Origin of the sequence: Metallumcola ferriviriculae (assembly GCF_035573695.1) — a bacterium.
GTDB classification, from domain to species: domain Bacteria; phylum Bacillota; class JADQBR01; order JADQBR01; family JADQBR01; genus Metallumcola; species Metallumcola ferriviriculae.
In genome coordinates, this window is sequence record NZ_CP121694.1 from 1 (window position 1) to 115343 (window position 115343).

Genomic DNA, 115343 nt, shown 5'->3' on the forward strand with positions numbered 1-115343 from the left:
AACGACCCCGCAGTGTCTTTAACGCAAAACCCGTAAAGAGTAATATATCATCTGAACTACTTGAGATAGGAAAGCGGTTATCCGGCCCGCTTGGGGGTCGCTCTACAATTCTATACAATCAAACCCAATATTTACTTTATGTAATACTTTTTCAACAGACTGCTTGTCTTCTTGTGATAGAAAATAAGTACCATTTTGTAATACAATCTTTGAAGCATATTTGTTACCATCAATAACATGTCCCATAAACCCCTATCTCCCTCTTTTTTGCAGAATGCTCAATTTACAATTTTAAAAACATAACTTACGAATATAATAAATTTCTGCCACATGGCATCATATGCATAGAAATTAATTTACATTCAACAGCACCACGTCGTATTGCCCAAAAGAAAGTAAATATGGTTTATAGCCTAAAAAACGGCGTAACCTATGGTATATGCCATCTTAATTTCAGATTCGTCAGATTTATCCAGCTTAGACTCTATATTTTTATTGACTAAGGATATACAGTTACCTTTTTAGAGATTTCATCCGTTCTTTTTTTGTATGCTTTTTCAATATACTCTTCTGGATCATTACAGAAATCGTCCCATTTTATAAGTACACAGTAGCGGTCTTCTTCCCTCCAAGCACATTTGTCGTTATCAGGTATATAATAGTTAATAGTAAATTCTTTTACTGTAGTACTATCATTAATACTAACTAAGTTGTGGTTGCCTCCACAAATCGAACAATCATAATTGCCTTTATAAATTACGTCATACATACTTGGTAGTAATACCCCCAGAATACCACTGCGGGTATTACCCTCACCGTTGTAAAGAGAAGCCTGCAGTTCTCTTTTAATGTATCTTTGTTCTTCATAACCAAGGTTTTCGGCGCTTCTTGTTCCAATTAAATGAATGGTAACTGTAGAATCTGACAAGTAATCATCTCTTATTTTCTGCAAAATATAATCTTCATCATCCGAGTCTATAGCCTCGTCCAGTGACTTGTCTATCATATCAATATCTAAATTATTTTGTATATTCTTTTTAAAGTCTTCATCTTCCGTTTTAAATGAAATAAAGCATTTTCTTCCCATAAGTGTCACCTCCCTCTAAGTTTTTTCGGCCACTCTTTAACTCCCTCTATTTTATATTTGTTCTAGTTGAATAGTCAGTACAATGCAACTATCATCCTCCACCGTTTTTTTCGGAAGGCTAAATATACTGTGACCATTTACTGTTTTCGGAAGAAATTAGAGTTTCGATTCTTTGAACAAATAACGGAAATGGTTCTTTAACACCATACGGTTCAGCCTACGTTAAAAATAGATATTTTTCATGCTCCAAAGACTCGCTATTTGTTCGATATTCGACCCAGTTTTCTTGAAATCTGAAAAGACCTGTAATTGGCGCTATAATTGCAACTGCTGCCCCGGCAACACTTACTATTTCTTTCCACCAAACAAAACCGGTTGAGATAAACCCCGTGATAACAGGAATTGTTGCGGCTAATAATATTTTAATAGTTCTCAACCAATAAAAACACTTCTTAATTAAACTTACTCTTCTGATCATACCACCTTATTTGACCCTCAACACGGTTGTCAATGTATTCTTCTTGTGTCATACAGTCCCCCCTCAATCTGAAACCCCAAATACTTTTTGGTGCGTTCTTATGATAGCAATCTCTTTTTCCAGTCATTCAAACAGAAATAGTAGATCCTAACTTAGAGTCTACTTTTATCAAATCAAAGGTTTTCACTTTCAAGAATGTTGATAATTTGTTTTAGGTGATCATTTTCTAAATTGTTAGCTACTGTAGTACCCTCTATAATCTCAAGGTTATTAATTGTTGTCTCATAATTCCAGCCTGGTGCGTCAATCGCAAGTAGTTTTTGAGAAGCCCTGACTGCTAATTCCCAATCTTCACCCAAAACAGCAGCCTCTAGTGCTGTAGCAACATCCCAATAGTCTTGAGAGTTAATTCCACCTCTACGTGCAACTGAAAATACTACTGCTGGAAGTATTGTTTCAAGCTTCTTTAAAGATTCCTCACCGTGTTTACGGAAAAGTAAGGTCGCTGCATTAATGCCAGGATAATAGTCACGAGGATCTAACTCAAACCCTTTGGAATACCATTCTATTGCTTGATCTAAATATCCTAATGCTTTGGCTTCCTTCCCATGCTTTATAGCTTCGTCATACAGATCCTTATAAATTCGCCCATAAATTCCGCAGTTTTCAGGAGAGGCACCAAATTTTTTAATTACGCTATCAAGAACCTTTGTTGCTCTCAGGCGATCCTTGTTTTGATTTCTTCTATTTAACGCCATTGCGTACTGTTCATTAATTGTAACGGAAAGATCTCTTAGTTCTTGAGGCACTTTTTCTATTAAGTTAATCATTTCATCCCAAGCTTTTATATCCCTATATGAAAGCATTAAATCCATCAATAGTTCCGAATGAGTTTCGTTAAAATCACCAAGAGACTCTTCAATCTTTATCATATCTTTTTTAGCCTGTTCTTTATCTTCTAATATACGAGCCTCCTCAAGCTCCTCTCTAATGCTCTCTATTCTTTTTGCTCTATCCCTAAAACTTTCTGTTACATCATGATCCAAATTTATTCCAGGAAATTTCGATATAACCTGGAACAAAGGGCTATCTGCTGTTTTTAGATCCTTCTTGGACTCTTCCAACTTTTCTTTCAACAATACTGATAATCTCTCTGCACCCTCATCTGAAAGAACACCGTTATCTAATTCATAAGGGAGTGCCCTTACCATACCAACATCAAAAGGTAATTTACTGTCTTTAGCAAAGATTAGAATTGTGGATCTTGGTCGCGAACAGTGACGGATACCTAATTCATAGTAAACATTCGGGTTTTGAATTGTTAAATCAGCTATTACAATTTCTGCCAGAAGCAGCCTTTCAAACATGGGAATGTGGATAATGCCACCACTTCTCTCTTCATCAGCTCTTATTACATCAACCTGAGCTTCTTCAGCGGCTGGTTTTATGGCTTTTTCGTAAATAGAATCAAACTCTATTTCAAATGTTGATGTTTGATCCTTTTTTTTACCAAAAGGCATCACAACAAAAAGTAACGGTTTCATCTGACCCCTCCTACACTGTGAATTCATTAAAGTGTCACCTAGTAGCTAGGTTCTGAAGCCTTGCTTCGCTCCATCCATAGAGTGTTATATTATTATCTATCAAAAACTTTGGTTTCACACCTTTGGTATCTTTTAATCTAATTGCATAAACTGGTTTTCCTGCAGCAAGGGTCATTTCCACTTCTTCTGGAACCCAATGACTTTTATAAGTCTTATTTCCAACAAACACAATTGTTCTTGAAGTACCTTTAATGTTCTTTGAGATAGCCTGCCTTATAACCGCTTCATCTTCTGTATCCCATCTTTTTAGCAAGTCTTTTACCTTAAAATCAAGGCCTTTGTATTTGGAGTTGACTGCTCGCCCTTTAATAGTAACAACAACCTTCCTATCAAATTCCGAGAAGCTAAAGAAAACTACATTTGCCATTTCAAATCCCCCTTTTAACGTATAAATTTAACTCAATCCCAAAAAATTTCTTTATGTTTGTAACTATACTTGGATATTGACTTACTATTTCAAAAGTACGGTCTTAGGGTTACATACTTTGGACACCTAGTACATTAGCAAATTTTGACCTTTATAGCCCTAATCTATTTTTAATGTCCGCAGTCCAACAGATTTTAGCGGCAAAACCATAATTGGTTTTAATCCATTCTTAGATTTGTTTATATGTAGCCATTTTAATACACCTTCTCAACTCATCTTGATTTCTAAAGTGATTTATTTTATGGTAATGCCTTGGCCTTTAAAGTTTCCGGCTGGTTCACATTATAGACAAAATCTTCTAAAAACCCTTCAACACGTTGTGAGATAATTCCTCTTTTTTCCTCTTCTTACTAGTATTGTATTATTGGATCACGTTAAAAGGCCTCAATAAATTGATTGAGGCTGGCTGAAAGTACTCTTAGTTGTGTCACTGTAATCAAATGGAACGAAATCGCTAGGCGGTGGTTTGGTTCCATCCTTTTGGTACGCCGTTATCTCATCTTTCCCCTTCGTACTATTACCCTGCAAAAGTTTGTCTCAAATCTGAAATTTTATTATTGTCCTTGTCCTTGGTTCGTGTTAATAGCCCTTTATTCTTCAACCTGGCAACAAAACCATAACTTCCTCGAAAGTTAATGGCTGACTAAATCAAAGAAGCACCTTCCCTTGATATCAAGGGAAGGTGCTCAGCTTCCATCTCTATTTCCGATTTTCCAACTTAATTCCATTACACAACAACAGTAACTTCCTTCTAAAAGTTCATTCTCAAACTTTATTCACTCCGACAAGCTTCACAATTATCACATAACCCTTTACTCCACCGTCACACTCTTAGCCAAATTCCTTGGCTTATCAACGTCCGACCCTCTTGCTACTGCAGCATAGTACGCAAGCAACTGTAGCGGTACTACCGTCAGTATCGGTGCCAGCAGCGGGATGGTGTTGGGGATGGTGATGACTTGGTCCACGGACTGACTGATGTTTGAGTCTTCAAAGACCACAGCGGTGACATGGGCACCGCGGGCTTTTACTTCCTTGATGTTGGATACGGTCTTATCATAGATACTGCTTTGAGTGGCTAGAGCCACTACCGGTATGCCTTCGGTAATTAGGGCCAAGGTGCCGTGCTTCAATTCGCCGGCGGCGTAGGCCTCGGCGTGGATATAGGAAATCTCTTTTAATTTCAGGGAACCTTCTAAAGAAACAGCATAGTCTAAGCCGCGGCCGATGAAGAAGGCGTCTTCTCTTTTAGCCCATTCACCTGCCAATTTTTCCACTGTTTCCGCATGCCCGAGTACCTGCTCCAGCTGCTCCGGCAGTTCCCTTAAGGCCTGAGTAACACTGGTTACCTGATCCGATGTCAGAACTTTTCTCTCCTGACCTATAAAGAGTCCTAAGAGATATGCTGCCGCCAACTGGGTCAGATAGGCCTTGGTGGAGGCCACTGCTACCTCCGGTCCGGCCCAGGTATAGATGACGGCATCTGCCTCCCGGGAAACTGAGCTTCCCACCACATTAGTGATGGCGACCACCGGTGCGCCCTTGGACTGGGCTTCCCGCATGGCTGCCAGGGTATCGGCCGTTTCGCCGGACTGACTGATTACCACTACTAGGGTATTTTCGTCAATTAGCGGGTCCCGATAGCGAAATTCCGAGGCAATGTCTGCCTCCGCCGGGATTCGCGCTAGGTTTTCCATCACATATTTGCCCACAAGCCCGGCATGATAGGCAGTACCACAGGCCACGAAGTAGACTTTATTAATATCATTTAAGTTCTTAATTTGTTTAAGTTCATCTAGCAGCACGCCGCCGTTATCCAGTCGTCCTTTTAGGGTAGCTCTCAATGCTCGGGGCTGCTCAAAGATTTCTTTCAGCATAAAGTGGGGGTAGCCGCCCTTTTCTGCGGCTTCTATATCCCAATCTACCTGATAGACTTCTTTATCTACTTTCCCTTTTTGGTTAAATACCTCTACCCTTTGATCGGTAACCACCGCTACCTCGCCATCTTCCATGATGAAGGTTTTCCGAGTATGCTTAAGAATCGCCGGGATATCTGAAGCGAGGAAGTTTTCGCCTTCGCCTAATCCCACTACCAAGGGGCTGTCTTTTCGGGCGCACACTAGTTTATCCGGTTCGTCTGTAGACAGTATCACCATGGCATAAGCACCATCTACCTGTTTAATTACTTGGTTTATTGTCTCCAACAAATCACCATTATAGAATTTCTCTACCAGATGGGCCAGTACTTCTGTGTCCGTCTCAGACCTGAAGGTATGGCCTTCCTTAATTAGTTCGTCTTTTAAATCTTGGTAGTTCTCAATAATACCATTATGCACTACGGCAAATCTACCGCTGCAGTCATAATGGGGATGGGCGTTTTCATCCGATGGCTTCCCGTGGGTCGCCCAACGGGTGTGCCCGATACCAATACTGCCGCCTAATTCCTCATCTGCCAGTGCCGCCTCCAGTACCTCAAGCTTACCTTTTTGCTTTATTACCTTTATCTGCTCACCGCAAATGGTGGCAATGCCTGCAGAATCATATCCTCTATACTCTAATTTAGCAAGACCCTCCAATAGTACCGGCGCAGCCGGTTTAGGGCCAATGTAGCCAACGATGCCGCACATGTAACTTCACTCCTTCATGTAACAATCAAAAAGCGTATACGTATCCCGCAGCGTAATAAACCTTATCAAGCGTAATTATACGACTTTTCGAAAGTTAGAATTGGTCAAAGCTCAAATACCCTTTGTGCCCGAAATTACTTCCGGGTTTTGTGGTACCTGTTAACGACCTGCTTTAAGGCCGAGGGGCATCCGCCGAAAGTTCGATAAAACCCCTTCCTCGTCAACCGCATAGTGCGGCTCAGGCGCTTTTCAACCGGAGCAGCAAATCAATTATACCCTCCTCATCTCTCACCTCCCCTTAAGAATATCCTTAACTAATTAATTATACATTCTCCCTCACTACCTGGGCAATACTTTCCACTATTTGCTTGATCTCCGCTTCATCGGTTCCTTCACCCATAATGCGCAGCAAAGGTTCGGTACCGGAAGGGCGCACCAGGATGCGGCCTTTACCGCCCAAGCTTTCTTCTGCGCCGGCAATGGCTGCCGTCACCGTAGGATGTGTCATGCTTTCCTGCTTATCCTTCACCCGTACATTTACCAGCACCTGAGGCAGGCGCTGCATTAATCCTGCAAGGACCGAAAGAGACTTACCGGTTTCCTTAACTACCTGCATAAGCTGTAACCCGGTAAGCACACCGTCACCGGTGGTATTATGGTCTAAGAATATAATATGACCTGACTGCTCGCCACCCAGTGTCGCGTCAATCTCCCGCATTTTTTCAAGTACATAGCGGTCTCCTACCTTGGTTTGAGGTGTTTTGATACCATTTTCCTTCAAGGCCAGATGCAGGCCCAGATTGCTCATTACTGTCACTACCAGGGTATCCTTCCTTAATTGTCCCTTTTCCATTAAATCTTTGGCCAGGATTACCATAATCTGGTCACCGTCCACTAGCCGGCCTTTCTCGTCTACCGCCAGCACCCTGTCTGCATCGCCGTCATGGGCGAGACCAATATCGGCACCATGAGCCAAAACTGCTTGCTGCAATGCTTCAATATGGGTAGAACCGCAATCTTTATTAATATTCACCCCATCGGGATCATTAAAGATAGGAATCACATCTGCACCCAATTCCCAGAGGGCTTTGGGAGAAGCGCCGGAGGCAGCACCATTAGCGCAGTCCACCACCACTTTAATACCCTTTAAATCTGTACGAATAGTTCCTTTCAAGAAGTTTATGTAACGTTTTTCGGCATCCATCACCCTGACTGCCCGACCTACATTTTCCCCCACCGGACGACCGCTGTCTTCCACCTTTGCAGCTTCTCTTTCAATATCATCTTCCACATCATCATCAAGCTTAAAACCTTGGCTACCAAAGAATTTAATACCGTTATCTGCCACAGGGTTATGGGATGCGGAAATTACCACCCCGGCATCAGCACCGAGTTCTCTAGTTAAATAACTGACCGCGGGTGTAGGTACAATCCCGACTAATAAAGCATCGCTGCCCACTGAGCATATCCCCGCTACCAAAGCTGCTTCCAGCATATCTCCGGAAATACGGGTATCCTTACCGATTACTATTTTGGGTTTTTCCTTCCCCTTACCCAGCACTCGAGCCCCGGCCTGACCCAGTTTAAAGGCCAGCTCAGGGGTTAATTCTTCATTGGCTACTCCCCTTACGCCATCGGTTCCGAATAATCTCATCTATTTTTACCTCCTTGGTTCACTCTTTAGGCGGGGCGTACTTCTGGATGATATTTTCCGCCACCCGCACGCCGTCCACCGCTGCGCTGATTATACCCCCGGCATAACCTGCTCCTTCGCCTGCAGGATATAGACCTTCTAAGCTCACCGACTGAGTATCGGCGTTTCTTAAGATGCGTACCGGAGCTGAAGTTCTGGTCTCTACTCCGGTTAATGGTATATCTCCTCCGGCAAAGCCGGGTATCTTCCGATTAAAATCCTGTATGGCCCGGGCCAGAGTTTCGGCTATCTCTTCAGGTAAACATTCATGAAAATTAGCCGGTTTGACTCCGGGTCGGTAACTGGTGCTAACCGACGCAGCCACCTCTCCTATACGGTTAGCCAGAAAATCTTCCACCCGTTGAGTGGGCGCATGATAGTTGTTACCGCCCAATTGAAAAGCTTTACCTTCTAACTGTCGCTGCAGCTCTACTCCGGCAAGGATGTGATTAGATGGGAAGTCCTTTCCATCCACCGTCACCACTACAGCACTATTTGCTATACCGGAGTCTCTGCCGGATTCGCTCATACCGTTGGTAACCACCGTGTCCGGCTCTGATGCTCCGGCCACCACATAACCGCCGGGGCACATACAAAAGGTATAGACACTGCGGCCGGTGAGCTTATCGCGATAGGTCAGATGATAGCCCGCCGGGCCTAATCGGGAATGACCGGCAAACTCACCGTACTGCACCTTGTCTATCAACTGTTGGGGGTGTTCGATGCGAAGCCCTACAGCAAAGGGCTTTTGTTCCATGTCCACTTTTTCACATAGCATGGCGTAAGTATCCCTGGCACTGTGCCCAATAGCCAGCACCGCTGCTTCGGTCTTAATCTCCTGCTTTTCGTTTATCACCACTGCTTCCACCTGGTTGTGGCTGGTGATAATGTCAGTTACTTGACTTTCAAAATAGACTTTGCCGCCCAATTGGATTATCTTTTCCCGCAGGGCTTTGACGATCTCTTTTAGCTTATCTGTCCCCAGGTGGGGCTTATGCTGATATGTAATTTCTTCGGGCGCTCCCCCGGCTACTAATTCCCTTAATACTTCCTCTACGCGCGGGTCCTTGATACGGGTGGTGAGCTTGCCGTCAGAAAATGTACCCGCGCCGCCCTCGCCAAACTGCACATTGGACTGGTGGTCAGGAATTCCCTCTTCCCAGAATTTTTTTACATCTTCGCTGCGTCGGGCCACATCCCGCCCCCGCTCCAGCAGTATTGGCTGATAACCCCAAACCGCCAAGGTTAACGCCGCAAACAACCCCGCAGGTCCCGCACCTACCACTACCGGCGGGTAAGAAATTTGCTTTGACCCTATCTCTAACGCGCGTTTCTTTTCCTCGGGAAGTTCTGTCACATTGGGGTTAGTCAGCAGTTCTTTCGCCAGCTGACCTTCCACGTTGGCCGACACGGTGTAGACTAGGCTTGTGGAGCGGCGCCGAGCATCTACCGATTCCCGCAGGATTTTGAACTCCTTTAATTCGGACTGCGGCACTTTTAGCTCTTTTGCCACCCGGGTAGGCAGCGCTTCTATCGGCTGATCCAAATCCTGACGTAAATTACTTAACTTAATACGCATAATTATCTCCCGTCCTGTTTTTCCTTATTTTTCTCTGGAGAAGTGCGTATTTATCCAAATATACTTTTAATATATTATCTTCTCCGCCGGAAAGTTACTGATTTTTATCTTCCTGGGGTTTCTCGCCTGCCCCTATTTCCACCATAACCCGTATTGGCGTGAATACACTTGGGGTCACACCGGTAGGAAGACGCAGCTGCACCTGCTGCTGCACACTTTCCTCTGCACCGCTGATGTCAATAGGCGCCGTATCCAAGTACTGGATATTTCGCAGTTTGTCCATGTCACCATATACTTTTAATAATTCCGGTTCTACGATAACACGTTTAATAATAAATCCGTCAGCAGGTTCTCCCTCCAGCACCGGATTGACCGCCACCTGCTTGCCCGGCTGTTCTTTTACAATAGGAATAAAGACTTCCACAGTCTGTGGCACTACCCGTACTATATCATTAATTGAATTACCCAGCTCATCCTCCACTTTCACCGGCAGATGCTCCAAGACATTTTGTGAAACACCTTCAAGGTTTACATCCACATAGGCCCGATATATTCTATTAAGCCCGTTACGGGGGCCCGCCACAATCACTTGGGACGGATTAATCACCGGTTCTAGAGTAGAATACCCCGTAGTAGGGCGACCGGTAAAATTAATGATGATTGGGAACTGACTATCAGATATTTCATCAATGGCCACGGCCACTTCCCGAGGATCTATCGCCACCAAATCCACATTTTGCGGGGTATCCACTTCCACTTCCAACATATTTCTGCCAAAATGTACGCCCCTTAGGTCAACTACAGCACGTAAATCACGTGAGTTAAGGGTTTGTATCACCTGTTTCTTACCCTCCACGCGCACATTTACCGATACCGGCTTTTCTTCTATCACCAAATCATTAGCCAGCGCCCGAGTCTCAAGCGGAACATTAATGACAGTTTCCGCAGTGGGATTGGTCTCGCCGGTGACGTAAAGCCACATAAAAATGGCTACCACCAGTGATATGATTTTTAAAAATAAATTGCGCTGCCAAAATTTCTCCACTTTTTAGGACCTCCACTGCCAGAAATGCTGATTGGTTGACTTAGGTATAAGCAAATCTTCCAATGTTTCACGCAGGGTATTCTCGTCAAGATAGCGGGTAAGTTTGCCCTCTTCAGCTACGGATATGGTACCGGTCTCTTCTGAGACAATTACCACAACGGCATCGGAAATTTCACTGATACCCAATGCCGCCCTATGCCTCGTGCCCAGCTGACTGCTCAGATATGGGCTATCGGTAAGCGGTAAAAAGCAGCCCGCGGCCGCCACCCGATCGCCCCGGATGATCGCAGCCCCATCATGCAATGGTGTGGTAGGTACGAAGACATTGGTTAAAAGCTCCACCGTCACCACACCATCCATTTTAATCCCTGTTTCTATATAATCGTTAAGGCCTGTTTCCCTTTCTATCACTATCAATGCCCCATCCTTATTTTTGGCAAGCACATTTACTGCTCGGATTACATCACCAATCAAGCGGGACATGTCGTCCGGTCCCAGGGTGGATAAAGGCCTGGCGAAAAATTTACCCCGGCCCAGCTGTTCCAAGGCACGCCGCAGCTCCGGCTGAAAAACGATAGGCAGCGCCACTAGAATAGCAATACGGGTCTGATCAAGCATCCAGTTAATGGCGGTAAGTCCCAGCCGTTTACTGGCAAAAGATGCTGCCACCAATACAGCTAAGCCCTTTAAAAGCTGTACTGCTCTAGTACCGCGGATAAGCATGGTACCTTTATAAATTACAAAGGCCACCAAGGAGATATCCACCACCATCAGCAGGTAGTCAAGCAGATCATAATATTTTAAAAACTTAAGCTGGGAAAACATCTCTTCACCTCAAATTTAACCCGAACAAAAATACTTAATTAAATTTTTTTCGACAAAACCTTCCCAAAACCCTTTTTCCTTTAAGGGCTTTCTCCTTCTTAATAGTTTCCTGGAAATATAGAAAGTATATCATACTTTATTTACAAAAGTACTGAAAATATCAGTGACAAAGCCGCTAATTATTTAACCCAAAAACAGGGTGTAAAACAAATCATGTTTTAGCACCCTATCTTTCTCCCTTAGAGGAAAAGTATCAGTATTTATTGCTGACGATTTTAAATAATCCTCAATAAAAATTTCTATTGGGGGACTTACCTACTATTAATTATATGCTGTGCCGTACGGGCCGCAATGGCCATCACCGTCTCTGTCGGATTTCCCCCGCCGCTAGTGACAAACGCGCTGGCATCGCAAATATATAAATTGGAGATGTCATGACTGCGGCAAAATTCATCAACTACCGATGCGGCAGGGTCCCTACCCATACGGCATCCCCCCATCAAGTGAGCACTATCCGGAATAACGAAAGCTGCCTTTCCATCTGCAGCTTCAAGAATTTCATTAGCTTTTGCCACCCCATGCGCAATCATTTTATTATCATTGTCACCATAACTAAACGAGGCCAACGCTCGAGGAATGCCATATTCATCTTTTTCCTCACTTAAGGTGACAAAGTTATTATAATCGGGCAGCACCTCACCAACTATAGTAATGCGCGCATAGAAATTATAGTCCCGCATTATCTCGTAGAGATCACTTCCCCAGATGCCGGCACTTACCGCAAGGTTTTTGGCCAATGAAACCGGCCTTCCCCCATGAGCGTTCATGGTGTACCCTCTAGCAAAACCACGGCTTCGGTCCGTTTCGTAGAAATCCTGAGATAAAGCCATCACCGGGGTTCCTTTGTAAAGTCTTACCTCATCATCAAACTTAGCGTAAATATCGTGCCCAGTATGGGTTAGCAGGTAACGCCCCACTAAACCACTGCTATTAGCCAAGCCTTGAGGGAACTTGGAACAGGTAGAATTCAGCAGCAGCCGGGGAGTCTCCACGGCAAAAGCTGATACTATCACCAGCTTTGCTTTTTGGAAGTGCTCTTTACCATCATGATTAAAAGTAACTCCCTTGGCCTTCCCCTGGTCATCCAGCTCTATCCTGGTTACCATACAATCGCTTAATACTTCTGCACCATAACCAATCGCTTTCGGAATATGATGGATTAAGGTACTAAACTTTGAGTTTGGCATACATCCTTGGTTACAAAAGCCCCGGCTGATGCATGGCGGCCGCCCATCAAATGGTGCCGATAATATGGCCAGCGGAGCGACTACGCTTTTAATACCTAACCTGTCACATCCTTTACGAAAGACTTGGGAATTTGCGCTAATCGGATTGCGCTCAGGGTAAGGATACGGCCCGTGAAAACTGCCCCAGGGGAATTCCTTAGGACCGGATACAGCAATGTCTCGTTCAATCTTATCGTAATATGGTGCAAGATCCTGGTATTCAATCGGCCAGTCTTCCCCTACCCCATCGATTGTCTTGGTCTTAAAGTCACTTTCATGAAAGCGGAGGAACACCCCGGTGAAGTGCACAGTTCCTCCGCCTACTCCACGCCCAGAGTTATTATGACCAAAGGTTAGTGCATCTTTACCGGTAGAAAGTCGTGTGTCCTGCCAAGCCAAAGATTGGGCAGCAAGTTCGTCACTGGCAAAATCAGTCTGCGGGTTCCAGAAAGGTCCAGCCTCTATCACCACAACACTAAAGCCTGCTTTACTAAGTTCATATGCTAATACTCCGCCCGCCGCACCAGCGCCAACAATACATATATCAGCACCATCTTTGTATTTCCTATTAGCCAAATCCCGCTGGCGATGATCCTTATAATGATCATGATTATGGGTGACATAGTCGTTATTATTCTTCATTTCGTTCAGCCTCCCATGGGTCGGTCAGACCAAATTCCAGTCTCACATATCCTCGTGGGTATGCTGGGCCAGCGTACCCAATCTCCGACCAGATAGTAGGGTGAGCATAATAGGCACTGACAATTAATGATGCTAATTTTTTAAATAATTCTTTCTGTGGTATTTGCTGCCAATCAGGTACTAAATAAGCCTTGGCTTTTTGTAACGCAGCCACCATCTCGAACTGTTGTCCAGCGTTGAGTTCAACAAATGAGCAATCGAATTGACCCCGGGCGGCGTTATCTAATGCCTTTAAGCCCCACCTTATTAAGTCTTTTAGCGGCGGTGCATCTGGTTTTCGTTCCCCTTCACCAACTGGGGAAGTTAAGCTTTCATCGGTATGGTTAATGACAAATTCCAATATTTCTTTTCTGTCATCATATATAAGATGGGAAGCAATAGCTTTTAGCATTTCCTTCTCTTCAGGCAGTAAAAATTTAGGTGCGGCAAAAGGCCCTAACCTTTTTAATACTATTTCTTCGGTATGCTGGTCCCACTCTTTCTTTTCATCCAGCACATTAAAACCTTTGTAACGTGTCCTCTGTTTTTCATACATAACCATTTACCTCCAATAAAGGGCTATCAGCCCTAAAACACTCATGGATAGCACCATCATAGGCAGTATCACCGGCGGCCCCACCAAAAAGTTCTCTAAGTTGTATCCACCTACTCTTTCCCCCACACCCGTTGTATGCAGCGTAAGACCTGTAAGGCCCGCTAAAGCACCGACAGCATAGAAAATCCCCGCCGAAAGAATTAACAGCGGCGTGACATAGAAAACCAGCAGCAAAGAAACCAACCCAAGCAGCGGTGCCCCTAACACCGGCAGCCACTGGGCCCAGTGACGAAAGTTTTGTCGATAGTGAAACATGGTCACCTGAACAAAAATAGCGATAAAAACCACAGCTAAAAATAATAATATTACCCTGGCAATCGGCCAGCCTTCCCACATAAGTTATCAACTCCTTATTTTTTTAAATTAGCGGTAATGGTACCGGGTCAAGGTGAACATCAACCACAGCCGGCTTCTGAGTCGCAAGGCACTCCCTTAACGCGCCCGGAAACTGCTCCGCTTGGGTAACTTTCCTACCCATCGCACCAAATGCTCTGGCGGCCTCTGAGAAATCAGGCACCTTAATATCGTAACCAAATGCTTTAAGACCTTCTTTTTCCATTTTGACCTTTTCTAAGTTATAGCTATGGTCATTAGCTACCACTACTGTTACAGGCAGCTGGTATTTCACTGCGGTGGCCAGCTCATTGACGGACATCAACATACCGCCGTCACCTACCAGCGCCACGATGTGTCTACCCGGGAAATGAATACATGCACTCAGTGCGCCGGGCAGCCCACCGCCCATGCTGCGCCAGTGGCTGGACCCCAGAACTTCCTGGCCCTTGTTTTCAAAATAAGTATCAAACCAGTGAATAAACCCGCCTACATCACAAACTACCACTGCATCGCTGGGAAGCACTTTTCCTAACACGGCCATTAAATGTGCCGGCTGTATCGGGGAAACCTGATTCTTTTCCTGCTCATTTATTAATGCCATCAGCTTGTTATGGCCTTGGTTTATTCTTGCCCCCCAATCGACATGCTTCATAAAGCTTAATTGATTGTTAAGCATAGCCAGTCCCCGGGCAATGTTTCCCACTAAAATCTTGACTGTCTGCTTATAATCCGCTGCGGCAGGGTCCTCTATTAGCTGGACTATCTTCACATTGGTGGGTAGAAACTTCTTTTCATAGGATGCGCTGCCCACCAACAGAATACAGTCTGTTTCGGCGACCGCCTCAGGTACAAATGCCTCTCCGATCCCACCTAATAGCCGAGGTTGTTCGGTGGGCACAGCCCCTTTGGCCTGCTGGGCCAAAACCAGTCCGGCGTCAAGTTTATCGGCAATACCGATCAACAAATCAGCATCTTGCTTCGTAACATCGCCTGCCACTATTAACGGTTTTTCTGCTGCCACAAGGACTTCTAGCGCACTTTTTATCTCATCATCCGGCACCCCTACGGTACTTTTTATATCAGGAAGCAGCGGCACACCTGTCCGCCCCACTGGATGAAAAAAGACATCCTTAGGAATTGCCAGATGAGTAACTGTCCTTTTATTCTCTGCCTGCACTAATGCTTTAGCAGCGATATCAAGGAAACTCTGACCAGAGGTAATAAGTTGAGATTTGCTGGTTACTGCCTGTAGTAGTTGTTGTTGATTAATATCTTGTTTCGAACCGGTGCCAACTTTAGAGCTCTCTACCTGTCCCGTGATCGCTAACACAGGCGCCTTATCAAAATAGGCATCTGCCAAACCATTGATCAAATTTGCCGTACCCGGCCCCGATGTAGCAACACAGACACCTACCTTACCGGTGAGCTTTGCTTGGTATGAGGCCATGAAGGCAGCATTAACCTCGTTGGTTACGGCGTAAAAATTGACATCTCGCTGACGGCCAAGGGCATCAAATAAGGGAAAGACAGCATCTCCCAAAACGCCATAGATGTTAGTAATACCATTTTTATAAAGTAATTGAAGCAGTGCTTCAGCGACTGTAATCTGATTATCCATTGGTTCATTCCTTTCCTATAAACTCACCTGTTATTTTCCCCCAAGCCGGGACTAGTATCCGCCGCATATCTTTTTCTTAGAAGCAAAGAATAATTAAGAGAATAATGGTTTTAGAAAGGGGAAATTAGATGAAAAAGCTGCGCATGGGCATTATCGGTATGGGCATGGCCTTTGAAAGACTGCACTATCCTGCGTATCAAAGGTTAAAAGACCAGTATGAAATAACGGCAATCTGCGATACGGATAAGGAAAAGGCAAATAATTGGCGTGCAACTCTGGGGCTAAGTGAAAATGATGTATATGAAGATTATCAGGAAATGATTAAGCGGAGTGACCTTGACGCGTTCGACGTAATGGTACCTATAGAATTGAATTATGAAGTAACGGAACATGTGGCCGCGGCAGGAAAACCGATTATTTGCGAAAAACCCCTTGCCCCTACGCCCGAACAAGCAAAGGCGGCCCGAGACCTGCCCAGTAAATATGACATTCCCATCATGATTGCAGAGAACTACCGCTACAATGATGAAATTCAAATCATTCGGGACATGGTGCGGAAGCAGGAAATCGGTGAAGTATACTACTTTATCCAAAACAGGGTGGTAGATTTCCCTAAAGATATGCTAAAAAATAAGTTTCCCGCCAAAGAATGGCGGCAGCACCCGGAATTTCCCGGCGGTGCCATCATGGATACAGGCGTACATGACATTGGCGCTTTAAGGCATATCTTTGGAGCCATTAAAAAACTACATGCTTTCGGTAAGCGGCAGGAAGAGGAGTTTGCCCCGTTTGCGGTAATTCAGGCGAATATGCTATTTAAAAGCGGCATTACCAGCAGTTTTACCTTCTTCTCCGCGGGTAAGGAAATGCAGCGTCCATTGATGGGGCTGCGTATCTTTGGCACTGAAGGAGAGATTTTTCTTGAGGAAAGGGACTGCGGCACCATCAATGTAGCCATGAATGACGGCAGCAGCAGGCAGATACCCTACCGCCCGCAGCAAGGATATTACCATGAACTGCAGAATTTCTATCAGGCGGCCATTGGCCGGGAACCATTGTCGGTAACCCCTGAGCTGGAATTCGGTGATGCCATCACTATCTTAGCTATGCTGCAATCAGCAAAAACCGGTGAAGTCATTTCTGTTGACCAAAGCCAGGACTTTGACTTCGAAGCATTCAGACAGCAAAATATCCACACGGAACAACCCAGGCTGCAGTAAATAGTGGTGACCAAGGAAGTTTTTGACGGGGAAATTATTAGCAGCTGTATAAGAAAATGATCCAGCCATATATGGCTGGGTCATTTTCTTATTAACGGTTCATCTGCAATAACTTGACAAAATGGTGTCAGGCACCATTTTGTCAAGTTATTGCAAAAGCGGCCGCAGCAATGCAGTTTTTAACGTTAACCTTAAGAAGTTCTTAAGAAGTTTATCAAGAATTTCTTAAGATTCAATTGATATCATTACCCTATAAAATATAAAGGGTGTGATATAATTTGTGCAAATTAATCTATCGAGGTGATACGTCTTGAATATTCTAGTCTGCGACGATGATAAGGAAATTTTGGATGCCATTAAAATTTATTTAGAAAACGAAGGGTATCAAGTATTTAAGGCTTTTAATGGATTAGAAGCTCTAGCAGTAATAGAAGAAAATGAAGTGCACCTGATTATTATGGATATCATGATGCCGCAAATGGATGGCTTGCGGGCTACCATGAAGATAAGGGAAGCGAATAATATCCCGGTTATCATGCTGTCAGCTAAATCTGAGGACACTGATAAAATTATCGGCTTAAATATGGGGGCTGATGATTATATCACTAAGCCCTTCAATCCCTTGGAATTAATAGCAAGGGTTAGGTCTCAGCTTAGGCGATATACAACATTAGGCAGCCTGGAGACAAAAAGCAATGTGTTTAAAACGGGTGGGCTTGTGGTAGATGATGAGAGTAAGGTCATAACTGTTGATGGAGATGAAGTGAAGCTTACTCCTGTACAATATAAGGTACTAAAGCTTTTAACTGCCAATGCGGGCAGGGTATTTTCTATAGAAGAAATATATGAAAAGGTGTGGAAGGAAACTGCCTTTAATCCCGAAAATACAGTGGCAGTTCATATCAGAAAGATTAGAGAAAAGATAGAAATAAATCCTAAAGAACCAAAATACTTAAAGGTGGTGTGGGGAATTGGATATAAAGTGGAAAAAATTTAGCCATTCATTACTTACAAAAATCGTCTTTTTTATAATTACCATACTGTGCTTTACAGCTGCAATAACATTATTTTTAGATATAGTAGGCTTGCATCATAATGATTTTGATATTGTTGTGGAAGACAGCTATTATCTTGGTAGAGAATACATGCAGGATAGCAGCCAAATCATCGATAATTTAACAACCCTGATCAATTTTAAGAGTGAGGAGAACATCCTAAACGGAGGAGCGCTTACAGAAGAAGAAATTAGTAGGGAAGAGGATAATCTATTCAGGGATTTTGAGCATTCAAAAAGGTTTAATCCGAAATTATCTTATAAAGAAAACTACCCGCTGTTCCAAGAAATCTATGCTGACAAAATCGCCCAAATAAAGGATGAGTTAATCCAAGCTGATTTAAGGAATTATAATTCTACCTTAAGAGAATTAGAAAATTATCGAGGGGTTTTTTATTATGTAAGTGATGGTGACAATACATTTACTAATGGCATTAATAATAAAGAGTACTTTAAAAAATATCCCTCTTATATGATATTTGATAAATCGGAACAAACAGTATACCCCGAAGAAATTAGCAAGAATAAATATTACTATTGGATTGTTCCAGATACCAGCAGCTTAGAACAAACAAATAATACCACTCTTTACATTGCCTTCACTGATGACTTTTTAGATCCCAGAATTGACGACTGGTATAGAAATAAAGAATTCATTACTTATAGTTTATATAAAATAATGGGTCTGTTATTGGGCTTAGCAATAGCTTTTCTCTATCTAATAGTAATTGTTGGTAGGAAACCAGAGGATGATGGTGTTCACCTCAACTTTATTGATAAACTGTATATTGATTTTAATATAGCATTATGCCTGTTGCTGATCGGGTCATGGTTTGGGGCGATAAACTTTCTTTTATTCGAAAACAGAATCTTTGAAGCAGTGTTCCCAATCACCTTAGTTATCGCTACTTTAGGCTTAATATTAGTTCTTTCTTTAGTTAAGCATATCAAAAATGGGACACTCATCAAACATTCATTAACATATACCATATTCCACAAATTATTTATCTTCATAAAGGATGTATATAATAGTGGCAGTGTTGGAGTTAAGATTGTGCTAATAGTAATAGCTTATCCTCTCCTCGTAGCCTTAACATTCTTTATGTTCCCAGTAACAATAGGAATAGGCGTATGGTTAGCCCTTAAGAAGGTACAGGAATTTAATGCAATAAAAGAAGGTGTAGAGAAGGTAAAAGATGGCGGCATTCATCATAAAATAAATCTAGCCAGCAGCGGAGAGTTTGCGAAACTTGCTGCTGATATTAATAGTATAACTGATGGCTTAAATAAAGCCGTTGATAATGAACTTAAAAGCGAGCGATTGAAAACAGAATTAATTACTAATGTGTCCCATGATATAAGAACACCTTTAACCTCTATTATCACATATGTTGATTTACTAAAAAATGAAAAGGATCAAGCAAAGGCAGAGGGATATATAACGATAATAGAGCAGAAGGCAGAGAGATTAAAAATACTGACTGATGATTTATTTGAAGCCTCTAAAGCCTCCAGTGGAAACATTCCAGTCAACTGTGAAAAGATTGATATTGTATCTCTTATAACTCAAGGATTAGGAGAGCTTGATGATAAGATAAAAGAGCAAAAATTAGAATTTAAGATGAACCATCCTCAAGATAAAGTATACATTGAAGCCGATGGCAAATTACTGTGGAGAGCGCTAGAGAATCTATTATCAAATATATTCAAATATGCTCTAGATGGGTCAAGGGTATATCTCGATGTAGCAGATATAGGAACTGAGGTAAGGATAGTAATTAAAAACATTTCTGCCTACGAACTTAACATTTCTTCTACTGAGCTGTTGGAGCGTTTTAAAAGAGGCGATGAAGCTAGAAGTGGTCAAGGCAGCGGATTAGGACTATCTATTGCCAAAAGTTTAATAGAAATTCAGAAAGGACGCTTTAATATAGAAATAGATGGAGATTTATTTAAAGCTATAATAATAATGCCCAAATAAAGGCAGCAGCAGCAAATTAACCAAATATTTTTCATCTGGCTCTCTCATTGATAAATATTTTACAGACAATTCGCTGAATTTGGTCTAAAATAGTGTCATACTCAAATCTTAGTCAGGGGGATATATGTATGACACTAACAACTGAACTAAAGGACTTTCTACTGCAGCAGGGGGCCGACTTGGTGGGCGTCACAACTGCCGATGCTTTGGCAGATGCACCCGAAGGACACCGGCCAAGCGATTATTTAGCTAATGCCAAATCTGTCATCTCCGTGGCATATTCTCTTAATAGTGGTGCCGTATTGGGCCTGCCCAAGACCAGAAACGAATATGTGCTTGAATTTGACCAGGCTAACTCAACCTTAAATGCCTTCGCCCATCGCGGTGCGCGATTTCTTGAGAAACAGGGCCATGTAAGTATCGCCTTTCCCGCCACTGCCAGCATCGGTGACGGTGCCCGTCTGGCCGGCGATATTTCCCATAAGCATGTCGCAGCCGCCGCGGGCCTAGGGGTGTTTGGCTTAAATAACCTGCTTATCACCCCTCAATACGGCAACCGCTTACGGCTGGGAACCATCGTTACGGAAGCAGCATTGACACCTGATACTCCAATGGAGGAATCGCCCTGTAATAACTGCGGCAAGTGCATCAAGAACTGCCCCGCCAACGCACTAGAGGGAGGAAAAGATTTAAATGACCCCCAGCAGGGTTGGCGTATCAATAAGGAGAAATGCTATCATTACATCTTTATCCGCCTGGGCGGTAGGCGCTGCGGCATGTGCATCGCCTCTTGTCCGATCAGTAAAGATTAGTACCCTGACGATGTAAAAGCCCTGCCGGGAAACTCCCGGCAGGGCTTTATTTTGCTGCTCAATCGATATGACCCGAAGAGCGGTTCGTCTGCTTCCTCGGTAAATGTGTAAATATATTGTGGCAGTTCATGCTGTTAACATTTAGAAAAGCCGCAGTTATTGCATACGTAGCAACCTTCCAGCCTATTTAACTCCTGTCCACAAATTTCGCAGATAAGAGAGTCTTCCTTTTTGTCGTCTAGTACTTGGGAACCCCCATTACACTGTACATCTAATTCTTTCTTCAACTGGGCCAGTTTCCGGGCAATCGCCGACGCACAGGATTTCCCTGCCGATACGCCTTTTCCTTTTCCCCGAGCCAACATGTATGATGGACAGGAGTGTGTCCCCGTCAATTGTTCAATTACCTTGTCAACGCCTATGCCACCGCGAATAGCTAAACTAATAAGCCTGGAAGTAGCCTCAGTATATACTAGGCAGCCCCCATCAGATCCGGTGGTAATAAAAGTCTCCAATATCTTGCCGCTATCCGGTTGATAATTAACCGTTAGATATATCTTTCCGCAACCCGTATCAAGTCGCTGCGTAATGCCATGTGCACTAATAGGCCGAGGCAGTATTTCACCACGGTTTAAAGAACCGGTATTCTCTTCCTTCTTGTCCTTCCCTACAGTGACAGTGCCTTTTTTACAGCCGTCTCGAAAAACTGTAATTCCTTTCAAGCCCAACCTGTATGCCATAAGATAGCACTCTTCTATGACCTCCGGGGTAGCTGTTGAAGGAAGGTTAATGGTTTTGCTGACAGCATTTTCCACATATTTTTGCACTTCTGCCTGCATTAAAATATGATCCGTATTATCAATATCCTGCGCACCTTTAAAAATTCTAGCCACATCTTCAGGAATACCCGAGACGTTCTGACATGTGCCTTGCCTAGCCACCTCTGCCAATACTTCCTCGGTTACGCCATGTTTTTTACATTCATCAAGGAAAAGTGGGGAAAATACTTCAAAATCTCCGGCCACATTGGTATTTTTAGTATAGGCCACCGCAAAAATTGGCTCCATTCCGTAGCCTTCACAGCCAGCCATTGCCGTCACACTTCCAGTAGGAGCTATAGTGATACAGGCAGCATTCCGACGCGTGTCATCCGGATAAAAGATACTCTCTTCCCACGCCGGAAAACATCCTTTTTCCTTAGCCAGTTCTCTGGATGTTTCATGCGCCTGTTGCTGGATATACTGGGTTAGCTGACCCGCAAACTCCCTTCCTTCTGCAGAATCATAAGCCAGCCCAGCCATAATAAGGGCATCATGCAGTCCAGTCAACCCAAGGCCTACTTTGCGAGTTGCCTTGGTAGATTCTTCAATTAATGGCAGCGGATACTGCGCTGCATCGATAAGGTTGTCCAAAAATCGGATGGCAGTACCTACTGTACTAGCCAATAGATCAAAATTAGCTTGTCCATCCGGATTGATCATCTTTGCTAAATTAATACTGCCTAAAAGGCATGATTCGCCCGGGCTTAAAGGCTGCTCTCCACACGGATTTGTGCAATCTAGAGGATTACCTGGCACAGGGTTATACTGCTGTAAACGGTCAATAAAAATAATACCCGGGTCACCGCAGGCATGCGCAGCATTGGAAATAAGCTGCCATAACTCTATCGCACTTACACTCTCATAGGTGTCTCCATTAAATACTAATGGCCACTCTTCACCGTTTTCTAAAGCTTCCATAAATGCATCCGTTATCCCGACGGAAATATTAAAATTTGTTAGACTGCCGTCCATTTTGGCCTTGATGAAGTCGATGATCTCTGGATGATCAACATTTAATATGCCCATAGAAGCGCCCCGGCGCACTCCTCCCTGCATGACCATATTAGACGATGCGTCATAAAGTTTTATCAATTCGACCACACCGGATGCTTTACCTTTTGTGGATTGTACCAAGGCGCCTTTTGGTCTAATGGTACTGAAATTATAGCCTACGCCACCCCCGGATTTAAAAACTGCGGCAGTCTCTTTCAACGTCTGGTACATGGAATCCAAACTATCTTCCACTGCCAAGACAAAGCATGCCCCAGGCTGCCACGGTCGGTCGGGCTTTCCTATATTGGCCCAAATTGGCGTTGACGGTATAAATAATAAATCGCCTATCACCGACGAGAACTTTTCTTCCCATACTTTATTTTCTTCATCTTCGACACTGGCAGCAGTGCGTGATAAACGAAAAACAGCCTGCTCAAATGTCTCTATAATCTCGCCATTCTCATTCTTTTGTGCATAACGTGCTTCAAAAACTTTTTGACCATTGTCTGATAGTCTCATTTTCTAACGAGCCCCCTCCCACTTCCATTCCACTATATTATATTAAAAAATACTCAATAATGACAGGTAAAAACAGGCAGATATTCTTTTGTTCTGCCAAAAATAAGACCCGCCTTCATTTTTTACGCTAGCGGTTCTCTATTGGTGGTCACAAAGTTAAGTGTAGGGTTTTTGCTTTGTACCCAGTTAAGGGCTGTTTCATTTTTGAAAAGCACTACCAATTGCCCGAATCGGTCTTTGGCCAACAAACTATTCATACTCTTTAACTCCTGGGTTTTTATTTCTTCCCCGCGAACCCAGCGGGCTAATCTGTGAGGAAGTCTTTCTAGGATAACTTCAGCACCGTATTCGTGGAGAAGCCTAAATTGGAAGACTTCAAACTGCAGTTCACCGACAACGCCCAAGATTATATCCTCTGAGCCGTTTAAAAAGGACTTGTAGACTTGTACAGCGCCTTCTTCGGCTAACTGCTTTAACCCTTTATAAAACCGCTTTTGTTTCATGGCCTCCTTAATAAATACCTTGGCAAAATATTCCGGTGAAAACTGGGGCAGTTCTTCGTATTCGAGCGGCTTTCCCTCGTACACGGTGTCGCCGATTTGAAATATTCCCGGGTCATAAATTCCCACTATATCGCCTGCACATGCTTCTTCAATAATATCTCTGCTCTGCGCAAAAAACTGCTGGGGTTGCGACAATTTTATTTTCTTACCCTGACGTGCGTGGGTAGCTATCATACCTCTTTGAAACTGCCCGGAACAAATCCGCATAAAGGCAATCCGGTCTCTGTGAGCCGGGTCCATATTAGCCTGGATTTTAAAAATAAAACCGGAAAATCCTTGTTCTGCCGGGTCAATATATCCTTGGTTGCTTTTGTGAGGCTGTGGTGGTGGTGCTAACTGCAGAAACTGGTCTAAAAAAGTCTGTACACCAAAATTATTAATAGCACTGCCAAAAAATACCGGTGTTAATTTCCCGGCATCTATTTTTTCCTGGTCAAAGGGGTCCCCGGCGATGTCCAAAAGACCTATTTCTTCTTCAAGCTGTTTAATCTGGGTGTTATCCAAAAACTCTCTAACCTCGGTATTTTCTTGCCACGAACCGATTGCCGGAATGATTTCCCGTTCATCGTCCCCTTTAAATAGTTCAATCTGATTATTGCGCCGGTCGTAAATGCCACGAAAATCATATCCCATACCGATGGGCCAATTTAAAGGGCAGGAGCGCATACCCAAGACCTGTTCGATTTCTTCCAACAGGTCCAACGGCTCTTTGCCAAAACGGTCTAGTTTATTAATAAATGTAAATACAGGAATCTGTTGCAGGCGGCATGCCTCAAACAGTTTTATGGTCTGGGGTTCCACACCTTTGGCGGCATCTATCAACATTACCGCGCTATCTGCTGCTAGAAGGGTACGGTAAGTATCTTCACTAAAATCCTGATGTCCGGGAGTATCCAAAATATTAATAAGATGCTCTTTATAGGCAAACTGCATCACGCTGGATGTGACAGAAATGCCACGCTGCTTTTCAATTTCCATCCAATCAGAAGTAGCATACTTTTTTGTCTTTCTACCTTTGACCGAGCCAGCAAGTCGAATCGCTCCCCCGAAAAGAAGCAGTTTTTCCGTCAAAGTGGTTTTTCCGGCATCAGGGTGGGAAATGATTGCAAAAGTTCGTCGTTTTTCGATGCTCGCTTCTAGTGCCGACTGTCCGTTATTCAAAACCATTCCTCCCTTACTTAAATCAATACTTCTAATAATGACACCAGTAATATCGCGCCAAGCGGCGGAAGTAAATAGGGATAGATACCACCGAAGCGTGACTGGCATGCTTCTTTAGTAAGTACCAAACACATGTGTACAGGCGAAGCGATATAGCCTACCATTGTACTGATGAATACCAGCGACAAGAATGCTATTTTATCAGTGCCCGGCGGTATCAACGGCATAAATAAGGGCAAAAGAATACCTACTCCTGCCAATGAAGACCCGGTAGCCATACCGGTGAGCATGGGCACAACAATTGCCAACAGCAGTACGGGTACACCCAAGCTGCCCAGATAATCGGCAATAGTGTTCATGGACCCCGATGCCTCAACAAACCCGCGGAACACCATGATACCCAGCACTGCCAAAGCTAATTTCCAATCTAAGCCAGGTAAGAAATTATATCTTAAACGCTTCCACGCATCTGCTGCGGTATTAACGTCCACAAATAAGGCTACCAATATACCAACACCTACGGAAATGATAAAAGGAACTTTAACAACCGCCAGAATAATGACCAGGTAAATGGGCAGCGCATAATGTAATAGCTTTAGAAATGCTTTACCCCATGGTTCCCTCTGTTCTTGCCCCGGAACACTGCCGGCGGCACCCCGCAGTATTACCACCAGACTTACTGCCAGCCCCGCTGCCATAGGTAGGGCCTGCTGGCGGGCAAAAGCGGCTATGCTGATACCGCTTAGACTTTCAGCCAGAATAAGAGTGGGATACAGGGGGAAAACGAAATAAACCAAATGCCTATAAAGGATATTGGCCGCTGCTTGTTTTTCCGGTGACAGACCGGCTTTATTACCCGTTTCCGCCACCAACGGCGCAGACATCACTGCCCCGCCAGGCACCGGTAAAAGACCAATAATCACCGGGAGTGACACTACCAAAAGACGCAGGTCGCGCAGCACTACCAACATCACCTTTACCAGTTTCTCCAATATCCCAGCCTGCTTGAGAATATAACCCAAAGCATTGATTAAGACCACAGTTAGTGTCAGCTCCAAGGTATTTCGATCTGCCAAACTGCTCCACAATACCTGCAATCCGGCATGCAGAGAAAAGCCCCCCGTCAGCACCACAATTAATGACCCGGCCAACATGGCCAGGCCAAAATCATGCCAACGGTTCAATACCAACACCGCTATTATGAATGCTAATAATACGCCTACAACTCCGAACATAAAATTAATTCCGTCTCCTTTGTTTAAGCGTGGGTGGCTGCCGAAGCGGACTTCGCTGTTTCTTTCTGTTGTTTCAACAATGCATAGTCCATGCTGTCCAACAGCGCCTGCCAGCTGGCCTCAATAATATTTTGGGATACGCCTACGGTGCTCCATGAATTATGGGCATCGCGCGACTCGATTAATACCCTTACCTTGGCACCGGTACCGTCTTTTTCGTCTAACACCCGCACTTTATAGTCAGTAAGATGCATCTCCTTAATTACCGGATAAAATTCTTCCAATGCCTTTCTTAAGGCATTATCCAAGGCATTTACCGGACCGTTGCCTTCCGCTGCAGTATGCACCACCTGGTCCTCTACCTTTAGTTTAATCACTGCTTCTGATAAAATATCTTCATTGGTCCGTTTTTCCATCATTATTTTAAATGATTCCAACTGAAAAAGTTCACGGTATTGGTTTGTGGCTTTTTTAATCTGAAGTTCCAATGATGCTTCCGCACCTTCAAATTGATAACCCTGGTACTCCATCTCCTTAATATGCCTAATCAGGTCCCGCGAAACTTCCTTTTCTGCCAGATTATCTATCTTTAATTCTTCAGATTTAAACAGTAAGTTACTAGCTCCACTTAACTCAGATACCAATACCCGGCGTTGATTGCCCACTCGTTCGGGTTCAATGTGCTCATAAGTCTTGCTATCCTTTAATACAGCACTGACATGTATACCGCCCTTATGAGCAAAGGAACTTTTACCAACAAATGCCTGGTTATGTGGTACTGTGGTGTTTGCTATTTCACTTATATAGCGCGAAGATTCCGTGAGCCGCTCCAGATGGCCGGTGGGCAGGCAGTGTTTGCCCATCTTAGTCTCCAGATTGGCTACCACCGAACAAATATTGGCGTTACCGCAGCGTTCACCCAACCCGTTGATGGTACCTTGCACCATTACAGCTCCGGATTTCACCGCTGCCAAGGTGTTGGCCACTGCCATTTCCCCATCATTATGAGCATGAATACCCAGAGGGATCTCCACTGTCTCTTTGACACAGCTGACTGCAGCAGCAATCTCATCAGGCATGGACCCGCCATTAGTGTCGCATAAAGCAAGCCAGTCTGCGCCGCCTGCCGCCGCTGCCCTAATTGTCTCCATGGCATATTCCCAGTTAGCCTTGTAGGCATCGAAAAAATGCTCTGCATCATAGATGACCTCAAGACCGTTTTCCTTAAAGTAAGCCACGGTCTCTCCAATCATGGCAAGGTTCTCTTCCAGAGTGGTTCCCAGTGCTTTCAGTACATGAAGGTCCCAACTCTTGCCAAAGAGGGCAACCGTTTTGACACCGCTCTCCATAACTGCCTGGATATTTGTGTCAGCAGCTACTGCCGTATTGGGGCGGCGGGTACTGGTAAAGGCGGTCAGTTTTGCATGACAAGGGCTTAATTCCCGAGCACGGCGGAAAAACTCCAAATCCTTTGGATTAGAACCTGGCCAGCCCCCTTCAATATAATCTACGCCAAGGTATTCAAGCTTCTGGGCAATTTTCAGTTTATCCTGGACCGTAAGGCTAATGCCCTCGCCCTGCGCTCCATCCCTCAATGTGGTATCAAATACATATACTTTAGCCATTACTCAGCTCACCTCTTAGCCCGGACCACCCACCGGCAATAAACCTGCTGCATTTAGACGGTGGCAGCCGCAAATCTACAATTGCTCTCGCACCAGGGCGCCCATTTCTGTTGTTCCTATCTGCTTGGCACCTGGTGTCATTATATCGCCGGTTCTGTATCCCGCATTTAACACTCGTTCCACTGCATTACGGATGGAATCAGCAGCAGTGGTCATATTAAAGGTTAGCTCCAGCATCATCGCCACGGATAAAATCGTAGCCAAGGGATTTGCCAAACCCTTGCCGGCTATGTCCGGTGCCGAGCCATGGGCCGGTTCGTAAAGAGCAACCTCACCACCGACACTGGCTGAAGGCAGCATACCGATGGAACCGCTGAGCATAGACGCCTGGTCGGTAAGAATGTCGCCAAACATATTCTCCGTTACTATTACATCAAACTGTTTTGGATCGCGCACCAACTGCATGGCACAGTTATCCACGTACATACTTTCCAAATTAATATCAGGGTTATCGGCAGCCATCCTTTGGGCTGTCTCCCGCCACAGACGAGAACTCTCCAAGACATTGGCCTTATCCACCGACATCACTTTGCCCGAGCGCTTTCTTGCCGTTTCAAACGCCAATTTTAGAATGCGCTCAATTTCAGGCGTAGTATAGACCAAAGTGTCTACTGCCTTCTCCCCCATTTCCACCTCTTCACCTGAGAGGGATGTAACGGTGTACGCCTCTCTAAATTTCTCACCAAAGTAGAGGCCGCCGGTAAGCTCACGAATTACCACCATGTCTGTTCCGACAACTATTTCCTTTTTCAGTGCGGAAGCGTCTACCAGTGCCGGATATAAAAAACATGGGCGAATGTTGGCATAAAGCCCAAGTCCCTTACGCAGTGCAAGTAACGCAGCCACTTCCGGCCGCTGGGCCGCAGGAAGGGTATCCCACTTGGGGCCTCCCACAGCTCCTAAAAGCACTGCATCACTCTGCCGGCACATGGCTAACGTCTCATCCGGCAGGGACTTACCTACAGCATCAATGGCCGCACCACCAATCAGTCCTTCTTGCAATTGTAAGTCCAAGCCATGCTTAGCAGCGACCTTTTCTAACACCTTTACCGCTTCAGGCACAATCTCCTGCCCGATACCATCACCCGGCAGCACCAGTATTTTAGCCATTTTGCTTCACCTTTTTCTCTACATATTTCATCAGTCCGCCCTGATCAATTAATTCCTGCATAAATTCCGGGAATGGAACCGCCTGATAGGTTTTACCGCTGGTCAAGTTCTTTATTCTTCCCGATGACGCATCAATCTCTACCCGATCTCCCTCTCCTATATCTCGAGCTGCTTCATCACACTCAAAAATGGGCAGGCCAATATTAATAGCGTTACGATAAAAAATCCGGGCAAAGGACGGTGCGATTATACAAGACACCTTGGCCGCCTTAATCGCAATAGGTGCGTGTTCTCTTGAACTGCCACAGCCAAAGTTTTTGCCTGCTACGATAACATCACCGTCTTGTGCCTTTTTCGCAAACTCTGGATCAGCGTCCTCCATGCAGTGCTTTGCCAAATCCTCAGGGTCGGATGTATTTAGATACCGCGCCGGGATAATGGCATCGGTGTCAACATCATTACCAAACTTCCAAACGTTACCTACAAATTGCACTACAGCACCTCCTCGGGAGCAGCAATATAGCCACATACTGCACTGGCAGCCGCAACTGCCGGGCCGGACAGGTAGACTTCACTTTCCGGATGGCCCATCCTGCCGACGAAATTTCTATTAGTAGTAGCCAAGGCACGCTCGCCTTTGGCCAAAATACCCATATAGCCACCCAGACAAGGTCCACAAGTCGGGGTGCTTACTGCCGCGTTGGCCTGAATAAAGGTGTCAATCAATCCTTCCGCCATAGCCTGACGGTAGATTTCCTGGGTGCCGGGAATAACAATTACGCGGATATCCCGGTGTACCTTCTTCCCTTTAAGCAGTTTTGCCGCCTGCCGCAGATCCTCCAGACGACCGTTAGTACAGGACCCGATTATCACCTGGTCAATCTTCACATCGCCGACTTTGCTGATGGGACGCGTGTTCTCAGGCAGGTGCGGAAAAGCCACCACCGGCTCCAGCGCGGATATGTCGTACTCAATTACTCGGGCATAAGCTGCATCGGGGTCACTCTGATAAAGTTCGTAATCGCGCTTAGCCCGGCGTTTTACATAATCCACAGTTTTGTCATCGGGTGGTATGATACCATTTTTCCCGCCGGCTTCTATGGCCATATTCGCCATAGTCATACGCCCCTCCATTGAGAGGTTATCAATCGCTTCGCCTGTAAACTCCATGGCCATATAGCGCGCTCCGTCCACCCCTATATCGCCAATGGCGTGTAAAATCAAGTCCTTGCCTCCTACCCATGGCTGAAGTTGACCGTTAAAGACAAACTTAATAGTCTCCGGTACTTTAAACCAAGTCTCACCGGTAGCCATGGCTGCAGCCATATCGGTACTGCCTACGCCTGTGGCAAAAGCACCAACAGCACCATATGTACATGTATGCGAGTCCGCACCAATTATCACATCGCCGGGCAGTACCAAACCCTGCTCAGGCAGCAGACAGTGCTCAATACCCATACGACCCACTTCAAAGTAGTTGACGATCCCTTGTTTCCTGGCAAACTCCCTCAGCATTTTGGCCTGCTCTGCGGATTGAATGTCTTTGTTGGGTACGAAATGGTCCGGTACCAACACTACCCGTTCCGGGTCGAAAACCTTTTCTACCCCCAGTTTCTCAAATTCTTTAATGGCAACCGGGGCAGTAATGTCGTTGCCCAGAACCACGTCCACCCGGGCACTAATCAATTCACCGGGCTGGGTTTTTTCAAGGCCCGCATGGCGAGCCAGTATCTTTTCGGTAATTGTCATCCCCATGGTTTTTCCTCCTCTGCTCCATATCGGGAACACAGACGGCAAAAACACGCCGTCTGCATCACCCTATTTTAGAAAAGTTATACGATCCGTTGTAGGTCATCTTCGCCTACTTCAAAGACTAATTTGTTTAACGCATTGATATAGGCCTTGGCACTGGCTTCAATGATATCAGTACTAATGCCCCGACCGATGTAAACTTGGTCAGCGTATTTCAGCTTAGCAGTCACTTCACCGATGGCATCCTTACCGCCGGTAACCGCACTTAAATTATAATACATCAAGGAAACTTTAATGTTGGTCACCTTGTCAATGGCTTTAAATACCGCATCCACCGGTCCTTCACCACATGCTGCTTCTTCTATCAATGTTTCACCATCTGTGATACCCACTGTAGCTGTGGGAACAATACGGTTGCCCGAGGATATGTGCATATGTTCCAGTTGAAATTTCTCCGGAATACGGCGAATTTCCGCCTCCACAATGGCCTCTATATCCTTGTCGCTAATTTCCTTTTTTCTATCTGCCATACTCTTAAACCGGGTAAAAGCTTTATCCAGCTCTGTCTTATCCACTTCAAAACCTAATTCTTCCAGCCGCTGCCGGAAAGCATGACGTCCTGAATGTTTGCCTAAGACGATGTTATTCTGCACCAGACCAATCATTTCCGGGTTCATAATCTCGTAAGTGGTACGTTCTTTTAATACTCCGTCTTGATGAATGCCGGACTCATGAGCAAATGCATTGCGGCCGACAATTGCCTTATTTGATTGAATGCTCATCCCTGTCAAGCTGCTTACCTGCTTACTTGTACGATAAATTTCCTTAGTATTAATTTCCGTATGATAGTCATAGAAGTCCTTACGGGTGTAAAGGGCCATCACCATTTCTTCTAAAGCGGTATTACCGGCCCTTTCACCGATTCCGTTTACCGCACATTCTACCTGCTGGGCGCCATTGGCAATGGCCGCCAGGGAATTTGCCACCGCGAGACCTAGGTCATTATGGCAGTGCACACTTAAAATAGTACGATCAATGTTGGAAACTTTACGTCTTATTGCCGCAATAAATTGCCCGAACTCTTCCGGAGTGGCATATCCTACAGTGTCAGGGATGTTAACCGTAGTGGCACCGGCATCAATCGCTGCCTCAACCACTTGGCAGAGAAAGTCCAAGTCGCTGCGTGAAGCATCTTCCGGAGAAAACTCCACATCGTCGGTATACTGTCTGGCGTGTTTGACCCCTTTTACCGCCAGCTCTAATACTGTTTCCCGAGGCAGCTGAAGCTTATACTTCATGTGAATATCTGAAGTAGCAATAAAGGTATGAATACGGGGTTTTTTTGCGACTTTCACAGCTTCCCAAGCCCGGTCGATATCCTGGGGGTCAATACGGGCCAGGGCCGCGATTGTAGGACCCTCCACATTTTCAGCGATAGTTCGCACCGCCTGAAAATCGCCCTCTGAAGCGATAGGAAAACCCGCTTCAATTATATCCACACCTAATCTGGCCAGTTGCGTAGCAATCTCCAGCTTTTCGTTAATATTTAAACTAACACCGGGAGATTGCTCTCCATCTCGCAGGGTAGTATCAAAGATATAAACTCGCTTACTCACAATCATCCTCCTCCCCGAATGGAAACTGTACCATTTCATCCAGTCCCCTGGCATTAGGTACCATGGGTAATACCAGCTCTCGCTGATCAACGATCACCTCAATGATGGTCAGGCGGCCGTTATTTACCGCCTCGGTGAGAATCGGTTCCACCTGGTCCTTCGTTTCTATCTTTAAGCCCACAGCATCGTAGCACCGGGCCAGGTTGACAAAGTCAGGGTTGCCGGTAAAATCAACCGCGGTATAGCGCCGGTCACAGTAGAAATGCTGCAGCTGACGCACCAATCCCAAACTGCTGTTATTAAACAGCAAAACCTTGATGGGTAGGTTTTGTTCCCGCGCTGTAGCCAATTCCGCCATACTCATCTGAAAACTGCCGTCCCCGGTTACTGAAATTACCAAAGCGTCAGGGTCGGCCATCTGTGCCCCAATGGCCGCAGGAAAACCATAGCCCATAGTTCCCAAACCACCGGATGTCAAGAAAGACCGCGGTCGGGCAAAACGATAAAACTGTGCCGCCCACATTTGATGTTGACCTACATCGGTGGTAACTATTGCCCGATTATTTGTGATTTCGCCTAATTTTTGCATTACGTATTGAGGACGAAGCTTACTGTCATTGCCGTATTGAAGCGGATGCTCCCGGCGCAATTCCTTAATTCTCTCCAACCATTCCGGGTGTTTCTTCTCCTCTAATTTTTCCAGCATCCCAGTAAGAACCAGACGAAGGTCCCCAACAATTGGCACGTCCACTGACACATTCTTACCGATTTCCGCCGGGTCAATATCCAGGTGAATAATCTTTGCCTTCGGGGCAAACTTTTCCACCGCACTAGTAACTCGGTCGTCAAAGCGTACACCAAGACCAATAAGCAGATCTGCTTCCGTTACCGCGTAGTTGGCTACAGGAGTACCGTGCAGACCCAACATGCCCAATGACAGTTCACTGTCCTCGGGAAAGCTGCCCAACCCCATCAATGTGGTAGTCACGGGGATGTGCGCTCGGCGGGCCAACTCCAATAATTCTTCAGTGGAACCGGAGTTTATCACCCCGCCGCCCACATAAATTACCGGCCTCTTCGCCTGTTTGATCAAGGCTAAGGCACGGTTTATCTGCTGAGGGTGTCCTTGATAATTGGGCTTATATCCTCTCATGTCTAATTGCTCCAATGGTTTTGCAGAACAAAGTGCTGCAGCTACATCCTTTGGGATGTCTATCAGAACCGGTCCGGGGCGGCCGGTACGGGCAATATGGAATGCTTCTTTCATTACCTTAGGCAATTCATCTGCCTTTTTTACCAGATAATTGTGTTTGGTAATGGGCATGGTTATCCCGGTAATATCCACTTCCTGAAACGCATCGGTACCAACCATGCTGGTAGCCACCTGCCCGGTGATAATCACCACCGGCACTGAATCCATATATGCTGTGGCAATCCCTGTCACTAGATTAGTCGCTCCCGGCCCTGAAGTGGCCATACAAACCCCGGGGTTACCGGTCACACGGGCATAACCGTTAGCCATGTGTACTGCTGCCTGCTCGTTTCGCACCAAAACATGCTTGATGTCTGAATCCAATAAGGCATCGTATATAGGCAGCACTGCCCCGCCAGGGTAACCATAAATAGTAGTAACATTCTCATCCTGAAGGCATTTAATTAGTCTTTGTGCTCCTGTAGTCCCAATTTTATGTGCACCTCCACATGTTTTTATCCTTGGCCATTTTTAAATTTGGCTCCACGTACCATGGCAATCTTACCGGTACGTACTACTTCGCGAAGACCAAAAGGTCTTAAGGAAGTCTCAATAGCACTGATTTTACCAGAATCCCCTGTTGCTTCAATAATTAATGAATCCCGGCCAATATCCACAATCCGTGCCCTAAATATATCAACTATCTGCATGATTTCCGCTCGGGTATTGGGGTCAGCGTTTACCTTAACCAGCACTAACTCCCGATCTACAAACTGATCCTGGGTAATGTCACTGAGTTTAATAACCTCAACCAGCTTATGCAGTTGTTTGGTCACCTGCTCAATCACTCGGTCATCGCCGTCTACTACAATTGTTATACGGGATATTTCCGGATCTTCAGTATGACCAACGGCCAAACTTTCAATGTTATAGCCCCTGCGGGCAAATAAACCGGCAATTCTGGTCAAAACACCGGGTCTGTTCTCTACCAGTACAGCCAACGTGTGTTTCACCTTTTGCCACCCCCCAGCATCTTATTGATCGCGCCCCCTGCGGGCACCATGGGGAAAACATTTTCTTCTTCATCTACGATAAACTCAATTACGAAGGTACCGGGAGCAGCCATGGCACGCTCCAGCGCCGGTCTTACATCTTCGGGGCGCTCTACCCGCATTCCTTGGGCGCCATAGGCCTCTGCCAATTTAACAAAGTCCGGTCCGCCTTCCATGTGGGTATAAGAATACCTCCGGTCATAAAATAGTTCCTGCCATTGTCGTACCATTCCTAAATAGTGATTATTCAGGATAGCCACCTTTATTGGCAATCCGTATTGTACTGCAGTGGCAAACTCCTGAGAATTCATCTGGATGCTGCCGTCCCCGGCAATGTTAAAGACTACTGAATCCGGATGGGCTAATTGAACTCCTATGGCGGCGGGAAGCCCAAAACCCATGGTCCCCAAACCACCAGAAGAGATAAATCTCCGTGGATACTTGCACTGATAAAATTGCGCCGCCCACATTTGGTTTTGGCCCACTTCCGTCGCTATAAACGCTTCCCCACGGGTAATATCGCAAATTTGTTCTACCACATATTGAGGTTTTATCACTTCATTGTCCTGATCATAATTCAAAGGATGATTCCGCCGCCACTGTTCAACTTTGTCTAACCATGCTTGGTGCTGCCGCGGTTCCACTTCTTTGAGCAAATCCGCGAGAACTTCTCGGACATTGCCTACTAATGGAATATCAGCCCGGATGTTTTTACTAATTTCCGCGGGATCAATGTCCACATGAATGATGGTAGCGTTGGGAGCAAACATATCAAGACGCCCGGTTACTCTATCATCAAAACGAACTCCTAAGCCAATTACCAGGTCACTATCGGTAATGGCGTAGTTGGCATACGCTGTCCCATGCATGCCGGGCATACCCAATGCCAACGGGTGTACATCAGGGAACGCACCCTTGCCCATTAATGTAGTAGTAACCGGTGCATTTATCTTCTCTGCAAATGCAATCAGTTCCTCATGAGCACCGGCAGCAATGATACCGCCTCCGGCATAAATTACCGGCCTTTCCGCCTGATTAACAGCCTTTACTGCCTGAGTTAAGTTAGCTGTAATTCCATTATAAATATATTTATATCCGGGAAGGTTTACCTCCGGCGGATAAATAAACTCGGTCTCCGCGGCAGCAATATCCTTAGGCAGGTCAACTACCACAGGACCAGGCCTACCGGTAGTGGCAATATGAAAAGCTTCCCGCATTATCCTAGCCAAATCCTTTACATCCTTTACCAGGTAACTGTATTTGGTAATCGGCTGGGTAATACCGGTAATATCCGCCTCCTGAAAGGAGTCCTTGCCGATTAAGCCGCTGGCTACCTGCCCGGTAATGGCCACCAATGGTACAGAGTCCATATAGGCATTGGCAATACCGGTAACTAAATTGGTTGCACCAGGTCCCGATGTCGCAAAGACCACGCCGCATTTCCCTGTAGCCCGGGCGTAACCATCTGCTGCATGCACTGCGCCCTGCTCATGACGGGTTAGGATGTGTTTGATTTCTTCTTCTCCGTATAATGCATCATATAAAGATAAAACTGCACCGCCGGGGTAGCCGAAGATTACTTCTACTCCCTCGGCTTTTAATGATTCAACAACAATTTGTGCTCCATTTAAAGTTCTCACTACCGAATCCCCAATTTCTGCCACCTCCATTATTTTTCAAATACCGCACCGGTACTGGCCGATGTCACCAATTTAGCATAGCGAGCCATATATCCGGATTTAATTTTTGGTTCTGGTTTTTGCCAATTACGGCGCCTTCCTTCTAATTCCTCTTCCTCTACCAACAGTTTGATGCTGTTGTTTGGTATATCTATTGCAATAGTATCTCCCTCTTCTACCAAGGCGATAGGTCCGCCTTCAGCCGCTTCGGGAGAAATATGGCCAATGGATGCTCCTCTGGTAGCACCGGAAAACCGTCCATCGGTAATCAGGGCTACCGATTCGCCTAATCCCATACCGGCCACGGCAGAGGTGGGGGTAAGCATCTCCCGCATACCGGGGCCGCCTTTTGGCCCTTCATAACGAATCACAATTACGTCACCTGGTTTAATTTCTTTGGCCCAAATAGCTTTTACCGTTTCTTCTTCAGAATTAAAAACTCTGGCCGGGCCCTGATGGGTAAGCATTTTGTCGGCAACAGCAGCTTTTTTCACCACGGCACCATCCGGGGCCAAATTGCCCCAAAGAACCGCCAACCCACCGCTTTTACTATAAGCCTTATCAAAAGAACGGATAACAGTATTATCCTTATTAGAAGCAGCGGCTACAGTTTCGGCCACCGTACCGCCGGTAACGGTAATCAATTGACTGTTGATAAGCCCTAAATCATCTAATTGTTTCATAACCGCAGGAATACCGCCGGCCTGGTCAAGATCTTCCAAATGGTGCTCACCGGCAGGACTGAGTTTACATAGGTGTGGTGTCTTGGCGCTGATTTCATTAACCTTTTCCAAACTTAACTCAATACCCGCCTCGTGGGCAATGGCGGGAAGATGCAAAATAGTATTTGTGGAACATCCCATAGCCATATCTACGGTGAGAGCATTTTCAAAAGCCTGTTCAGTCAAGATATCTAGGGGCTTAATGTCCCCTTCCAGCATCCTCATGATTTGCATACCTGCCTGCTTGGCCAATCGTTTCCTTGCCGCATGTACCGCGGGTACAGTACCGTTACCCGGTAATCCCAAGCCCAGTGCTTCCGTGAGACAGTTCATGGAATTAGCAGTAAACATACCTGAACAAGAACCGCAGCCGGGGCAGGAATTGTTCTCCACGTCCTCCAATTGTTCACGGGTAATTTTACCTGCTTCATACTCTCCCACTGCCTCAAACACTTGGTTTAAATCCATATCTTTATTATTCAGTCGTCCTACCAGCATGGGCCCGCCACTGATAAATACAGTAGGTACATTAATTCTGGCGGCAGCCATCAACATACCCGGTACTACTTTGTCGCAATTGGGTATAAATACCAAAGCGTCAAAGGCATGAGCCTGCGCCATAACTTCTGCAGAGTCAGCAATTAATTCCCGGCTGGCCAAGGAATACTTCATGCCTTCATGTCCCATAGCTAAGCCGTCACAGACGGCAATAGCCGGAAATTCAAGCGGCGTACCGCCGGCCATACGCACACCAGCCTTAACAGCATCTGCAATTTCACGCAGATGTATATGGCCGGGTACCACCTCGTTGAAAGAATTTACCACACCCACTAACGGGCGATTTATTTCCTCATTGGTAAGCCCAGTGGACTTCAGCAGGGACCGATGTGGTGCGCGATTGATGCCGTCTTTCATTAGTTTGCTTTTCATTAATATCACTCCCATCTGCTGTTTTTATTAATAGATAGGGGGACCATCCAATTTTGTGAGCTCACGAAAATCTGCTATAAGGTTTCTAGTCATTTCCCCGGGCTGTCCATCGCCTATCGCCCGGCCATCTACCTTAACTACCGGAATAACTTCTGCAGCTGTTCCGGTAAAGAAGCATTCATCAGCAATATAGATATCATGACGAGTAAACACCTTCTCACTGACCTTTATGCCTCTTTTCTCAGCCAGCTCCATCACCGAATTACGGGTAATCCCTTCCAAGATGCCTACGAAAGGCGGCGGAGTAATCAGCTCTCCATTTTTAACTATAAAGATATTATCTCCAGTTGCTTCTGCTACATATCCTTCATTATTAAGCATGATGGCTTCGGGAGAATTAGTCATGGTTGCTTCAATCTTAGCCATGATATTGTTCAAGTAGTTTAAGGACTTTACTCTGGGATTCATGGCTTCGGGCACATTACGCCGTGTAGCCACAGTGACAACCTCCAGCCCCTTTTCATATAACTCCTCAGGATAAAGGCGAATACCTGCAGCAATGCAAAATACCAACGAATTAGGGCACTTTCTCGGGTCAAGACCCAGGTCGCCCTTACCACGGGTAACTACTAAACGAATGTAACCATCCCGCAGGTCATTCTTTCGTAATGTCTCCAAAACAACTTCAGTCATTTCCTCATGGGTCAATTCAATTTTCAGCTGAATAGTGCGCGCAGACTCATACAACCGATCAATATGCTCTTTAAGTTTGAATACACGACCGTGATAAGCCCTAATGCCTTCAAAAACACCGTCTCCATAAAGTAATCCGTGATCAAACACCGAAACCTTCGCTGCTTCCTCCTGCACATAGCTACCATCAAAATAAATTACTAATCCCATGAATATAATCCCCCTTTTTATACCCCCACTGCATCTTAAGCTATATCAGCATGACACAAAGGGTAAGTAGTTTAGAATAAAGTATAAAAATAGACCCACAGATAAATCCCAGAGTGGAACCTATCCGCTGAGTCTTTTATCCCCACGGTGTAACATACCTAAAGTATGCCTGTACCGCTCGGTCCAGTCCGGCCACAGGCCGCGGAACCCTAGGTACACTTCCCTCTTTATTAACTTTGACTGTACCACACTAATCAACCTAAAATTTTTTCAGGGTATCTAACAAACTATATAAAAAGGCCCTCTAATCCCATAAAATAGGGACGAGAGGACCCGCGTTACCACCCTGATTGCTGCTTTAAAAATGCAGCCTCTTAATCATGTGCCAGTGACACAGGACGCTGTAACGGGCGTTCGCTTACCCGGCGGCCGCTTACTTTAGCAAAATCAAAGTCCAAGTACCTCATTTGGGCGGCGCAGCTTGGAAGGGATATTACTCAGTAAGTATAATGCCGGGCTTTCACCTAACCCCGGCTCTCTAATATCAGGGACTTACCCGCAACATGTCTTCCTCATTGCCTTTTCAAATTGTGTATTTTAAACATTAGTATACCCAAACACGCAGAGGGTGTCAAGATTAATTTTCGTTAAAATTGATACGAGCAGAAATGTGTAAATCCAGGGCCGGACGCAGATTTTAATCAAAGCTGAGTCGTCTCAGCAGACGATACATATTAGCCGCCATGACTGGAATACTAACTACAAAACAATTTTTATGAAAGGAGAGATTACTAGTGAGCGTGGAAGGATGGGAATATGCATCACTATCTCATAACGCCGTTGACAGGCTGCTGGATCTCGAAAATAGTCTAAATACGATGCAAAAAGAAACCGAACCAGGTGAGGAAGTAGTAGTAATAGCATTTAAAAGAAATCAATAGGTGGTGATACGCAAAATGGCTCTTAATAATATTGCCCGCAACAGCGTCCGCCTGATGCAGGAATTAACTACCATGCCCTTTAGGGCTGCACAAGATATCTGGGCGGGAAGTAACGACGAACAATCATCCACTGCCGGCCGTAATATCAATCGTTCTCTGGGTATTATGGAACAGTTGACCAGTATGCCTTTCCAGGTAGCACTGGATTTATTGGAGCCTAATGGCCGGAGTCAAAAGCAGCAGCAAACTTCTTCAGAACCACACATGCAATCGCAGCTTTACGGTGAAGATAGGGAATTTCACCAAAACTTTCCGCCACAAAGCAAACAATAAGGAGGCGTTACTTTGAAAAATCCTCAGAAAAAAAATAATAAACAAGAAAAGCTAAAACAACACAGTGCCGGAGACGCCGCAGAAACAAAACCTCCATATGACCCCATGGGTACCAACGCGGAATTTGCCACCGAAATCGCAGACGGCAAGAGGTCTAATGTCACTGTGTCGGTAAACCCGCCTGCCTATGTAGGGCGAGGCGGCATGAAAGTTGATCGTGGTGACCCACAAGACAACACTAAAAGTTAAGTTAAGCTTAATTAAAGCTGGTAAGTGTTTAAGTATAGGGCAGAAGCATACTTCTAAATGATATAATTAAAAGGTCGGGCCCCAGTCAGGGAACCCGGCCTTTAAAATTCCTGCAGCCGCCAGCGTATCTTTAAAGAAAGTTGTATTCCTAGAAGATAGAGCGTATCAGTACTTAAATATGTCGCAGCGCTATCATCAAAGACAATGTTCGCAGATGCTGAAAAATCTTCATCACCCGCCCAAATTACCACCCCAAGAGGAATCTTAGGTAACACCGGAATGCTATACCCCGCATCGCCGCTTTTAATAGGAGTACCGCCCATCCCCTCAGCAATACTTTTAAATATTCCCATGTGTCGGCCAAATTTTACTGCTAGCGGGTCAATTGCTTCCTGTTTAAAAAGGGCATAATGGTGCGGCCCACCGGGAAGCTGCATGAAGGAAAGCCATTTGTTCCGCAGGGGAAGGCCACTGGCCCGAGCCAAATAGTACGCCAAAATTTGCTTATCCGCGTTGTTCACATATTCAGCAGGTGAGGTTACCTCACCTTGGGGAAAAGAGACATAATAGCTACGGTTACAGTAGTTCACTGAAAACCTGGACTTTTCTTCGTCAAAGCCCGTACCACTGCATTCTGCCATTAACTTTGGGTCACCAGCCGCCAGCAGCTCAACGGCCTGCCGGTACCCACCTTCATAATTTCCATACACTTCTTGAGACATAAATACACCTACCTTAAAACTTTCCACATTCCGGGAAAATGAAAACCTAACCGCCAAATGCCCACCCCGGCCAGTCTCATATCGTGAGCCAGGGATGCCTTATATCTAATAGCCTGCTCATCCTGATACCATACACTATGCGGGACATCACCGGCCACGTATTCAAAGTATCTTTCGCAATGGCGACGGTGCCAGCGGCTTTCAATGTCATACTTTCGCAACAATTCTATCGCCTGGTGATGCAAAATGGCTTTTCCCTTGCCTTTTTCGGGCCAATCATAACCGTAAAGGGGAACCCCCAGGAAAAGCTGTTGTTTCTTCCAGCCCCTGCTGAGAGCAAAATCCACCACCTGTTCCATCCAGGGCACGGCGGCCACCGGACCCGGTTCCCCTCCCGGCCAATGCAAATCGTAGCTCATCAGTACAACAAAATCGCAAATCCCTGCCAAACCTTTATAATCGTATGCGGTAAACCATGTGGTAGCCGCAGTCTTCGCCGGTAATGCCATACTCACTGAATGGTCCGGCCTTAATGCTTCCGCCAATTCCCGGACAAAGTGATTGAGCAGGGCCGAATCTCCCCCGTAATTTTCAAAGTCCAGGTGTATCCCCGCTAAACTATGGGCCTTGACAATATTTGAACAATTATCCACTAACGCCTGCCTACTAACGGGACTTTCCAGTACCTTTTTCAACATCTCTCCGTCAAAACCCTGCACACCCAGGTTCTGTAACACCGCCAACAGCTCAGTCCCCCGCTCCCTTACGGGCAGTAACTGAGTAAAACCACCCGGGACACATACCTCTCCCGCCTGATTGAGTGTAAATCCCACTACAGCCAAATAATCGATGGTTTTAGCATAATCAAAGGCGGCTCCATTGTCCTTCCCAGGCCAACAATAAGCTAGAATTTTTGTCTGCCGCATAGTGTCACTTCCCTAACCGTTTTACCTTATCATATGTGCATCAGGTCAGGGAAGTGCAGCGAAATTACATAACCATTAACAACCGGAGCAGCCGCGGCAGTTAGATGATGAGCAACCACTACTTCCAGCGGATTCACCTCCGGGTTTACTATAAAGAAAGCCGGTAAATATTTGTTCCGCTTTACCCTCGCATTTTGGGCATGTCACCTTATCCTTTTCAGCTATACTTACCCGTCTGCTGAATTTTTGGCTGCACTGTTGGCAGCGGAAATCATAATTAGGCATAATTTCCTCCTTACAGTATATCTGGCCGTTTGCCCCCCAGAACTTATACTTTCTGACCAGAAAAAAGTGTTACCTCTATTATAAACAGAAAAGGTAACACTCTCAAAAAAAAATGATATTTTTAGCCGAGCAAACGCTTAGGCAGTAACCTTTTCAATGGCATCTACCGGGCATCCCTTAAAACAACGGGCACAGCGTATACACTTATCGTCGTCTATCTCATACCTTTGTTCCTCGTTCACAAATACAGCTTCATCCCTACACTCCGTCACGCAGGTAGCGCAATCCCAGCACTCATCCGCACGAATGACATAATCAAATTTAAATTTCTTAGCCATGTAAAATCCCCCTCCACTGCTTTTTTAAAATATTTCGACAACCGCAGCCAGATTCCTGCCGCCGGCATTAATTATATGCGTTTCCCATAATTCCCAGAAGAACAAAAGCATTTAATGCCTTCCGGCACTTAAAGGTAATGCTTTTGCACCCAAGGGCATTAAGATCGACTAGGCAACAAGTTGCCAAGTCTCTCTATATTCTTACCCAGGGAACCCCTGGGTGCTTTGCACCCGGCCGCCTCACCGACTCGGCGGCGCTCGTACCTTGGCGTCACTTATTCGTGACGCCACTCGCCCTAGGTCGCTTCGCTGTTGCAAAACTCTTAGCAACTTGTTGCTGTAGAGTTTTGGCATGCCCCTTGCGGGTAGACCCTCCTGCATTTAACATAAGGGGGCATGCCCCCTTAAAAACCCCCATGTATCGGAAATTATAAACAACCCATAATTTCCTATACATCAAGTGTAGCATACTATTTTTGCAGGGTACATTTGTTTGGTTTCACCCCGCTAAAGCCAATTATTTTGGGATGACGTAGCTTTAGGTCATCCGTCCATTCCAAAAATTCAACCAATATCGGCAGGTACGGTTTGACCCAATAAATCCCTTTACCACTAGTTTTATTAATAAAAGGGCTGTCTTTTTGGACATTGTTCTTCAAGAAATTGAGCAGTTCTCCTTTTTCCGTACTTTTTAACGCAGCGTTGACCCGGCCAATGTATATCAGTCCGCGTTCTGAAAAAACTCCTAACAGTAATGCCGCTAAGCCACTATTAACAGTGTATCCACCGACCAAACAATTCAGCTGCTGCATCACCTTAATCTTCTGCCACAGCTTATTTTTTCCACCAATTAAATATTTGCTGTGCCTTTCCTTTGCTACTACTCCCTCTAACCCCTGAGTCTTCACTGCTTCAAACAATGTTTCTCCATGTTCGTAAACAACGTCAGTGATTACCAATTGCGAAGATATCTTGATGTTATTTTGAAGTAATGATTGGCGTTCTTCCCAGGACTTGCTCCGAAGTTCTTTACCATCTAGATACAAAATATCAAACAACATATAGCATACCGGGATGCTGCTAACCAAGGCTTTAATTACCCCCGGTGAAGTGGACCAATCTCGACGAATTAGGTCATAAAAATTAGGTTTACCATTACGGAGAGCGATCATTTCTCCATCCAATAAAGCTTCCCTTTTGCCCACTGCCGACTGAATGATTTCCTGCATTTCCGGGTATTGGTCGGTACGCCGGTTTAATCGCTTGTTAAACAGCTCTATTCCCTGCCTTTGTACGTGAGCCAATATCCTCACTCCATCCCATTTTACCTGATAGGCCCAGCGAGGATTATCAAAAATTTCGTCCACTAATACCGGATCCATGGGCTTAAACGGCTTTCCCAACATCATTAAGTATCCCTCCGAGGTTTATCCTGCCCACTATTGATAACAATATCTATAAATGATATAGTGAAGGGGAAAAAATAACCATAACTCAACTGACTTTGTTAGGTGAGGCTCCTGTGTGGAAACAGGCCACTGCCCGGAAACGTCGAGAGACGCCAATGGGTACAACAGGTACTACCGGATTAAGGTTTTACCTAATGTGGCTGGGTTATCCCCTACGCTATACAGTGTCAAAGCTCAACAAGTGAAGCAGGTTTATTTATTGTGCCTTTCACTTGCCGTGAAGGGTTTTTTTGTGCTATTTCGCTTTGATGGGGGTGGTAAAAATGGAAATGTTAAACCTTTTTCGCAGTGCTATCGCTGCTAACAACCGTGAAAGATTAGCGGACCTACTTGAAGAAGTTCAGGCCTTTGACCAGGCGCGCCTATTGTTGGACCTAACCACCGATGAAAGACAAGTTATCTATGGTCTTCTTGGCCCGGAAATGCTGGCAGACATCCTTCAGGAGCTTGATTACGATGAGCAGCTTCCCGTAGTAGAAGAGCTGGGCGTAAAACGCTTTACCCAAGTTCTGAACGAAATGTCCTCTGACGATGCGGCAGACTTGCTGGGAAGCTTTAAAGAAACTCTGGCGGAAAAGTACCTGGGAATGATGCGCCGTGAGGACGCCGACGATGTCAGAGAACTGCTGGCTTACCCCGAGGAAACAGCAGGCGGTTTGATGACCACCGAATATGTGGCCATAAAAAAAGCTTCTACAGTGAAAGAAACCATTGAAAGCCTGCGCCTTATCGCACCCGACGCAGAAACTATCTACTATATATATGTGACCAATAATAAAAACCAACTAGCAGGCGTATTATCCCTGCGTGATTTAATAGTAGCCGGTCCCGGTGAAACCATCGGCAGCATCATGTCCGAAAAGGTGGTTTCAGTGCCCGTAACCATGGACCAGGAAGAAGTCGCTGCAGTGATTGATAAATACGACTTCCTGGCTGTACCGGTAATCAATGATGACAATGTTCTATTGGGAATTGTTACCGTGGATGATGTTTTGGATGTATTGAAGGAAGAAGCCACTGAGGATATTGGCCAGCTTTCTGCAATACGGAAAATTGATGAACTTGAGGTATCCGCCTTTCAATCTGCTAAGCGGCGTTTACCTTGGCTAATACTGTTATTATTTGTAGATCTTTTATCCGGCAACATCATTTCCTTTTTTGAAGTTACTTTGAACCAATTGGTAATCTTGGCCGCCTTTATTCCCTTGATAACGGATATGGCAGGGAATACCGGTACCCAATCGCTGGCGGTGGTGGTCCGGGGTCTTGCCCTGGGGGAATTCACCAGGGAAGATGTGTGGGGAATAGTCAAACGCGAAGCAGGCACTGGGCTTTTAATTGGCACTGTCTGCGGCCTACTGGTAGCTGCTATAGCATTTGTCTGGCAGGGAAATCCCTATCTTGGATTGGTCATTGGTTTCTCGCTTTGGGCGACACTGATTACTGCTACTCTGGCGGGCGCAGTGATACCATTAATTATCAACACCTTCCGAATCGACCCCGCAGTTGCCTCGGGACCATTTATTACCACCATTAACGATATTGTCGGATTGATTATCTACTTTTCCACTGCCACCTTCTTTATGAGCAAACTGATATAAGGTAAGAAGTCATGAAACCCGGCTCCACCGCCGGGTTTTTAATATTACTCTTTGGTTTTACACGAAATCCGCTTCGCATTGGTTTTATTTACCTAAAGGGAATCCCCTATTTAGAGTGAATTAACGAAGGCATATAATTATGCGGAGAGGGGATCTACTTTGAAAAAAATACTGTCATCTATTCTTGTATTGGGTTTTCTTTTTTCCACAACTCTTCCCGCCTTCGGGCAGGAACCACTGAGTATTACATACTTATATGGCAGCTCCAGCACCGGCTACCTGACACAGTTAGAACCACTTCAGGATACATTAAATAATGTAATGCCCGATTACTTCAATATTGATAATAACGGGCAGTTGTCCGTAAGTGTTTCTCGAAATTTTGTCGAAACTGCCCAGGCCAAGGGGTTTAAAGTAATTCCATTTGTCAGTAACCATTTTGATAAGAGTGCCGGCCATCAAGCCCTGCTCAATCAAGATAAGATAGTCACTACCATTACAACCGCCGTAAAGGATTATGACCTGGATGGAATAAACCTGGATCTTGAAAACATTCCAATAGAGGATAAGGAACTGTTCAATAAGTTTGTAAAAAAACTGGCGGCCGAAATGCATCAAATGGATAAGGTCTTATCCATTGCTCTACCGGCAACACAATCTTATCCCGGCATCGGTTGGGTGAAGGCCTATGATTATAAAGTGTTGGCCGAGTTAGTAGACTACATCATAGTGATGACTTATGATCAGCACTGGGAAAGCCCCGGGCCAATAGCAGGGATGACCTGGGTTGAAAAAGTCGTTAAAACCGTACTGCAGACTGTCCCTGCAGAAAAGTTAGTCTTGGGGTTACCTTTTTACGGGCGGTGGTGGATTAACGGTGAAAGGTATAAAGAAGTTGGGCATCAGGGTGCCCTTACTGTGGCTGCTGAATATTTAGCTGAAACAAAGTGGGATGATACCTCACAGTCACCTTATTTATCTTTTCAAGACGCCGAAGGAAACTACCACCAGCTGTGGTTTGAAAATTCCCATAGCTTAGGGTCAAAATTGGAGTTGGTGAACAAATATAATTTGGCAGGGGCCGCCAGTTGGCGCCTAGGTCTTGAAGATTCCGAATTCTGGAATAGCTACCGCCGTTTCCTACGTTCTTTAGGCAGTGAAGATAGAGACCAACCGGCGGACCGGGGCGAACAGCGTCCGGATACGCCTGAACAGGGAAATCCCCCTGATGATAGCGGAAGCTCTCAAGATGGCGGTACCAATAATCCGCCCCCCGAAAACAGTGATACAGACGCAAGCGGCAACACCAAAGCTTCGGATGTTTTTAGTGATGTTTCCACACACTGGGCCGCTGCTGACATCAATTATCTTTATCAAGAAAAACTTGTGGGCGGCTACGACGACGGTACATTTAAACCAAATGCGAGCATAACTCGTGCTGAGGCCACAGCCATGCTAATGCGCTGGCTGAGGCTTCCGGCGGGCCAAGAAAGTAATTTCACGGATGTAGACAGCACATATTGGGCCTATAACGCTATTAACACTGCTGCCACCATGGGAATTGTAGGCGGATATGACGATAATACCTTTAGACCCCGGGCATCAATCTCCCGGGCAGAACTGACCGCCCTTCTTAGCAGAGTGTTTTCCGGCCAAGGTTCTCCCGGTCAAGGGTTTACAGATGTAGAACCAAGTCACTGGGCTTACGAAAATATCATCAACATGCAAGGGCAAAGCCTTATCAGCGGCTACGACGACGGCACCTTTAGACCCCAGTCCCCTGTTACGCGAGCAGAATTCAGTACAATGCTGGCCCGGACTATGCGAAAAAATTCCTAAACTAATATTCTATAAAAGCCACAGTGAAATTTTCACTGTGGCTTTTTAAACCAATAGAAATTTTGAATTACTCATATTCTAAGAAATCTATCCATTTGAGTGCATCAAGATAGGCATTGCGAATATCTTTATAATCAATTTGTAGCTCATCTGCCAAAGGGGCTATTTGATCCCAACTGTTAAGCTCATAATTTTTTATTATCCCTAGAATGGTGTTAAATTTATTTTGCTCACCCAGCAGCGCATCCTTAACCTTATCAGGCAGCAGCACCTCATTTAAAACCTGTTCAATCGGCCGCCCAATTAAGACATCTATCAAGGAAAAGAGCCCCATCAAAAAAACATCTGCAGATTGGTCCTTTAAACTTGTTTTGGCCGCAAGTAATTCGCCAAACCTTGCTCGGATTAGTGACGTTTTTATCACTTCATCGGGTTTATCACTGCCAATGAGACTTAAAGCTACAACCGCAAGCCACTTCTTTATTTCGACCTGGCCTAGGATTACCATCGCCTCTTTAATGGATTCAATCTTTCTTTGAAAACCAAAAACGGCTGAATTAATATATCTAAGCATCTTATATGTCAACGACACATCCCGCAGAACAATGGCTTCAACATTATCAAATTCCATGTCAGCCCGGCTGACCTCTTCTAGAAGTTTCAAGTAATGCGCCTTAACTCCCGAAATTTCCTTTGATGAAATCAAAATCGGCTTGCAGAAAAAGTAGCCTTGAAAGTATGTATAGCCCAGGTCCACCGCTTCATTAAACGCTTCCACCGTTTCGATCTTCTCTGCTAAAAATTTGACGTTATATTTCCCTAGGCGAGGGACAATGTCCCTCCGTTCCTCAGGGGAAGTGGATAAAAAATCTATTTTAACTATGTCTACTATTTCAAGCAGCTCCTCAAATCCCGGCTTATAGACAAAATCATCCAATACCAAGAAATAACCTAATGCTTTCAGCCGATTACAAACTTTAATAACATCCTCTGATGGCAGAACACTTTCTAAGATTTCTACCCCGATTAGCTCCTTGGGCAGAATGGTTACCACTTCGTTTTCCAATAAGTTTGCAGTAAAGTTTATAAAGGCCCGTTTACCCTCGGTCACTTCGTTGATACCGATATTATAAAAGCTGTTGGTTATAACCCCGGCAGTTGCCTGATCCAAGTTCCGACTGCCTAATTGGAACCAGTTATTCTCATTAGCCCGAAATAGAAGCTCATACGCAAAAACCTGCTGTTCCTTATCAAATATTGGCTGCCTGGCCATAAAAACATCCATCATTTTGCCCCCATTTCGTACACCAAGGAAGTAATTGACTTAATATTACAAACTTTTAGATGCTATTTACACATTAATTTATCAGTACCTTTTTTTCGACTTAACATTTCAGTATTCGACATTTTCATGGGTATTTTTAGACTGCAAGAACCACCGCATCTTTTATTTGCATAAAAGCATGCGGTGGTTCTTGGTCATCCAAAACTATTTAGTTAATAGTACTCAAGATTATTCTTCACTAATGGTAACCTTATTCATGACATCTCCTTGACTAATCTGGTCAACCACATCTAGGCCAGCAATAACTTTACCAAAGACCGTATGCTTCCCGTCAAGATGAGGTTGTGGCTCATATACGACAAAAAATTGGCTGCCGCCGGTATTAGGTCCACGGTGGGCCATGGACAATGATCCTCTCTCATGCTTATGGGGGTTGCCTTTGGTTTCACAAGGTATGGTATACCCGGGACCGCCTGATCCGTTGCCCTCCGGGCATCCACCCTGGGCCACAAATCCTTCTATAACCCTGTGAAACTTAAGCCCATCATAAAAACCTTCCTTAATCAGCTTTTCAAAGTTTGCCACCGTCCCTGGTGCTTCCTTCTCAAATAGCTCGATCACAACTTGCCCTTGGTCCATTTCAATAGTTGCTTTTTTCACCTTAATTCCTCCTAGTATAATGTCTTTTAAAAATTTTTCCCTGCACCAAAATTTCTACCCATCATGCCTTCTTTAATAACTTTCCCCGATGGTAAACAGAAGCAACCCGGCTGAAAGCAGCAGCATCATCCAGGGGATTACCGTGTACAATTACAAAACTGGCTGTGTACCCTGGTGCTAAATCGCCTAATTTTCCCAAGCCCGTAACCTCCGCCCCATTGCGGGTTGATAAAGTCACCAATTCTCTGCCGCTATAGCCGGCTTTATGCAGGTAACTAAGTTCCTGATAATAGCTTGCCCCATGGGGCACCCCAGGGGCACCGGCATCAGTCCCAACCGCGACATTTATGCCCAATTGCCGGGCCAGAGCAATCGCTTCAATGTGAGTCTCGCATGTTCGCTCTATTACCGTCCGATCTTCCCCGGGGCGGTCAAACTTTAGCCTGCCACCGGCAGCTACTACCGTAGGCACCCAAGATACCTCTTTGTCAGCCATCTTTTTAATTGTCTCCCGGGTGACGAAAAAGCCGTGTTCCACTGAGTCAACCCCAGCTTCCACTGCCATATCAACGGCACTTGCACCGCTGGCATGAGCCATTACCGGTAGCTGCCGCCTATGTGCTTCAGCAACCACGGCTTTAATAAAATCCACATCAAACTGGGGCCTGCCTACCTTACCATAATTTGTAAAACTCACCAACCCGGAAAGCACTACCTTCAGTTGATCTGCGCCAGCTATGACCAAATCATCCAATATCCGCTGTACTTCAGTCAAAGTGGATACACCATAGCCCAAAAAGGACCCGTAACGTCCCTGCTCACTGATTGCCCGGCCGCAGGCGACAATCTCAGGTCGAGGCCTGGGAAATTCTTTTGCCTTTAGACCAATGGCCTGGGCATCGCTGCCATCCCGAATACCCACTACCCCAGCGGCCAATGTATTAAGCAGCTCTCTCGCCACCATAGGCTTCCAGGCCTCATTGGACTGCCACCGTGCCAGCGATCGGTGAAAATCTTCACCATCAAGCGCCAGGTGAACATGGCAGTCTATTAATCCTGGCAGCATCGTGGTTCCCATCGGCAGCACTTCGGTTTCATTGCCCAGCAATTCCTTATCCACTCCTGGGCTAAGACTATGTACTTTCCCATCTGCTATTTCCAGCAGAGCATTGTTCAGTAATTCCCCACTACCCGTCAAGAGGCGGGGAGTAAAAATCTTCTGCATAGATTTAACCCCTCATAAAAACTCTTCATATAAACAACAGCAGGTTCTGCCAATCAATATGCTCCCCCATTCTTTCAACAAAAGAGCTTAATCCGGCTTAACTATCACTACCTCAGACTTTTCAAGAGAACCCTGGATAAGCGCTTCAATATCAAGAACCGACTCCGCTTTCTGCACCGGCCCTAACTTTGGTCTGGTTGCCGGATGCTTGGGCATAAATAAGGTACAACAATCTTCATAAGGTAAAATAGATGTTTCATAGGTATCTATCTGCCTGGCATAGTCCATAATTTCCTGTTTGTCAAAGGTCACCAAAGGTCTCAGCACCGGAATTTTTGTTACTTCATTAATAACACCCATGCTTTCTAAGGTTTGACTGGCCACCTGCCCTAGATTTTCGCCGGTAACTAAAGCCAGTGCACCTTCTTCCTTAGCGATACGGTCAGCAATTCTAAACATCATCCGACGCATAATGGTAACATAAAACTCCTCCGGGCAGTTTTGACGAATCGCTTTTTGTATGTCAGTGAAATGGTTTATGTGAAGCTTTACTCGGCCGCCGTAAGCACTGATTATCCGAGCCAGATCAATAACCTTTTCCTTGGAGCGTTCGCTGGTAAAAGGAAAGCTATGGAAATGGAGTCCCACAATCTCCAAACCCCGCTTCATACCCAGCCAGCCGGCCACCGGGCTATCTATCCCACCGGATAGCAGTAATACTCCCCTTCCCGTGGAACCAACAGGCAGTCCGCCATTACAGGGAATCTTACCAGTATATACATAAACACCTTCGCGACGTACCTCTACCATGACGGTCACATCCGGTTGATGCACATCCACTGACCAACCGGTGGTATTATCCAACAAATGTGCGCCCACTTCTTTACTTATCTCCGGGGACTGCATGGGGAATCTCTTATCAGGTCGTTTTGTCTCCACCTTAAATGTACCGCCATCAGCATAACCCTCAAGCTGTTCAAGTGCCGCCTGTTTAATTTGTGCTAAATCCTGAAGCGTCACCGCTGCCACACTTACCGATACGATACCAAAAACTTTCCGCACCCTTTGGATTACCGTATCAACATCATCCTTAATCGGCACATACATCCTACCGTATGCTGTTTCCACCCGGTTAGAGGCGATCCCGCCGAGAACATTTTTAAGGTTTTTCAGCAGCTTTCTCTCAAACTCGCGCCTGTTTTTTCCCTTTAAACTAATTTCGCCAAAACGAATTAATAATGTTTGTTCCATTATCTACTCAACCCCCTCAGTTCAGCAGCTATTTGCTTAAGCTTAGCTAAAAATATGTCTATTTCTTGGGGTGTATTCAAGTAAGACAGGCTAACCCTAATGGCACCGGTAAGGGCGTCACCACTGAGACCCATGCTTTTCAACACGTGACTGGCTTCATTCCTGCGGGAATGACACGCAGAACCGGTGGATACATAGATGTCCTCTGCCTCCAATGAATGGAGCAACACCTCGCCACGATTTACCCCTTCGCACCAAATATTTACTATATGCGGGGCGGCGGCATCACCCCCGGGACCATTAATATGTACTTTGTTTAACCCTCTCAGCCCCTGTAGCAGCTTTTGTTTTAATTTGGCTAATGTAGAGTCGTTACTATCCAACCGCGCACCTGCTAACGCCGCGGCTTTGCCCAAACCGGCAATGCCCGGTACATTTTCGGTACCGGCGCGCTGCAGCACTTCCTGCTCACCACCCACCAGTAACGCCTTAAGTTGGACGTTCCTATCGATATAAAGAGCACCAACCCCTTTAGGACCATGTGCTTTATGTGCACTAATGGACAGCATATCAATGCCCGTTTCTTTCGGTCTTAGCAAGAGTTTACCAAAACTCTGCACAGCATCTACATGAAAGAATGCTTGGGGCGTGGAAGATTTAATTATTCGTGCCAACTCATTTACCGGCTGAATACTGCCTACCTCGTTATTTACTGACATGACACTTACCAATATGGTTTCCGGCGTCAGCAGTTCCTGCAGCTGGCTAGGGTCCACCAAACCATCTTGGTCGGTATCAAGATAAGAAATACGAAAACCATCCTCCGCAAGTCTGGAGACGCTTTCAAGTACTGATGCATGCTCAATGGATGAAGTGATGATGTGCTTGCCCCGGCCTTTACGCTGTTGGGCCGTACCCCATATAGCCCAATTGTTTGCCTCAGTTCCGCCGGAAGTGAAAAAAATTTCTTTGGACTCAACCTGCAAAGCTTCGGCAACTTGGCGCCGGGCATTTTTCAACACCTTTTCCGCTTCTATTCCCACTCGATGCATGGAGGATGGGTTCCCGTAGGTATCCAGCAAGACTGTATTTACCACTTCCGCCACCGCCGGCAAACACGGTGTAGTGGCACTATTATCAAAATAAATGCGCGACATATTGTTCACCTCAACTGCTACCTATTGTACCCAAAAAGACGATTAGTTACATATGTTCAGCATTACAGTAAAAAATTCCTACAAAAAAAAGGTATTAATATTATTATTTTCGGCAACAATAGAGGGATGACTCTTGAATTAGGAATAAATAGGAGAGATTATATCATGAAATTTTCAAGATGGAAGATGCGTATAGCCTGTCTGACATTGGCCTTTTTCTTGTCTCAGGCATTTAGCGCAGCACCGCTGGCTGAGGCCGCGGGCAACTATTATATCGTCCAGCGCGGCGATAGTCTCTGGTCCATTGCCCAAAGACATACCATGACGGTAAAAAAACTAAAAGAAATTAATGGCCTCACCGGTAACATTATTTATCCGGAACAACGGTTAACAGTAATACCGGTGGTGGCAAGCAGCAGTACTGAATACATCGTTAAGTCCGGTGATAACCTCTGGGCGATCGGCAAAAAATTTAATATCAGCATCAATACAATTAGGCAGATGAATAAACTTTCCGGTAACATAATCCACCCAAATCAAAGGTTGGTACTACCGGAAAGATCAGGTTCTCATTATGCAATGGCTTTTCGCCAATTGGAACATGGTATCCGACAGGAGCAAAGCAGTAATAAAACTGCCGACGACAGAACTCTCTATTGGCTGGCGCGAGCCATTTCCGCCGAGGCGCGAGGCGAACCTTTTGACGGACAGGTGGCCGTAGGAGCAGTTATCGTCAACCGAGTCAAGCACTCACGCTTCCCCAATTCCGTATTTGATGTTGTTTTCCAAAAATCCGGCGGAATCTACCAGTTTAGCCCGGTAAAGGACGGCTCAATCTATCGGGAACCCAGCAAGGAGGCCATAAGGGCTGCTGAGACTGCACTGGCGGGGCAAGACCCCACTAACGGTGCACTATTCTTCTATAATCCAACATTGACCTCCAGGTCAAATTGGATTCGCACCCGCCCGGTAGCCAAAGTAATGAATAATCACGTGTTTACACTTTAAATATTAAAGAGCAGCCAACTGGCTGCTCTTTTAGTATCTATGGGGTAATATCCCGACTAAACTGTTCTCCGTTTTCATATTTTACTTGGATTAGCATTTTATCAAAGGATTGTTGCTCTTCCAGGCAAACTCTCTCCCGATTTATTCAGGTATCGGCAGCCAAATAGTGAATTTACTTCCCTGTCCTTTTATGCTTTCGACGGTGATCTCACCCCGGTGCTCTTTAGCTATCCATTTAGCGATTGCCAATCCCAGACCGGTCCCTCCTGGTTTACGAGCTGCATCTATCCGGTAGAACCTCTCAAAAATATGCTCAATATCTTCTCCGCTGATACCCTGTCCGTTATCTCTTACCGATATACCCATTTTACCAGGGTATCGCTCTACGCTTAAGGTTATCCTGCCTTGTTCGGATGTATATTTAATAGCATTATCAATCAGGATGAACACCGCCTGGTGCAGGTAATCCTTGTTGGCTGACACTTCCATGCCTTGAATTTCGTCAAGGCCTTGGATGGCAAATTCCCGCTTGGCCGCGCGGCGCCGAGCAGTTCTGCCCACATCCGTCAAAAGTTCTCCTAAGTTAATCCTTTCCATATCCAATCGCAAGCCGGCATCCGCCCGAGCCAATGCCAGCATATCCTCTACCAAATGACGCATTCGCCTGGTTTCTTCACTAATATCCGCCAATATCTCCCCTTGCAGCTGCGGGTCACTGTCTTCTATCTTTTGCAGCAATTCCACATTGCCGCCGATAGTAGTAAGCGGGCTGCGCAGTTCATGAGAAGCATCAGCTACAAAGCGCCGCTGAGCAGAGTAAGTGTCTTCTAAACGCTTATATGCCTGTTGTAAACGACTAAGCATAGCATTAAATGTAGCAGCTAATTGTCCCACTTCATCTGCCGGTCCACTATAATCGATGCGCCTGTTTAAATGCTGACCGTCACCAATTTTAGCAGCAGTGCTGCTAATCTTTTCAATAGGGTTGAGCGCTGTCCTAGCAAGAAGCCATCCTACCGTCGCCGCGATCAGCACCGAGGCTAAGATACTAATCATCAGAAGCAGCCGCAGCCGGGCCAAGGTACCCTCCACCTGGACTAAAGAACGGCCCACCTGCATAACCCCGACAAACTGCCCTTCCACCACCACCGGTAAATTATATAACCTCAGTTTACTTCCGGATGCAGATAATGTCTCATAAAAACCCCCATCACTGCGGCTGGCCATGCTTAAAGTCTCTCTAGAAAGAGGCAGCACCCGATTTCCTAGGTTGCCCGACCGGGACTGGACCCGCCCCTGGCTGTCCACCACCTGCAAGAATGTATCAGGAGAGGCGAAAACATCTACATCAGGCAGTACCACTTCTTTCAAGCGAAACGGATATTTTACTATCTGGGTGGACTCCAATACCTGATCTGCCTTAGTGGATAACGTTTGGTCAGCAGACTCTAGCATATATGTGGCCAAAGTAAAATATAGCAGCAGACCAAAGACGATCAATGTCCCACCGAAAATTGTCGTATACCAAAGAGTCAAACGAGCGCGCAGGGACATTACTCTTCCCCCTTTAATATGTAGCCAACCCCGCGCACCGTCTGTATCAGCCGCGGCTCCCCTGCTTCCTCCAGTTTCTGACGAAGCATATTTACGTAGACTTCCAGCACATTTGATTCACCACTGTAGTCATATCCCCAGACTCGCTCCATAATCTGTTCTTTGGTCAGCACCTGCCGAGGGTTAGTCAGAAACAACTGTAAAAGCTGATATTCCGTAGCGGTAAGAGCTATTGCGCGACCATTCCTTGTCACTTCCCGGGTATTATCATCCATGCTAATATCCGCAAAGGAAAGACGGTTTCCCAGTGAATTGTGCCGCCGAAGTTGGGCTCGAACCCGAGCCAATAATTCCTCTAATGAAAATGGCTTCACCAGATAATCATCAGCACCCGCGTCCAGTCCCTTGACCCGGTCACTAACCTCATCCTTTGCAGTCAACATGAGAATTGGCACGGAATAAGATTTCCGCAGTTGGCGGCAGACCTCAATACCGTCCATACCCGGCATCATCACATCAAGTATTATCAAGTCGGGGCGGTGTTCTTCCGCTAAATTCAACCCGGTGATGCCATCATTTGCGGCCAAAACCTGATACCCTTCAAATTTGAGGCTGCGCGTCAAGAAATTGGTTATCTTACTGTCATCATCAATTATAAGAATCCGCGCTTCCATAGTTTCGCCCCCAATATTTTTATCCAAATTAATAGTAGCATAATTACATTTCGCTAGCAAAGCGTTAAGCGAGTTTATGCCGTTATCTTATGACATAACAAAAGCACCCTTCGATTTACAGAGTGCTTTCTTTTGGTGCCAGAACCGGGGTTGGTCTGAAATATATATTTGTAGCTCACATCATCCGAAATCAGTGAATTTATCAAACATAAATCCAACTACTACACCATAAAAAATGAATGTAAAAAAGGCGACGTAATTGGTAATTATTGAATGTTGTAAAAAGTCTAATCCCAGTGCAGGGTAGATCAGCATAAATACTGCAAAACCCATTGCAGAACTAGCAGATATAGTTTTAATATACAAATAATCCCTTCCTGTAACCTTTAGTAACACGGCAATTAATATCCCGTTTACTCCAGCCATACCTATTGAGGCTATTAAACCAAATAACTGTGCATACCAGGTAAGCACTTGTGGCGCATTAAAAAATACTTCCGCCATATCCTTCCAATAAGTTCTGGTTTTAAGCCCCGCCGAAATAAGTAGAAGAAGCAAAAAATTATGAAGGATGCCCCCTATAATCCCTATCACTAATCCGGCTACATAGAAATCTTTTATTTTGATATTTATCATAACAATATTTACTCCAATATTCGTTCTCTTATTTCAAATATCTTTTAGGGGACCAAATTAGTCGAGGGAAGCAGCTAAAAGGTATTTCTTTTCGCTCTAAACTAATTGTTATAGATTAGTATTTACTCTTAGCCATTTATTATGTCCCAAATTGGACCATAAAGCTCCAGCCATACCACCAAACAATGCTGGAAGCACATTATCAAAAGCCGGTTTAAGGCCAGGTGATGCTATATTTTATCGAAACAACGGTAGCTCGACATAACAAAAGCACCCTCAATTAATTACGAGAGTGCTTTCTTTTGGTGCCGGGGACCGGTAATGTATAGTTTGCACTACTAAAGGCCCTCATTTAATGTTAAAGATTAAAGATCTAAATGATCAGTAATTCAAGTCTTTATTATTTGCTTAAAATAACGTCTTTTTTATTAAGTCTTGTATTTTTTGCTTAACAATATTGGGTTGCCATAAGAAGCCTATAACGCCAACCACTATCGCCCCAGCTATTAAAACGCCCTTAAATATCATAGATCTATTGGATAAATTTGAAAACAATGTAACAAGTGTCGTTATAGTAACCAGTAAAACAATTAATACTGCATAGGTTACGTTTGTTAATTTACATATTGCATTTTCATTTGACTTTTCCGCATTGAGTTTTTGATTGTTGATTTCATTTGTTCGCTCAATTTGTTCCTGAAGTTGACCTCTTGTTTTGCCATGTTCTTGCCTTTCGTCCAAATAGTTACTTTGTTCTTCTCCTCTAATTTGGTTTTGCATTTCTTCGTAGATCTCCAATGGCATTTTATCCGTAAAATTGTCTATATCACCCATAGTTTTATCTTGCAGTAAGTTCATTGCACCTTGGTACGTTCTAAGCAAGTAATACTGTTCATTTGTAACCAAAGCGTCCCCATAAAGCTTATCTAATTGCTTAACATATTTTTTAAGCAATATTTCGTTAGGCTGTAATGCCGCATAACACTCGGCCATTAATTTCTTCTTATTGAGCACTTCAACTTTTGACGGAGATTGTAGCCATAGCATTGTACCCAATTGCAAGTCTGTTAAACAAATGGGTATGCAAAAAGTTCGCGCCTTCTCCAGCTCTTCAAATCTCTTATTAGAATGCGCCAATCCCGAATTAGTTGTAACAAAAACACAGTTAGCTTTAGAAATTATTTGAGGTTTAAGTCCTTTTCTCAGTTTATGGACATACGATAAGGATTTCACATCTTTCCATAAAGTTAATTCTTTTTCTGTTTCGTTAAAAAAAGGATTGGAACCTCTATATGTTTCTATAATATATTTCTTGAGTTTCGCCTCATCTTCTTGATAACGCTCTAATTCATTTGGTGATGGGCCAGGCACAACCGTTATTTTATACTTTTCCAGTACCTTAGGTAATTTCAAAATGGTTTCTTGGACTTTAACTTTATCGTACCCGTTTGCAACAAAAAACTTAGCGGAAAGGCTTGCTTTTGAAGGGTCATATCTAGGATTCTCCACCCAGTTGAGGCACTCTTGTAAAATACTTTGTGCTTCATCGTAATTATGCTCAAAAACATATAATTGTGCATTTAGGTCCAACAATGTTGTAATAAAATCTTCATAAATTGATTTTCTTTCTTCCTCAACTATTCCTAATAACATAAATATTAAATCGGAATCTAAATATACTTCTAATTCTTTTAAATCGTTTATCTCCGAATTTTCTTCTTCAAAAACATGACAATTAAAGACAGTATCAACTAAAACATGTCCTATCGAAATGTCTACCAAGAAATCAAATATCTCGGGGTCAGCTTGATTAGCATGTTGGATAAATTTAAATAAGCAATAATTCAACTTGCTTCTGGACATATTCTCAGGAATCAGGGAAACTTTCTTGGTAAAGATCTCTAAATCATAGACACTTAAAAACGCTAATAACGTGCTTTCAGCATCACTATAAGTTATATCTTCGTTGAAGTTTGTTTTCGCAAACTCAATAAAATGCTGAATAACTTTCTCTTGTTTCCTCAAATGATCGTTAGCAACGTCCCCGAATTCCAATTCCTCAATTTTTTCAGTTACAGGTTGCCACTTTTGTCGGTACCTGTTCAATTTTATTAGTCCATGTTTTTTTGCTCTATTTAGTATCGCTACCATGGGATGGTACGGAATGTCTAGTCCAAATTCGTTTCTGAAGTCCTTCCTCACCTTATTAACGTTTATTTCTTCATAATGTTTCTTGTAGATTAATGTTGCAATGAAAGGAATAAAATTATCAATGTAATCGGCATTTCTTGCTTTATAATTTACCGTTAAAACCGCATAACTAACTATAGTCTTTTTTACCATAGCTTTACTTCCATTAGGATTAAGATTTTTAGCACTCATCAGACTTCCACACCCCTACTACCTAACTCCGTGTTTTTTATATAGTTTCTGACAACTTATGCCAAAATCCTTCCTTAAAATTACAAATTTTTTCCTCTGACTTCCCTTCTTCAAATCCGACTTACTTAAAAGCCACGGGGGGGTGTCTTGTCTGCCATTTGGCAATATGCAATAACCAAAAACGTACTCCCTAATTTTGAGAGTACTTTCACTCTAATACTGGTATAGTTTGCACTTCTAACGGGCCTATTTTAATATTTAGGGACAGGAGTTTCTGAGAAATTTATGTCACTGGTGGATTTCCTCTTAGTGTGAAAGGGACACATAAAAACCCATAATTATTGAAGACCAATACCTATGATACTTTTAAAAAAGACTTTGTTATTGCGGCATTCTGTATCTGATTTTTAAAAAGATTTAGCATTCCCGTGACTTCATTATATAGTGTTTCAAAGTCTGAAAGATTAACATTGACATATTGTCCATGGGCAACTTCATTCCTATACTTTAACAATTCTGCATCAATTAGGTTGCATTTTAATTCATACGGTGTAAAATCTAAATCTATAGTAGCTGTTATTTCTTTTAGGATCTCAGAATTTAAGTTTGATTTGGTTTTAATAACGCCTTGGCATGGAATTTGTGCCCTTTCTTCCATACTCTCTAATAGAAATTTCACAGTCTTATTATGTATAGTGGATTTATTAGTCTCCTCGCATTCAATCAATTCTTTCCGAAATGCTAATGCAATAAAGCTATGATTCAGGTCGCAATACCGTAATTTTTGGGATGCAACAAATTCTAAATACATTTCGGATGCATATTTAATAAATCCTTCCCAATGAGCATAAAGTAGTGCTATACCAACTCTCAATGCCGTGCTCTGTAATGGCTCTTTTGTGGACTTCGCATTACCAAATATTACGGACAATTCTTTTCTTCTCCATGCAAAGTCCGTATCGATTTTCTCAAGAAGTTGTTCTGTTGTTCTAATTTTCATTACCAAACACCGATTTCCCTAAAGGAAGCAGGTGGGGAAGTCTGCTGGAAGCACGAGACCCACTTCCTGAATAGGTCCTAAATGTGTCATTTTGCCAAAGGTTTTTGATTTTTGCTCTAATAACTTCAGCATTCTCCTTGGAATATTCCCATGTATCTATGTGGGTTCCCATTCCAATAGCAATTACCTCAAATGCGGAAATTAAAAATGAACCCATAAACCGTTGTTTCTGAAAATCATATCTCTTAAAAGACTCATCCGATAATACTTGGTCTAATAAGCCAAATGTTTTCAAGAATACACTTTCCTCTCGATCCTTATCTAAGTTACCCTCTTGGCAAAAATCAATCATTCTCGATGTAAGAAACTCGCCAACATCCTTGCTTTTCTTTATGTCGTCAATTGAAGAGTTTTTATAAGCAAGAAATCGCAAAAATAATTCTACATGATATTGCTCCTCAATCAGCTTATCAGATAACGAAATGCAGCTTAAGAAGCTTTCATTCTCTGACAGTCTAATAACCCATTCGAAAAACTCCCTATTAATCATTACTAGAATACAATTCCTAACTTCTTGTGGAGTTAAAGGTGTGCCGCCAGTATTTAACCTTTGAAACAGCTCAAACTTGGTTTCTGTATCACTTTCTTTTTTTATAATTTTGAAATCCAGTTTTGCCCTTTTTATAGCAAGCCTCTGTGATTGGTCAAATGAATTCTCTGTTTCATTACCCTCAGAGTCAAGTTCCTTCCAGGCCTTGTTCTCCAATGAAGGAAGATATGTAGTACCCATTAACCTACTAGGAGAATATAATTCATCGTTTTCCTTCCTTAGCTCACCAACAAATTCAAGAATTGTTGATAACCGCTGCAACCCGTCAATAACATCCCATACCCCATCGTCCCTTTGAGATACAAAAATTGACGGTATCGGAATACCCAATAATATGGATTCTATTAATTTTGTTTTCTGCAAATCAGTCCACCTAAAGTATCGCTGAAATTCTGGCCTTATTTCAATTTCTTTGTTATGATAGAGACTAATAAACTCTCCAATTGACATTGGATATCCGTCGGTATGTATTTCTTTAGCTTTTGCATCGATTTCTGCCTGAAGTCCCATTTGTCTCCCCCCTAAAATGATTGTTATATTATTTACTACAATCTTCTTTTAATTCCTCCATGCTTGAAGTACGTTCTTCAACCAATAAATACGGTCAAATAACTCTTAACTAGGGCTACCTCGGAAAATATCCTGTTGTTCTACTAAGTCATTCCATTCTCCATCTGCAACTCCGCCTGTTGAATTACTAAGTCTATTGCCTCTGGTATTTCATCTGGAGGGTACTTATATTCTTTTAGCAACCTCTTTATTAGGTCCCTCATATTTGCCCTGGCATCATTTCGCTTATACCAGTCTGGGGTTTTGTTTTCTTTAATGAGCTCCAGAAGATTTTTGGCCATTTCTCGCAAAACCTCTGATGCATAATGCTGTTTTACTAATTCAGGTTTAGCTAATGCATCATAAAAAGCCTGCTCTTCTGGAGTCAGCTGCATATCAATACCTTCGTTGATAGCGGCTTCCAATTTCTTTAGCGAAGTCTATCATTTCAGTTATCAATACTTCAAGGTCTTGGACCTGGTTATACTTTTCCACAATTACCTGAAGCTTTTCTGAAAAGGATATGGATCGGACAAGGTTGGTTTTCTTAAACCACTTAATTTTACCTTCAATTAGCTTCTTTAGGGATAATAGCAATTATGTTTTTACACTTCATTGCCATTATCTTAGCTAGGTTTTCAGGAGAAAGAAGATTTTTTTCTTTCTTGGCTACTATATACTCTACTCCTCCATCTTTTAACACAGCCTGTTCTATCATGTTTATTATTTTAGCTTTGAATGCCTCAACATCGGGCATCGGTCTGACGGTCTGATACGTATTTTAGAAAAATGATGCCAAGCGCAATATTCTTATATTTCGAAGCATCAATACTGCCTCTAAGTTTATCGGCAACCGCCCACATCTTCTAGACTGGTAACTAGTTGTTCTTTTGCCATACCTACAGCTCCTTAGCAATCATGTATAAAAACCTATAAAATAACAGTTTCCCTAACAATCTTTAATTTCCTGCAATATGTACAAAACCCTGAAGAATAGGGTTTAAATACTATTCGCTATTCTTCTCATCTTCTCCACCCTCTATGGACTGAGCAGCATCTCTTGCAATCGGTTTGCTCATTGCAATTTCTATGTGTTTTAAAAGGGAGTTTTGTCTACTTTTGAAGAAGCTGTTGAAGTCGTTTTGCCTTAATGTATCAGGATTTATCATATGAGATGTTGGAATCTCATTCATTCGTGCATCGGTTATTCCTGCATGCTTCTGCAATTTTTCTAAATAAATAGAGGGCGCGTTAGCACTTATTATTCGATTTGTCTTAGCTGATATAGGCGTCTTATTGATAATACAGTCAGCCAGTTTATTATCAATGCTGTTTGTCTTGCAATATGCCTGTGGGAAGATATGGTGTATGTCAATGTTATCATCACAATATATTTATGTGTCGATTGGCTCACCTGTTCTAAAATCCAGTCCCCCTTCTAGTAAGAGAAGTGTGCTTAATCCTTTATAGGCCGCACTATTTCTTGGTCTTAAAGTAAGAAGCCTTGTAGGTGCAAAATTAGCATCTTGAACCATACTTGGTTCTGCACCACCATCTATCCATTCCAGTGCCCCAGGTAAGTCTTTTGTAAATCGTGTTTCGTTGGCACTTCCATATAGCTCACCAAACACACCGCACCAATACCATTTATATAGCTTACGCCGTACTGAATCTGACTCTACTTGATCAGATAGCCTCGTTAGAGAAAGCCTATGCTCATGAAACTAAAATAGATGCTAATGCGCTTCGTGTATTCTTTACTAACTTCAAAACTGCTTTTGAAAATGCAACAATCAAGGAAAAGCGTGAGCTAATGCGGACCTTCATCCGGCATTTAGAATTAATCCCTGAAAATGAAGAAATCAGGGTAGAATTTTACCCTGATAACATAGTGCAAAGTATTGGTGCCGGAGACCGGAATCAAACCTATACGGCGGTTGAAGACCGATGGACTCTCTTTATCTTTTCCCTTTATCATACGGCTCGCCGGCAGCCTGCGGCGCTTGAGATGATTTGGAGAAGACAACTAATGCGATTAAGGTAACTACATAAGGAAAGGTTTTTAAGATTATGCCGGGGATTTGCGCCAATGCGGGGACCACCTGAGATACATTGGCAATAGTGCTTGCAAAGCCAAAGAATAGGGTAGCTCCTAGAATTCCTAAGGGTTTCCACTGGCCGAAGATTAAGGCAGCCAGGGCCAAAAAGCCTAATCCAGCCGCGGTTCCACTGAACTCACCCGAGAAGGTGACGATCACGATGGCTCCTCCCAGCCCCGCAAAGGCCCCGGAGGCCATCACCGCAATGTAACGCATGCGATATACATTAACCCCGGCAGCATCCGCTGCGTGGGGGTGTTCACCGCAAGCTCTCAAGCGCAGTCCAAAAGGAGTTCTGTACAAAGCAAACCAAGAACATAATAAGATTGCCAATGCCAGCCAGGTGGTGGAATAATTTTTGGTAAAAAAGCTAGGGCATAAAAGTAGAAGAGGATGCCTTAACAAAAAAAGAGACCACCCGGAAGGTCGGATAGCCTCTTTATAAATAAACTTATGCACATGGTAAGCTCTTAGTTTTTTCCTTCCTCACCAATCTTGACAGTGACGTATCTGGTACTTCCCTGACGGTTAATTAGCAGCACTGCCTTATCACCAATCTTACTTTCCTTCACCAGTTCAACCAATTTATCGGGATCCACTACCTCTTTTTTATTGAACTCCAATATCACATCGCCTCGCTTAAGGCCGGCTTCGTCGGCAGGGCTGCCCGGTTGTACGTAAGCTACCAGTGCCCCTTGGGTATTGTCAAGTCCAAAGTATTCCTTTAGCTCCGGAGTAACCGGCTGAAGCATTACTCCAAGATAAGGACGTACTACGTGCCCTTTTTCCTTCAGGTCATTGAATACTTCCTTTACTGTACTGGTAGGAATTGCGAAGCCTATTCCTTGAGCCTGAGCGTTAATAGCTGTATTAATACCTACCACTTCTCCATTCATGTTAAGCAGAGGTCCACCGCTGTTACCCGGGTTAATGGACGCATCAGTTTGTAATAAATTCTTGTAGTGTCGGTCTTCAATGGTAATGGGACGCCCCTTAGCACTAATTACCCCGACGGTAACCGTATGGTCCAGTCCGTAGGGATTACCAATGGCTATCACCCAGTCACCCGCCCTAGCATCCTGCGAACTTCCCAGGGCCAATACCGGCAAGTCTTTATCTGCGTTGATTTTGAGCACTGCCAAGTCTAAGTTATGATCCGACCCAACCAGTTTTGCAGAGAATGCTTCATCGTAGCCGGCTACTTCCACATTAATTTCATTGGCACCGGAAACTACGTGTTCATTAGTAAGGATGTAACCATCTTTAGAAATAATAAAACCAGACCCTAACCCTTTACTGGTTCTTGGTTGCTGAGGATACGCGAATTGGTCACCAAAAAATTGCCTAAAAAACGGGTCTTGAAAGAATGGATTCTGTTGGCTGCTTCCCGAGTTCTCCATAACCGTTTCAATCTTAACTACGGCCTTTCCCGCTTTGTTCACAATCCCGGCCACATCGTTTTGTACCTCAGTATGCTGAAGTACAGTCGTACCATCTTCCACCGCCGGCGGCACCGCTTCTTTTGAAGAGTTTAATGCCTGCAGCGGATTATAATCTGCCGCTAAAATAACGGTTCCACCAAGTAATAAACCGCCTACGAACACCAAACTAAGTACCACTGCTAAAGTCCTGTTTTTAATAACGCCCATCTTCTTTTCACTCCTTGTAAACCTTATTTAATCCAATTATGTAATCCGAACCTTAAAATTTGCTTAAAATAGGTACAAAAAACGATAAAAATTTTTTGGGGAATTGAAAATGGGCATAAAAAAAAGGCAGCGAATATGCTGCCGCTTAAGCCTTTTGAGAGTTGTTGGGGAATAATTTAGTCCCAGGGTCCTTGCTTTGACGATAAAAATAATAGATAAGTGCCACTAAGACAGCGCCACCAAATATTGCACCCCAAATCACATCCCTCACCCCCATCCCCTAGGAAATTTAGTTGTATTACATTCTATGAATTATCAAAGTAAATAAGTATTCTACATTTAATTGTATTTCCCTGCAAGAATGTTTTCAATAAGCTCCTGGGGCATGCACCATTCATTCAGTACTGCCTTGTGGCCCCTGGTTTGGATAAGGTTCAGCTTCTCCGACAGGCTCCGCCTGCTTATTTCTTTTAAACCGCTTTCCTTCTTCCGGCAGCCGATTAGCAAAAAACAGGTCAATTCCAGGGTCATTGTTCTGCCGGTAAAAATAGTACACTAAAGCAACAATAACACCAACGGAAAATATTGTACCCCAAATCATTGTTCTCATCACCTCGGCAATAGTGTTTCCGACTGAGCGCCGTTTATGCCAACATAATAGCAGCTCACAGTTCCCTATGTATAGCTATAGCCCGCATTGCGGGCTATAACTTATCCTACTTCTTCGGCATCTGGGGCTTGACTCATATGCAGTACCTCTTTAATCACCTTGATTTTTTCCAGTGATGGGTCCTCCGGTCCTTGTAAGTCAGCATTTTCCTGTTTTAAAACCACTACATACTCTATCAAGTCTCGACTGATGACTTCGCCAGGGCAAACCAATGGAATGCCAGGAGGATAGGCCATGATAGACTCAGCACTTATTTCACCTTCTGCTTCCTCCAGCGGAATAAGTTTTGTTTGACTATAAAATGCTTCCCTGGGTAGTACACTCACTTCCGGCAGCGCCGGCAGCGGCGGCAAAAACTTCAAAACATTTTTATGTGGTCTTTTCGCGGCCATTTCACGCACTACTACCAAAAGGTTAGTGATAGCTTCCCATGTATCCCCGATAGACATCAGAATAATTACATTATAGAGGTCCGAAAGTTCCACCTGAATCCGATACTCGCTTCTAAGAATTTTTTCCATTTCATAGCCGGACATTCCCAACCCCTGTACATTTATGGTTATCTTAGTCGAATCGAAACTATGACAGCCCGTCGCTCCGGTTTGTTTCTCAAGCAGCCGAATACCTGCTATCTTTCCTAGTTCTCGACGAAGCCAATAGGTGCGCTCCAGCATATCCGAAACAAGCTGCCTGCCTTTTAACGCCATTTGTTTGCGTGCAACATCCAGAGACGCCAACAGAATATAAGATGGGCTGGTAGTCTGCCCTAGGTTTAAAACAGCTTTAACATGCTGCGGGTTAATCAGACCCTCTCTAATCAATAATATAGAACTTTGGGTCAAGGATCCCGCTAATTTATGGGTGCTGGTTGCAGCAAGGTCTACCCCTGCCTTCATCGCAGAAAGAGGCAGTTCATCGCTAAAGTATAGATGCGCGCCATGGGCCTCATCAGCAATCACAGGCACCCCAACAGCATGCGCTGCTCTTACAATTCCCTCCAGATCAGATGCGGTACCATAATAATTAGGGTTAATGACAAAAACTGCTTTGGCGTCAGGATGGACTTTCAATGCCCTTTCCACCTGTTCCGGAGAGATACCCATAGATACACCGAAATCACTCTGCATTTCCGGCTCTAGGTATACCGGTCTCACTCCACTGATAATCAAACCGCTAATTGCGGATTTGTGGGCGTTTCGGGGTAAAATTATTTTATCTCCCGGTTGGCAGACCGCCATAATCATGGCCTGTATACCGGATGTGGTCCCGTTGGTAAGAAAAAACGCCTGATCAGCACCATATGCCTCCGCCGTTAATGCTTCGGCATCCTTAATAGGCCCCCGCGGGTTACAGATATTGTCTAAATCGGGCATGCAGGTCAGATCCATCTCCATTACCCGCTTACCGACAAAATCGGTAAACTCCGGCAGCCCTTCACCCTGTTTATGCCCCGGAACATGAAAGGGTATCGTTCCTTGATCTACATACTGCTTTAAAGCGTCAAATACGGGTGTTCTGGTCTGGTCTAAGGCCATCGCCAGCACCTCCTTTACATAAAATATTATCTCGATAAATTTACAGTAAATATATTGAAACATAGAAAAATTGCACTGTCAAGAATAGTTTTCTGCGACCTTTTGGCGAATTGTTTCCCTGCTTAAAAGAGCCTGCATCTGCCCAGTAACGTAACCAAGCATTCTCGGTGATTATCAGGTTTTATCGAAGCTACTGAGGATGCTAATCATAAGCAGAGCCACCATAAAAATGGCGGCTCTGCTTATAACTTATTTATTATTTTATTTTAGTAAAGATTATTCTTCTTTCGCTACAGCAGCCTCATCATCTTCCAATGATACGAAGCGATCTCTTAGCTTTTCCTGCACCTGGGGCATGGTAGTGTATTCCATTTCATCCAAATGTAATCTATGGGGTTCAAATGGCCCTAAACTACGCAGGTAATTAGCCAGTTTATTGGCCTTCTCTCGAGCCAGATCGTAGGACGGGTCCGCGAAGAAATCCTGAGGTCCGATCAGCTTACCATTGGCAATTTGAAATCCTAGACCGATAACCCGGGGCGGCCCATCAAAACGCGTGGGGTTACTCTGTTTTTGGCTTACCGGCATTAATGGACCGCTATGAGAACCCCGCATCCAGCCGGAAACTAAGTGGGGATTAGCGAAAGGCTCCAGTGCTTCACCTACTGCCGGCAGGCCGCTTTGGCAGCGAACAATACACACAGGGTCATCCTTACCCACATAGCGTCCGGCCAGCATGTTCAGTTTTTGGGTGGTGGAAACAGCCGCAATGTCCCCAGTAGTTTTGGAGTAAATAGATTTAATACAATAGCGTCCCGGTGCACCAATAAAAATGAGTAAATCATAAAGTTCTTCAGGGGCATCAAAAAAGACTCTTTTATTTTCTTTTAAATCATGTACCTCGAAACGAAACCCCGCATGCATCTTCGGGTCAATTACCAAACCAATGGTGTTAAATGGGTCGGCAAAGATCTTATAAAGCGGTAGGTTCCAGGCGCCGGGTTCCGTCTTATCTGCCATAAATGTAATTACCGGTTCACTTTTTCTCTCCTCAAACTCCATCTCTGCTACACCAGGCCCCATACCCTTCACATTTCCGGAAAAGGCATCGCTAAGCAGGTCCTGACCGGCTCCATAGAGCTTCAGTTCCTTAGCAACTTCAGTACAGGATAAGAAAGTTTCCCAAGCCAGTTTATGTACCGGCTCGTAATCAGTACCGTGACGGTGGGTCATTACTAGATTAATGTCATCACCAACATGGGTAACATGATAATCCTCCAAAAGTTCCGTCTTAGACATACACTCCTTCGCTCTTTCCAATAATCTCGGATGAACACTAGAATGCCCAACAAATCCACCAATGTCCGCTTTAATGACGCTCAAAGTAATTTTTGCCATTAAGCACCCTCCTTAAATTATAGAATAATTACTGCAGAAATGCCTTGCAGCAGTTAAACCCCAACACCCACCTCACTTATATATATTACATATATTGATAAATGTGTTATACTAATTATTATAGTTTTCTATTTATATCACACTTTTCCTCTTTATTGTATGCTGTTTTTCTGAAAAACCTTAAAATTCATCATCAATTTTAAAAGCCCGCCATAAAAGCGGGCTTTCCCTTCCAAACCAACTGGACATCCACACTGACACTGTTAGGGGTGTCATTCCACTTAGGCGGCGTATCCGGCTGAGGTTTCTGCTGGGGCGGTGTAGAAACTACGATGGCTAGCACGATGGCAATAACGAATATGAGTATTCCAAGCAGTATCCAAAGCTTGTTCGTTTTAATTAACTCCATGGCCTAATATCACCTCTGATTACTCTAAATTTTATTTGCAGCTGCAGATGAAGATGCAAATGAACTCTGAACTCCCTCTATCAACTCTACAATACTATTATCTTAGATTTGATAACTTTTAATTCAAGCTTTGTCAATCAGGGTTTAAGGTTTGTTTGCTTATTTAATCCGTTTTCTTTACAATATAGGTAAATATTACTTTTAAGGGAGGAATTATCGTTGCAACTTTTTGAAAAATGCGGACCGAAAAATACTGAGAAAACAGTGGCATTAGCCCTGGAAAGAGCAAAGGAATTAGGTATTAAGCACATTGTAGTGGCTTCAAATAGTGGCAGAACCGCCGAACAATTTTTGGGTCACAACCTAAATATAGTCTGTGTCACCCACCATGTCGGCTTTAAAGAACCGGGAAAAGATGAGATGCCGGCTGAATCGCGGCAAAAACTTAAAGAACAGGGGGTGGAAGTCCTTACTACGACGCATCTAATGGCCGGTGTAGATCGGGCGGTGCGCTTTAAATTCGGCGGCCTCTACCCTGCGGAAATAGTCGCAAGCTCGCTGCGCATTTTGGGCCAAGGCATTAAAGTTTGTGTGGAAATATCCAGTATGGCTTTAGATTCCGGCCTAACCCCTTTCGGCGAAGAGATCATCGCAATCGCTGGTACCGGTAAAGGAGCTGATGCTGCCGTAGTTATCAGCCCGGCCCATTCTAATGCCTTTTTTGACAATAGGATTAGAGAAATTATTTGTATGCCCAGAACTTAAAACAAAATACTAACAAAAAAAGCGATTGCCTTAAGTAAATTAAGTTAATCGCTTTTCTTACACCTGACAGAGGATAGCGCTTTTTGTGGCATAAGTACAACTACGGCTTCAGATAGTGCTTATAACGCCTGATTAATTAAAAAAGACTAGGTGAGATTAATAATCCACCTAGTCTTTTTCTGCAGAATTTAATGCAAATCTATGGCTCATCGCCCAGATGTACCCTTCAAATCAGGTACATATCTACCAGTCGAGTGATGACAAGAAGATAAATGACGCCGATTATAATTCTCGGCCAGTAGGGTACTCCCAACTTCTTAAGTCCTTTCACTAAGAAATTCAACGGTACTACGCCCACAGCGATAAAGAAACCCAGCATATAAACCGATTGCCACACAGGCGCCCCTCCAACTAATACCTCAATTAATGGTCACAATCACAGTCGTCGTGATTGTGATCGTCCTCTTCGTCAACATCCATTACCTCGACTTCACCTTTAATCACCGTTAATTCAAACTCTTCCGCCAGAATAATTCTTTCTTTGGGGAATCGTTCCAGCAACTCAGTCACCTTTTTCGCCGCATCTACATCTGTTTTACAGTAGTACCATTCGCTGGTGTCTTTAACGGCAACAACGTACATATCAGTCTTCCTCCTTAAGCGGGAAAAGTTTTTCCCGACGAATAACCCGAGAATACCCCCGAGTTATATTATTTCCTTATGCAGTTTGTCCGAAACCTTTTTCGAAAGCTTTTTTATTAACATCCAGGAATCTAGCCGGTACTGTTGCTTCCAGGGCCTTTAGCCAAACTTCCCGGTCTATACCTAAGCTTTTAGCCAGTACACCCAGCAGCACTACATTAGCGGCTTTGATGTTGCCGGCATCTGCAGCCAATGGCAGGGCATCCACAACTGTAAGCTTATCAGCATTAGCATCCAATTGTTCAATTATCTCATTAGGATATGAAACCGCGCCCATGATTACCGGCATCGGGTCAATCTCTTGAGCATTTACTATCATATGCCCGCCGGGTGCTAAAAAGGTCTGCCATCTCAATGCTTCCAGTTTCTCAAATGCTAGAATAACATCTGCGCCGCCCTCCTTAATAATCGGAGAGTAAACCTGCTCACCAAAACGCACTTGAGTTACAACAGAACCACCCCGCTGGGACATTCCATGGATTTCCGAAACCTTTACGTTACTACCTATCTCCAGCGCTACTTGAGCTAGAATTTTACTGGCCAAAACTGTCCCCTGACCGCCTACACCTACAATAAGAATGTTCACCGGTTTATTCATTGCTTTCACCTGCCTTCTTAATAGCTCCGAAGCGGCATACCTTCATACACAGCTCACAACCACTGCACTGAGTATAGTTAATAACCACTTCTTCCCCCTTAAGAGCAATAGCCGGGCAGGCCAATTTCATGCATCTCTTACATGAAGTGCAGCTCTCCTGATCAATAACCATGGCCGGTCTAGTTGATTTATCTAGTAGAGCACAGGGCCGTCGTACTATGATTACCGAAGGTTCCTCGGCCTGAGTTTCCTCTTTTAACACTGCTTCAACTTTCTCCAGGTCATAAGGATCAACAACAGCTACGCGTTTGATACCCAGCGCCTTTACCAGTTCCTCGAAATTTACTTGACTGGTCTCCTCTTTTTTTAGGGTGTAGCCGGTTGCCGGATTATCCTGATGACCGGTCATCGCCGTGGTGCGGTTATCAAGTATTAGGGTAGTGGTGGTACCTTTGTTATATACCACATCTACCAGTCCGGTAATACCTGAATGCATAAAAGTAGAATCGCCTATTACCGCCACTAAATCCTTACTAAATTCCCTGCCCCTGGCTTTCTCCATGCCTAAAGCAGTGCCGATGCTGGCTCCCATACAAATACAGGAATCCATCGCCTCTAAGGGCGGTAGTGCTCCCAATGTGTAACAGCCAATATCACCGGTCACCTTCAGTTTTAATTTATTAATAATATAGTATACGCCTCGATGCGGGCATCCCGCACAAAGCACCGGCGGTCTTTTGGGTATCTCCTGAGCTGCAGTGGCCGCAGCTTCACTTGCGGCTGACTGCCCGGTAATACCTGCTTCTATCAATGCCGGACTAAGTTCTCCTGTTCTGGGGAATGTCTCTTTACCAATTACCTCAAGTCCCCATGACTTTATCTGCTCTTCCATGAATGGTTCCAAATCTTCAACTACGTAAGCCTTGTCCACTCGAGATACAAACTGACTTATCAGTTCCTTCGGCAAGGGATTAGTCATACCTAATTTCAAGACTGATACTTGCGGCAGTACTTCTTTGACATAATGATAATTAATGCCGCTGGTGATCACTCCAATATCTTCACTGTTCCACTCTATCCGATTAACGGTAACCTTTTCTGTCTCTTGTTCCAACTTTTGTCGGCGTTCTTCCACTACTACATGCCGCATCCTACCATAAGCGGGAATCATCACGTATTTTAGCGGATTTTTCACATATTCCTTGACACCAACCTCTTCGCGTTCCTCCAGCTCTACCAGCGTTTGGGAGTGAGCAATACGAGTGGTGATACGCAGCATTACCGGCGTATCAAAGCTTTCGCTCAGGGCGAATGCCATCTTAACCATATCTTTTGCTTCCTGACTATCACTGGGCTCCAGCATGGGAATTTTAGAAAATTTAGCATAATAGCGATTATCCTGCTCATTTTGGGAACTATGCATACCCGGATCATCTGCAGATATTAACACTAAGCCGCCGTTAACACCGGTATATGCAAATGTAAATAAGGGGTCTGCCGCCACATTTACACCAACATGCTTCATGGCAACCAATACCCGAGCCCCGGCTATGGAAGCGCCGATACCTACTTCCAAGGCAACTTTTTCATTGGGAGCCCATTCCGAATAAATTTCCTTATACTGTGCAACATTTTCCAAAATCTCCGTACTGGGAGTACCCGGGTAGGCCGTAGCTACGGTGACCCCTGCTTCATATGCGGCCCGGGCTATTGCTTCATTTCCTGACAGTAGTGTTTTCATTATGCTCCCCTTTCCGACTTCCTGTAGTCATATACTCGCTTTGCTTTACCGGAAGTACGTTCTAAGGTGTGTGGTTCCACCAAACGTACTTTAGCATTGATTGACAAGACAGAATGCAATTTTTGCTTAATCTTTGTTTCCAACAGCTCTAATTCCTTAAAGCGGCCGCTGAATTTTTGCTCCGGTACTTCTACCAAAATTTCCAATTCATCCAGATATCCGCGCCTGGTAACATTTATTCTGTAATGGGGAGTTACCCCTTCTATCTCCATCAAAACACTTTCAATTTGAGAGGGGAATACGTTAACCCCCCGGATAATCAGCATATCATCCGTACGCCCGGTGACCTTACGCATACGCGCAGTAGTACGCCCGCAGCGGCACTGTTCTACATTTACTATAGAGATATCCTTGGTTCGGAAGCGAATTACGGGAAAAGCTTCCTTAGTAAGACTTGTAAAGACTAGTTCCCCCTCCTCACCGAAGCCGACGTTCTTCCCGGTTTCCGGGTCTATAACCTCGATTAGGAAATGGTCTTCGGCGATGTGATGCCCAGCTGCGTATTGACACTCTCCTGCTACACCCGGACCTAACACTTCGCTGAGTCCGTAGTTATCTGTCGCCTTAATATCCCACCGCTGTTCAATTTCCCGCCGCATCTCTTCAGTCCAAGGCTCGCCGCCAAATAGACCAATGCGCAGCTTCAAATCTTTCCGGGGGTCCAACCCCATCTTTTGCGCTACTTCTGCCAAATAGAGGGCATAGGTGGGAGTACTGATTAAAGCGGTTGTGCCAAAGTCCTGCATCAGCATAATCTGTTTTTCTGAGTTACCGCCGGACGCCGGCACAACTGTTGCTCCAGCTCTTTCCAAACCATAGTGTAACCCAAATCCCCCGGTAAAAAGTCCGTACCCAAAGGCCACCTGAGCTACATCCTTGGCAGTAACCCCAGCCAAAGTTACCATACGTGCGGTAAGGTCAGTCCATGTATCTAAGTCCTTTGCCGTATAGCCCACAACTACCGGTTTGCCAGTGGTACCGGACGATGCATGTACCCGTACCACCTGTTCCATCGGTACGGCAAAAAGCTTAAAGGGATAATTCTCCCTGAGGTCATCCTTAGTTGTAAAGGGAAGTGCCTGGATATCCGCCAATGAATTGATATCGCCGGGCCGTAAACCTGCCTCATCAAACCTTTCCCGATAAAATGGCACGTGATGGTAAACGCGGTTTACAGTTTCCTTAAGTCTTGTCAGTTGTAATTCCTCTAACTGTGTCCGGGATCCACACTCATTAGTTTCATCCCAAATCATGCGTCATCAATCCTTCACTAGATATTTGCCCATCCTGGTACTCTTCCCCAAAAACTTTGGCCAAGTGCTCGTGCGAGTAAGGACTCGTGACAGCACTCACTGCAGGCACTATCACCAGCGGTGCAACAATGGCCAGCGAGCCAATCATAGGGATGAGCTGAGCATCCATATGTGTATAAATGGATAATCCCAGGGAAATGCTCAGGCCAGAGATAATACCTGCCCAAGCCCCGGCAAGGGTAGTACCCCGCCAGTAAAGGCCATATAGGTAAGGAGCTAAAAACGCCCCGGCCACAGTTCCCCAAGAGATGGACATCAGGGTTAAAATAACGGTGGGTGTCAACGCCAAGTAGACGGATAAACCAATAAAGATGACGCAAAACACTCTCAACAGCAGCACCACATGCTTTCTATCCATATCCGGCTTCATGGTGCCCTGCACCAGATCAACAACAATGGCAGAACTGGACACCAGCACCAAGGAGGCCAAAGTGGACATGGATGCCGCCAAGACCAGTAATAATAATATTACGCCGACAATCTCCGGCAGAGCCTGACTGATAATCTGAGGCATTATTACATCAGGACTTGGCTGCCCACCGGGACCTAAAGGCATCTGATTGTCAAAGAACAGACGGCTGAAACCGCCGGTAAAGTAAGCACCAAGAGTCATTAAAAATGCAAAAACCGTAGTGACAGTCATGGCCTGGGGGATAGACTGCTCACTCTCAATGGCGTAAAATTTCTGTACCATTTGTGGCAGTCCCCAGGCGCCCAAGCTTGTCAATATTACCAGCGACAATAACGGCAGAATGCCGGGAGGACCAACTGGCTGTACCAGCCTTGGTTCAATTGCCGCCAACTTTTCTAAACCGGCTGATAAACCACCCACATGAGCATCCGTCACCACATAAAAGATCAATAGAATAACACCAAACATCATCACTATACCCTGGACGAAATCCGTCATGGTAATGGCAAAGTAACCACCCATCACCAAGTAAGCCCCTGTCAGAATAGCAATAAATAACAGTGCCTGACCGAAAGCAATATGAAAAATTTCTTCAAAGAAATAACTTAATCCCATATATACGGACGCAGAGTAAGGTACAAGGAAGGTAAATATAATCAGGGCGGAGACAATCTTCATCGACTTACAATTAAAGCGAGCTTCTAAAAACTCCGGCATAGTCCTTGACCCCAACCGGGTAGTCATCCTGCGGGTGGGTTTAGCGAGTACCTTCCATGCTAAGTAGCCGCCTACTAAAGCATTACCAAGTACGATCCACAGACCCGACATGCCAAAACCCCAGCCAACTTTTCCCGCATAGCCAATAAATAATACGGCCGAAAAATACGTCGTGCCGTATGCAAATGCAGATACCCAAGGACCAATACTGCGGTTACCTAGGATAAAATCATCTTCAGTTTTTGTTTTACGCATGCTATACACCGCAATACCCATAACCACAAAGACATAAATAGCAATAACCGTAAACTTCATCTTGCCTACCGTCCTTCCATACTACCAAAATTTTAACTAACTTTTACTATTCAACAAAGCTCCCGGGAATCCTTTCAGAAATTCCTGTCAATTTTTATCATTATATTCTTTACTATTTGTCTCCATTACCACTTTTGCCTGGGCCACCGCTTCTTTGACTCTTACCGGAGCCGGACCGCCGGGAACATTCCGCCGCTCCACACAGGTTGATATTGCAATTGCCTGAAAAATGTCTTCCTCAAACATATCTGCAAACTGCCGGTATTCCGCTAAAGTCAATTTCTCCAGTTCCTTTTCCTGCTCAATGGCATAAAAGACTAGTTCTCCCACTATCCTGTGCGCGTCCCGAAATCCCATTCCCTTGTTGACCAGGTAATCCGCCACATCGGTGGCATTGGTAAAACCACCGCCGGCACCTTGATACATTCTACCGGTATTGACGGTGATAGTAGCGATCATGGGCGCAAATACTAACAAGCTCTTTTTCACGGTATCAATTATATCAAATAACGCTTCTTTATCTTCCTGCAAATCCTTATTATAGGCTAGGGGAAGACCCTTAACCATTGTTAGTAGCGCCATTAGATGCCCATACACTCGCCCGGATTTACCACGCACCAATTCCGCGACATCGGGATTCTTCTTCTGGGGCATGATGCTTGAGCCGGTGCTGTATGCATCATCGAGGTTTATAAAGGAAAACTCATCGCTGGCCCAAAGAATTATCTCTTCGCACAAACGGCTTAAGTGAGTCATAATCAGGGAAGCAGCAGCAGCAAATTCTATCACATAATCCCTGTCGCTGACTCCGTCCAAACTATTGGTACTGATACGATTAAAGCCTAACTCTTCTGCTACCATTTCCCGATCAATGGGAAAAGTAGTTCCGGCCAATGCCCCGGAACCCAGGGGGCAGACGTCAGTGCGCCCATAGCAGTCCCGCAGTCGCTGCCAATCCCTCTGAAACATTTCGAAATAGGCCATCAGGTGATGTGCAAAGGTAATGGGCTGGGCCTTTTGCAGGTGAGTATACCCGGGCATGACCGTATCAGTATGCTGCTCTGCCAACTCCACCAACGCCTGCTGAGTTTTTATCAGCAGCTCGGATATTTCAACTATTTCCTCTTTCAAAAACATGCGAGTATCTAAAGCAACTTGATCATTTCTGCTGCGAGCGGTATGCAGTTTTTTACCTACCTCGCCCACTCTCTCTATCAGCAGCTGTTCTACATTCATATGGATATCTTCAGCATGTACCGACAACTCACCTCGGCCCGCTTCCAAATCAGCCAAGATTTGCTGCAAACCCCGGATAATATTTTCAGCATCCTCTCGTGCGATTATGCCGGTCTCCCCCAGCATGCGCGCATGGGCCATACTGCCTCGAATATCCTGTCGATAAAGTCTTTTGTCAAAAGAAATGGAGGAATGAAAATCCTCCACCAAACTGTCTGTATCCTTTGTGAAACGACCGCCCCACAGTTTCATGATAAACAGCACCTCTTTTTAATGTTAATAAAAAACTATCATCTATTTCTACTTGGATGTCTTTTTATCCATCAGCGCCCTTACCTTAAGAGGCAGGCCAAAAAGATTAATAAACCCTTCTGCATCCTTCTGGTTATACACCGCATCTTCACCGAAGGTTGCAAATTCCTCACTGTACAATGAATAAGGTGATTGTGTTCCGGCAGGAGTACAGCTCCCCTTGTACAGTTTCATGCGTACCTTACCTGTCACTGTACGCTGAGTAACTTCCACAAAGGCATCCAGCGCTTCCCTCAATGGTGAATACCAGACACCGTCGTATACCAGCTCGGCATATCTAAGAGCTATTTGCTCCTTATAATGCATGGTGACCCTGTCAAGAGTGAGGTATTCTAACTCCCGGTGCGCCTGGTAAAGCACTGTCCCACCTGGGGTTTCGTATACTCCACGCGACTTCATCCCCACTAGACGATTTTCCACCATATCTATAATGCCCACACCATTTGCTGCAGCTGCTTCGTTTAGTTTTGTCAAAAGGGCCACGGGTGCAAGTCTCTCTCCGTCAACGGCCACCGGTGTGCCTTGTTCAAAATCAATTTCAATATAAGTGGGCTTATCCGGGGCGTCCTTGGGCGGAGTAATCATCAGGTAAAGCTCATCCTGGGGCTCATTCCAGGGATTTTCCAAATCGCCGCCTTCATGGCTCAAGTGCCAGATATTACGATCCATGCTATAGGGCCGCTTTTTAGTCACCGGCACCGGAATACCCCGCTCCTTAGCATAATCAATGGCATCGTCCCGGGACTTGATATCCCATTCCCGCCAGGGAGCCACGATTTTAAGGTCCGGATCCAAGGCCTTGACCGTCAGCTCAAAACGCACCTGGTCGTTACCTTTACCGGTGGCGCCATGAGCAATTGCCTCGGCACCTTCTTGATGAGCAATTTCCACCAGTTTTTTCGCGATTAAGGGTCGGGCAAAGGAAGTTCCCAGAAGGTATTTCCCCTCATAAATGGCCCCTGCTTTTAACGTCGGCCAGACAAAGTCGGTAAGAAATTCTTCTGTTACACGTTCTATGTACAGTTTTTCTGCACCGGTTTTAATCGCTTTTTCCTCCAGGGGTTCTAACTCTTCACCCTGGCCCACATCAGCTGCCATGGCAATAACCTGGTAGCCATAGTTTTCCTTTAACCAGGGGATAATAATGGATGTATCCAACCCGCCGGAATACGCTAGCACTACTTTTTTCATAACTATACCTCCAATTTGTATCAGATATTTTGTCTACATTACCGAAGCCATCACAGCTTTTTGCACATGTAGTCGATTCTCTGCCTGGTCAAAAATTACTGACCGGGGACCATCAATAACTTCAGTGGTAATTTCCTCTCCCCGGTGGGCAGGCAGGCAGTGCATCACCACTGCATCCGCTTTAGCTAGCGATAGCAGTGCTTTATTTATCTGGTAACCTGAAAAAGCCCTCTGTCTCTCTTTTTGTTCTCTTTCCTGGCCCATACTAGCCCACACATCCGTATATAAGACATCAACCCCTTGAGCGGCCTCCCGTACATCGTGCGTCACTATAACTTTGCCCTCATTATTCTTGACACCCTCTATAATAGACTCTTCCGGTTCATAGCCGCCGGGACAGGCAACCCTTATCTCCATCCCCATCTTAGTGCAGCCATGTATTAACGAATGGGCCATATTATTACCATCGCCGATATAAGTCATTTTCAATCCTGACAGGGTGCCCTTATTTTCCTTAATCGTCATCAGGTCTGCCATCACCTGACAGGGATGCAGCAAATCCGTCAGGCCGTTAATAACAGGTACATCCGCTTCCCGAGCTAACTGCTCCACCTGTTGGTGGCTGAAGGTGCGAATCATAATGCCCTGGACATACCTTGATAAAACCTTTGCCGTATCTACCACACTTTCGCCTCGCCCCAGCTGCAAATCCTGCCCTAGAAACAAGGCTTGACCTCCTAATTGGTACATCCCCACTTCAAAAGAAACCCGTGTACGGGTGGAGTTTTTATGAAAAATCATCGCCAGGCTTTTACCCTTGAGAATTTGGTGTGGTTCGCCTTTTTTTTGCGACTGCTTCAGTTTATCTGCCAAATTTAACAAATAATCTATTTCCTGAGCAGAGAAGTCATTAAGATTTAAGAAATCCCTGCCCCGCAGTTCTATATCTACAGGCTGCATTATCGCTGCCTCCTTCCATTCTTTCCCTCTAGTTTATCCAAAAAAGCCGGTATTGACAATAACTTTACAAAATGGTGTCAGGCACCATTTTGTAAAGTTATTGGATGAAGATAGTCACTCACCGCTTGGCAATCCCATGTTTGGCCTTTCTTTCGTGCTTCGACCACCGCTAACAACCCCTCGGCGGTATCCAGCGATGTCAGGCAGGGTACACCGTATTCAATAGCGGCCCTTCGTAATTTAAAGCCGAATCTATCAGGTATTTTCCCTTTTGTTGGTGTATTAATTACTAAGTCCACCCCGCCTGAACGAACATATCCGCTGATATCCTCACGCTGTTCGGGCGGCAGTTTGCTAACCTTTATTCCTTGTTGGCCTAAGAATTCTGCAGTATCTTGCGTTGCTACCAAGCAGAATCCCAAGCGATTGAAGCCCCTCATCAGGGCTAAAGCTTCTTCTTTATCCTTGTCTGCCAGAGATACTAGTATAGTACCGGCAGATGGCACTGCCAGACCGCTGCCGGTTATGGCCTTATACATTGCCCCGGAAAATGTGCTGTCCAGTCCCATTACTTCTCCGGTAGACTTCATTTCTGGGCCCAGGGATGGCTCCACCCTAGTAAGTTTTTCAAATGAAAATACCGGTGACTTTACTGCTACGTAGTCTACAGGTTCCTTTAAGCCCGGTGTATAACCCTGCTGCTTCACCGTCTCGCCTAACATCACCTTTGTTGCCACTTTCACCATAGGTATCCCGGTTACTTTACTTAGAATGGGCACCGTGCGGGATGCCCGAGGGTTAACTTCTAACACATAGACCTTACCCCGGTCCACAACATACTGAATATTGAGCAGCCCTTTGACTGCTAATGCCCGGGCAATGCGCATAGTATAGTCCACAATCTGATTGATTTCTGCTTCGCTTAAGCTCTGGGGTGGGTAAACAGCCATACTGTCGCCCGAATGTACGCCCGCCCGCTCAATATGCTCCATAATACCGGGAATGAGGCAATCGCTCCCGTCTGCAATAGCATCCACTTCTACTTCCTTACCCCGGATATATTTATCAACCAGCACCGGGTGCTTTGGCGAGACCCTTACTGCTGTTTTCATATAGGTCTTTAGCTCTTCCACATCATGAACCACTTCCATAGCACGCCCTCCGATAACATAAGAAGGCCGTACTACTACCGGAAAACCTAATTCTACGGCTGCATCTAAGGCCTGTGCTTCATTAGTTACAGACCGTCCTTCTGTTTGGGGTATTTCTAAAGCACGTAACAGCTTTTCAAATCTATCCCGGTCTTCTGCTGTGTCAATGGAGTCCATGGATGAACCTAACAGCGGCACTCCATGTTCCGCCAGACCATTAGCTAAATTAATAGCTGTCTGGCCGCCAAATTGTACAATAACACCATCGGGGTTCTCGATATCAACTATATTTAATACATCTTCCAAAGTCAGTGGTTCAAAAAACAGTTTATCCGATGTGTCAAAGTCGGTACTGACAGTTTCGGGGTTATTATTAATGATTATTGATTGAACTCCTGCCTCCCTTAAAGCCCAAACCGAATGCACGGAGCAATAATCAAATTCTATTCCTTGACCAATTCTAATTGGGCCTGACCCAATCACAAGTACTTTTTTACCATCAGATACCACCACTTCGTTTTCTTCCTCATAGGTAGAGTAATAATATGGCGTGTCTGCTTCAAATTCGGCCGCACAGGTATCCACTACCTTATAGACCGGTATAATACCGGCATTTTTACGGTAATCTCGAATCTCCTGGGTATTTATACCGATAATTTTAGCAATCTGGTAGTCCGAAAATCCTGCTGCTTTTAACTCTTTCATCAACTGCGGCGACAGTTTTTCCTTGATTAACCGTTTTTCCAAGGATACTAGATACTTAATCTTTTCCAGGAAAAAACGGTCTATCTTACTTAGAAGCTCCACTTCTTTGATGTTCCAGTCCCTGCGAAAGGCCTCAGCCACTACAAATATCCGCTCATCATCGGCACTGCTAAGCTTATGCTCCACTTCCATATCCGACCAGATCAGGGAATCGGGAATGCGCAGACCATAAAAGCCAATGTCCAACGATCTCACCGCTTTTAGCAGTGCAGATTCAAAAGTCCGATCAATTGCCATCACTTCTCCAGTGGCCTTCATCTGCGTAGAAAGAGTCCTGTCGGCAAAGTTAAATTTATCAAACGGCCAGCGAGGAATCTTTACTACCACATAATCCAACGTGGGTTCGAAACAAGCCGAGGTTTTACCGGTAACCGGATTGGTAATTTCGTCAAGGCCTAGACCAATGGCTATTTTTGCAGCCATTTTGGCAATCGGGTACCCAGTTGCCTTGGATGCCAGGGCACTAGAACGACTCACCCTAGGATTTACCTCGATAACTATATATTCCATGCTTTCAGGGTTTAAAGCAAACTGAACATTACAACCGCCTTCAACTTTCAAAGCGCGGATTATCTTTAATGATGCGCTGCGCAGCATTTGATATTCCTTATCCGATAATGTCTGAGACGGTGCCACCACAATGCTGTCGCCAGTATGGATACCTACAGGGTCAACGTTTTCCATGTTACATATAGTGATACAGTTGTCTTTACCATCCCGCATCACTTCATATTCTATCTCTTTCCAGCCGGCAACACTTTTTTCAAGCAGGACTTCCCCGATCATACTCAATTTTAAACCGCGAGCAAGAATCTCTGCTAACTGCTTATCAGTATGGGCAATGCCGCCGCCGCTGCCCCCCATTGTGTAGGCAGGTCGAATTATTACCGGGTACCCGACCCTTGCGATAAAGTCCTTTGCCTGCTCCAAGGAGCTAACAATTGTACTTTCAGGGATAGGTTCACCAATATCCAGCATCAGCTGCTTAAACTCATCCCTATCCTCTGCTTGTTTAATGGATTCTACCGGTGTACCCAGCAGCTCCACTCCATATTTATCCAAGATGCCGCCTTCGTAAAGCTCAACCGCCAGATTGAGACCTGTCTGCCCGCCTAAAGTGGGTAATAGGCCCTGGGGTTTCTCTTGCTTAATAATACGGCTCAGTGTTTCCATATTTAATGGTTCTATATAAACTCTATCTGCAATATCTCCGTCGGTCATGATAGTTGCCGGGTTAGAATTGACAAGTACTACTTCCAATCCTTCCTCCCTCAGTGCCTTACATGCCTGAGTACCGGCATAGTCGAATTCTGCTGCCTGACCGATTATTATCGGACCCGATCCTATCACCAATACTTTCTGCAAATAATCTATCTTGGGCAAAAGTACCACTCCTTGCTAGTTACTGTGTCATCAATCTAGTGAATTGGTCAAAGAGGTACCGGGAATCCTCGGGCCCCGGTGCCGCTTCGGGGTGATACTGCACGCTAAAAATAGGCCTATCCTTTACCCGCAGTCCTTCTACTGTATCGTCGTTAATGTTTTGGTGGGTCATCTCCACATTACTAGGAAGACTTCTGCCATCAATGGCATAGCCATGGTTTTGAGAGGTAATAAAAGTACGATTGCTGCCAATATCCTTCACCGGATGGTTAGCACCCCTATGGCCAAATTTCAGCTTATAAGTCTCGCAGCCAAGGGCTAGACCAATTACCTGATGACCCAAGCAAATACCGGCCACAGGTAAAACATTCATTAACTCCCTCACCGTAGCCACTGCCTCAGGCACGTCCTTGGGATCTCCGGGGCCATTTGATAAGAATAGACCCCCGGGTGCCAAAGCCATAATTTCTTTAGCTGATGTGTAACTGGGTACAACGGTAACATCCCAGCCATACTCCTGCAGCATGCGCAGGATATTTTGTTTAATACCAAAATCCATGACCACGACCTTCGGTCCCTGGCCGGGCAGATGATAGACTTTTTCCGTAGTGACAGTACGTACTAATTCAGGGCCGTTTGTTGTCATCTGCCTCACCTGTTCCAGCAGTGAGTCGGGATTAGCCACTAATTCTTCTTCTGTGGTTATGGCCCCCCGCAGCGTACCCAGCGAACGGATGCGCCGAGTCAAAGAACGGGTATCTATCCCACTTACACCCATAATATTATGCCTGGACAAGTATTCATCAACCGTACCTTCGTTACGCCAGTTGCTGGGCATTTTGCATGCTTCTCGCACTACAAAACCTCTCACTTTTGGACCGTTTGATTCTGCGTAATCATCAGTGATACCGTAATTGCCAATCAGCGGATAAGTCATAGTGACTATCTGCCCTGTATAGGACGGATCAGTAAGTACCTCTTGATAACCGGTCATCCCGGTATTGAAAACCACTTCGCCTAAAACCGTTCCCTGGTAACCGAGGCCCGTACCATAATATTTCTTCCCGTCTTCAAGTATTAAAACTGCTGAAGTCACTTTTTAATCACCCGCTTCCAAAGCCCGCTCCAGGATGCTCATAGCCTCATCCACTTCAACTGTAGTAATGTTAAGCGGCGGTAAAAATCGCAGCGTATCACCGGCTACACAGTTAATCAGCAAGCCTGCCCGGAGACAATATTCCACTATGGCTGCGCCGGGTTTGGTCAGCTGCAGCCCCAACATCAGCCCGCTGCCGCGCACTTCGGTAACAAAATCATATCTATCTATTAGTGCAGATAACTTTTCTCGAAAATAATCACCTATTTCGGCTGCGTTACCAACAACTTTTTCCTCTGCCATAGCCGTCATCGCTGCTACAGCCGCAGCACAGGCCAATGGGTTTCCACCAAAAGTAGATGCATGGTCTCCCGGCTGAAATCCGGAAGCCACCTTTTCCCCGGCCAGCATAGCGCCAATGGCCGTCCCGCCTCCCAGTGCTTTAGCTAAGGAAAGTATGTCCGGCATCACGCCTGACTGTTGGAAAGCAAACCATTTGCCGGTTCTGCCAATACCACACTGAACTTCGTCAAAAATTAGCAGGATCTGGTTAGCTTCACAAAGCTCTTTTACCTGCTTAAGATATTGGCTGTCCGCTGTGAAGACACCACCTTCTCCCTGCACCGGCTCCAATAACACAGCACAGGTTACGGGACTGATGGCAGCCTCCAATGCCCCAATATCATTAAAAGGAACATATTTAAACCCTTCAGGAAGCGGCGCAAAACCGTTGTGGAATTTTTCCTGCCCTGTGGCAGTCAGTGTCGCTAAAGTCCGCCCATGAAAGGATTTTTGCATGGAAATAATCTCGTACTTCTCCTCGCCCCAATTTGTTTTGGCGTACTTCCGCGCCAGCTTGATGGCCGACTCATTAGCTTCGGCTCCGCTGTTACAAAAGAACGCTTGACCGAGACCGGATCTTTCCACAAGTATTTGAGCCAGCTTGACCTGGGGTTCAATCCAATAAAGATTGGAACAATGTATCAACTGGCGGGCTTGAGCAGCAATTGCCTCGCTAACCGCCGGATGGCAGTGACCCAAAGAATTGACCGCTAACCCGCCTACAAAATCCAAATACTCTTTACCATCAGCATCCCAAACCCGAGGCCCCTGGCCTTTAACTAATGCCAGAGGTAACCGGCCGTAAGTATTCATGACATATTTCTTGCCCTGCTCAACGATTTCCTGATTAGTCATATCTTAAATCACTCCTCATCCCTAACAACCATGGTTCCAATACCTTCATCGGTAAAGATCTCTAATAACAGCGAATGTCTAAGGCGCCCGTCAATGATGTGAGTACGACCAACACCCTTTGCCAAGGCACTAATACAGCACTCTACTTTAGGTATCATCCCGCCGCCGATAATCCCTTGTTTAATCAAAGCAGGAATTTGGGAAACCGCGAGAGAGGATATCAGTGTGTCAGCACTGCTGCTGTCACGCATAATTCCCTCTACGTCTGTTAACAGCACCAGTTTATCAGCTGCTAAAGCCCCGGCTACCTCGCCGGCCACCGTATCTGCATTAATATTATAACTTTCCCCGTCTTCACCTAAGCCGATAGGAGCCACCACCGGGATATATCCCTTTTCAATGACAGTGTTAATTATCTCCGGATTTATGGCGGCAACAGCACCGACATGACCCAGATCTACCTCCTGCCGCTGACCATGCTCGTTTTCTATAAACGCCAGCTTTTGTTTGGCTTGGATGAATGAAGCATCCTTCCCGCTTAGCCCTACCGCCTTGCCACCGTTTTGATTAATTAAAGATACTATTTCCTTATTTATCTTACCTGCCAGTACCATCTCGACAATTTCCATAGTCTCCTTATCAGTGACCCGAAGCCCGTTGACAAAATCTGTTTCTTTACCGACCCTTTTAAGCATCCGGTTTATTTCCGGCCCACCCCCATGTACAATTACGGGGTTCATGCCCACAAACTTCATCAGGACAGCGTCTACAATCACGGCCTGCCTTAATTCATCGTTAACCATCGCATTACCACCATACTTAATTACCACTGTCCGACCGTAGAACTTTTTGATGTATGGTAAAGCTTCTATCAAAATGTTAGTTTTCTCTAACGGAGAAATCATTTTTCTCCCCCTTTCCCCGCACTCCACTATCTAACTCACTCTTTTGCCTTATTAAAGGAATAAGCCTTTATTGCTCTTACCTATGTTCTATAGTCAGCATTTATCTTTACATAATCGTACGAAAAATCGCAGGTCCAGGCAGTAGCGCTTTTATCACCAACCTTAAGGTCGATTTTGACGTTAATGTCTCTTCTTGCGAGAATTTCCCCGGTCTTCACCTCGTCAAATTTTAACCCGGCACCGGCAGACAACATCTGCTCCGAACCCGCTTCGCTTTCAATCCAAATATCCACTTTGCCAGGGCTAAACTCTGCCCCGGAATAGCCCACCGCGGAAAAAATCCTGCCCCAGTTGGCATCCTCTCCAAAAAAGGCAGTCTTAACTAAACTAGAATTGGCCACTGCCATAGCCGCTCGCCGTGCGTCTTTAACCGTGTATGCATGGTCCACAGTGATGGAAAGCAGCTTGGTTGCTCCTTCCCCATCACGAACCACTTCCTTGGCTAGATGGGCAGCCACCTCTTTCAGAACTTTAGTAAAGGCATGATAATTCTTGTCCATAGTAGTAATTTCCGCATTGCCTGCGCTTCCAGACGCCAAGACTGCTACCATATCATTGGTACTGGTATCTCCGTCTACTGTGATCATATTAAATGTTTCGTCCACCACATGGGATAAAGTCGCCTTAAGCATTTCTTTAGATATGCTGATATTGGTGGACAAAAAACCCAGCATGGTAGCCATATTAGGGTGAATCATACCACTACCCTTAGACATCCCGCCGATAACCACTTTTTTACCATCCAGCTCAAATTCCACCGCATACTCCTTAGGATAAGTGTCCGTGGTCATAATGGCCGCAGCCGCATCCAGTCCACCGTCAGGGGATAGCTTTCGAGAGCATTCTTTGATACCCTGCCGCACCTTATCCATGGGTAGATTCACACCGATCACACCGGTAGAAGCTACTATAATCTGATGAGACTCAAGACCTAACAGTTCTGCCGTCAAACTTACCATTTCCCGGGCGTCCGCCAACCCCTGCTCACCCGTACAAGCATTGGCCACGCCGCTGTTCACCACAATAGCCTGAGCTTCACCCTGGCTTAAATTTTGGGCGTTTACCACTATCGGTGCCGCCTTTACCTTATTTTGAGTATATACCGCTGCCGCGCGGGCAGGGGTATGGCAATATACCATGGCCATGTCCTTTTTAGCTTTTTTAATATTCACCTGGACCCCGGCAGCGCTAAATCCTTCTACTGCCGTAATCCCACCTGGTATCACCTTGTAGTCAATCATTAATCCTACCCCCATCGAAATTATTATCTAAATTCCCTTTTACGGCATCATGCCCATACCCGCCAGTCCGGTATCCTCAGGCAGTCCGGCTAAAATATTAAAATTCTGTACTGCCTGGCCTGATGCACCTTTAACTAAATTATCGATACAGCTGACTAATATCAATCTACCGGTCCTTTGGTCTACAGTCAGGTTTAAGAAACATCGGTTTGAACCATAACAGTACTTAGTCTTGGGCCATTGCCCGGGGGATAAAAGCTGAACAAACGGTTCCCCCTGATAATAATCTTGGTATATAGCTCGCAATTCATCCTCATTCACCGTTTTAGACAAAGAAGCATAAATGGTACTAAGCATGCCCCGAGTCATGGGCACCAGATGGGGTGTAAAGCTTACTTTCACCTCTGCGTTAAAGAATTTCCCTAATTCCTGTTCAATTTCCGGAGTGTGTCGGTGGGAAGCCACTCCATAAGCGGTTATGGAATCGTTAACTTCACTATAATGCGTTGTTAATGATACTTTGCGACCTGCTCCCGACACACCTGATTTGGCATCGATAATTATACTACCTGGATTGACCAACCCTTTATCTGCAAGCGGTGCCAAAGCCAATAAAACTGTGGTGGGATAGCATCCGGGATTAGCAACCAGTTGGGCGTTACCGATCTTTGCACGATTAATTTCCGGTAACCCGTAAACACCCTGCCGCAGCCATTGTGGATGACTGTGCTCGCTGCCGTACCACTGTTGATAGGTACCGGCGTCGTCCAGACGGAAATCAGCTCCTAAATCAATCACCTTAACCCCTTGCTCCCTGGCATCCGCCACAACCGGCCCAGATAAACCATGCGGTAAAGCAATAAACAGACAGTCACACCGCTGAAGCAATGCAGGACTGTATTCTGTCAATACTAAATCCAAACCAGCCAAATGGGGATATACCTCCGCCAGCTGCCTGCCTGCATAGCTTTGCGAAGTGACAAAAGATATTTCCGCATTCTCATGTCGTGATAAAATTTGTACCAATTGCACCCCAGTGTAACCGGTAGCGCCAACAATACCGACCTTCATAACATCACCCTTTAAATAATTATTGTTATAATTATACACTCTGTTGCATATTCATGCAATGACTTTTCCTCTATAAACATAAATCTTTAAAAAAACATTTACTTTATTTTGCACAAATGCCATTTAAATTAGCAAAAGCTAGCAAGTCTTTGTTAACTGTCGGAAACCCTGCTTTAAGGTTATCCCGATTTTCCGGATAATACGATTTTCTTTTCGCTCAAAAGAAGAAGGTAATCGAAAACACTTACAATTATGAAACAATGGCTTTTATGCCATCCGGCATTTAGCACCATAATTTCCTGTCCTGAAAATACCTATTTTCATTCCCAGGATGGTGCCGCGCTAGCGGCATGGGAACCTATACATTAAAAAAACCTCCGTTAATCCGGAGATTTTTCGTTTTTTTTGGTTATACTAAACACTTACCAATCAATTTTAAAAGGAGGTCTATCAATGCCGGAAATTATCTGTGAAGGCAATTGCCAGCACCAAAAAGACGGTACCTGTGAGCTGGATATTCTCTCACTGCCATTTAGGCATAGTGCACCCTGCCCGAAATTGAAGCAAACATCCTATTTTAAAAAACCCGATATTCTTCCTGAATTATAGACTTCCCCACAGATAGGCCAAATAAAAAGGCACCTATTACTTCCGCAGGTAACGCATTGGGCTGAAGCAGCCAAAGAGGCACAGGAACTTTACCTCCTGCTACCAGAATCGGCAGCAACGCTAATGCCAATGCAGGAAGCCCAAGGACTAACAGCACCGCCCAGTCAATAGCAAACCTTCCTCCCGGTTGGCTTAAATCACGATAAATACGCGGCAGTTCGACAACAAAGCCGGCCAAGGCCAGCCAGACAGCCATAATTATACGCTGAATATAATATTCATTAACTGACTCCTGAGCTGCTTGTCCCAGAGTAAGGGCGTACCGGTTAAACAGCATCAGACCACCAAACACCGCAATAACCGCCACAACTTGTAATATTTTTTGCATTTTATCACCCCAAGGGCTTTTTAGACATTATTCTATAAATACCGGCTTAAACCCTGCGTTTTCCTAAAATTAATCTACGCCAGTTTTCCCCTGTCCAGGACTACTTTTCCATCTATTTTAACCGTAGGCGAAAGAACCATCCCATCTAAATGTACGGGAACCGTCACTTCACCGCCAAAAGTATGGTTATCACCCACAGCAATATGGATAGTGCCCAATACCTTCTCATCCTCCAACACCTGACCGGTCAGTTTAGCCAGGTCATTAGTGCCTATCCCCAGTTCGGCAATATTCCGTCCCTCTTCTCCGTGCTGCTCCAGCATTTGCTTTAATTTCAGTGCTTCTTTGCCGCCTTGGAAGTCCACCGCCAAACCATTTGCCACAACTATTGTTATGGCATCACTAACTTTACCGATTCCGGCCATGGCTCCATCTATAACTATTTTTCCTGAGGCAGTACCTTCTACGGGCGCAACATAGGCCTCCCCTGCAGGCAAATTGCCAAAACTACCTTTGGCAGCTAATTCACCGGTATCCGCTATCCCACTGCGCCCCTTAATGGACATGGTCAAATCTGTACCTCCAGGAGCGGTAATTTCCACAATTTCACCGTCATCTAAAAGCGCCGCTACTGTTTTGCTTCGGCGGGCTATTTCACCGTAATCACCCAATAATGTTCGTTCCATCATCTCTTTAGTCAACCCGGGCAGTGAAGCAACTCTTGCCCCCTGGTTATTGGCTTCTTTCCGAGCTTGAGTATGGGAAAGAGATGTTGAGGTAGGCATGATTACTACCTGCGAGGCTGCCATGGCCGCAGCAACCGCAGGCGGTGGTTCAACCCCATTATTTCCCCGAGGCAGGTATTGGATTAGCTGAGCCTCAGCACCTAGGTCAACTGCCTGTTCATAAAATGCCCTGCCCAAGTCTACCTGTGGCGTATCCACTACAACTAGGACCACCTCACCCTCTTTTACCCCCATACAAGAAACCAAAACATTCTTTGCGGCTTGAAAAATTTTATCCATTGGCATCATCCCCTCTTTAATTTCTAGCTCCCCGGCGGCAAAGTTTAGTAAACTCATTTAGCTGCGCTAACATCGGCACTTCAAAATTAAGATCAATCCGCCTGAAATAAAACTGAGACCCACTCCACTTATGAAAGTGAGGGTCATGGAAACCGGATAAACGCAGCGCCATACGCTGACTTCAGCTGACAATTGAAAGCTCCTTGCCGCAAACAGCACATGAATCTTCGTTAAGGTTTTCTATAGTAACCTTGCCCCAGGACCGAGAAATAATAAGGGTATTACAGCGAGGGCAGCTGGTGCTGCTCTTATCTAGTTCCGGCGCATTTCCCAAATAAACAAAATCCAGTTGCTTTAGTGCAGCATGATAGGCCTGTTCCATTGTTTTTAGAGGTGTAGGCGGCGAATCCAGCTTGTGAGCGGGGAAGTAACGAGATAAATGCAGCGGTACATCCCGTCCTGCTTCAGCAGCCAGCCAAGCTGCCATTCTTTCAATTTCCTGGGGATCATCATTTTCACCCGGAATAAGCAAAGTAGTTACCTCTACATGACAGCCCGTATTTTTGGCGGAAATAATATTCCGTTTTACCTGCTCCAGTTTCCCGCCGGTAAATTTTTGGTAGTATTCCTGGCTATATCCTTTTAAATCAATGTTAAAAGCGTTTACCAATGGCAGCAGTTTCTGCAGCGGCTCATTATTAATATAACCGTTGGAAACCACTACGGTCTTCAAATTGTTTTGCGCGGCCTCTGCCGATGCTTCCAGTAGAAATTCAAAACTAACCAAAGGTTCGTTATATGTAAAGGCAATACCGATACTTTCCGGCGCTCGGCTTAGCACCGATGCTACCAGATCCCGGGGTGACAGGTAGTGAGTATCCGGCTGGCCATGGGCCAAAGAATGGTTTTGGCAGAAGCGGCAGCTCAGATTACACCCCCGGCTGCCCACTGAAAAAATCAGCATGCCTGGATGGAAGTGATACAACGGCTTTTTTTCCATAGGGTCCACCGCAAACGATGCGCAGTGTCCGTAAGTTTCCGCCAGCAATCGCCCGGCTCTGTTGCGGCGCACCCCGCAAATCCCGGTTTTTCCACTGCTGATTACGCATCGGTGGGGGCAAAGAAGACACCGTACTTGTTCATTTTCTATTGGCTGATAGTAAGCTGCTTCCCGGTACTTCATCAAACGAACGCCTCCATCTTTGCCACTTCCCTTTAATAATACCTGTCCACTTTAAACCGCTGCAAACTATAATCATCCCTGGGGTTAATCCCACCCTTACCTAAGGCAATATTTACTTGTTCTGCCACAGTATTAATTCCTTCCAGATTTGGCAGCAATAAACCGGAGCGGGCACCGCTTCGGACGATTACCCCATATTTTTGTGGATCCAACTGCTCCGCACTGTCAATATCTTCTGCGGGATGGAGTACATCTACAGAGTAAGTGATATCCTTAAGTTCCCTTTCTTCCACCGGGTCAAAACGCGGATCGCTTAAACCGGCACTGAGAGCGTTACGCATTACTTCCTGAACCAAATTGTCCTGAGTGGGTTCGATGGTACCGATACAACCCCTTAGCTGACCGCCTTTTTTTAAAGATACAAAAACCCCGGCTTGTTGAGGCAGGTCTTCAGGTAGTTCATGATCAGGCTCAGTAAATTGCCCATGGTGGACAGCCGCCTCCAAGGTCTCCCGTGCCAGACGTACCAGTTGGTGTTCTTTTGCTCTGCTTTGGGTAACGTTTTGCTTTTTTATCTCTTCTAAGTGGGGATAGATACTGTCACCCTTCTCCCCGCCTGCAAAGAGCTCCGCAACCAGGTAGCCCACACCGAATGGTCCCTGGTAAGAGAGTATTCTAGGACTGATCTGATAGCCATCTAAGGCCCCCAATGCCATTACTATGGGGCGCAGGCCGCACTCCCCCGCTTCCTCAACCAGCGCTTCCGGTATATGTACTATATCTTCCACTGCTCCCTCAACTAAGTACTGCTGCAGTTTATCATCAAATTCCTGACCCCGAGGGTTAAAGCCCGCTGGGGCGTCCTGCGTCAGTCGATGAGACATATCACCGCTAGCCAGCAATGCTGCTTTACCCTGGTGCTGGACCACTGCCTCCTGCAACGCTACGCCAAAGGAGTATAATTCCAAAAAAGGAAGTAAACCCATTGCCACTACTACAAGAGAACCTTGAAAACCTGCTTTTTGTAAATAATAGAGGGGGACCATTACCCCATGATCCAAGGTTAGCTTTAAACCGTAATCCTTTGCCAACAACTTATCAATAAAAGCAACATTAATACCTCGCTTCCGGCATTGCTGTTGTAAAGCTTCTGCCAGTTTCAGGTTATAAGGGTAATCGAATTTAACCTCGGATGCATTAAACTGCCCCATGTCTCCTTTAACTGTATCCGCTGCTATGATGGACACGGCATCCTGAAAAACATTACCGTGAGCTGTTATCACCACCACCGTTTCCGCACTGCTGTCAACAATCTTATTAGCTGCTTCCTCCATGGCATCAATAGTAGCACGACATACCTCACTTTCCTCACCGCCTACTTCAGGAATAATAATAGGCGGGTGAGGCATGAGACACACATATTGAAGCTCACCCACTGTTATACCTCCTATCTCCATTCTGTTCTTACTATGTTAGATTATTAAGTTTTTCTTTGGTTGAAATTTTATACTCTTATTCTCTAAACTGACGAAACTTGTTTTGGTTAGTTTACCCCCTCCAGCAGTTATCATCCTGCCCTTCTAAACTTAACAAGGCCCTCTTAATGCGTAAGCCCCCGGTAAATCCCCCCAACCCGTTTTTAGCAATCACCCGGTGACAAGGTATTACCAATGGTACCGGATTCCTCCCTAGGGCCTGTCCCACTGCTTGATATCCTCTAGGACAGCCAATTCGCTCCGCCAACCAGGAATAGGCCCTGAGAGAACCGTATCCAATCTGCTGACAGCCGTGCCATACCCGCTGTTGAAATTCCGTACCGCCAATTTCGCGCCAATCTACCGGTATAGTCGTTAGATCAACCTTTTCCCCCTGAAGATATCGCTCGACGACCTTTATGGCCAAATCAAGCCACTGGGGATACTGCTGATTTGGAAGGGTTACCTTATCATCCTGTAGTGTTACTCTGACCAAACCCCTGTGGTCACCAAAAAAAGTTATATATCCCGTTGGAGCAGAAAACTGATAACGATACACGTTAATCCCCCTTTTGGGATAGGTTTCCACATTTTCACTGAGCTTACCTGCCCGTTTCGCCGTCCTTTTCCCCAAAAGCAAAGTATTTAACTACACCGGCATAGACGCTCCATGCCAACCGCTGTTGGTACACCGGGTCGTTAAGCATCTTTTCTTCCTTAGGGTTCGATATAAAGCCTACTTCCACTATAGCTACCGGCATTTCCAATGTGCGTAGCAAGTAAGAATCGGCTTCCGGCAGGGGCTTGGCCTTTCTGTCCGTATTACCCAGTACCTCGGTTAATTCCCCTTGTATGGATTTAGCAAGTCTTTCACCTGCTGGTGATGTCTCTTTATAAAAAGTCTGAGCACCGGTCCAGCTGCTGCCAAAGCTATTGGCCTGAATGGAAAGATAAAGATCCGCCTTGGCTTCATTAGCCAACTGCGCTCTTTTTCCCATGTCTTCCTTTTTTCGTTCTCTAATTGATTTACCTGGCTCTGATAAATCCTTGTCTGTTTCTCTGGTCATAATAACCGCCGCTCCCGCTTGACTTAAAACTTGACTCACCTTTTTAGCCACAGCAAGATTAATATCTTTTTCCAGCGTCCCTCCGGGACCGGTGGCGCCGCCATCAGGTCCGCCATGGCCCGCATCCACCACTATTACCTTATTTGCCACAGCCCATGACATGGCGGAAATGGTTTCAGTGGCTACTCTGCCGATGGCATAAATGTAGACAATATAAGCCAATGCCACAACCACTATCAGCATCGCCAATGGTTTCAATTTTACCCGGTATACTCCAAACCATACCCTGCCCAAAACAAATCCCTCCTCAGCACTGTAATGTACTAGCACTATTTAAACTCATTAAAATCTATGCTTGAACAGGGGTTTTAGCACAAAAAAAATAAGCAGTGGTAGGACACCACTGCTGTTGGGCATAATACTTATCTTTTGGAGAACTGAGGCGCTTTACGCGCTTTTTTCAAGCCATACTTTCTTCTTTCCTTCATACGTGGGTCACGTGTTAAGAACCCTTCACGCTTCAACACTGGGCGCAATTCTTTATCAGCTTCTAAAAGTGCCCGGGCAATGCCCATCCGGATGGCACCTGCCTGTCCGGTAGTTCCACCACCATGCACATTGGCCAATACATCAAAGCGACCTGCTGTATCGGTAACTTCCAAAGGCTGCATAATAATCATCTCTAAAGTCTTCTTAGCAACATATTCATCCAGCGGTCTTTTATTAATAATAACCTTACCGCCGCCGGGAACCAGACGAACTCGCGCCACGGCATTCTTTCGTCTGCCTGTGCCGTAGTACTGTACTTGAGCCATATTATCCCCCTTTCCGGTACAAATCCACAAACCTTTTATTATACCTTAGTTAATTAACCCTTTAATTGCCATACTTCCGGTTTCTGTGCCTGCTGATTATGCTCGGCACCTCTGTATACTTTCAGCTTATTAAACTGCGCCCGACCCAATTTATTGTGGGGCAGCATTCCCTTGACCGCCAGTTCAATTACTTTTTCAGGATTTTTCTCCATCAAAGTAGCATAGTCAATACTTCTTAATCCACCGGGGTGACCACTGTGACGGTTATAATGCTTCTGCTTCAATTTATTACCCGTTAACTTTACTTTATCTGCATTGATTACAATCACGAAATCACCCACATCTATATGGGGGGTGAAAATAGGCTTAAACTTACCGCGCAGGATAGCAGCAACTTCACTGGCTAATCTACCCAACACCTCGTCAGCAGCGTCTACCACATACCACTTTCTTTCCACTTCATTTGGCTTAGCCATATAAGTAGACATCTTTATCCCTCCTTACTGCATTAACTGTCTTGCTTTGTTAAACCCTTATTCATCTACGGGGCTCGTGAGATGAAGGGAATTTAGGCAAAAACTCACATGAATAATTGTACTTTACTAGTTTGTCAATGTCAAGCTAAAACCCTTGTCATCTTAGGGTTTTCGTCAAGGTGCAGTATCGCCCTGAAAAAAATTGAAATTCCCTTCTAACATTAAGCAGATAATTTATTAGTCAATTGGTGGTCTAGTATATCACTCGCTCCAATGTCAGACCGCAAGCCGGAGCAGTAGCACCGGCTGCGCCGCGGTTCCGGGCGGCAATTATTTTGGGTATATCAGTCACCATCTTTTTTCCCGTTCCCACTTCCAGCATAGTACCCACAATTATTCTAACCATATTATATAAGAAACCATCAGCAGTAATGCTCACCTCAATCATATCGCCATCATCGGTCACCTGACAGTCCTTTATCTCACGAATAAAGTCAGTTATACTACTGCCACTGGCACAAAAGGAACGAAAATCGTGCCGACCACGCAAATGTTCTGCGGCCCGTTTCATATCGTCAATATCTAAAGACCGCAAAAAATGGAAGCTATAGCGGCGCCAAAATATATCAAGATCCGTCCCGCTGCTGACCCGATAAATATAGGTTTTTTGTCTGGCGCTAAAACGGGCATGAAAATTAATGTCTACATTACCACTGTCACTCACCAAAACATCTCGGGGTAATATGCCGTTAAGAGCCCTAGGATATCTGTCCACCGGTATCGCAGCATTTGTCCAAAAGCTAATTACCTGGCCCCGAGCATGCACCCCGGCATCGGTGCGTCCCGCTGCTTCCACCCTGATATCTTCCTTAGTGAGCAATTTTAAAGCTTGCTCCACCGTATACTGTACAGTGCGGCTGTGGGGTTGCTTGGTCTGCACCTGCCAGCCGTTAAAATCGGTTCCATCATATTGTAGAGTTAGACTAATATAAGGCATAGAATCACCCTTAAGCAAAATTACGGCTGGCAATAGATAATATTAGCAGAACCGCAACCAATAAGAATGCTATTCCGTCTCGTGCGGCGAACTTTAATTGAACCATCTTGGTTCTGTTAACTCCGCCCCGATAGCATCTGGCTTCCATTGCCAATGCCAGGTCATCCGCGCGCCGAAAAGCACTGATAAACAATGGCACCAACAGCGGCACTAAATTTTTGCCGCGGCGAATGAGATTTCCCGTTTCAAAATCTGCCCCTCTGGCCTTCTGCGCTTTCATTATCTTCTCTGTTTCCTCCAAGAATGTCGGTATAAACCTGAGAGCGATAGTCATCATCATGGCCAGTTCGTGGGCTGGAAGCCCGAAGCGTTTTCCAGGGCTTAGTATGTTCTCCAAGCCATCCGTTAATCGTATGGGTGAAGTTGTCAATGTTAGCAGCGAAGTGATTAGCACCAAATATATCAGCCGCAGGGATATAAAAGTTCCTTTGACTAGCCCTTCTTGAGACGCAGTAAACGGCCCAAGGTGAAATAACGGTTGCCCATGGGTAAGAAAGAGGTGAAGCGGGAAGGTAATAGCAATGACTAATACCATTGGCTTAAGCCCCCTAAGTACGTAAATCACAGGTAACCGGCTAAGCAGCACAATAGCCATAGATACAACGGTCAAGAACAGATAGCCCTGCCAATTATCAATGGTGAATAGCGCTAAAATATAAGGTATGATTGCAATAATCTTGGTCCGCGGGTCTAAACGATGTACAATGGAATCCCCCGGCACAAACTGCCCGATAGTAATATCATTTAACATTATTTTTACCCCTCAGCATCTGCAGTAGTTCGTCCTTAACTTCCGGCAATGTTACTAGGTCCGTGCGTACCTGCTTACCATATTTCTTTAGGCCTAACAACAAATGAGTAACCTGGGGTATATCCAGGCCCATCGCCCTAAGTTCATCACCCCGCGAAAATATTTCGTGGGGAGTTCCCTCAAACAGTAATTGAGAACGGTGCATTACCAATATTCGCTGCGCTAATCTAGCCACATCATTCATATTGTGGGATACCAGGACCACCGTCAATCCTTCCTCCCGGTGTAATCTAGTGATCTGACGCATAATTTCTTCCCGTCCACGTGGATCCAGTCCCGCAGTGGGTTCATCCAGCACAATTACTTGGGGTTTCATGGCTAATACACCCGCAATTGCCACTCGGCGCATTTGGCCACCGCTCAATTCAAAAGGAGAACGATCTTTCACATGCTCAAAATCTAAACCCACCAATTCCAGAGCATACTTGACCCGGTTATGCACCTCGTCCTCTGCACAACCTGCATTTGTTGGGCCATAAGCTACGTCACGATAAACTGTTTCCTCAAACAACTGATGTTCAGGATATTGGAAAACCAGCCCTACCTTTTGCCTTGCCCATTTGATGTTCTTCTTGGTATTAATATCCCTATCATCAAGCATCACCTGACCCTGGATCGGTTTAAGTAACCCGTTTAAGTGTTGTACCAGCGTGGATTTACCTGAACCGGTGGCGCCGATAATGGCCACAAATTCCCCTGGCGCAATACTGACAGAAACATCTTTTAAGGCAGTGTGTGCATAGGGAGTGCCCGGCTTATAAGTATAGCTAATGTGATCTAAAACCAATGCCATGTTCCCATCCACCGTCCCGTTAATAATCTAGAAAAAAACTTCCGCACATTTGCTAAGCGGATACGAACGCACCTAGTAGTTTACTAACCATTGTTCCATCTGTTCAACCGTCATAATTTGTTGCGGTACTTCCAATCCCTCCTGGCGCAGCAGATGAGCTAAATGTACCATCTGCGGTACATCCAAGCTTAGTTCTTTCAAGCGTTCAACTTGTAAAAAAACTTCCATAGGCTTTCCCTGCATTGCTACCCGGCCCTGTTCCATTACCACTACCCGATCTGCATGCAAAGCCTCTTCCATAAAATGAGTAATATGAACAACTGTCAATCCTTCCTGCTGATTTAGCTTTAAAACAGTGTCCATAACTTCCCTGCGGCCTTGAGGGTCAAGCATGGCGGTGGGTTCATCAAGCACCAGCACCTTAGGGCGCATGGCAATAATACCGGCGATTGCTACCCGTTGCTTTTGGCCGCCGGAAAGCAAATGGGGCGCGTAATTACGGTATTCGTTCATGCCTACCATGCTAAGGGCTTCATCAATTCGTTGGTAGATTTGTGTCGGCGGCAGGCCAATATTTTCCGGCCCAAACGCCACTTCCTCTTCCACCACTGTGGCCACTAGTTGATTATCGGGATTCTGAAAGACCATGCCAACCTGCTGCCGAATATTCCATAGATTCTCTTCATCAGCTGTATCTAAGCCGTTAACAGTAATCTTCCCCTTGCTAGGTAGAAGAAGAGCATTAAAATGCTTGGCCAGAGTAGACTTGCCGGAACCATTATGGCCGAGAACCACCACAAATTCACCCGGACTTATCCCTAAACTTAGCCCCTGGATTGCAGCAACCTGCTCTTCTCCTCTACTGTAATAGTGCCAAAGGCTTTCTACTTTTAACATGATGCCACACACCCAATCCCAAGTTCCTCTTTTAAACGCACTTCCTTATGAACAATACAAAGCTCAAGGCTAAAAATAGAAGCCAGGACTACTAGCTTGTCAAAGCTAGTATATCTCCTGACCCCAACAAATGCCATATTAAGCAGTGGGAAGGCGTGTTAAACCAATTCCACTTTCACCATTAGCGCACCGTCTCCGCGGCGATTACCCATCTTAATTATCCGGGTATAGCCCCCTTGACGTTCTTCATACCTTTTGGCAATATCGGTGAATAACTTGGTTACCACGTCTTCATCCTTTAGATATCCCAGAGCCTGGCGGCGAGCATGGAGGTTACCCCGTTTACCCAAGGTAATCATCTTCTCAGCTACGCGCTTAAGCTCCTTTGCCTTCTGCTCTGTTGTCTGGATTGCTTCCTCCCGCAACAAGGCAGTAGTAATATTGCGCAGCATTGCTTTGCGGTGACTGCTGGTACGACCTAACTTTCGATAACCCATGGCTTCTCCTACCTCCTTTATTCTTCTTCGTTTCTCAGGGAGAGGCCTAGTTCATCCAGCTTATGGTTGACCTCTTCCAAGGATTTTTTGCCCAGGTTGCGTACCTTCATCATGTCTTCCTCGGAACGTTGTATTAGTTCTTCCACGCTATTGATGCCTGCTCGCTTCAAGCAGTTATAAGAACGCACTGACAAATCCAATTCTTCAATGGTCATTTCCAAAATTTTATCTTTCTTCTCTTCTTCTTTTTCCACCATTGTTACCTCATCACTGATGTTTTCTGTCAAGGTAACAAAGAGCTTTAGATGGTCATTGAGAATTTTTGCTGAAGAACTGATGGCCTCATTTGGCGCAATACTGCCATCAGTCCTGACCTCAATGGTCAGCTTGTCATAGTCTGTAATCTGCCCTACACGAGTGTCCTCTACCGTAAAGTTCACCTTAGTTACCGGGTTAAAAATAGAGTCTACTGGGACAACGCCTATAACATGGTCTTCACGCTTATTCTTATCCGCGGGCACATACCCTCGGCCTTTGGCCAAGGACATCTCCATGGAAAGCCTGCCACCGTCCAGTGTGGCTATTACCAAATCCGGGTTAAGGATTTCCACATCTGCATCGGCAATAATATCCGCTGCGGTTACTTCCCCGTCGCCCTCAGTCTCAATGCGTACAGTTTTTTCTTCATCGGTATGCAGTTTCACCGACAACGCCTTGAGGTTCAAAATAATATCGGTGGTATCTTCGCGTACACCGGGGATAGTTGAAAATTCATGCAGTACTCCATCAATCTTTACTGAAACCACCGCGGCACCAGGCAAAGATGATAACAAAATACGTCGCAGGGAATTCCCCAACGTAATACCATAACCTCTTTCCAAAGGTTCTACCACAAACTTACCGTAAGTGTTATCATCAGCAATTTCAACACACTGGATTTTGGGCTTTTCTATCTCTAACATAGTAACAATAACCTCCTTTACCGGAAGTGCACATGCTTACTCTACCTGGAATACAATTCAACAATCAGATGGTCTTCTACCGGAACATCGATGTCCTCTCTCTGCGGTAAAGCTATAACTTTTCCAGTAAAGTTTTCTACATCTGCTTCCAGCCAGGCAGGAGGAGTCTTATGTGCCGCTGCCTCAGCAATTTCCTTAAATTTAACCGAACTCTTACTTGTATCCTTAACAGTAATTTCATCACCTAGACGCACTAGAAATGAGGGAATATTTACCTTGCGACCATTAACCTTGAAGTGCCCGTGGAGTACTAGCTGTCGAGCTTCTACCCGAGAGCCGGCAAATCCTAACCGGAAAACAACATTATCCAACCTTTTTTCTAACAGGCGAAGCAAATTGTCACCAGTAATACCTTTTTGACGCTCAGCTTCGGCGAAATATTTACGAAACTGTTTTTCTAAAACGCCGTATATTCTTCGGGTCTTCTGCTTTTCCCTAAGCTGTAAGCCATATTCAGATACTTTTTTTCTACGCTGGCCGTGTTGACCAGGAGCGTATTCACGCCTGCCAATGGCACACTTATCGGAATAACAACGGTCACTCTTAAGGTAAAGTTTTTGGCCCTCACGCCTGCACTGTCTGCATACTGAATCTCTATACCTTGCCATTTAAGACAACACCTCCTAAACTCTTCTACGTTTGGGCGGCCGGCAGCCGTTGTGCGGGACAGGAGTAACATCCTTAATCATGCTAACTTCTATTCCTGCAGCCTGCAAAGAGCGAATGGCCGCTTCTCTGCCTGCCCCGGGGCCCTTAACATAACATGCAACTTCTTTCATGCCGTGTTCCATCGCTTCTTTAGCTGCGGTTTCAGCGGCCATTTGAGCAGCGAACGGCGTACTCTTCCGGGAACCTCTAAATCCCATCCCACCAGCACTTGCCCAAGAAATTACATTGCCGGCTTTATCAGTTATGGTAACCAAAGTATTATTAAAAGTGGATTTAACATGAGCTACTCCACTCTCTACATTCTTTCGATCACGTCTTTTAGTCTTAGCACGTGTACCACGTTTCGCCATTTAGGATAATCCCCCTTTCCCTAACTTTTTCTCCGAATGCCCACAGTCTTCTTGCCGCCCTTACGGGTACGAGCATTAGTTTTGGTACGCTGTCCCCGAGCCGGTAAGCCACGACGATGCCGCAGTCCCCGGTAACAACCGATCTCCATTAAACGCTTGATATTGAGGGATACTTCCCTTCTCAGGTCACCCTCAACACTGTGATTCTTATCAATAATTTCCCGTAACCTAGTTACCTCTTCTTCCGTTAAATCCTTCACCCGAGTATTTGGGTCAACACCAGCGCTAGCCAGAATTTTCTGTGCGGTAGATCGCCCAACACCGAAAATATAGGTCAGGCCTATTTCAACCCTTTTATCCCGGGGTAAGTCAACACCAGCAATCCTTGCCATGAAGTCCTTACACCTCCTGAATGTTTTGGTGGTTCGTCTCCTCGGTTACAGGTAGCCGCGCCCTGCAACCGGAAAAGGCTGTTAGCCCTGCTTCTGTTTATGCTTAGGGTTTTCACAGATAACCATTACTTTTCCTTTTCGCCTAATAATCTTACACTTCTCACACATGGGCTTAACTGATGGTTTTACCTTCATTATTGTAAACCCTCCTTCAAAAAACGGTGAAAAAAATATTTAAATGCTTCGCTTAATATGCCCCGCACATTTACTTATATCGATAGACAATACGGCCTCTGGTAAGGTCATATGGTGATAATTCCACGGTTACACGATCTCCAGACAAAATTCGAATAAAATTCATCCGGATCTTACCGGATACATGTGCCAGAATTTTATGCCCGTTTTCCAGTTCCACTCTAAACATGGCATTGGGTAGAGGTTCCACTACCGTACCTTCAACCTCAATCACATCTTGCTTGGACATTAAGAATACTTACCTCCTTGCTGGTTACTATTCAATTCCTGTCAGCCGGTCAATGGCTTGGCGAACATCCAAATCAGAAATATGCCTTAACTTCTTCTTTTCAAACTCATCAGCAAACCTCTTTGTCGGTTGCAAATGTTTGATGTTTTTTTTCTTAGGGCTGGTCACTGACTTTTTGCGGCCGTTGACCACCTTCACAAATGTATCGTTTATTACATCCCAAATTAAATAGGCCTCGCCCTTGTCGTTACCTGCCAGGGAATACACCAGCTGCCCTCGCGTTAATTCACGGTTCACCTGAGACACCTCCACATCTAGATACGAGTCAATACCACGGGACCCGCTTCTGTGATTGCTATAGTATCCTCAAAGTGAGCCGAACCTGCACCGTCTCTTGTTACAACCGTCCAATTATCCTCCAAGGTTATCACTTCATGGGTACCCATGTTAACCATTGGTTCAATAGCCAGTGTCATACCCGCTTTCAACCTCGGCCCCCTGCCGGGTTTGCCGAAATTAGGTACCTGCGGTTCCTCATGCATTTCCCTGCCAATGCCATGTCCAACGTAGTCACGGACAACGGAAAAACCGCTGCCTTCTGCAACTATCTGTACCGCGTGAGATATGTCACTCAATCGGTTGCCTTCCACAGCTTTGGCAATACCGGCTTTCAGCGATTCTTCAGTCACTCGCAGCAACCGCTGCATATCCTCGTCAATTTCACCAACGGGAAAAGTTCTAGCAGCATCACCATAGAATCCATTTATCACTGTGCCAATATCAATACTAATAATATTTCCATTTTTTAATTCCCTTAAACCCGGGATGCCGTGAACCACCTCCGCGTCAATAGAAACGCAGATGCTGGCGGGAAACCCCTGATAACCTTTAAACGCGGGCTTTGCCCCTTGACTTAGGATATATTTTTCAGCAATTATATCTAATTCTTTAGTAGTGATGCCTGGTCTAATCGCCTTTTCTAGTTCAAGATGAGTTTCAGCCACTATCCTGCCGGCATCACGCATATATTCCAATTCACGGTCGGATTTAAGAGTAATCATACCAAGTCGCTCCCAAGCCTTTCGCCAATTTCTTTCAGTACTGCGCTGATTTTCTGGTCACCGTTAATGTCGGCCAAAAGGCCCTGCTTCTGATAAAATTCAATTAACGGTTGCGTTTGCTTGGCATATACATCTAATCTATTAGCTACAGTCTCTGCTGTATCGTCGCTGCGCTGATACAGTTCTCCACCGCAGACATCACAATTATTTGCTTCTTGAGGTTGGTTAAATGTTACGTGATAGGTGGCACCACAATCTTTGCATATGCGTCGTCCGGTTAAGCGGTCTAAGAGTTTTTCCCTGGGCACCTCAATGTTAATTACCGCATCTAGTTTAATCCGTAATTGTTTAAGGATCTCATCCAACGCTTCCGCTTGATTTACCGTGCGAGGAAAACCGTCTAACAAAAAGCCTTGCCCGCAATCGGATTCGCCTAGGCGTTCTTTAACAATGCCTACAGTTACTTCATCAGGTACCAGCTTTCCAGCATCCATATACTCTTTAGCTTTCTTACCCAACTCAGTTCCATCCTTGATAGCCTTCCGGAACATATCGCCAGTAGAAATGTGAGGTATTTTAAGCTTTTCAGTTAAAACCTCAGCTTGCGTACCTTTACCGGCCCCCGGAGGACCCATCAACAGTAACCTCACTTGAACCCCTCCCTGTTTTGCACCTGCCAGAAAATTACTTCTGACGGCATAAGTTTAAACTAATGCGCTTGTGCCAAAAGCTTACACCTTTTAAAGCTAGTGTTCTATTCTTTGCGGCACAAGCAAAGTTTCTTTATGCTGATGCACGTTAAGCGAAGCAATCTACTTCATAAAACCTTGGTAGTTACGCATTAATAGCTGAGACTCTATTTGCTTCATGGTCTCTAATGCTACCCCTACTACAATCAGCAGTGCTGTACCACCAAAATAAATGTTCAAACCTGTCAGTGCCATAACTAAGTTAGGCAGTAATGCAATCGCTGCCAGGAAAATGGCACCGGATAACGTGATTCTAGTCAAAACCCTATCAATATACTCAGCTGTAGGTCTTCCCGGCCGCAGGCCAGGAATAAAACCACCATATTTTTTCATGTTATCCGCAACATCCTGGGGATTAAACGTAACCGCAGTATAAAAATAAGTGAAGAAAATAATCAATAGCGCGTACATAACCATATACGACACAGACCTAAAGCTAAATATCCCTACTATTGTTTGAGCAAAAGCATTATTGGGAAACCATGATGCAATAGTTGTAGGGAAAAGTAAGATTGACATGGCAAAAATAACCGGAATTACTCCCGCCTGATTCACTTTAAGCGGAATATGTGTTGATTGTCCGCCGTAAACTTTTCTACCTACCACTCGTTTTGCATACTGCACCGGAATGCGTCTCTGCCCTTCTTGAATAGCTACAACACCGGCAATTACCACAAGAGCAATTACCAAGAAAAATAGTACCGCAAAAATACTGGTCTCACCTGTGGACACGTATTGGTACATACCGTATAGACCTGCAGGCAGACGGGATACAATCCCAGCGAAAATAATTAAGGAAATACCATTACCAATTCCTTTTTCCGTAATCATTTCACCCAGCCACATGAGAAAAGCCGTGCCGGCTGTTAAAGTGATAGCTATAACGGCATAAGACCCGATGCCGGCATTCTCCAATACACCGGCCTTACCCAAATAAAAAGCCATACCAACTGCCTGAATAAAACCTAGAATAACCGTACCGTAACGTGTAAACTGAACAATCTTCTTTTGCCCTTCCTGACCTTCCTTGGCCAGGCGCTCCAAATATGGGATTACCACAGTCAACAGCTGCATGATAATGGATGCGTTGATGTAAGGCATGATGCCCATAGCAAAAATAGTAAACTTTTTGAATGCCCCGCCGGATATTACATCAATAAAACCAAACAGGGTACCGCTGTCCATCAGTTGCTTTAACTGCGCTGTATCAATCCCCGGCACGGGGATATGCGCCCCAAGACGGAAGACAAAAAACATCAGTATCGTAAAAACAATCTTTCTACGCAGGTCATCTATCTTCATGGCAGACTTTAAACTGGCAAACATTATACCACCTCAGCTCTTCCACCGGCAGCCTCAATTTTTTCGGCTGCTGCTTTACTAAAGAAATTTGCTTTTACTGTTAAGGATTTAGTCAATTCTCCGTTAGCCAATATCTTGATACCATCCTTGACCTGATTAACGATGCCTTCTTGTACCAATAGCTCGGGAGTGACTTCAGTTCCCTCGTTGAAAGCATTTAACTGATCCAGATTTACAATCGCGATTTCCTTAGCAAAAATATTTGTAAAGCCGCGTTTAGGAAGCCTACGGGTCAAAGGCATTTGTCCGCCTTCAAAACCACGTCTAACACCGCCGCCGGAACGGGAGTTTTGCCCGCCGTGACCGCGGCCGGATGTTTTTCCTAAACCGGAGCCAATACCTCTTCCCTTACGGGTAGAAGCTTTTTTGGCACCTTCTGCTGGCTTGAGTTCATGGAGTCTAACCACAGCTACACCTCCTAAACCTCAATTTCTTCTACAACCACTAAATGATTTACATTCTCAGCCATGCCGCGAATATTGGGTGTGTCTTCCTTGACCACGCTTTGGTGCAATTTTCTCAAACCCAATGCGGCCACTGTACCACGCTGTTGTTCATTCTGTCCGATAATGCTTTTCTTGAGTGTAATTTTCAATTTCTTTGCCATTGCCATTCCTCCTACCCAAGCAACTCTTCAACGGATTTGCCACGGAGTTTTGCAACATCCTCAGCGCGTTTCATGCTTTTCAATCCTTCTAGTGTAGCATATACCATATTGTTGGCATTGGCAGAGCCCAGGGACTTGGTCAAAATATCTCTGATACCGGCCAGTTCAAGTACCGCACGTACAGGGCCACCGGCAATAACTCCGGTACCTTCCGAAGCGGGCTTTAATAATACCCGTCCAGCCCCGAATCTTCCTACCATCTCATGGGGAATAGTAGTACCCACCAAAGGAATTTTAATCAGGTTTTTCTTAGCGTTTTCTATTCCCTTACGAATAGCTCCAGGGACCTCATTTGCCTTACCGAAGCCCGCTCCTACATATCCGTTACCGTCTCCTACAACAACCAAAGCACTAAAACTGAAGCGCCGTCCGCCTTTTACAACTTTAGCTACACGGTTAATACTAACAACTTTCTCATTCAGTTCCAGTTTATTAGGGTCAATACCGACCATTCATTTCCCTCCTTTGCCAAAAACTTTAAAATTCCAAGCCGCCTTCTCTGGCACCTTCTGCCAGCGCAGCTATTCGACCGTGATAAATGTATCCACCCCGATCAAATACCACCTTTTTAATTCCTTTTTCAAGGGCTTTTTTTGCCACCAGCTGGCCCGTTTTCTTTGCAGCTTCTGCATTAGCACCGATGATTTCACCTTTTATATCTGCATCTAAAGTGGAGGCCGCTACCAGTGTGCTGCCAACAGTATCATCAATTACTTGTGCATAGATGTGTTTAGAACTGCGATAAACGGACAGACGCGGGCGTTCTGATGTCCCAAATAGTTTGTTACGTAATCGTCTCCGTTTTTTATCTCTAACCGCCTTACGGTTATACTTTTTAAACAAGGAATGTCACTCCTTTCTGCAGCAACCCAGACAAGGTAGTATTACTTGGCAGATCCGGCCTTACCAACTTTTCTGCGGATCCGCTCGCCTTCATACCTGATACCTTTGCCTTTATAGGGTTCCGGTTCTCTCACTTTCCGAATGTTTGCGGCAATTGCACCCACCAATTCTTTATCAATACCTTTAACGATAATCTTGGTAGGAACAGGTGTCTCAATTTCTATACCCGCCGGCGGCTCCATCTCTACCGGCTGTGAATAACCCACATGTAGCACTAATTTTTTACCCTGCATATTAGCCCGATAACCTACACCAGTCAATTCGAGTCCTTTTTGGAAACCATTTGTAACACCTTGAACCAGATTGTTTAACAGTGCTCTGGTCAGCCCATGCAGTGCACGATGCTGCTTTTTATTAGTGGGACGGGTCACATTAATTACACCGTCTTCAATGTTAATATCAATTTCCGGGTGAAATTCTTTTTCCAGTTGCCCTTTTGGTCCCTTAACGGTAACTTTGTTTCCAGTCTTATTAACTTCCGTACCCTCAGGAATGTTTATAGGCAATCTACCAACTCTGGACATAATGACACCTCCTGTCGTGAAAAACTGCTATAAGTGTTTCTTACCAAATGTAACAGATGACTTCGCCACCAGTTCCTCCCTGGCGAGCTGCTTTATCGGTCATTACTCCTTTGGAAGTGGAAATAACCGCCACACCCAAGCCGCCTAAAACCCTTGGTATTTCATCTTTATTAGCATAAACACGCAATCCCGGTTTGCTGATTCTTTTCAGGCCGGTAATTACTTTTTCATTACTCTTACCATATTTTAGGTACAGCCTTAAAATACCCTGTTTGCTGTCATCAACATATTCAACATCTTTGATGTAGCCTTCTGCCTTGAATATTTCAGCAATCGCTTTTTTAATCTTGGAGGCAGGCACTTCAACTGTACTTTTATTGGCCATACTCGCATTGCGAATTCTGGTCAGCAAATCTGCAATCGGATCCGTCATTACCATCTTAACTACCCCCTTCCGATATCTATATTACCAGCTAGACTTGGTAACGCCGGGTATTTCACCTTTATACGCCAGTTCACGGAAGCAAATTCGGCAGATACCAAATTTCCGCATGTAACCATGGGGACGGCCGCAGACTCTGCAGCGGTTGTGGGCCCGCACTCGGTACTTGGGCGTGCGCTTTGCTTTGGCGATCATAGATTTCTTTGCCACTGTTTATCCCTCCTCCTTGGCTTTTTACTGTCTAAATGGCATTCCCATTAAACGCAACAATTCTCGTGATTCTTCATCAGACTTAGCTGAAGTAACAAAAACAATGTCCATCCCTCTGACTTTATCTACCTTATCATAATCAATTTCCGGGAAAATCAACTGTTCTTTCATACCCAGGGTATAGTTACCGCGACCATCAAAGGCCTTGGGGGAAACGCCGTTAAAGTCCCTTACCCGGGGCAAGGTAACATTCACCAACCGGTCTACAAATTCGTACATTTTATCCCCTCTCAGGGTAACTTTGCAACCGATGGGAGTACCTTCCCGCAATTTAAACGCCGCCACTGATTTTTTTGCCTTGGTAATTACCGGCTTTTGCCCAGTAATTGCGGTTAAATCTTCCACCGCGCCATCCAGGGCTTTGGGGTTTTGAGTAGCTTCGCCCACTCCCATGTTAATAATCACTTTTTCCAGTTTTGGCACTTCCATGGTATTCTTGTAACCGAACTTTTCTTTCAATGCCGGTTGCGTTTCTTTCAGGTACTTTTCTTTTAGTCTTGCCACCATAATTTTACCCCCTTTCCGGCAGAACAACCTTAATCTAAATCTTCACCGCATTTCTTGCAAACGCGCACCTTACTTTGGTCATCAAGAAACTTCTTGCCAATTTTGGTGGGCTGATTGCACTTGCTGCAGTATACCATCACATTGGAGCTGGCAATTGGGGCCTCTTTTTCCACTATACCGCCTTGGGGCATCTGTTGAGTAGCTTTGGTATGGCGTTTTACTACGTTTACACCTTCTACCACTACCCGCATATCCCGGGGCAGCACCTGCAGTACCTTGCCCTTTTTGCCAACATCTTTTCCGCTAACTACAACGACGGTATCCCCTTTTTTTACATGAACTTTAGGGCTTGCCAATATTTTCACCTCCGCAAACCGGTTAATAACCTAAAGCACCTCGGGTGCTAACGAAACAATCTTCATATAATCCCTGTCACGCAGTTCCCTGGCAACCGGACCAAAAATACGCGTTCCTTTGGGTTGGCCTTGGTCGTTAATGATTACCGCTGCGTTTTCATCGAAACGTATATAGGTTCCATCAGGTCTTCTATTACCTTTTTTGGTTCGTACCACAACTGCCTTAACAACATCACCTTTTTTAACCACACCACCAGGTGCCGCTTCCTTAACAGATGCGATTACTATATCACCAACCGCAGCATATCGGCGCCCTGAACCACCCAGCACTCGAATGCACATTAATTTTTTGGCACCAGTGTTGTCTCCGACTTTTAGCATCGTCTGGGCTTGTATCATGTGATGTTACCCCCTTTCGACTCGCAACCAATACTATAGCTTTTGGGCTTTTTCCAGGATTTCCGCTATCCGCCAGCGCTTATCCTTGCTCAACGGACGGGTCTCAACGATTTTTACCTTATCGCCAATCCTGCATTGGTTGGCCTCATCATGAGCTTTAAACTTATTACTTTTCTTAACCGTTCTGCCATAAAGCGGATGGCGAACATAGGTTTCAACAGATACAACCACTGTTTTTTCCATTTTATCACTAACAACGTGGCCAACACGGCCCTTACGCAAAGTTCTCTCAGCCAAGTGCCTTTCCTCCTTTCACTTACGCTTCCTGTTTTAATTCCCGTTCTCTTAAAACAGTCTTAGCTCTGGCAATATCCCTGCGGACATTTTTAATACGCAAAGGATTATCCAACTGGCCGGTAGCTAATTGGAAACGTAAGTTAAACAATTCTTCTTTGAAATCATCAACTTTCCGCACCAATTCTTCTGTGGTTAAATCCCGTAGCTGATTAGCTTTCATCGGCCTCACCACCCACTTCGTTACGTTTTATAAACTTGGTTTTAATCGGCAACTTATGACTAGCCAAGCGCATTGCTTCTTTGGCTATTTCTTCAGTCACTCCGGCCATTTCAAACATAATCCTACCCGGTTTCACAGGAGCTACCCAGTATTCCGGAGAGCCTTTACCACTACCCATACGGGTTTCCGCTGGTTTTGCCGTAATAGGACGATCAGGGAAAATTCTAATCCAAACTTTCCCGCCCCGTTTGATATAACGGGTCATAGCGATACGTGCTGCTTCGATTTGACGGCTAGTGATCCAGGCCGGTTCTAATGCCTGCAGACCGTATTCACCGAAATCAACATTACTGCCCTTTATAGCTTTACCAGAAAGACTTGGCCGGTGTTGTCTACGCCATTTTACCCTTTTCGGCATCAACATGGTTAGTTGCCTCCTTCCTTCACTTTACCTTTTGCTTCAGGAAGTACTTCGCCTTTATAAATCCAAACCTTTACGCCAATCTTACCGTAAGTTGTATTGGCTTCCGCAAATCCATAATCAATATCTGCTCTTAAAGTATGCAGCGGTACTTTTCCTTCACTATACCATTCGGTTCTAGCAATTTCCGCACCGCCCAAACGACCGGCGCACATTATTTTAATGCCTTCGGCCCCAAACCGCATGGAGCGGGATACAACTTGCTTCATAGCCCGGCGAAAAGAAACTCTTCGTTCCAGCTGAGATGCAACGTTCTCCGAAACCAGTTGACCGTCTAATTCAGGCCTTTTGATTTCCACGATATTAACATTAACTTTTTTATCTGTTAATTTTTCCAATTCCTTACGCAGTGCTTCCACTTCCGACCCACCGCGGCCAATAACAATACCAGGTTTAGCAGTATGGATGGAAATCTTAATACGGTTAGCTGCACGTTCAATTTCGACAGTGGAAATACCTGCATCATATAGTCGTTTTTTCAGAAAGCGTCTTATTTCAATGTCTTCATACAGTAAATCAGCATAATCCTTGTCAGCATACCATTTGGCATCCCAGTCTTTAATGATGCCTATACGCAGACCTTTAGGATGAACTTTCTGCCCCACTAATTAACCTCCTCCTTTTCCCGTACCACCACGGTAATGTGACTGGTCCTTTTTCTAATCTTATCAGCTCTGCCCATTGCCCTGGGCATAAATCTTTTCAATGTTGGCCCCTGATCAACGTAGGCATTGGCCACATACATATTGTCGGGGTCCATTTCGTAGTTATGCTCAGCGTTAGCCACAGCAGACTGCAGAACTTTGGCAATATATCCAGCACCCCTTTTAGGCGTATATTTCAGCACCGCCTGCGCTTCCAGTATATCTTTGCCCTTAATCATGTTGGCCACCTGACGCACTTTCCGCGGAGAAACGCGAATATACCTAGCTACTGCTTTAGCTTCCATGGTTAACCCCCCTCTCAATCTATTTCAAAGATGTGGAACGTTCCGTATGTGATCCATGTCCTTTGAACGTTCTAGTAGGTGCAAATTCACCTAGTTTATGCCCAACCATATCTTCAGTGATGTAAATGGGAATGTGTTTCCTGCCACCATGCACCGCTATAGTATGACCGACAAACTGTGGAAATATGGTAGAACTGCGCGACCAGGTTTTAATTACTCGCTTTTGTTCATTTTCATTCATTTCTTCTATCTTCTTAAGCAATTTGGGATCGCAATATGGACCTTTTTTTAAGGATCTTCCCATTCATTACGCCTCCTTCCTCGTACTCATTAACCCTTACGCCGTTTCACAATCAACCGGTTAGAAGGCTTATTTTTCTTCCGGGTCTTTGCACCCAGAGCCGGTTTGCCCCAAGGAGTAACAGGATTTCGACCGACAGGTGAACGACCTTCACCACCGCCGTGGGGGTGGTCCACAGGGTTCATTACCACACCACGAACAGTGGGCCGAATACCCTTCCACCGTGAACGCCCTGCTTTACCGATAGTAATGTTCTCATGGTCGATGTTGCCCACCTGTCCGATGGTAGCTCTGCCGTCCTGCAGCACCAATCTAACCTCCCCAGAAGGAAGACGAAGATGACAGTGTTTTCCCTCTTTCGCCATCAACTGCGCAGATGTCCCGGCAGAACGACAAAGCTGTCCGCCCTTACCCGGTTGTAGTTCGATATTATGAATAATTGTACCCACAGGAATGTTCTTCAGCGGCAGTGCATTACCAACCTTAATGTCCGCACCTTCACCGGATTCAACCATGTCACCCACGCCCAAACCGTTAGGGGCTAGAATGTAGCTCTTTTCCCCGTCCGCATAATGCAGTAAGGCAATATTAGCGGACCGATTGGGATCATATTCAACTGCGGCAATTTTTGCCGGAATTATATCTTTATTTCTCTTGAAATCAATCACTCTGTATAAACGTTTATGCCCGCCGCCACGGTGACGAACGGTCAGACGACCTTGCGCGTTGCGGCCACCGGTCTTTTTGACCGGCTCCACCAATGATTTTTCCGGTTCCTTTTTAGTAACCTCTTCGAATGTAGAAACCGTCATTTGGCGGCGGCCCGGTGAGGTGGGCTTAAACTTTTTAATCGCCATTTGAATACCCTCCTTTTACCTAAACCTATAGCCCTTCAAACACTTCGATTTTGTCTCCGGGTTTAAGAGTAACAATGGCCTTTTTTCGGTCTGGAGTCTTACCTTCAAAACGACCCATCCGCCTGTTTTTCCCTCTTACCATCAAGGTGTTCACCCGGGTGACGGTAACATCGAAGATCTCTTCAACGGCCTTTTTAATCTCGCTTTTATTCGCTTTCTTAGCGACAATAAATGTGTATTTGTTATCTTCCATCAGCTCGACAGTGCGTTCTGAAATTACCGGACGCACCAGAATCTCATGGGGACGACGCATTAACCAAGCACCTCCTCCACTTTGTGGACCGCATCTTTAGTAATGACCACCTTGTTATAGTTCAAGATGTCGTATGCATTAAGATTAATAGGGGCTAAAGGCTTGACGCTGGCGATGTTTCTGGCGGACAATCTCACATTGTCTCCTTCACCGTTAGAAATCACCAAAGCCTTTTCCTCTATGCCCAGTGCATTAAGCACACCGGCCATCTCTTTAGTCCTGGGCTTTTCAAATTTTAAATCATCCACAACTATCAAACTGCCTTCCAAGACCTTTGACGATAATGCAGACTTGATAGCCAGACGCCGTACTTTTTTAGGAATACTAGTGCTGTAATCCCGGGGACTGGGGCCAAATGTTATGGCACCGCCGCGCCATAACGGAGAACGAATAGTACCAACACGCGCACGACCGGTCCCTTTTTGACGCCAAGGCTTTTTGCCGCCTCCCCTCACTTCGCCACGACTTTTTGTGGCGTGAGTACCGCGACGCCGGTTAGCTAGATGAGCCACTACAGCTTCGTGCATTACATGCTCGTTGATAGGTGCACCGAAGACGCTGTCTTGAAGTTCTACATCTCCTACCTGCTCTCCCCGAACATTATATAGAGCCACTTTAGGCATCTCTTACTCCTCCTTCCCTGGATAGTTAAGCCTTAACCGAGTCTTTAACCATCATAATAGTTTTTTTAGCACCCGGCACAGAACCTTTTACCAAGAGTAAATTCTGTTCGTTATCAGTTTTAACTACTTCTAACTTTTGAACGGTGACTCTGTCACTGCCTCTTCTGCCAGGCAATGGTCGGCCTTTAAATACCCGGTTAGGACCTAACGAGCCCAATGCGCCCGAACCGCGATGGTAATGAGAACCGTGACTCATAGGGCCTCTGCTGAAGCCATGGGCTTTAATGCTGCCTGTAAATCCTTTACCCTTAGATATTCCCGTAACATCAACAAAGTCACCGGCCTTGAAGATATCTTCGATTTTAACTTCTTGACCCACTTGATAATCATCCGGATTATCAACGCGAATTTCCCGAAGGTATCTTAATGGTTTGACATCCGCTTTGTTAAAATGGCCCTTGATAGGTTTGGTCACGGCACCAGGTTTCTGGTTGGCAAATCCAATCTGAATTGCATTATAACCATCAGTCTCTACCGTTTTTTTCTGTACTACTACACAGGGACCGGCTTCGATAACCGTAACAGGAATAAAGCTGCCGTCCTCGGTAAATATCTGAGTCATTCCAACTTTCCTACCTAGAATTGCTCTGCTCATTTCTATTCCACCTCCTATGGCTGCAGGTTACAGCTTAATCTCGATGTCCACACCGGCGGGTAAGTCCAAACGCATGAGAGCATCGACAGTCTTCGGAGTGGGTTCGACAATATCAATCAAGCGCTTATGGGTCCGCATTTCAAACTGCTCACGAGAATCTTTGTTTACATGGGGTGAACGCAAGATAGTATAGATATTTTTCTCTGTAGGCAAAGGAATTGGACCGGACACCTCTGCGCCCGTACGCTTAGCTGTCTCCACGATTTTCTGGGAAGACTGATCCAATGCTTTATGATCAAACGCCTTAAGACGAATTCTAATTTTTTGCTTTGCCATTACTTTTTCCTCCTTCTCCGCCCGATTACCGGACCTTCTCAGTGAAAATTACCTGGAGTAATTCCAGCAACCTTCCACCTCATCGCAAAACACTTTTGCATGACAAGGGGCTAACAGCCAAACGGCCGTCAGCCTCACTTGGATTACTAATACTACTCTGAAATTGCGCTTACAACTCCGGCACCAACAGTGCGTCCGCCTTCGCGGATAGCGAAGCGCAGTCCCTCTTCAATAGCGATGGGGATAATTAAGTCTATTTCCATCTTGATGTTATCCCCGGGCATTACCATCTCTACACCTTCGGGTAGTTCTACGATGCCGGTCACGTCTGTGGTCCGGAAGTAAAACTGGGGACGGTAGCCCTTAAAGAATGGTGTATGGCGGCCACCCTCTTCTTTGGTTAATACATATATCTCTGCGGAAAACTTGGTGTGTGGCTTAATGGAACCGGGCTTGGCCAATACCTGACCACGCTCAATCTCTTTCCGGTCCACACCTCTCAGCAGGGTACCAA

At 45.0% G+C, this 115343-nt stretch carries 123 protein-coding genes, 2 pseudogenes, 1 riboswitch and 1 other annotated feature (1 of these 127 running past the window's edge); of the genes and pseudogenes, 11 read left to right on the forward strand and 114 right to left on the reverse strand.

Annotated elements, in window-relative coordinates; all coding sequences use genetic code 11:
• Positions 1–102: 102 nt before the first annotated feature.
• The 14 genes from MFMK1_RS00005 to MFMK1_RS00070 form a co-directional block, all read right to left on the reverse strand.
• Entirely contained in the window at positions 103–246 is a 144-nt protein-coding gene (locus MFMK1_RS00005; protein ID WP_366923147.1) for a hypothetical protein, read from the reverse strand.
• 253 nt (positions 247–499) lie between these two features.
• Complete coding sequence (locus MFMK1_RS00010) at positions 500–1087, reverse strand: TIR domain-containing protein (protein WP_366923148.1); 588 nt, start codon at positions 1085–1087, stop codon at positions 500–502.
• A 217-nt stretch (positions 1088–1304) separates the two neighbouring features.
• Entirely contained in the window at positions 1305–1565 is a 261-nt protein-coding gene (locus MFMK1_RS00015; protein WP_366923149.1) for a DUF4231 domain-containing protein, read from the reverse strand.
• A gap of 173 nt (positions 1566–1738) precedes the next feature.
• Positions 1739–3109, reverse strand: a complete 1371-nt coding sequence (locus tag MFMK1_RS00020) for a TRAFs-binding domain-containing protein (RefSeq protein ID WP_366923150.1) — start codon at positions 3107–3109, stop codon at positions 1739–1741.
• A 34-nt stretch (positions 3110–3143) separates the two neighbouring features.
• Positions 3144–3536: a TIR domain-containing protein gene (locus MFMK1_RS00025; protein ID WP_366923151.1), complete on the reverse strand. Its 393-nt coding sequence runs from the start codon at positions 3534–3536 to the stop codon at positions 3144–3146.
• Positions 3537–4408: 872 nt separating this feature from the next.
• A complete protein-coding gene (gene glmS / locus MFMK1_RS00030; protein WP_366923152.1) occupies positions 4409–6223 on the reverse strand; it encodes a glutamine--fructose-6-phosphate transaminase (isomerizing) in 1815 nt (604 codons plus the stop codon).
• Between the two features lie 322 nt (positions 6224–6545).
• Entirely contained in the window at positions 6546–7877 is a 1332-nt protein-coding gene (glmM, locus tag MFMK1_RS00035) for a phosphoglucosamine mutase (protein WP_366923153.1), read from the reverse strand.
• A gap of 19 nt (positions 7878–7896) precedes the next feature.
• Positions 7897–9495 carry an NAD(P)/FAD-dependent oxidoreductase gene (locus MFMK1_RS00040; RefSeq protein WP_366923154.1) on the reverse strand — a complete coding sequence of 533 codons (1599 nt, stop codon included), beginning with the start codon at positions 9493–9495 and terminating at the stop codon, positions 7897–7899.
• A 94-nt stretch (positions 9496–9589) separates the two neighbouring features.
• Entirely contained in the window at positions 9590–10540 is a 951-nt protein-coding gene (locus MFMK1_RS00045) for a CdaR family protein (protein ID WP_366923155.1), read from the reverse strand.
• A gap of 3 nt (positions 10541–10543) precedes the next feature.
• Positions 10544–11365 carry a diadenylate cyclase CdaA gene (cdaA, locus tag MFMK1_RS00050; protein ID WP_366923156.1) on the reverse strand — a complete coding sequence of 274 codons (822 nt, stop codon included), beginning with the start codon at positions 11363–11365 and terminating at the stop codon, positions 10544–10546.
• Positions 11366–11676: 311 nt separating this feature from the next.
• Positions 11677–13293 carry a GMC family oxidoreductase gene (locus tag MFMK1_RS00055; RefSeq protein WP_366923157.1) on the reverse strand — a complete coding sequence of 539 codons (1617 nt, stop codon included), beginning with the start codon at positions 13291–13293 and terminating at the stop codon, positions 11677–11679.
• Positions 13283–13888, reverse strand: a complete 606-nt coding sequence (locus MFMK1_RS00060) for a gluconate 2-dehydrogenase subunit 3 family protein (RefSeq protein WP_366923158.1) — start codon at positions 13886–13888, stop codon at positions 13283–13285. The genes MFMK1_RS00055 and MFMK1_RS00060 overlap by 11 nt, the downstream gene beginning before the upstream one ends.
• Before the next feature lie 6 nt (positions 13889–13894).
• Entirely contained in the window at positions 13895–14284 is a 390-nt protein-coding gene (locus MFMK1_RS00065; RefSeq protein WP_366923159.1) for a hypothetical protein, read from the reverse strand.
• A 22-nt stretch (positions 14285–14306) separates the two neighbouring features.
• On the reverse strand, positions 14307–15902 hold the full coding sequence (locus MFMK1_RS00070) for a thiamine pyrophosphate-binding protein (RefSeq protein ID WP_366923160.1): 1596 nt from the start codon (positions 15900–15902) through the stop codon (positions 14307–14309).
• A 128-nt stretch (positions 15903–16030) separates the two neighbouring features.
• On the opposite strand from MFMK1_RS00070, the gene MFMK1_RS00075 reads away from it, so the two are divergent.
• The 4 genes from MFMK1_RS00075 to MFMK1_RS00090 all read left to right on the forward strand — a co-directional run bounded on the left by MFMK1_RS00075 (position 16031) and on the right by MFMK1_RS00090 (position 20969).
• Positions 16031–17122 (forward strand): Gfo/Idh/MocA family protein, encoded by a 1092-nt coding sequence (locus MFMK1_RS00075; protein ID WP_366923161.1) that lies wholly within the window; start codon positions 16031–16033, stop codon positions 17120–17122.
• Positions 17123–17432: 310 nt separating this feature from the next.
• Positions 17433–18119: a response regulator transcription factor gene (locus MFMK1_RS00080; RefSeq protein WP_366923162.1), complete on the forward strand. Its 687-nt coding sequence runs from the start codon at positions 17433–17435 to the stop codon at positions 18117–18119.
• Complete coding sequence (locus tag MFMK1_RS00085; protein ID WP_366923163.1) at positions 18094–20157, forward strand: sensor histidine kinase; 2064 nt, start codon at positions 18094–18096, stop codon at positions 20155–20157. The genes MFMK1_RS00080 and MFMK1_RS00085 overlap by 26 nt, the downstream gene beginning before the upstream one ends.
• A 128-nt stretch (positions 20158–20285) precedes the next feature.
• The gene (locus MFMK1_RS00090) at positions 20286–20969 is read left to right on the forward strand and encodes a 4Fe-4S dicluster domain-containing protein (protein ID WP_366923164.1); all 684 of its coding nucleotides are present in this window, start codon (positions 20286–20288) and stop codon (positions 20967–20969) included.
• 134 nt (positions 20970–21103) lie between these two features.
• Here MFMK1_RS00090 and MFMK1_RS00095 read toward each other — a convergent pair whose 3' ends face one another.
• The 13 genes from MFMK1_RS00095 to ilvE all read right to left on the reverse strand — a co-directional run bounded on the left by MFMK1_RS00095 (position 21104) and on the right by ilvE (position 38902).
• Positions 21104–23302 (reverse strand): adenosylcobalamin-dependent ribonucleoside-diphosphate reductase, encoded by a 2199-nt coding sequence (locus MFMK1_RS00095; protein ID WP_366923165.1) that lies wholly within the window; start codon positions 23300–23302, stop codon positions 21104–21106.
• Between the two features lie 122 nt (positions 23303–23424).
• Positions 23425–25032, reverse strand: coding sequence for a peptide chain release factor 3 (locus tag MFMK1_RS00100; protein WP_428846280.1), 1608 nt, complete (start codon positions 25030–25032; stop codon positions 23425–23427).
• An 11-nt stretch (positions 25033–25043) separates the two neighbouring features.
• Entirely contained in the window at positions 25044–26261 is a 1218-nt protein-coding gene (locus MFMK1_RS00105) for a DUF401 family protein (protein ID WP_366923167.1), read from the reverse strand.
• Positions 26262–26284: 23 nt separating this feature from the next.
• Complete coding sequence (gene cimA, locus MFMK1_RS00110; RefSeq protein ID WP_366923168.1) at positions 26285–27886, reverse strand: citramalate synthase; 1602 nt, start codon at positions 27884–27886, stop codon at positions 26285–26287.
• 75 nt (positions 27887–27961) lie between these two features.
• A complete protein-coding gene (leuB, locus tag MFMK1_RS00115; RefSeq protein ID WP_366923169.1) occupies positions 27962–29056 on the reverse strand; it encodes a 3-isopropylmalate dehydrogenase in 1095 nt (364 codons plus the stop codon).
• Entirely contained in the window at positions 29049–29549 is a 501-nt protein-coding gene (gene leuD / locus MFMK1_RS00120) for a 3-isopropylmalate dehydratase small subunit (protein ID WP_366923170.1), read from the reverse strand. The genes leuB and leuD overlap by 8 nt, the downstream gene beginning before the upstream one ends.
• A complete protein-coding gene (gene leuC, locus MFMK1_RS00125; protein ID WP_366923171.1) occupies positions 29549–30811 on the reverse strand; it encodes a 3-isopropylmalate dehydratase large subunit in 1263 nt (420 codons plus the stop codon). The genes leuD and leuC overlap by 1 nt, the downstream gene beginning before the upstream one ends.
• A 77-nt stretch (positions 30812–30888) precedes the next feature.
• Positions 30889–32424 carry a 2-isopropylmalate synthase gene (locus MFMK1_RS00130; protein WP_366923172.1) on the reverse strand — a complete coding sequence of 512 codons (1536 nt, stop codon included), beginning with the start codon at positions 32422–32424 and terminating at the stop codon, positions 30889–30891.
• Positions 32417–34108: a biosynthetic-type acetolactate synthase large subunit gene (ilvB, locus tag MFMK1_RS00135; protein WP_366924978.1), complete on the reverse strand. Its 1692-nt coding sequence runs from the start codon at positions 34106–34108 to the stop codon at positions 32417–32419. Before ilvB (MFMK1_RS00135) ends, MFMK1_RS00130 begins: the two co-directional genes overlap by 8 nt.
• A 23-nt stretch (positions 34109–34131) precedes the next feature.
• Positions 34132–34629 carry an acetolactate synthase small subunit gene (gene ilvN / locus MFMK1_RS00140; protein ID WP_366923173.1) on the reverse strand — a complete coding sequence of 166 codons (498 nt, stop codon included), beginning with the start codon at positions 34627–34629 and terminating at the stop codon, positions 34132–34134.
• A complete protein-coding gene (gene ilvB, locus MFMK1_RS00145; protein WP_428846281.1) occupies positions 34626–36308 on the reverse strand; it encodes a biosynthetic-type acetolactate synthase large subunit in 1683 nt (560 codons plus the stop codon). Before ilvB (MFMK1_RS00145) ends, ilvN begins: the two co-directional genes overlap by 4 nt.
• A gap of 29 nt (positions 36309–36337) precedes the next feature.
• Positions 36338–37999 carry a dihydroxy-acid dehydratase gene (gene ilvD, locus MFMK1_RS00150; RefSeq protein WP_366923175.1) on the reverse strand — a complete coding sequence of 554 codons (1662 nt, stop codon included), beginning with the start codon at positions 37997–37999 and terminating at the stop codon, positions 36338–36340.
• A gap of 27 nt (positions 38000–38026) precedes the next feature.
• On the reverse strand, positions 38027–38902 hold the full coding sequence (ilvE, locus tag MFMK1_RS00155; protein ID WP_366923176.1) for a branched-chain-amino-acid transaminase: 876 nt from the start codon (positions 38900–38902) through the stop codon (positions 38027–38029).
• A gap of 316 nt (positions 38903–39218) precedes the next feature.
• Positions 39219–39487: a binding site (T-box leader), on the reverse strand.
• 209 nt (positions 39488–39696) lie between these two features.
• On the opposite strand from ilvE, the gene MFMK1_RS00160 reads away from it, so the two are divergent.
• The 3 genes from MFMK1_RS00160 to MFMK1_RS00170 are packed head-to-tail and all read left to right on the forward strand — an operon-like array spanning position 39697 to position 40425.
• Entirely contained in the window at positions 39697–39843 is a 147-nt protein-coding gene (locus tag MFMK1_RS00160) for a hypothetical protein (RefSeq protein ID WP_366923177.1), read from the forward strand.
• A gap of 15 nt (positions 39844–39858) precedes the next feature.
• Positions 39859–40176, forward strand: a complete 318-nt coding sequence (locus MFMK1_RS00165) for a hypothetical protein (protein ID WP_366923178.1) — start codon at positions 39859–39861, stop codon at positions 40174–40176.
• A gap of 12 nt (positions 40177–40188) precedes the next feature.
• Entirely contained in the window at positions 40189–40425 is a 237-nt protein-coding gene (locus tag MFMK1_RS00170; protein ID WP_366923179.1) for a hypothetical protein, read from the forward strand.
• A gap of 101 nt (positions 40426–40526) precedes the next feature.
• On the opposite strand, the gene MFMK1_RS00175 is transcribed toward MFMK1_RS00170, so the two are convergent.
• From MFMK1_RS00175 to ligD, 5 genes are all read right to left on the reverse strand, one after another.
• A complete protein-coding gene (locus MFMK1_RS00175) occupies positions 40527–41147 on the reverse strand; it encodes a DUF3786 domain-containing protein (protein ID WP_366923180.1) in 621 nt (206 codons plus the stop codon).
• A gap of 8 nt (positions 41148–41155) precedes the next feature.
• The gene (locus MFMK1_RS00180) at positions 41156–42073 is read right to left on the reverse strand and encodes a glycosyl hydrolase family 18 protein (protein WP_366923181.1); all 918 of its coding nucleotides are present in this window, start codon (positions 42071–42073) and stop codon (positions 41156–41158) included.
• A 75-nt stretch (positions 42074–42148) separates the two neighbouring features.
• Entirely contained in the window at positions 42149–42358 is a 210-nt protein-coding gene (locus MFMK1_RS00185; protein WP_366923182.1) for an FmdB family zinc ribbon protein, read from the reverse strand.
• 137 nt (positions 42359–42495) lie between these two features.
• Entirely contained in the window at positions 42496–42696 is a 201-nt protein-coding gene (locus MFMK1_RS00190) for a 4Fe-4S dicluster-binding protein (protein ID WP_366923183.1), read from the reverse strand.
• A gap of 470 nt (positions 42697–43166) precedes the next feature.
• Positions 43167–44105 carry a non-homologous end-joining DNA ligase gene (ligD, locus tag MFMK1_RS00195; protein WP_366923184.1) on the reverse strand — a complete coding sequence of 313 codons (939 nt, stop codon included), beginning with the start codon at positions 44103–44105 and terminating at the stop codon, positions 43167–43169.
• 87 nt (positions 44106–44192) lie between these two features.
• A riboswitch (M-box (ykoK) riboswitch) is annotated at positions 44193–44358 on the forward strand.
• Positions 44359–44428: 70 nt separating this feature from the next.
• Between ligD and mgtE the strand changes: the two genes are divergently transcribed.
• Positions 44429–45766 carry a magnesium transporter gene (mgtE, locus tag MFMK1_RS00200; protein WP_366923185.1) on the forward strand — a complete coding sequence of 446 codons (1338 nt, stop codon included), beginning with the start codon at positions 44429–44431 and terminating at the stop codon, positions 45764–45766.
• Between the two features lie 159 nt (positions 45767–45925).
• Positions 45926–47605, forward strand: coding sequence for an S-layer homology domain-containing protein (locus MFMK1_RS00205; RefSeq protein WP_366923186.1), 1680 nt, complete (start codon positions 45926–45928; stop codon positions 47603–47605).
• A 67-nt stretch (positions 47606–47672) separates the two neighbouring features.
• Here MFMK1_RS00205 and MFMK1_RS00210 read toward each other — a convergent pair whose 3' ends face one another.
• From MFMK1_RS00210 to MFMK1_RS00230, 5 genes are all read right to left on the reverse strand, one after another.
• Positions 47673–48890: an EAL and HDOD domain-containing protein gene (locus MFMK1_RS00210; RefSeq protein WP_366923187.1), complete on the reverse strand. Its 1218-nt coding sequence runs from the start codon at positions 48888–48890 to the stop codon at positions 47673–47675.
• 228 nt (positions 48891–49118) lie between these two features.
• The gene (locus MFMK1_RS00215; RefSeq protein ID WP_366923188.1) at positions 49119–49550 is read right to left on the reverse strand and encodes a peptidylprolyl isomerase; all 432 of its coding nucleotides are present in this window, start codon (positions 49548–49550) and stop codon (positions 49119–49121) included.
• 61 nt (positions 49551–49611) lie between these two features.
• Positions 49612–50775 carry an amidohydrolase family protein gene (locus MFMK1_RS00220; RefSeq protein ID WP_366923189.1) on the reverse strand — a complete coding sequence of 388 codons (1164 nt, stop codon included), beginning with the start codon at positions 50773–50775 and terminating at the stop codon, positions 49612–49614.
• A gap of 87 nt (positions 50776–50862) precedes the next feature.
• Positions 50863–52026 (reverse strand): tRNA uracil 4-sulfurtransferase ThiI, encoded by a 1164-nt coding sequence (gene thiI, locus MFMK1_RS00225; protein ID WP_366923190.1) that lies wholly within the window; start codon positions 52024–52026, stop codon positions 50863–50865.
• Positions 52026–53183, reverse strand: coding sequence for a cysteine desulfurase family protein (locus MFMK1_RS00230; RefSeq protein ID WP_366923191.1), 1158 nt, complete (start codon positions 53181–53183; stop codon positions 52026–52028). Before MFMK1_RS00230 ends, thiI begins: the two co-directional genes overlap by 1 nt.
• A 165-nt stretch (positions 53184–53348) precedes the next feature.
• Between MFMK1_RS00230 and MFMK1_RS00235 the strand changes: the two genes are divergently transcribed.
• Positions 53349–54191: a cell wall hydrolase gene (locus tag MFMK1_RS00235; RefSeq protein ID WP_366923192.1), complete on the forward strand. Its 843-nt coding sequence runs from the start codon at positions 53349–53351 to the stop codon at positions 54189–54191.
• 141 nt (positions 54192–54332) lie between these two features.
• Here the strand turns inward: MFMK1_RS00235 and MFMK1_RS00240 are convergent, their stop codons facing one another.
• The 17 genes and pseudogenes from MFMK1_RS00240 to MFMK1_RS00320 form a co-directional block, all read right to left on the reverse strand.
• Positions 54333–55745, reverse strand: a complete 1413-nt coding sequence (locus MFMK1_RS00240; protein WP_366923193.1) for a sensor histidine kinase — start codon at positions 55743–55745, stop codon at positions 54333–54335.
• Positions 55745–56419 (reverse strand): response regulator transcription factor, encoded by a 675-nt coding sequence (locus MFMK1_RS00245; protein WP_366923194.1) that lies wholly within the window; start codon positions 56417–56419, stop codon positions 55745–55747. The genes MFMK1_RS00240 and MFMK1_RS00245 overlap by 1 nt, the downstream gene beginning before the upstream one ends.
• Positions 56420–56599: 180 nt before the next feature.
• Positions 56600–57055, reverse strand: coding sequence for a hypothetical protein (locus MFMK1_RS00250; protein ID WP_366923195.1), 456 nt, complete (start codon positions 57053–57055; stop codon positions 56600–56602).
• A gap of 408 nt (positions 57056–57463) precedes the next feature.
• Positions 57464–59437, reverse strand: coding sequence for a hypothetical protein (locus tag MFMK1_RS00255; protein WP_366923196.1), 1974 nt, complete (start codon positions 59435–59437; stop codon positions 57464–57466).
• 355 nt (positions 59438–59792) lie between these two features.
• On the reverse strand, positions 59793–60437 hold the full coding sequence (locus MFMK1_RS00260) for an MAE_28990/MAE_18760 family HEPN-like nuclease (RefSeq protein ID WP_366923197.1): 645 nt from the start codon (positions 60435–60437) through the stop codon (positions 59793–59795).
• On the reverse strand, positions 60427–61557 hold the full coding sequence (locus MFMK1_RS00265; protein ID WP_366923198.1) for a GmrSD restriction endonuclease domain-containing protein: 1131 nt from the start codon (positions 61555–61557) through the stop codon (positions 60427–60429). Before MFMK1_RS00265 ends, MFMK1_RS00260 begins: the two co-directional genes overlap by 11 nt.
• Before the next feature lie 143 nt (positions 61558–61700).
• Positions 61701–61991 carry a type I restriction enzyme endonuclease domain-containing protein gene (locus tag MFMK1_RS00270; protein WP_366923199.1) on the reverse strand — a complete coding sequence of 97 codons (291 nt, stop codon included), beginning with the start codon at positions 61989–61991 and terminating at the stop codon, positions 61701–61703.
• A gap of 1 nt (position 61992) precedes the next feature.
• A complete protein-coding gene (locus MFMK1_RS00275) occupies positions 61993–62193 on the reverse strand; it encodes a type I restriction enzyme endonuclease domain-containing protein (RefSeq protein ID WP_366923200.1) in 201 nt (66 codons plus the stop codon).
• A complete protein-coding gene (locus MFMK1_RS00280) occupies positions 62165–62353 on the reverse strand; it encodes a hypothetical protein (RefSeq protein ID WP_366923201.1) in 189 nt (62 codons plus the stop codon). Before MFMK1_RS00280 ends, MFMK1_RS00275 begins: the two co-directional genes overlap by 29 nt.
• A gap of 10 nt (positions 62354–62363) precedes the next feature.
• A pseudogene (locus MFMK1_RS00285) lies at positions 62364–62459 on the reverse strand (type I restriction-modification system subunit M N-terminal domain-containing protein); the annotation flags it as partial.
• 144 nt (positions 62460–62603) lie between these two features.
• A complete protein-coding gene (locus tag MFMK1_RS00290; RefSeq protein WP_366923202.1) occupies positions 62604–62789 on the reverse strand; it encodes a hypothetical protein in 186 nt (61 codons plus the stop codon).
• Between the two features lie 765 nt (positions 62790–63554).
• Positions 63555–64064: pseudogene (locus MFMK1_RS00295) on the reverse strand (ABC transporter permease); the annotation flags it as partial.
• A gap of 101 nt (positions 64065–64165) precedes the next feature.
• The gene (locus MFMK1_RS00300; RefSeq protein ID WP_366923203.1) at positions 64166–65344 is read right to left on the reverse strand and encodes a trypsin-like peptidase domain-containing protein; all 1179 of its coding nucleotides are present in this window, start codon (positions 65342–65344) and stop codon (positions 64166–64168) included.
• Positions 65345–65738: 394 nt separating this feature from the next.
• A complete protein-coding gene (locus tag MFMK1_RS00305; RefSeq protein WP_366923204.1) occupies positions 65739–65945 on the reverse strand; it encodes a hypothetical protein in 207 nt (68 codons plus the stop codon).
• A 110-nt stretch (positions 65946–66055) separates the two neighbouring features.
• Positions 66056–67549, reverse strand: a complete 1494-nt coding sequence (locus MFMK1_RS00310; protein ID WP_366923205.1) for an aminotransferase class I/II-fold pyridoxal phosphate-dependent enzyme — start codon at positions 67547–67549, stop codon at positions 66056–66058.
• Between the two features lie 276 nt (positions 67550–67825).
• Entirely contained in the window at positions 67826–68947 is a 1122-nt protein-coding gene (gene fbp / locus MFMK1_RS00315) for a fructose-1,6-bisphosphate aldolase/phosphatase (RefSeq protein ID WP_366923206.1), read from the reverse strand.
• 199 nt (positions 68948–69146) lie between these two features.
• Positions 69147–69356, reverse strand: coding sequence for a hypothetical protein (locus tag MFMK1_RS00320; protein ID WP_366923207.1), 210 nt, complete (start codon positions 69354–69356; stop codon positions 69147–69149).
• A gap of 219 nt (positions 69357–69575) precedes the next feature.
• Here MFMK1_RS00320 and MFMK1_RS00325 point away from each other — a divergent pair, with 219 nt between their 5' ends.
• The gene (locus MFMK1_RS00325; protein ID WP_366923208.1) at positions 69576–70121 is read left to right on the forward strand and encodes a pyruvate kinase alpha/beta domain-containing protein; all 546 of its coding nucleotides are present in this window, start codon (positions 69576–69578) and stop codon (positions 70119–70121) included.
• A gap of 226 nt (positions 70122–70347) precedes the next feature.
• Here MFMK1_RS00325 and MFMK1_RS00330 read toward each other — a convergent pair whose 3' ends face one another.
• The 60 genes from MFMK1_RS00330 to tuf form a co-directional block, all read right to left on the reverse strand.
• Complete coding sequence (locus MFMK1_RS00330) at positions 70348–70518, reverse strand: hypothetical protein (RefSeq protein ID WP_366923209.1); 171 nt, start codon at positions 70516–70518, stop codon at positions 70348–70350.
• 26 nt (positions 70519–70544) lie between these two features.
• On the reverse strand, positions 70545–70763 hold the full coding sequence (locus MFMK1_RS00335; RefSeq protein WP_366923210.1) for a hypothetical protein: 219 nt from the start codon (positions 70761–70763) through the stop codon (positions 70545–70547).
• A gap of 76 nt (positions 70764–70839) precedes the next feature.
• Entirely contained in the window at positions 70840–71421 is a 582-nt protein-coding gene (locus MFMK1_RS00340) for an indolepyruvate oxidoreductase subunit beta (protein WP_366923211.1), read from the reverse strand.
• Positions 71414–73162 (reverse strand): indolepyruvate ferredoxin oxidoreductase subunit alpha, encoded by a 1749-nt coding sequence (gene iorA, locus MFMK1_RS00345; RefSeq protein WP_366923212.1) that lies wholly within the window; start codon positions 73160–73162, stop codon positions 71414–71416. The genes MFMK1_RS00340 and iorA overlap by 8 nt, the downstream gene beginning before the upstream one ends.
• Positions 73162–74475, reverse strand: a complete 1314-nt coding sequence (locus tag MFMK1_RS00350; RefSeq protein ID WP_366923213.1) for a phenylacetate--CoA ligase family protein — start codon at positions 74473–74475, stop codon at positions 73162–73164. The genes iorA and MFMK1_RS00350 overlap by 1 nt, the downstream gene beginning before the upstream one ends.
• The gene (locus MFMK1_RS00355; protein WP_366923214.1) at positions 74462–75979 is read right to left on the reverse strand and encodes a sodium:solute symporter family transporter; all 1518 of its coding nucleotides are present in this window, start codon (positions 75977–75979) and stop codon (positions 74462–74464) included. The genes MFMK1_RS00350 and MFMK1_RS00355 overlap by 14 nt, the downstream gene beginning before the upstream one ends.
• Before the next feature lie 87 nt (positions 75980–76066).
• Positions 76067–77467 carry an argininosuccinate lyase gene (gene argH / locus MFMK1_RS00360; RefSeq protein ID WP_366923215.1) on the reverse strand — a complete coding sequence of 467 codons (1401 nt, stop codon included), beginning with the start codon at positions 77465–77467 and terminating at the stop codon, positions 76067–76069.
• Between the two features lie 48 nt (positions 77468–77515).
• Positions 77516–78718: an argininosuccinate synthase gene (locus MFMK1_RS00365; protein WP_428846282.1), complete on the reverse strand. Its 1203-nt coding sequence runs from the start codon at positions 78716–78718 to the stop codon at positions 77516–77518.
• A 33-nt stretch (positions 78719–78751) separates the two neighbouring features.
• Positions 78752–79678: an ornithine carbamoyltransferase gene (gene argF / locus MFMK1_RS00370; RefSeq protein ID WP_366923216.1), complete on the reverse strand. Its 927-nt coding sequence runs from the start codon at positions 79676–79678 to the stop codon at positions 78752–78754.
• A 77-nt stretch (positions 79679–79755) separates the two neighbouring features.
• Entirely contained in the window at positions 79756–82977 is a 3222-nt protein-coding gene (gene carB / locus MFMK1_RS00375) for a carbamoyl-phosphate synthase large subunit (RefSeq protein WP_366923217.1), read from the reverse strand.
• A 19-nt stretch (positions 82978–82996) separates the two neighbouring features.
• Positions 82997–84073 carry a glutamine-hydrolyzing carbamoyl-phosphate synthase small subunit gene (carA, locus tag MFMK1_RS00380; RefSeq protein ID WP_366923218.1) on the reverse strand — a complete coding sequence of 359 codons (1077 nt, stop codon included), beginning with the start codon at positions 84071–84073 and terminating at the stop codon, positions 82997–82999.
• 3 nt (positions 84074–84076) lie between these two features.
• Positions 84077–85270 (reverse strand): acetylornithine transaminase, encoded by a 1194-nt coding sequence (locus MFMK1_RS00385; protein ID WP_366923219.1) that lies wholly within the window; start codon positions 85268–85270, stop codon positions 84077–84079.
• An 8-nt stretch (positions 85271–85278) separates the two neighbouring features.
• Positions 85279–86175, reverse strand: a complete 897-nt coding sequence (gene argB / locus MFMK1_RS00390) for an acetylglutamate kinase (protein WP_366923220.1) — start codon at positions 86173–86175, stop codon at positions 85279–85281.
• Positions 86176–86255: 80 nt separating this feature from the next.
• Positions 86256–87476: a bifunctional glutamate N-acetyltransferase/amino-acid acetyltransferase ArgJ gene (gene argJ / locus MFMK1_RS00395; protein ID WP_366923221.1), complete on the reverse strand. Its 1221-nt coding sequence runs from the start codon at positions 87474–87476 to the stop codon at positions 86256–86258.
• 39 nt (positions 87477–87515) lie between these two features.
• Positions 87516–88547, reverse strand: coding sequence for an N-acetyl-gamma-glutamyl-phosphate reductase (argC, locus tag MFMK1_RS00400; RefSeq protein ID WP_366923222.1), 1032 nt, complete (start codon positions 88545–88547; stop codon positions 87516–87518).
• Between the two features lie 577 nt (positions 88548–89124).
• Entirely contained in the window at positions 89125–89544 is a 420-nt protein-coding gene (locus tag MFMK1_RS00405) for a hypothetical protein (protein ID WP_366923223.1), read from the reverse strand.
• Positions 89545–89618: 74 nt separating this feature from the next.
• Positions 89619–90569, reverse strand: coding sequence for an aminopeptidase (locus MFMK1_RS00410; RefSeq protein WP_366923224.1), 951 nt, complete (start codon positions 90567–90569; stop codon positions 89619–89621).
• Positions 90570–90750: 181 nt separating this feature from the next.
• Positions 90751–91752, reverse strand: coding sequence for an AmmeMemoRadiSam system radical SAM enzyme (gene amrS / locus MFMK1_RS00415; protein WP_366924842.1), 1002 nt, complete (start codon positions 91750–91752; stop codon positions 90751–90753).
• Between the two features lie 32 nt (positions 91753–91784).
• Positions 91785–93188 carry an AmmeMemoRadiSam system protein A gene (gene amrA / locus MFMK1_RS00420; protein ID WP_366923225.1) on the reverse strand — a complete coding sequence of 468 codons (1404 nt, stop codon included), beginning with the start codon at positions 93186–93188 and terminating at the stop codon, positions 91785–91787.
• Positions 93189–93300: 112 nt separating this feature from the next.
• On the reverse strand, positions 93301–93786 hold the full coding sequence (locus tag MFMK1_RS00425) for a methylated-DNA--[protein]-cysteine S-methyltransferase (RefSeq protein ID WP_366923226.1): 486 nt from the start codon (positions 93784–93786) through the stop codon (positions 93301–93303).
• A 43-nt stretch (positions 93787–93829) separates the two neighbouring features.
• Entirely contained in the window at positions 93830–94588 is a 759-nt protein-coding gene (gene cwlD, locus MFMK1_RS00430; RefSeq protein ID WP_366923227.1) for an N-acetylmuramoyl-L-alanine amidase CwlD, read from the reverse strand.
• A gap of 128 nt (positions 94589–94716) precedes the next feature.
• Positions 94717–95109 (reverse strand): 30S ribosomal protein S9, encoded by a 393-nt coding sequence (rpsI, locus tag MFMK1_RS00435; protein WP_366923228.1) that lies wholly within the window; start codon positions 95107–95109, stop codon positions 94717–94719.
• A gap of 53 nt (positions 95110–95162) precedes the next feature.
• Entirely contained in the window at positions 95163–95597 is a 435-nt protein-coding gene (gene rplM, locus MFMK1_RS00440) for a 50S ribosomal protein L13 (RefSeq protein WP_366923229.1), read from the reverse strand.
• 241 nt (positions 95598–95838) lie between these two features.
• Positions 95839–96582 (reverse strand): tRNA pseudouridine(38-40) synthase TruA, encoded by a 744-nt coding sequence (truA, locus tag MFMK1_RS00445; protein ID WP_366923230.1) that lies wholly within the window; start codon positions 96580–96582, stop codon positions 95839–95841.
• Between the two features lie 10 nt (positions 96583–96592).
• The gene (locus MFMK1_RS00450) at positions 96593–97393 is read right to left on the reverse strand and encodes an energy-coupling factor transporter transmembrane component T family protein (protein ID WP_366923231.1); all 801 of its coding nucleotides are present in this window, start codon (positions 97391–97393) and stop codon (positions 96593–96595) included.
• The gene (locus MFMK1_RS00455; RefSeq protein ID WP_366923232.1) at positions 97383–98246 is read right to left on the reverse strand and encodes an energy-coupling factor transporter ATPase; all 864 of its coding nucleotides are present in this window, start codon (positions 98244–98246) and stop codon (positions 97383–97385) included. The genes MFMK1_RS00450 and MFMK1_RS00455 overlap by 11 nt, the downstream gene beginning before the upstream one ends.
• Before the next feature lie 72 nt (positions 98247–98318).
• On the reverse strand, positions 98319–99143 hold the full coding sequence (locus tag MFMK1_RS00460; RefSeq protein WP_366923233.1) for an energy-coupling factor transporter ATPase: 825 nt from the start codon (positions 99141–99143) through the stop codon (positions 98319–98321).
• A gap of 158 nt (positions 99144–99301) precedes the next feature.
• The gene (rplQ, locus tag MFMK1_RS00465) at positions 99302–99640 is read right to left on the reverse strand and encodes a 50S ribosomal protein L17 (protein WP_366923234.1); all 339 of its coding nucleotides are present in this window, start codon (positions 99638–99640) and stop codon (positions 99302–99304) included.
• A gap of 17 nt (positions 99641–99657) precedes the next feature.
• Positions 99658–100602 (reverse strand): DNA-directed RNA polymerase subunit alpha, encoded by a 945-nt coding sequence (locus tag MFMK1_RS00470; RefSeq protein WP_366923235.1) that lies wholly within the window; start codon positions 100600–100602, stop codon positions 99658–99660.
• Positions 100603–100643: 41 nt separating this feature from the next.
• Positions 100644–101270 (reverse strand): 30S ribosomal protein S4, encoded by a 627-nt coding sequence (gene rpsD / locus MFMK1_RS00475; RefSeq protein ID WP_366923236.1) that lies wholly within the window; start codon positions 101268–101270, stop codon positions 100644–100646.
• Positions 101271–101285: 15 nt separating this feature from the next.
• Positions 101286–101681 (reverse strand): 30S ribosomal protein S11, encoded by a 396-nt coding sequence (gene rpsK, locus MFMK1_RS00480; RefSeq protein ID WP_366923237.1) that lies wholly within the window; start codon positions 101679–101681, stop codon positions 101286–101288.
• Positions 101682–101701: 20 nt separating this feature from the next.
• On the reverse strand, positions 101702–102073 hold the full coding sequence (gene rpsM, locus MFMK1_RS00485) for a 30S ribosomal protein S13 (RefSeq protein WP_366923238.1): 372 nt from the start codon (positions 102071–102073) through the stop codon (positions 101702–101704).
• A gap of 81 nt (positions 102074–102154) precedes the next feature.
• Positions 102155–102268, reverse strand: coding sequence for a 50S ribosomal protein L36 (rpmJ, locus tag MFMK1_RS00490; RefSeq protein ID WP_366923239.1), 114 nt, complete (start codon positions 102266–102268; stop codon positions 102155–102157).
• A gap of 70 nt (positions 102269–102338) precedes the next feature.
• Entirely contained in the window at positions 102339–102557 is a 219-nt protein-coding gene (gene infA, locus MFMK1_RS00495; protein ID WP_366923240.1) for a translation initiation factor IF-1, read from the reverse strand.
• 27 nt (positions 102558–102584) lie between these two features.
• A complete protein-coding gene (locus tag MFMK1_RS00500; protein WP_366923241.1) occupies positions 102585–102854 on the reverse strand; it encodes a KOW domain-containing RNA-binding protein in 270 nt (89 codons plus the stop codon).
• 17 nt (positions 102855–102871) lie between these two features.
• Positions 102872–103618: a type I methionyl aminopeptidase gene (map, locus tag MFMK1_RS00505; RefSeq protein ID WP_366923242.1), complete on the reverse strand. Its 747-nt coding sequence runs from the start codon at positions 103616–103618 to the stop codon at positions 102872–102874.
• Entirely contained in the window at positions 103615–104268 is a 654-nt protein-coding gene (locus MFMK1_RS00510; RefSeq protein WP_366923243.1) for an adenylate kinase, read from the reverse strand. Before MFMK1_RS00510 ends, map begins: the two co-directional genes overlap by 4 nt.
• A gap of 162 nt (positions 104269–104430) precedes the next feature.
• Entirely contained in the window at positions 104431–105693 is a 1263-nt protein-coding gene (secY, locus tag MFMK1_RS00515) for a preprotein translocase subunit SecY (protein WP_366923244.1), read from the reverse strand.
• Positions 105693–106136: a 50S ribosomal protein L15 gene (gene rplO / locus MFMK1_RS00520; RefSeq protein ID WP_366923245.1), complete on the reverse strand. Its 444-nt coding sequence runs from the start codon at positions 106134–106136 to the stop codon at positions 105693–105695. The genes secY and rplO overlap by 1 nt, the downstream gene beginning before the upstream one ends.
• Positions 106137–106147: 11 nt before the next feature.
• A complete protein-coding gene (gene rpmD / locus MFMK1_RS00525) occupies positions 106148–106336 on the reverse strand; it encodes a 50S ribosomal protein L30 (protein ID WP_366923246.1) in 189 nt (62 codons plus the stop codon).
• An 11-nt stretch (positions 106337–106347) separates the two neighbouring features.
• Positions 106348–106848: a 30S ribosomal protein S5 gene (gene rpsE, locus MFMK1_RS00530; protein WP_366923247.1), complete on the reverse strand. Its 501-nt coding sequence runs from the start codon at positions 106846–106848 to the stop codon at positions 106348–106350.
• A 25-nt stretch (positions 106849–106873) separates the two neighbouring features.
• Positions 106874–107239 carry a 50S ribosomal protein L18 gene (gene rplR, locus MFMK1_RS00535; RefSeq protein WP_366923248.1) on the reverse strand — a complete coding sequence of 122 codons (366 nt, stop codon included), beginning with the start codon at positions 107237–107239 and terminating at the stop codon, positions 106874–106876.
• Positions 107240–107280: 41 nt separating this feature from the next.
• Positions 107281–107823, reverse strand: a complete 543-nt coding sequence (gene rplF / locus MFMK1_RS00540; protein WP_366923249.1) for a 50S ribosomal protein L6 — start codon at positions 107821–107823, stop codon at positions 107281–107283.
• A 40-nt stretch (positions 107824–107863) separates the two neighbouring features.
• Positions 107864–108262, reverse strand: a complete 399-nt coding sequence (gene rpsH, locus MFMK1_RS00545; protein WP_366923250.1) for a 30S ribosomal protein S8 — start codon at positions 108260–108262, stop codon at positions 107864–107866.
• Positions 108263–108289: 27 nt separating this feature from the next.
• Entirely contained in the window at positions 108290–108475 is a 186-nt protein-coding gene (locus tag MFMK1_RS00550) for a type Z 30S ribosomal protein S14 (protein WP_366923251.1), read from the reverse strand.
• Between the two features lie 24 nt (positions 108476–108499).
• Positions 108500–109039, reverse strand: a complete 540-nt coding sequence (gene rplE, locus MFMK1_RS00555; RefSeq protein ID WP_366924843.1) for a 50S ribosomal protein L5 — start codon at positions 109037–109039, stop codon at positions 108500–108502.
• A 32-nt stretch (positions 109040–109071) separates the two neighbouring features.
• Positions 109072–109398, reverse strand: coding sequence for a 50S ribosomal protein L24 (rplX, locus tag MFMK1_RS00560; RefSeq protein ID WP_366923252.1), 327 nt, complete (start codon positions 109396–109398; stop codon positions 109072–109074).
• A 30-nt stretch (positions 109399–109428) separates the two neighbouring features.
• A complete protein-coding gene (gene rplN, locus MFMK1_RS00565) occupies positions 109429–109797 on the reverse strand; it encodes a 50S ribosomal protein L14 (RefSeq protein ID WP_366923253.1) in 369 nt (122 codons plus the stop codon).
• A 33-nt stretch (positions 109798–109830) separates the two neighbouring features.
• Positions 109831–110094: a 30S ribosomal protein S17 gene (gene rpsQ, locus MFMK1_RS00570; RefSeq protein ID WP_366923254.1), complete on the reverse strand. Its 264-nt coding sequence runs from the start codon at positions 110092–110094 to the stop codon at positions 109831–109833.
• A 19-nt stretch (positions 110095–110113) separates the two neighbouring features.
• The gene (gene rpmC, locus MFMK1_RS00575; protein WP_366923255.1) at positions 110114–110314 is read right to left on the reverse strand and encodes a 50S ribosomal protein L29; all 201 of its coding nucleotides are present in this window, start codon (positions 110312–110314) and stop codon (positions 110114–110116) included.
• On the reverse strand, positions 110304–110738 hold the full coding sequence (gene rplP / locus MFMK1_RS00580) for a 50S ribosomal protein L16 (protein WP_366923256.1): 435 nt from the start codon (positions 110736–110738) through the stop codon (positions 110304–110306). Before rplP ends, rpmC begins: the two co-directional genes overlap by 11 nt.
• Positions 110739–110740: 2 nt before the next feature.
• A complete protein-coding gene (gene rpsC, locus MFMK1_RS00585) occupies positions 110741–111400 on the reverse strand; it encodes a 30S ribosomal protein S3 (RefSeq protein WP_366923257.1) in 660 nt (219 codons plus the stop codon).
• The gene (gene rplV, locus MFMK1_RS00590; protein ID WP_366923258.1) at positions 111400–111744 is read right to left on the reverse strand and encodes a 50S ribosomal protein L22; all 345 of its coding nucleotides are present in this window, start codon (positions 111742–111744) and stop codon (positions 111400–111402) included. Before rplV ends, rpsC begins: the two co-directional genes overlap by 1 nt.
• Positions 111745–111763: 19 nt before the next feature.
• Complete coding sequence (gene rpsS / locus MFMK1_RS00595; RefSeq protein WP_366923259.1) at positions 111764–112048, reverse strand: 30S ribosomal protein S19; 285 nt, start codon at positions 112046–112048, stop codon at positions 111764–111766.
• Between the two features lie 26 nt (positions 112049–112074).
• Entirely contained in the window at positions 112075–112902 is an 828-nt protein-coding gene (gene rplB / locus MFMK1_RS00600; protein WP_366923260.1) for a 50S ribosomal protein L2, read from the reverse strand.
• A 25-nt stretch (positions 112903–112927) separates the two neighbouring features.
• Positions 112928–113215 carry a 50S ribosomal protein L23 gene (rplW, locus tag MFMK1_RS00605; protein ID WP_366923261.1) on the reverse strand — a complete coding sequence of 96 codons (288 nt, stop codon included), beginning with the start codon at positions 113213–113215 and terminating at the stop codon, positions 112928–112930.
• Positions 113215–113838 (reverse strand): 50S ribosomal protein L4, encoded by a 624-nt coding sequence (gene rplD / locus MFMK1_RS00610; protein WP_366923262.1) that lies wholly within the window; start codon positions 113836–113838, stop codon positions 113215–113217. The genes rplW and rplD overlap by 1 nt, the downstream gene beginning before the upstream one ends.
• A gap of 25 nt (positions 113839–113863) precedes the next feature.
• Positions 113864–114493, reverse strand: coding sequence for a 50S ribosomal protein L3 (gene rplC, locus MFMK1_RS00615; protein ID WP_366923263.1), 630 nt, complete (start codon positions 114491–114493; stop codon positions 113864–113866).
• 27 nt (positions 114494–114520) lie between these two features.
• Complete coding sequence (rpsJ, locus tag MFMK1_RS00620) at positions 114521–114829, reverse strand: 30S ribosomal protein S10 (protein ID WP_366923264.1); 309 nt, start codon at positions 114827–114829, stop codon at positions 114521–114523.
• Between the two features lie 152 nt (positions 114830–114981).
• Positions 114982–115343: the final stretch of an elongation factor Tu gene (gene tuf / locus MFMK1_RS00625; RefSeq protein ID WP_366923265.1), read on the reverse strand. Its footprint extends 841 nt past the window's final position; the window shows 362 of its 1203 coding nt (coding positions 842–1203); its start codon lies beyond the right edge, outside the window; the stop codon is at positions 114982–114984.

Bases quoted from the DNA above. Each gene is read 5' to 3' on its own strand.
- MFMK1_RS00005 (WP_366923147.1), bottom strand. From the start codon at position 246: ATGGGACATGTTATTGATGGTAACAAATATGCTTCAAAGATTGTATTA.
- MFMK1_RS00010 (WP_366923148.1), bottom strand. From the start codon at position 1,087: ATGGGAAGAAAATGCTTTATTTCATTTAAAACGGAAGATGAAGACTTT.
- MFMK1_RS00015 (WP_366923149.1), bottom strand. From the start codon at position 1,565: ATGATCAGAAGAGTAAGTTTAATTAAGAAGTGTTTTTATTGGTTGAGA.
- MFMK1_RS00020 (WP_366923150.1), bottom strand. From the start codon at position 3,109: ATGAAACCGTTACTTTTTGTTGTGATGCCTTTTGGTAAAAAAAAGGAT.
- MFMK1_RS00025 (WP_366923151.1), bottom strand. From the start codon at position 3,536: ATGGCAAATGTAGTTTTCTTTAGCTTCTCGGAATTTGATAGGAAGGTT.
- glmS (WP_366923152.1), bottom strand. From the start codon at position 6,223: ATGTGCGGCATCGTTGGCTACATTGGCCCTAAACCGGCTGCGCCGGTA.
- glmM (WP_366923153.1), bottom strand. From the start codon at position 7,877: ATGAGATTATTCGGAACCGATGGCGTAAGGGGAGTAGCCAATGAAGAA.
- MFMK1_RS00040 (WP_366923154.1), bottom strand. From the start codon at position 9,495: ATGCGTATTAAGTTAAGTAATTTACGTCAGGATTTGGATCAGCCGATA.
- cdaA (WP_366923156.1), bottom strand. From the start codon at position 11,365: ATGTTTTCCCAGCTTAAGTTTTTAAAATATTATGATCTGCTTGACTAC.
- MFMK1_RS00055 (WP_366923157.1), bottom strand. From the start codon at position 13,293: ATGAAGAATAATAACGACTATGTCACCCATAATCATGATCATTATAAG.
- MFMK1_RS00060 (WP_366923158.1), bottom strand. From the start codon at position 13,888: ATGTATGAAAAACAGAGGACACGTTACAAAGGTTTTAATGTGCTGGAT.
- MFMK1_RS00065 (WP_366923159.1), bottom strand. From the start codon at position 14,284: ATGTGGGAAGGCTGGCCGATTGCCAGGGTAATATTATTATTTTTAGCT.
- MFMK1_RS00070 (WP_366923160.1), bottom strand. From the start codon at position 15,902: ATGGATAATCAGATTACAGTCGCTGAAGCACTGCTTCAATTACTTTAT.
- MFMK1_RS00075 (WP_366923161.1), top strand. From the start codon at position 16,031: ATGAAAAAGCTGCGCATGGGCATTATCGGTATGGGCATGGCCTTTGAA.
- MFMK1_RS00090 (WP_366923164.1), top strand. From the start codon at position 20,286: ATGACACTAACAACTGAACTAAAGGACTTTCTACTGCAGCAGGGGGCC.
- MFMK1_RS00095 (WP_366923165.1), bottom strand. From the start codon at position 23,302: ATGAGACTATCAGACAATGGTCAAAAAGTTTTTGAAGCACGTTATGCA.
- MFMK1_RS00100 (WP_428846280.1), bottom strand. From the start codon at position 25,032: ATGGTTTTGAATAACGGACAGTCGGCACTAGAAGCGAGCATCGAAAAA.
- MFMK1_RS00105 (WP_366923167.1), bottom strand. From the start codon at position 26,261: ATGTTCGGAGTTGTAGGCGTATTATTAGCATTCATAATAGCGGTGTTG.
- cimA (WP_366923168.1), bottom strand. From the start codon at position 27,886: ATGGCTAAAGTATATGTATTTGATACCACATTGAGGGATGGAGCGCAG.
- leuB (WP_366923169.1), bottom strand. From the start codon at position 29,056: ATGGCTAAAATACTGGTGCTGCCGGGTGATGGTATCGGGCAGGAGATT.
- leuC (WP_366923171.1), bottom strand. From the start codon at position 30,811: ATGGGGATGACAATTACCGAAAAGATACTGGCTCGCCATGCGGGCCTT.
- ilvD (WP_366923175.1), bottom strand. From the start codon at position 37,999: ATGAAAAGCAAACTAATGAAAGACGGCATCAATCGCGCACCACATCGG.
- ilvE (WP_366923176.1), bottom strand. From the start codon at position 38,902: ATGGGATTAGTAATTTATTTTGATGGTAGCTATGTGCAGGAGGAAGCA.
- MFMK1_RS00165 (WP_366923178.1), top strand. From the start codon at position 39,859: ATGGCTCTTAATAATATTGCCCGCAACAGCGTCCGCCTGATGCAGGAA.
- MFMK1_RS00175 (WP_366923180.1), bottom strand. From the start codon at position 41,147: ATGTCTCAAGAAGTGTATGGAAATTATGAAGGTGGGTACCGGCAGGCC.
- MFMK1_RS00180 (WP_366923181.1), bottom strand. From the start codon at position 42,073: ATGCGGCAGACAAAAATTCTAGCTTATTGTTGGCCTGGGAAGGACAAT.
- MFMK1_RS00185 (WP_366923182.1), bottom strand. From the start codon at position 42,358: ATGCCTAATTATGATTTCCGCTGCCAACAGTGCAGCCAAAAATTCAGC.
- MFMK1_RS00190 (WP_366923183.1), bottom strand. From the start codon at position 42,696: ATGGCTAAGAAATTTAAATTTGATTATGTCATTCGTGCGGATGAGTGC.
- ligD (WP_366923184.1), bottom strand. From the start codon at position 44,105: ATGATGTTGGGAAAGCCGTTTAAGCCCATGGATCCGGTATTAGTGGAC.
- mgtE (WP_366923185.1), top strand. From the start codon at position 44,429: ATGGAAATGTTAAACCTTTTTCGCAGTGCTATCGCTGCTAACAACCGT.
- MFMK1_RS00210 (WP_366923187.1), bottom strand. From the start codon at position 48,890: ATGGATGTTTTTATGGCCAGGCAGCCAATATTTGATAAGGAACAGCAG.
- MFMK1_RS00220 (WP_366923189.1), bottom strand. From the start codon at position 50,775: ATGCAGAAGATTTTTACTCCCCGCCTCTTGACGGGTAGTGGGGAATTA.
- thiI (WP_366923190.1), bottom strand. From the start codon at position 52,026: ATGGAACAAACATTATTAATTCGTTTTGGCGAAATTAGTTTAAAGGGA.
- MFMK1_RS00230 (WP_366923191.1), bottom strand. From the start codon at position 53,183: ATGTCGCGCATTTATTTTGATAATAGTGCCACTACACCGTGTTTGCCG.
- MFMK1_RS00235 (WP_366923192.1), top strand. From the start codon at position 53,349: ATGAAATTTTCAAGATGGAAGATGCGTATAGCCTGTCTGACATTGGCC.
- MFMK1_RS00240 (WP_366923193.1), bottom strand. From the start codon at position 55,745: ATGTCCCTGCGCGCTCGTTTGACTCTTTGGTATACGACAATTTTCGGT.
- MFMK1_RS00245 (WP_366923194.1), bottom strand. From the start codon at position 56,419: ATGGAAGCGCGGATTCTTATAATTGATGATGACAGTAAGATAACCAAT.
- MFMK1_RS00250 (WP_366923195.1), bottom strand. From the start codon at position 57,055: ATGATAAATATCAAAATAAAAGATTTCTATGTAGCCGGATTAGTGATA.
- MFMK1_RS00255 (WP_366923196.1), bottom strand. From the start codon at position 59,437: ATGAGTGCTAAAAATCTTAATCCTAATGGAAGTAAAGCTATGGTAAAA.
- MFMK1_RS00260 (WP_366923197.1), bottom strand. From the start codon at position 60,437: ATGAAAATTAGAACAACAGAACAACTTCTTGAGAAAATCGATACGGAC.
- MFMK1_RS00265 (WP_366923198.1), bottom strand. From the start codon at position 61,557: ATGGGACTTCAGGCAGAAATCGATGCAAAAGCTAAAGAAATACATACC.
- MFMK1_RS00270 (WP_366923199.1), bottom strand. From the start codon at position 61,991: ATGCAGCTGACTCCAGAAGAGCAGGCTTTTTATGATGCATTAGCTAAA.
- MFMK1_RS00280 (WP_366923201.1), bottom strand. From the start codon at position 62,353: ATGCCCGATGTTGAGGCATTCAAAGCTAAAATAATAAACATGATAGAA.
- MFMK1_RS00290 (WP_366923202.1), bottom strand. From the start codon at position 62,789: ATGAATGAGATTCCAACATCTCATATGATAAATCCTGATACATTAAGG.
- MFMK1_RS00300 (WP_366923203.1), bottom strand. From the start codon at position 65,344: ATGGGCGTTATTAAAAACAGGACTTTAGCAGTGGTACTTAGTTTGGTG.
- MFMK1_RS00305 (WP_366923204.1), bottom strand. From the start codon at position 65,945: ATGATTTGGGGTACAATATTTTCCGTTGGTGTTATTGTTGCTTTAGTG.
- MFMK1_RS00310 (WP_366923205.1), bottom strand. From the start codon at position 67,549: ATGGCCTTAGACCAGACCAGAACACCCGTATTTGACGCTTTAAAGCAG.
- fbp (WP_366923206.1), bottom strand. From the start codon at position 68,947: ATGGCAAAAATTACTTTGAGCGTCATTAAAGCGGACATTGGTGGATTT.
- MFMK1_RS00320 (WP_366923207.1), bottom strand. From the start codon at position 69,356: ATGGAGTTAATTAAAACGAACAAGCTTTGGATACTGCTTGGAATACTC.
- MFMK1_RS00335 (WP_366923210.1), bottom strand. From the start codon at position 70,763: ATGTACGTTGTTGCCGTTAAAGACACCAGCGAATGGTACTACTGTAAA.
- MFMK1_RS00340 (WP_366923211.1), bottom strand. From the start codon at position 71,421: ATGAATAAACCGGTGAACATTCTTATTGTAGGTGTAGGCGGTCAGGGG.
- iorA (WP_366923212.1), bottom strand. From the start codon at position 73,162: ATGAAAACACTACTGTCAGGAAATGAAGCAATAGCCCGGGCCGCATAT.
- MFMK1_RS00350 (WP_366923213.1), bottom strand. From the start codon at position 74,475: ATGATTTGGGATGAAACTAATGAGTGTGGATCCCGGACACAGTTAGAG.
- MFMK1_RS00355 (WP_366923214.1), bottom strand. From the start codon at position 75,979: ATGAAGTTTACGGTTATTGCTATTTATGTCTTTGTGGTTATGGGTATT.
- argH (WP_366923215.1), bottom strand. From the start codon at position 77,467: ATGAAACTGTGGGGCGGTCGTTTCACAAAGGATACAGACAGTTTGGTG.
- MFMK1_RS00365 (WP_428846282.1), bottom strand. From the start codon at position 78,718: ATGAAAAAAGTAGTGCTAGCGTATTCCGGCGGGTTGGATACATCCATT.
- argF (WP_366923216.1), bottom strand. From the start codon at position 79,678: ATGCAGCCTGTAGATATAGAACTGCGGGGCAGGGATTTCTTAAATCTT.
- MFMK1_RS00385 (WP_366923219.1), bottom strand. From the start codon at position 85,270: ATGACTAATCAGGAAATCGTTGAGCAGGGCAAGAAATATGTCATGAAT.
- argB (WP_366923220.1), bottom strand. From the start codon at position 86,175: ATGATTTCTCCGTTAGAGAAAACTAACATTTTGATAGAAGCTTTACCA.
- argJ (WP_366923221.1), bottom strand. From the start codon at position 87,476: ATGATTGACTACAAGGTGATACCAGGTGGGATTACGGCAGTAGAAGGA.
- argC (WP_366923222.1), bottom strand. From the start codon at position 88,547: ATGAAGGTCGGTATTGTTGGCGCTACCGGTTACACTGGGGTGCAATTG.
- MFMK1_RS00405 (WP_366923223.1), bottom strand. From the start codon at position 89,544: ATGCAAAAAATATTACAAGTTGTGGCGGTTATTGCGGTGTTTGGTGGT.
- MFMK1_RS00410 (WP_366923224.1), bottom strand. From the start codon at position 90,569: ATGGATAAAATTTTTCAAGCCGCAAAGAATGTTTTGGTTTCTTGTATG.
- amrS (WP_366924842.1), bottom strand. From the start codon at position 91,752: ATGAAGTACCGGGAAGCAGCTTACTATCAGCCAATAGAAAATGAACAA.
- rpsI (WP_366923228.1), bottom strand. From the start codon at position 95,109: ATGGCTCAAGTACAGTACTACGGCACAGGCAGACGAAAGAATGCCGTG.
- rplM (WP_366923229.1), bottom strand. From the start codon at position 95,597: ATGTCTACTTATATGGCTAAGCCAAATGAAGTGGAAAGAAAGTGGTAT.
- truA (WP_366923230.1), bottom strand. From the start codon at position 96,582: ATGCCTTATATTAGTCTAACTCTACAATATGATGGAACCGATTTTAAC.
- MFMK1_RS00450 (WP_366923231.1), bottom strand. From the start codon at position 97,393: ATGTTAAATGATATTACTATCGGGCAGTTTGTGCCGGGGGATTCCATT.
- MFMK1_RS00455 (WP_366923232.1), bottom strand. From the start codon at position 98,246: ATGGCATTGGTTTTAGATCACATTAGCTATACTTATAAGCCGGGCACT.
- MFMK1_RS00460 (WP_366923233.1), bottom strand. From the start codon at position 99,143: ATGTTAAAAGTAGAAAGCCTTTGGCACTATTACAGTAGAGGAGAAGAG.
- rplQ (WP_366923234.1), bottom strand. From the start codon at position 99,640: ATGGGTTATCGAAAGTTAGGTCGTACCAGCAGTCACCGCAAAGCAATG.
- MFMK1_RS00470 (WP_366923235.1), bottom strand. From the start codon at position 100,602: ATGTTAGAGATAGAAAAGCCCAAAATCCAGTGTGTTGAAATTGCTGAT.
- rpsD (WP_366923236.1), bottom strand. From the start codon at position 101,270: ATGGCAAGGTATAGAGATTCAGTATGCAGACAGTGCAGGCGTGAGGGC.
- rpsK (WP_366923237.1), bottom strand. From the start codon at position 101,681: ATGGCGAAACGTGGTACACGTGCTAAGACTAAAAGACGTGATCGAAAG.
- rpsM (WP_366923238.1), bottom strand. From the start codon at position 102,073: ATGGCAAGGATTGCTGGTGTTGACTTACCCCGGGATAAAAGGGTTGAA.
- rpmJ (WP_366923239.1), bottom strand. From the start codon at position 102,268: ATGAAGGTAAAACCATCAGTTAAGCCCATGTGTGAGAAGTGTAAGATT.
- infA (WP_366923240.1), bottom strand. From the start codon at position 102,557: ATGTCCAAGCAAGATGTGATTGAGGTTGAAGGTACGGTAGTGGAACCT.
- map (WP_366923242.1), bottom strand. From the start codon at position 103,618: ATGATTACTCTTAAATCCGACCGTGAATTGGAATATATGCGTGATGCC.
- secY (WP_366923244.1), bottom strand. From the start codon at position 105,693: ATGTTTGCCAGTTTAAAGTCTGCCATGAAGATAGATGACCTGCGTAGA.
- rpmD (WP_366923246.1), bottom strand. From the start codon at position 106,336: ATGGCAAAGAAATTGAAAATTACACTCAAGAAAAGCATTATCGGACAG.
- rpsE (WP_366923247.1), bottom strand. From the start codon at position 106,848: ATGGTCGGTATTGACCCTAATAAACTGGAACTGAATGAGAAAGTTGTT.
- rplF (WP_366923249.1), bottom strand. From the start codon at position 107,823: ATGTCCAGAGTTGGTAGATTGCCTATAAACATTCCTGAGGGTACGGAA.
- rpsH (WP_366923250.1), bottom strand. From the start codon at position 108,262: ATGGTAATGACGGATCCGATTGCAGATTTGCTGACCAGAATTCGCAAT.
- rplN (WP_366923253.1), bottom strand. From the start codon at position 109,797: ATGATACAAGCCCAGACGATGCTAAAAGTCGGAGACAACACTGGTGCC.
- rpmC (WP_366923255.1), bottom strand. From the start codon at position 110,314: ATGAAAGCTAATCAGCTACGGGATTTAACCACAGAAGAATTGGTGCGG.
- rplP (WP_366923256.1), bottom strand. From the start codon at position 110,738: ATGTTGATGCCGAAAAGGGTAAAATGGCGTAGACAACACCGGCCAAGT.
- rplV (WP_366923258.1), bottom strand. From the start codon at position 111,744: ATGGAAGCTAAAGCAGTAGCTAGGTATATTCGCGTTTCTCCGCGGAAA.
- rpsS (WP_366923259.1), bottom strand. From the start codon at position 112,048: ATGGGAAGATCCTTAAAAAAAGGTCCATATTGCGATCCCAAATTGCTT.
- rplB (WP_366923260.1), bottom strand. From the start codon at position 112,902: ATGGCGATTAAAAAGTTTAAGCCCACCTCACCGGGCCGCCGCCAAATG.
- rplW (WP_366923261.1), bottom strand. From the start codon at position 113,215: ATGCGTCGTCCCCATGAGATTCTGGTGCGTCCGGTAATTTCAGAACGC.
- rplD (WP_366923262.1), bottom strand. From the start codon at position 113,838: ATGCCTAAAGTGGCTCTATATAATGTTCGGGGAGAGCAGGTAGGAGAT.
- rplC (WP_366923263.1), bottom strand. From the start codon at position 114,493: ATGAGCAGAGCAATTCTAGGTAGGAAAGTTGGAATGACTCAGATATTT.
- rpsJ (WP_366923264.1), bottom strand. From the start codon at position 114,829: ATGGCAAAGCAAAAAATTAGAATTCGTCTTAAGGCGTTTGATCATAAA.